This is a genomic window from Rhodococcus sp. IEGM 1305 (genome assembly GCF_030058635.1).
GTDB lineage: Bacteria > Actinomycetota > Actinomycetes > Mycobacteriales > Mycobacteriaceae > Rhodococcus_F > Rhodococcus_F opacus_D.
Genome location: NZ_JASHKX010000014.1, coordinates 1 through 112,514, shown reverse-complemented (window position 1 = coordinate 112,514; position 112,514 = coordinate 1). Strand labels below are relative to the sequence as shown.

Genomic DNA, 112,514 nt, shown 5'->3' with positions numbered 1-112,514 from the left:
TGACGCAGCGACAGGTTCTGCGCCTCCGCCAGGGCCCGCCATTCCCGGGCGATGGCGAGCGGATCCTTTCCGTCACGCGCCGCCCCACGGGTGACGGAGATCGGCGCGGGCACCGGATCGAATTCGGGCAGTGGACCGTCCGGGTCGCGATCGGACAGATCGCGGCCCCACACCTGACCGACCAGCGACAACGCCGTCTGCCCGGTGTACTGGCCCTCGAGAACCCAGCGCACCTTCTCCTCCACCTCGGACGCGTTCTCCGCGAGCACGATCTGCGTGCCCGGCAGAATCTTGACGTCGTCCTCGGGACGGCCGGCACGACGCAGTCTCGCCCGGATGTCCTCGGCGAAGGCGAGCGCCTCGTCGAAATGCGTTCCGTGCCGGGAGAAGATCACGTCGGTGTGCGCGGCCGCGAAGTCCCGGCCCGCCGGTGAGTCGCCGGCCTGGAAGATGACGGGATGCCCCTGGGCGCTGCGCGGCAGCGTCGGAGTGATCGTGACGTCGAACTGCGACGTGCGCCGGGACACCTCCCGCACACCGTCCGGGGTCGACCACGACGGCGCGTCGGTGCTCGTCGCGACCGCGCCGTCTACCCACGCATCCCAGATCGCCCGGGCGGTGTCGAGGAACTGCCCGGCCCGCTCGTACCTGTCGGCGTGATCGAGGAAGCCGCCGCGCCGGAAGTTCTCACCGGTCCACGCGTTGTCCGTGGTGACGGCGTTCCAGCCGGCACGGCCACCGGACAGCAGGTCCAGCCCGGACAGCCGCCGGGCGAGGTCGGCGGGCTCGTTGTAGGTGGTGTTCTGGGTGGCCACCAACCCGATGTGCCGGGTGATGCCGGCCAGCGCCGCGAGCTGGGTGATCGCGTCCGGCCTGCCCACGATGTCGAGATCGAGAATCTTGCCTTCCTGTTCCCGCAGACGCAGGCCCTCACCGAGGAAGAAGGCGTCGAACAGGCCGCGCTCGGCGGTCAGTGCCACCCGACGGAACGTTTCGAAGTCGATCTGCGACCCGCTCGACGGATCGGACCAGATCGTCGTGTGGTTGACGCCCTGGAAGAAGACACCGAAGTGCACCTGGGCGCCGGGCCTGGCGTACGAGTTGTCGGTCATGTTCTCCACAACCTTTCAGCGAGAGGAGTCTTCGAGGCGCTCGGCCTGGAATCGGGTGACGGGACGGTCGAGGCCCAGCGTGCTGCGCAGGGTAGAACCGGGAATGGGACGGTGCGCGATGCCGGCACGGAGAAGTGCCGGGACCACGGACCGCGCGAGCACCGGAAGATCCTCGTCGACGACGGCGGGATGCAGGCGCACACCGTCGACGTGCGTATCCAGGGCCCGCAACAGTTCCAGCAGACCGGTGGCATCGCCGGCGAACGACAGCCGTCCGCTCGGCGGGGCAGGCGTCGACGAGCCGAGCGCGACATCCAGTTCGGCGACCACCAGCGGTGCGCCGCCGGCCTTCGCGCGCCCGGCGGCCCCGACGGTGTCCGCGAGTGTCGGTCCGGACACCAGCACCACGTCGACCAGCGACGGATCCGTGTGCCCCGCGCGGCCGAACACCACCAATTGCCCCTGCGGTGGCCGGGGCACGATGGCCGGACCCTTCACCGAGTACGTCTCGCCCCGGAAGTCGATGTAGTGCAATCGGTCGCGGTCGACGAAACGTCCGGTGGCGTAGTCGCGGATCACCGCGTCGTCCTCCCACGAATCCCACAGGTCCCGGACCACGGTGATCGCGTCCCGCTCCTCCCGCGCGAGGTCGGCGGGTGTGGTGACCTCCGCCCGGCCCAGTGCGCTCGCGACCCGCGGGTCGGTGTCGCGCGCCGCGATCCAGCCGCCGCGACCGCGCGACGCGTAGTCGAGCGTCGCGAGCTGGGAGGACGTGTGGAACGGCTCGGCGTACGTGGTGCCGACGACCGGTACGAGTCCGATCGTGCTGGTGGTCGCGGCGACGAACGCTGCGCGGTTCACCGCGTCGATCCGGCCGACGGGTCCCCCGTCGGCGCCGGGCGGCAGCAGCGAATCGTCGAACGAGGCGAACGTGAAACCGGCGTTCTCCGCTGCCGCGACCCGGTCCGCCACCGTTCGCCCGGTCAGCAACCGGTCGGGTGTGTGCGCGGCGCGCCGCCAGGCTTCGGGATGCGCACCCTCACCGTCGAGTTCGATGCCCAGAACCAGGCTCATGCGTTTTCCTCCTCGGTACCGGCCGTGAGGGGGCGGCTCGGAATGGTCTCGCGCAGCGCGGGTGCCACCTCGGCCTGGAACAGCTCCAGGCTTTCGCGGTGCTGCTTGTCGCTGCCGACGCGGTCGGCGCTCAGGTGGATCACCTCGTGCCCGAACTGCTCGTGGTAGCGCTGCACCTTGTCGATCACCTGCTGCGGGCTGCCGATCAGTGCGGAGCTGCGTTCGACGAAGTCCTCCACGGTCTCGAACACCACCGGAAGTCCTGCCCTGCGGGCGAAGTCGAGGCGAGCCGCGTGAATCGGCCGCCACACGTCCAGCGCATCCTGCGAGTTCGCCGTCACGTAGAACCCGGCCGTTCCGGCGCCGACGAGGGCGTCGGCGGGATCGTGACCGTAGTACGCCCACCGTTCGCGGTAGTGCCGGACGAGTTCGGCGTACGAGTCGATCGGATACGTGACGTTCGCCGAGAAGATCGGATCACCGTAGCGGGCGGCGAGATCCACCGACTCCTTGCTCGTCGCGCTGCCGTGCCAGATCCGGATCCGCCGCTGCAGCGGGCGCGGAAGGGCGACAGCGTGCTCGAGAGACGGCCGGAACGTGCCTTCCCAGGTGACGTCCTCGCTCTCCCACAACTGCCGGAACAGTTCGTAGCCCTCGCGGTTGCGGTCCCACTGGTCGTCCGGGGTGACGTGGAACAACTCCGCCTGCGCGGTGCCGTTGCCCTTGCCGATGATGAGCTGCAACCGGCCGCCCGACAGGTTGTCCAGCGTCGAGTAGTCCTCGAACGCGCGGACCGGGTCGAGCAGGCTCAGCGTGGTCACCGCGGTCCACAACTGCAGCGTGCTGGTGCGCGCCGCGATGGCGCTGAGCACCACGGGCGGGGACGAGGACAGGAAGGGATGCTCGTGGCGCTCGCCCACCGCGAACCCCTCGTACCCCAGTTGCTCGGCGAGGACGGCGGAGTCCACGACCTCCTGCAGCCTCGCCGCAGTGCCGATCTTCTCCCCGGTCACCGGGTCCGGGTGGTGAGTGATCAGGCTCATCAGCAGAAACTTCATACGGACTCGTACTCCTTTGCGGCCCAGACGGAAGGCAGAGCGGTAGGGGTGTGCAGGATCTTCTCGAATCCGTGGATTCCGACGTCCTGCGGTGGGAGGGAGCGGTCGAACAGCGCCGTGTACCCCGCGGCCAGGTACAGGGCCACCGCCTCGGGCTGCCGCGGCCCCGTAGTGAGGAAGATGCGGGAATAGCCTGCTCGGGCGATCGCGGCCTCGAGCTCCCGCAGCACGATTCGTCCGAGGCCGCGGCGGCGGTGCGCCGACGAGGTCCAGATCCGTTTGAGTTCGGCCGTCGTGTCGTCGTAGCGGCGGAAGGCCCCGCCCGCCACGGACGTCCCGTCGTCGACCAGAACGAGCAACGCGCCACCCGGTGCGGCGAACTCCTCCGCCGGATACTTGCTGAGGTCGTCGTAGATCTCGTCGCGGGTGCGCCCGTACCGGGTGCTGTACTCGATCGCCAGTTCTTCGAGCAGCGGCGCGGCCAGCGGATCGGCCTGATCGACGAACACGGTCTGCACGGATTCGGTCCTCTCGGTCACTGGTCCTCCTGTCAGCTGGTCTTCGGGAGTCCGGGCGGGTTGACGACCGACGTGCCGACGGCCTCGCTCGCGATGTTCCAGCGTTCGAGAACCTGTGCGTACGTACCGTTCTCGATGATGTGGTTGATGGCCTCGTTGACGGCGGCCACCAGTCCGTTGTCCTTCTTGGTGAGCACGGCGATCTCACCCTGGAGGGCGTCGCCCGCCCCCGAGAACGTTCCGGCGATCTCACTCTCCCCGGCCTGCGCCACGTGGAACGACGAGGACGGGTTGGGCCCGAAGTAGGCGTCGATCCGGCCCGACGCGAGGGGCAGGTAGTAGTCGGTGACGTTCTGGTAGTAGGTGATGTCGGTCGGTTCGAGCCCCGCCGCGACGTTCTGCTCACTCCACTTCACCAGCAGCGCTTCCTGATTGGTGCCGGAGGAGACCGCGATCTTCAGACCTGCGACGTCCTTGGGCTCCTTGATCTGGATGCCGCTGTCCTTCTTCGTCTCGAACGCGACCGTGTCGAGGCGGTACGTCGAGAAGTCGTACTTCTCCTTCCGCTCCTCGGTGACGGTGACGTTGGAGATGAACGCGTCGGCCTCCCCCGAATCGATGCGGACGAAGTTCTGCGCCCAGTCCGCCGCCTGGAGATCGACCTTCAACCCGAGAACGTCGCCGATCAGGTACGCGAAGTCGGTCTCCGAGCCGATGAGCGTCTTGTCGTCGTCGGCGTAGAAACGCAGGGGCGGGGCGGAACCGGCGCTGCCCGTCACGACGAGCGTGCCGCGGTCGCGAATCTGTTGGGGGACCTTCGCGGCGATCGACTCGACCTCGTCGGTGGTGATGCGATTCTGGTCGGCGGTGAGGTTGTATCCGGCAGCCGAGGTCGGCGCCGATCCCTCGTCCTCGACGTCGCCGCCCCCGCACGCGGCGGCGAGCAGCGCGACGGTGGTGAGGGCCGAGGCCAGAATTTTCGTACGGAACCGTGCGGTGGACATGTGCGCCTTTCGGGGATCCACACCGAGGTGTGGAGAATCAGAGAACTCGGGAGAGGAATGCTGTGGTGCGGTCGTGCTGCGGGTTGTCGATGACCTGCGAGGGCGGGCCCTGTTCCACCACGACGCCGGCGTCCATGAAGACCGCCGTGTCGGCGACCTCCCGCGCGAAGCCCACCTCGTGGGTGACGATCACGAGGGTCGCGCCGTCCCGTGCCAATTGCTTGATCACGGCGAGGACCTCGCCGACCAGTTCCGGGTCGAGGGCAGACGTGGGCTCGTCGAACAGGATCACCGCCGGGCGCAGTGCGAGGGCCCGGGCGATCGCGACCCGCTGCTGCTGGCCGCCGGACAGTTGTCGCGGGTACTCGTGGGCCTTGTCACCTACGCCCACCCGTTCCAGCAGCGCAATCGCCTCGGCCTCGACCTCGGCCCGGTCGCGGCCCTGCGCCGACACCGGCGCCTCGATCACGTTCTCCAGCACCGTGAGGTGAGGGAACAGATTGAAGTTCTGGAAGACGAATCCGATCCGGGAACGCTGCTTCAGGATGTCGCGTTCACGCAGTTCGTGCAGTTTGCTGCCCTTGCGCCGGTAACCGATGAGGTCGCCGTCGATGCGGATGGTGCCGCGGTCGACCTTCTCCAGGTGGTTGAGCGTGCGCAGCAGCGTGGACTTGCCGGAACCCGACGGCCCCAGGATCACCGTCACCTCGCCCTTGCGGACCAGCAGGTCCACACCCCGCAGGACTTCCAGTGCGCCGAAGGACTTGTGGACTCCGCGAACTTCCACCGCGTACTCCGCCGGATGGGCTTCGGTTGTCATTTCGTGGCGCCTCTCGGTACGGAGACACCGGCGTCACGGATCTCGGCGAACTTCCGGGTGAGCTTCTGCCACGGAGTCGGCGGCAGCGCCCGTGCCGATCCGCGCGCGTAGTGCCGCTCGACGTAGTACTGGCCGATCGACAACAGCGTGGTCAGGATGATGTACCAGATCGTCGCGACCATCAGCAGCGGCACGACGCGGCCGTTGCGGCCGAAGATCACCTGAACCTGGTAGAACAGTTCGGCGATTGCCATCGTCGACACGATCGAGGTGCCCTTGAACAGGCTGATCACCTCGTTCGCGGCGTTCGGCAGGATGCCGCGCATCGCCTGGGGCAGAACGATCTTGAAGAACTGGCGTCGGCGCGGGATGCCCAGCGACTGCGCCGCCTCGATCTGCCCGTGGTCCACCGAGATGATGCCGGAGCGGATGATCTCGGCGGAGTACGCGGCCTGATGCAGGGCCAGACCGATGACGGCGGCGGTGAAGCCGCTGATGACACCGTTCACCTCGAACGTGAAGAAGCCCGGACCGAACGGAATGCCCAGCGACAGAGTCTGATACAGGTATGTGATGTTGAACCAGAACAGGAGCTGCACGATCAGCGGAATCGACCGGAACGCCCAGATGTACACCCAGGCGATCACCTGCAACACCGGGTTGTGCGACAAGCGGCTGACCGCCAGCACCACACCGAGTGCGAATCCGAGGACCGTCCCCCACAAGGTCAGCTTCACCGTCATCCACAGCGCCTGCAGCACGGAGCCGGCGGTGAAGTACTTGGCGAACGTCGCCCAGTCCCATCCCGGGTTGGTCGCGAGGCCGTGGACGAACTGGGCGAGCAGTACCAGCACGACGGCGCTGACGACCCACCGCCACGGATGCCACCTCCGCGCCACTTCCAGCGCGGCGTCCCCGTCGCCGGACGGCACTGAATCGAGGGGCGCGGCCGAACGCGCCCGGACGGGGGCGCTCACGCTCCCTCACCACTTACGACAGACATCACTGAGGCGGCCTTTCACCTGGAAACGGGACTGGAGGAGGCGCGTCTTCCGCGGGATGCGGGCGCGCGTCAGGCGCTCACCGGGCGAAATGCCCGGTGAGCGTGCTGTGAGACCTCGTCAACAGTGGCAGGAGGTGGTCCGGCACAGGTCGATGTGCCGTCTGCGCCACGCAGGGCGCGCGGGGTAGTTCATGTGCTGCCTTCCATCGATCCCGGCGGTAGCACCCGCACCCGAAGAATTCGGAAGGGTTGCTGCGACGTCAACGAGCCAGGTCTCTCGGTCGCTCTGGATGGTTGAAGCGAACACTAGCCGCATTCCCGAACCCCGTCAACACGGGGTATTTCCCTGCAACACAGGGGAAATGGTTCCGATCGGCCGCAAGAATCACCGTGCGCAGAAGTACTGACAGACGGAGATCGATGCGGTTGGATGATGCGTGCAGCCCTGCATCTCCGTGGTCGTGCGACCCGGCTGCCGGGCCTTCCGAGGCCCTTGTAACGTCGCCTCGGTGACACCACTCGAAGTCATCGCGATCCTGGTAGCCGGTGTAGGCGCGGGCGCGATCAACGCCATCGTCGGCAGCGGCACGCTCATCACCTTCCCCACCCTGGTGGCGTTCGGGTTCCCTCCGGTGACCGCCACGATGTCGAACGCGATCGGCCTGGTCGCCGGTGGCGTGTCCGGCACGTGGGGGTACCGGCGGGAACTGGCCGGGCAGGGACCGCGGCTGCGGTGGCAGATCCCGGCGTCGCTGTGCGGTGCGGTTCTCGGCTCGTGGCTACTGCTGCACCTACCCGAAACTGTGTTCGAACTCGTCGTCCCGGTGCTGCTGATCCTCGCCCTGATCCTGGTGGTGCTGCAGCCGAAGATCCAGGCCTGGGCGAAGCAGCGCGGCAGCCACGAGGCGGGGCTGAGCCCGGCGCGCCTCACCCTGCTGACCGTCGGGACGTTCGCCGTGGGCGTGTACGGCGGATACTTCACCGCCGCGCAGGGCATCCTGCTGATGGGTGTGATGGGCGCGATCCTGCCGGAGAGCCTGCAACGGATGAACGGCGCGAAGAACCTGCTCTCGCTCCTCGTCAACGTTGTCGCCGCGACCGCGTACACGCTCGTGGCCTTCGACCGGATCAGCTGGGCGGCCGCCGGCCTGATCGCGGTGGGCTCGCTGTTCGGAGGCGTCCTCGGCGCCCGTTACGGCCGCAGGCTGTCGCCGACCGCATTGCGGGGAACCATCGTCGTCGTCGGCCTCATCGGCCTGTTCCGGCTGCTCGCATAGTCGCGCATGCACCCTCCCGCTCCCTCATACTGAGTCGGTGAGCAAAGACGTAGAGCACCCGGGCTGGACCTATCTGATGGACATGGACGGCGTTCTCGTCCACGAAGAGCACCTGGTCCCCGGGGCCGACCTGTTCCTCGCCGAACTCCGGGAGTCGGGTACCCCGTTCATCGTCCTCACCAACAATTCGATCAGGACTCCGCGCGACCTCCGCGCCCGTCTGCTCCGCACCGGCCTGGACATTCCCGAGGAATCGATCTGGACGTCCGCCCTGGCCACCGCGACGTTCCTGGCGAGCCAGCGCCCCGGCGGCAGCGCCTACGTCGTCGGCGAATCCGGGCTCACCACCGCACTGCACGACATCGGGTACGTCCTCACCGACAACGATCCCGACTACGTGGTCCTCGGCGAGACCCGCACTTACTCCTTCGAGGCGATCACCACCGCAATTCGTTTGGTGGAGAGGGGCGCTCGCTTCATCGCCACCAACCCCGACCCCACCGGCCCGTCCCGGGAGGGTTCCCTTCCGGCCACGGGATCCGTTGCCGCACTGATAAGTAGGGCCACCGGTCGCGACCCGTACTACGTGGGCAAGCCGAATGCGCTGATGATGCGCTCGGCGTTGCGGGCCATCGGCGCGCACTCCGCGAACACGCTGATGATCGGCGACCGGATGGACACCGACATCGTCTGCGGGCTCGAGGCCGGGCTGCAGACCATCCTCGTCCTCACCGGAATTTCGACGCGGGATTCGGTGGAACTGTTCCCCTACCGTCCCACCGCGGTACTCAAATCGGTCGCCGACCTGGTCGGCCGGACGTCGGATCCGTTCGGCGATGCGGCTCCGCCGCCCGTGAGTACTTCTTAACCGCGGGACGTTAACAAGTACTCACGGGTGGCGGCAGCCCGTGATACCCCTGATCGTCGCTGCCCTGTACGTCCCGAACGTGATCCAGTTCCCGTCGCCACCGGCGAACGTCACGTCGTGGTGTCCGGGTCGGTCGGCGTGCACGTCGAGCCGGTCCATTCCGGCGTCGGCGGCGATCGCACGGGCCGCGGCCAGCACGGCGGGCCAGTCGGCGTCGCCGATCGGGGTGTCGGACAGCAATACCGGCGTGGTGACGGATTGCCCCTCCGTGTACGCATACGGTCCCGGGCACCCGCCGCCCTGGCTGCGTTCGCGATGCCACCGCCACCGGACATCCGGTGCAATCGCCGCGACGGCCTCGCTTATCCGCATCAGCGCGTCGGTGACCTGCCGCTCGGTGACCGCGAGTGTCGGCCGGTCGCTCAGGCTCGCTGCCGCCGCCGCAACCTCCTCGTCGCTGAAGTTGTACGGGTTGTCCGGCACGCCACCACATCCGCTCGTCAGGATCGCCGCGCCGATCACGGCGACCGTCTTCACCACCCACCCGCCGCGGACCGTCACCGGACAGCCAGTTCCGGCATGCCCGCGACGATCACCGCCATGTTGTAGCCGGACGTCCGCAGCTCCCCGTTGCCACTCGGCCGCGGATACTCGCTGTGCCCGCTGGCATCTTCGCGCCGCACGCCGTCCGGGGTCGACGCCTCGAGCACCGACAGTTGTTCGAGGTCCGTCTGCACCGGATCGGGGCCGAGCCTGCCGAACCCGTCTGCCACGGTGATGGGGTCATCGGGCGCGCGCATCACGAACCCGTGCCGGGGTGCCAACCCGAGATCCGATTCGTCGTTCGCGTCGAACCCGGGCGAACCGTAGAACACGGCGTCGTCGACCGGTTGCCGCGGTCCCGCGTCCTGCAGGGCCAGGCCCTGGGTGTACGAACCATACGAATGGCCGAGCGCGGTGATGTGCGGATCGGGCGTCTGCGAGGCGACGTCGAGTCCCTCGTAGAACGAGGCGAGCTTCGGGGCACCCGCGGTCGCGCGGTCGGACTGCCAGGAATCGAGGAGCCATCCGCGCCCGAGATTCTGGTCGATGAACGGCACGTCGTAGTTGCCCGGACCGGTGGTGGTCGGCGGCTGATACCCCAGCCACGCGATCGTCGACACCGTGTCGCCGGTGCGGCCGGCCAGGTCCAACTGCCGTTCGGTCTCGGCCTTCAGCGCCGACGCCTCGTCGGTCATCCCGCGCAGCGAGGCGGCGGTCGTGTCGATGCCCGGTGTGGTGACGGCGATGTGGTCGGCGGTGTCGGGGTCGCCGAGCGCGAATGCGGCCATCGTCCGTTCACCCGACTGCAGGTCCAGCAGCATCAGCCTGCCGTCCGGGTGATCGCGCACGAGTTTCTCGAGGTCGTCGAGGTCCCGCAACTTCTGCTCGGCGTACCACAACTCGGCGTCGTCGTCGGCGAATGCTCCACCGAACATGTTGCGGTCCAGCCGTTCCCGGAGCCGGTCCCGCTCCGTCTCCCACCGCGACCGCTCGTCGTCGAGCCGGATCACGTTCGCCTCGTGCCGCACCGCGGACGGGATGCCGTCGCGATCACCCACCCATTCGGGATGCTGCTCGATCACCTCGCGGCGCTGGGCTGCCGGCAGCGCGTCCCAGTACTCGCGGTTGTCCAGCGGGGAGCCGTCCCGCGGGGGCGCCGGGGCGGACAGTCCGGTGCCCGGTCGATCCGCCTCACCGGGTTCGGCCGCGCCGTCCGCAGCCCGCGTCAGGACAGCGGCGGCGTCGGCGACGAGGTCTTCCGCCTGCAGGATCAGCGCCCGGGCCGCGGCACGGAGTTCGTCGCGCCGTGCTGCCCCTGAGGTGTCGACGGGCGGTCCGGGCGCATCGGCGATGTCCCCGCTGTCCGACAGAGCCATACCGTGGGTGGCGGCCGCTTCGCGGAGGCCGTCGAGTTCGGATTTCAGGTGCGTGATCGCGTCGACCAGGTCGCCGGCCAGCTTCTCGACGACGGCGATCGCCGCGGCCTCACCGCTCAGATCATCCGCGACGATCCGGAACCGCCGACGTGCGGCGTCCGCGGCGTCGTCGTGCCACGCCGGCAACCGGCCGATGTCGGCGAGACCGTCCTGCACGAAACAGATCGTCGCCGCCCGCACCGACAGCGACCGTTGCACGGCCTGCAGCGCGCGGGTGTCCCACTGGGCAATGTCCCTCAGATTCACGATCCCCCCCAGGATGCATAATGCCCGTACCCTAACGGATCGATCGCGCCCGCGGGAGTCCGATCTCGTCTCGACCGACACGAAGGATCGAAAATGAGCGGTTCCATCCACGTCGACACAGCGGCCCTACGCGCAGCGGCCGGTCAGCTCGACGTCCTGTTCGACGATGCGTCCGCACAGCTGAACACCACCGACGCGGCCCTCGCCGACTCGGGTGCGGCCTGGCCGGAGGCCGCCGGCGGCGCGTTCGCCCGGTTCACGTCCTACCTGGACGATCGGCGGGAATTGTTGCAGCGGACTGTGGCCGAGATGTCGACGAACCTCACCGAGTGCGCACGCCGGTACGACACCCAGGACGGGGCCACCGCCGAACGCCTCGACGCAATCGCGCCGGCCACGAGCCTCGACCTGTAGGCCCTTCGGGCTCGTGCGCCTTTCTGGTTGCCGGAACAACCAGAAAGGCGCACGGGCGCGAAGCGCCTATCCCAGTGCCTGCTCCAGATCCGTCAGCAGGTCGGCGGTGTCTTCGAGTCCCACGGACAGCCGGACGACGCCGTCGGTGATGCCCACGGCGGCACGACCTTCCGGGCCCATCGCCCGGTGGGTGGTGGTGGCCGGGTGGGTGATGAGCGACTTGGAGTCGCCGAGGTTGTTGGAGATGTTGACCAGCCGCAGGGCGTCGAGGAGTTCGAATGCCCGCTTCTTCGCTTCGCTCTCGGATGCGTTCAGTGCGAAGGTGACGACGGTGCCGCCGCCGCTCATCTGCCGCTTGGCGAGTTCGTGCTGGGGGTGCGATTCGAGGTACGGGTACTTGACCCAGTCGACCGCGGAGTGGCCCTCGAGGAACTGGGCGATCTCCAGTGCGGAGCCGACGGAGTGCCGCACCCGGATCGGCATCGTCTCGAGCCCCTTGAGGAGCGTCCACGCGTTGAAGGGGCTGAGAGCCGGCCCGGTGTGGCGCATGAGGTTCTGGACGGGACCTTCGATGTAATCCTGCGGTCCGAGGATCGCCCCGCCGAGCACACGGCCCTGGCCGTCGATGTGCTTGGTGCCGGAGTAGACGACGATGTCGGCACCGAGTTCCAGGCTGTGCTGCAGCAGTGGCGTCGCGAACACGTTGTCCAGCACGACCTTTGCGCCGGCGGCGTGCGCGAGCTCCGCCACCCGGGGCACGTCGACGAGCGTCTGCATCGGGTTCGACGGCGTCTCGAAGAACACCGCGGTGGTCGGCTCGGACAGAGCCTTCTCCCACTGGTCGAGGTCTTCACCGTCGACGAACACCGTCTCCACACCCCAGCGGGGCAGGATCTCGTTGCACACCACGAAGCAGGAACCGAACAGGCTACGCGCCGCGACCAGCCGGTCGCCGGCCTTGAGCAGCGCGCCCAGTGCCGTGAACACCGCGGACATGCCGCTGGCGGTGCCGAAGCACGCTTCTGCGCCCTCGATGAGGCGCAGTCGCTCCTCGAACATCTTCACGGTGGGGTTGCCGTACCGGGAGTAGACGAAGTGGTCGATCTCGCCGGTGAACGACGCCTCGGCCGCTCCCGCGCTCTCGAACACGAAGCCTGAGTTCAGGAAGATCGCTTCGGACGTCTCTTCGAAACCGGAACGGAGGGTTCCTCCGCGCACGCTGATCGTGCCCTGGCCGATGTCGTCCGGCAGCGCCTTGTCGAACGCGCCGCCTCGGGGAATTGCACTCACCACTGCCTCCACGGCAGGCCCAGCGCCCGCCAGCCGACCGCCCCACGATGACCTTCGGCGTCCAGGCCGCCTTCGAAACCGTCGAGCACGTTGTACGACGGGCCGATGCCCGCCGCTGTCGCGGCTTCCGCCGCACCGATGGACCGCTGGCCGGAGCGACACAGGAAGATCACCGGGGCGTTCTCGCCGCCCGCGATCCCGGCCTCCTTCAGCTGGTCCACGAAGTTGTCGTTACGAGTGCCCGTCGGGTAGCTGACCCATTCGATCAGCACGGTCTTCCGCCCGAGCGGGGTGGTGTCGGGGACTCCGACGTACTTCCACTCGGCGTCCGTCCGCACATCCACGAGCACAGCGTCGGGATTCTCGCGGAGCAGCTCCCAGGCATGCTCCGGCGTTATGTCGCCTGCGTAACTCACCATGTCAGCTTTTCACAACCCTGTTCGGTATGCCCTTCCGGGCAACGGTCAGTTGCAGACGACCCATGTTTCCCCGTCCCGCGTCAATTGCCAGGTATCCGTCGTCTCGCCCTTGCCGTCGTCGGCGCTGACCCGGACCTCCGCCCGGGCACGATCCCCGTTGACCTCGGACGATTCGACGCCCTTCAGTGTGACCTCGCCTTCCCGGCCGCGGAGCACCGACCGGTCGTCGGACCACGACGAGCAGACCAGCGTCTTCTGCAGATCGGCGTCGTCGTGGTTGTGGGCCTGGATGAAGTCGGCGACCGAGCGGTTGATGCGGTCCGCTTCGGTGACGTTCTCGTCTGCGGGCGAGAGCCTGCTGGACACGACGATGGCAACCAGGATGACGACGATGACGGTGACGGCGGCGATGAACGGCACCGCCGTGGTGCGCCGGGGATCCACCGGATCTTCGGTGCCTCCCGCGTCGCGCTGGGGCGATTCGCTCGAACCGGACATGACTTCCCTTCGAACTCGGCGTGGCCACGAGTGTATAGAGCTGCCCCTACAAATCTTGTTTGTGACCCCCCAACGCGAAGGCGACTACCCTCTACAGGCGTGCGTCCCGAGAATGGGCTCTGCCCTGTCTGCCGCACCTCGGCCACCCGATTAGGCTGGGCTTAATTTAAGCTGAGGTTTCGTTGTCCGCCCATCAGAAGGTAGTTCGCTCCAGATGACTGATCAGACACGTCCGTTGCGCGTTGCGATCGTGGGTGCCGGCCCCGCCGGTATCTACGCAGCCGACGCTCTCATGAAATCCGATGCCGCGTCTGACGGCGGGATCAGCATCGACCTCTTCGAGCGGATGCCTGCCCCCTTCGGTCTGATCCGGTACGGCGTCGCACCCGACCACCCGCGCATCAAGGGCATCATCACCGCCCTGCACAAGGTGCTCGACAAGCCGTCGGTGCGCCTGCTGGGCAACATCGACTACGGCAGCGACATCACCCTCGAAGACCTGCACAACTTCTACGACGCGGTGATCTTCTCCACCGGCGCCAACGCCGACCGCGCCCTGAACATCCCGGGCATCGAACTCGACGGCAGCTACGGCGCCGCCGACTTCGTCTCCTGGTACGACGGCCACCCCGACGTCCCGCGCACCTGGCCGCTCGAGGCCGAGAAGGTCGCCGTCCTCGGTGTCGGCAACGTCGCCCTCGACATCGCCCGCGTCCTCGCCAAGACCGGCGACGAACTGCTGCCGACGGAGATCCCCGCCAACGTCTACGAGGGACTCAAGGCCAACAAGGCCGTCGAGGTCCACGTGTTCGGTCGCCGCGGACCGGCGCAGGCCAAGTTCACCCCCCTCGAGCTGCGTGAACTCGACCACTCGCCGACGATCGAGGTCATTGTCGATCCCGAGGACATCGACTACGACGAGGGCTCCGAGCAGGCGCGCCGCAACTCCAAGCAGGTCGACATGGTCGCCAACACCCTGCAGGACTGGGCCATCCGCGACGTGGGCAACCGTCCGCACAAGCTGTTCCTGCACTTCTTCGAATCGCCCACCGAGGTGCTCGGCGAGGACGGCAAGGTCGTCGGTCTGCGCACCGAGCGCACCCAGCTCGACGGCACCGGCAACGTCAAGGGCACCGGCAAGTTCAACGACTGGGACGTGCAGGCCGTGTACCGCGCGGTGGGCTACCTGTCGCAGAACATCGCCAAGCTCCCGTTCGACGAGCAGGCCGGTACCGTCCCGAACGAGGCCGGACGCGTCATCGCCGACGACACCGCCGAGGGCAACGACCGGTTCATGCCCGCCACGTACGTCACCGGGTGGATCAAGCGCGGCCCGGTCGGCCTGATCGGTCACACCAAGGGCGACGCGAACGAGACCGTCGCGAACCTGCTCGAGGACCGGTCCGGCTTCGCCGAGCCCGCCAACCCGTCGGAGGACGCGATCATCGAGTTCCTCGAGGGCAAGCAGGTCCCGTACACCACCTGGCAGGGCTGGTACCGCCTCGATGCGCACGAGCGCAGCCTGGGCGAGCCCGAGGGCCGTGAGCGGATCAAGGTCGTCGAGCGCGAGGACATGCTCAAGGCCAGCGAGCCCGACAAGGCCTGATCTTTCGAATCGGTGTGAAGGGAACCTCCTGCGGGAGGTTCCCTTCCGTCGTCTCAGGCCAGGTGTGACGACAGCGCCCGCAACGCCGTGAGCAGTTCCTCGGCCGACATCGCGTGGTCGGGGTCCACCAGCCACTGCTCCGCGACGCCGAGCAGCAGTGCCTGGTAGAGAGCGCCCAATGTGTGTGCCCGGCCGGGCTCGATGCCCGCGTCACCGAACAGTTCGACCAGTCCTTCGCGGGCGTCGGCCGTCGACGCCACCAGGTTCTTTCTCAATTCCGGCAGGGAGTCCAGGTGCCCGAGCAGTTCGAACTGCAGCATCCACAACCGACGATGGGCGGTGAACGACTCGATGACCCCGGTCCAGATGGCTTCGAACCGTTCCGTCGAACTCATGCCGGGTTCGATCTTCTTCGCGGCGGCCGTCGCGAGGTCGTCGCCCCAGCGCTCCATCTCCCGGTACAGGGCGGCGTGGAGCAGCGCCTCCTTGGTGCCGAAGTGGTAGCCGATCGCCGCGAGACTCACCCCGGAGGCCGACGCGATGTCCCGGGCCGTCGTCCGCGAGTATCCCTTTTCGTACAGGCTGCGCGCGGCGCCGTCGATCAGGTCTTCGCGATTTCCCATGACCTCACCCTAAGGAGTCTGAGACGTATGTGTAGGACGCTTGTACCAGCACTCGCGCACCGCTCCGCCACGCAACGTGTCCCCCGCACAAGGCAGGATATAAGTCGTGTTTGACGCCCATGTTCACATCATCGACCCCCGGTTCCCGGTGGTCGAGAACCACGGCTATCTCCCAAAGCCGTTCACCATCGCCGACTACCGGGCGCGCACGGAAGGCTTCGGCGTGGACGGCGGCGCGGTCGTCACGGCCTCGTACCAGGGGACCGATCAGAACTACCTGAAGGCGGCGCTCGAGGAGCTCGGCCCCAGCTGGGTGGGTGTCACCCAGATGGAGCCCGACGCCACCGACGAGAGCATCCTCGAACTCGACCGCGCCGGCGTGCGGGCCCTCCGATTCAACCTCCGGCGCAGCGCGACCGACGTGAAGCTCCTCACCAAGCAGGCCCTGCGCGCGTACGAGCTGGCCGGCTGGCACGCCGAGTTCTACGTGGACGCCACGCTGCTGCTGTCGCTCGAGCCGGTGTTCGCAAAACTTCCCGCCGTGTGCATCGACCACCTGGGGATGTCGACACGGGGCTTGCCGTACCTGCTCGACCTCGTCGACCGCGGAGTTCGGGTGAAGGCAACCGGGTTCGGGCGGACCACCATCGAGAACGTCGGCGACGTGCTGCGCAAGATCCACGCCGTCAACCCCGAGGCGCTGATGTTCGGCACCGACCTTCCGGGTAGTCGTTCCCGAAGAGTGTTCCAGGACAGCGACATCGACATCGTCGCGGACGCGGTGGGTGACGACTTCGACGCCGTCATGGGCGGCAACGCGCGCGCCTGGTACCGCTGCGACGCTCCCGGAGGGGCCTGCTAGCACGCAGGACCCGTGTCAACACCCTTCCATCTGCACACTGTTCATCGACACCATCTCGGCCACCGGCGGCGTCTGTGGCTGCGCCACCAGCCACATGTTGTAGTTGTTCATCTCGTCGCAGTCCAGCTGTTCGCGGCGTTCCTGCCGCCGCTCACGCTGCCGATCGTCCATGTCGTCGTCGTTCCGATCGACCGCGATGGCACCGGTGCTCGATCCGTTGGCCTGCCGTTCGAGCCCCCGGACGCCGTCGGCGGTCATGATCCAGCCGAGGGTGTAATCGGCGCCGTCGTGGTTGGTGGTTGCGCGGAACATGCCTTCCTCCGCAGCAGCCGGGTGGGCCACGAACGCCTTGTCGGGCATGCCCGGCGCGCTGACCTGCCCCGTCACGGTGCCGTCACTCATCGACGCGGTGAGTGTCGCTCCGTCCGGCGACGACAGCGACGCCTTGTCGCCGTCCATGGTGCCGGTCATCCATGTCCACATCTGGTCTCCGTCGCACAGGAAGGCGATCATGTCGTCCCCGGACCGGGCCAGCGCGATGTACGCGTCGGATCCGTCGACCGCACCGACGTAGGTCGGCTCCATCTGTGGGGTCATCACGAAAGGTGACGGAACCTTCTCCATCATGTTCGACGCGGGCGCCGCTTCGCCGCTGCTCGTGGCGGCGGCGCTGGTCGTGCTCGGCGCCGCCGAGTCGGACGAGTCGTCGCCGCAGCCGCTCAGGGAGAGGGCCACGGCAGCGAGGGGCGCCAGGATCCAGGTCGTCTTCTTGTTCACGGCGTATTCCTCCGCTGGCCGGGAAGATCAACATCCGCATTTGATCATCGCAGGTGGAGGACCCTTCTGGATACCCCTCGGCGACGATTGCGAGCGACCTACGTCGCGGCCACCGCGGCCAGCCACACACCGGAAGCGATCAGGGCGCCGAGCAGTTCGATCAGCATCGACAGTCCGACGGCCTTGCAGGCGTGCCACGTCGACGCCCACGCCCGGTTGTGCGCACGCAGCCGGTAGAGCTCGGCCACATACGTTCCCGCGATGAAACCGAGGAACAACCCCACCACGGGAACGACGAAGAACCCCACGATCCCGGCCAGTCCGCCGACGATCAGCGACCGGCTGGGAACCCCGGCCGTGCGCATCCGTTTACCGGGCCAGGTGTATTTGACGACGCCACTGATTACGAGGAACACCGTTGCGACCGCGAACACCGTCCACGCCGTCGCGCCACCGGTCATGATGGCCCACACCAGGATTGCCGCGAAGATGAGGATCGTTCCGGGCAGGATCGGGATGACGATTCCGACGAGCCCGATGACGATGGCCAGGCCGACGAGGAGTTCGGCGCCCGGACTCACGCGACGGGCTCGACGCGGGAAGCCGCCTCCCGCGCGCGGCTGCGCGCGGTCTCGACGTCCGGTCCCGTGGACACGGCGACGCCCATCCGCCTGCGGACGAAGCTCTCGGGTTTGCCGAACAGGCGGAGGTCCGTCTCGGGGACCGCCATCGCGTCGGCGACGCCCTCGAAGCCGATACCGGTGGCGTCGACGCCGCCGTAGATCACCGCGGACGCACCGGGTGTCGTGAGGGTGGTGTCGACGGGCAGGCCGAGAATGGCGCGGGCATGCAGTTCGAATTCCGAGAGTCGTTGTGTCCGAAGGGTGACCAAGCCCGTGTCGTGCGGTCGCGGACTGACCTCCGAGAAGTAGACGTCGTCGCCCTTCACGAACAGTTCCACACCGAAGATCCCGCGCCCACCCAGCGCTGCGGTCACCTTCTCGGCCACCTCCCGCGACCGGGCGAGTGCCGCGTCGCTCATCGGTTGCGGCTGCCACGACTCCACGTAATCGCCCGAGTCCTGCAGATGCCCGATGGGCTCGCAGAAGAAGGTGCCCACCTCGCCGTCGGCGCCGATCGCCCGGACGGTGAGCTGAGTGATCTCGTAGTCGAACTCGACGAACCCCTCCACGATGACGCGGCCGTAATTGATGCGGCCGCCCGCGAGCGCGTACTCCCAGGCGGTCTCGACTTCGCCGGCGCCGCGCACCGTGGACTGCCCCTTTCCGGACGACGACATCACCGGCTTGATCACGCAGGGAAAGCCGATGCGCTCGGTGGCCGCGCGGACCTCCTCGAGCGATTCGGCGAACTCGTAGGGCGACGTCGGCAGCCCCAGCTCCTCCGCCGCGAGGCGCCGGATCCCCTCACGGTTCATGGTCAGCTGCGTCGCCCGCGCGGTGGGGATGACCACCGCGGTGCCGCGCTCCTCGATCGTGGCCAGCGCATCGGTGGCGATCGCCTCGATCTCGGGGACCACGAAGTGGGGGCGTTCCTCCTCGATGAGACGCAACAGCGCCTCCGGGTCGCTCATGTCGATCGTGTGCGCGCGGTGCGCCACCTGGTGGCCCGGCGCGTTGTCGTAGCGGTCGACGGCGATCACCTCGACCCCCAGCCGTTGGAGGGCGATGATCACTTCCTTGCCCAGCTCACCCGACCCGAGCAGCATCACGCGCGTCGCGCCTGCCGTCAGAGGTGTACCGAACCGTACGGGTGCCTGTTCACGCATGGTCACAACTATATGCGGGCACCGTTTCGCGCCGACGCCTACTTCAGCAGTCGCGACATCCGGCGGTCGGCGAGCACCTTGCCTCCGGTCTGACACGTGGCGCAGTACTGAAAAGACTTCTCCGCGAACGACACTTCCCGGACGGTGTCGCCGCAGACGGGACACGGGAGGCCGGTCCGGGCGTGCACCCGCATCCCGGATCGCTTCTCCCCCTTCAGCCGCGCCGCATCCTGGCCGAGCGACCTCTGGACGGCGTCGCTGAGCACCGACCGCATCGCGTCGTACAGCACGTGCACCTGGTCTTCCGGCAGAGTGCGCGACGTGGCGAACGGGGAAATCTTTGCGGTGTGCAGGATTTCGTCGGAGTACGCGTTGCCGACGCCGGCGAGCAGCGACTGGTCGACGAGCGCATTCTTGATCCGCGCCGACGTGGTGGACAGCAGCGCCGCGAACTCGGGTTCGGTGACGGCGAGGGCGTCGGGTCCGAGCCGGGCTATCCCCTCCACCTCCTGCGGGTCGTGCACCACCCACACCGCGAGCCGTTTCTTGGTGCCCGCCTCGGTGAGGTCGAACGCCGGCGTCGCGCCCTCCGGGGTGAAGAAGTGCACCCGCAGCGCCAGCGGACCCTTCCCCGGTTTCGGCGGCGCCGCCGACGGGTTGTCGGTCCAGCGCAACCAGCCCCCACGCGAGAGGTGGGTGACGAGCCACAACCCGGAACAATCGAGTGCGAGGTGCTTGCCGAACCGGGCCGCGCCCGTCACGTCGCGACCCTGCAGGTCGGTGATCGGGGGGTCGAACGTCTTCAGCACGCTCAGGGCCGCCACGTCCACTCGGCCGACGACCGCTCCCACGGCATGTTCACGCAGGAACTCGGCTAACGCCTCCACCTCGGGCAGCTCGGGCATGGTCCCAGGCTAACGGTAGGTGAGCGCCGAAGTGTGCTCCTCCACGCTTTCTCACTCACCTGCGGAGGAGATAGGTGTCCATGATCCAGCCCTTGCGTTCGCGCAATGCGGCGCGCACCCGCTGGATCTCGTCCTCGACGTCGCGCAGGCGACCGGAGATCAGCACCTCGTCGGGTGTGCCGAGGTAGGCACCCCACCAGATCTGGACGTCGTCGCCGGGCACCTGGGTGAACGTGCAGTGGGCGTCGAGCATGACCACGGCGTTGTCGACGCCGTCGGGCAGACCCTCGGCCAGTCGCCTGCCGGTCGTGATGTGCACGGGTTCGCCGATCCGGTTGAGCACGATCCGGTGCTGCGCGGCCAGCGACTGCACGCTGGTGACGCCCGGGATCACCGAGTAGTCGAACGACACGTTGCCGCGGGCGAGCACCCGCTCGACGATCCGCAGCGTGCTGTCGTAGAGAGAGGGGTCACCCCACACGAGGATCGCCCCGACCCCCGGCTCGGACGCGAACTCGGCCTCGAACAGCGCCGCCCGGCGCTCGTGCCAGTCGTCGACCACGCCCTCGTAGTCGGACGGCGTGCGGTCGCGGGGCGGATCGACGATGTCCACGACGCGGTACGCGCCGGCGACGTGCTCCTCGAGGATCGTGGTGCGGAGATCGACGAGGTCCTGCTTCTCGTCACCCTTGCCGATGACGAAGAACACATCGGCCTTGTTCATCGCCTTGATCGCCTGGACCGTCACCTGGTCGGGGTCGCCGGCACCGACGCCGATCACGAAGAGTTCACGCATGGGCGAAGGCTAGCGCTCGTGCGCCTTTCCGGTTGTTCCAGCTACCGAAAAGGCGCACGGGCGCGGAGCGCCTAAACTGGACGCCGTGACTGTGCCGACCCCGTATGAAGACCTGCTCCGACTCGTCATGGACACGGGCACCCCGAAGGCAGACCGCACCGGGACCGGCACGAAGAGCGTCTTCGGTCATCAGATGCGCTGGAACCTCGCGGACGGGTTTCCGCTGATCACCACGAAGAAGGTGCACCTCAAGTCGATCGTCTACGAACTGTTGTGGTTCCTGCGCGGCGATTCCAACGTGAAGTGGCTCCAGGACAACGGCGTCACGATCTGGGACGAGTGGGCGGACGCGGACGGCGAACTGGGCCCGGTGTACGGCGTGCAGTGGCGCAGCTGGCCGACCCCGTCCGGCGAGCACATCGACCAGATCACCCAGACCATCGAGACGCTGAAGTCGAACCCCGACTCGCGTCGCATCATCGTGTCGGCGTGGAACGTCGGCGACATCCCGCAGATGGCGCTGGCGCCGTGCCATGCGTTCTTCCAGTTCTACGTCGCGGACGGCAAGCTGTCGTGCCAGCTGTACCAGCGCAGCGCCGACCTGTTCCTGGGTGTGCCGTTCAACATCGCGAGCTACGCGCTCCTCACCCACATGGTGGCGCAGCAGGCCGGGCTCGAACCGGGCGATTTCATCTGGACGGGCGGCGACTGCCACATCTACGACAATCACGTCGACCAGGTCACCGAGCAGTTGAGCCGGGAACCGTTGCCGTACCCGACGCTGAAGTTGACCAAGCGGGATTCGATCTTCGACTACACCTTCGAGGACGTGGAGATCGTCGACTACCGGCACCACCCCGCCATCAAGGCGCCGGTGGCCGTCTAGTGGCGGCGCGGCAGGTCAAGCTGGTCTGGGCCCAGGGCGTCGGCGGCGTCATCGGCCTCGACAACACGATCCCGTGGCACGTCCCCGAGGACATGGCGTATTTCAAGAAGGTGACGCAGGGTCACCCGGTGATCATGGGCCGCCGGACGTGGGACTCGCTGCCCCCGAGGTTCCGGCCCCTGCCCGGGCGGCGCAACATCGTGATCAGCCGTCAGCCCGACTGGACTGCGGAGGGTGCCGAGTCCGCCGACGGGCTCGGCTCCGCGCTCGCGCTCACCAACGAGGACGTCTGCGTCATCGGCGGCGCCCAGATCTACACGGCGGCAATGCCGTTCGCCACCCAACTGCTGGTCTCCGAGATCGACGTCACGATCGACGGCGACGCCTGGGCACCCCCGATCGACGACTCCTGGCACGCGCAGGACACCGGTGAGTGGCTCACGTCGGCGAAGAACGGCACCCGCTACCGGTGGATCACCTACACGCGAGCATTACCTGCGAGGTAATTGAGAGCATTCGGCTTCGGCGCGAGTCTGAGTGACGTACCCGTTCACTCGTCTCACGTGAGGACCGCCGACATGATCGCCGCACTCGAAACCCGCACCGCTCTCTCCCCACTGCGCCTCACTCTCCGCGTCGACGCCGTCGTCACCGGCGCCAACGGCGTCGCCTACCTCGCCGCCGCCACCGTGCTCGACGACGTCCTCGGCCCGACAGCCGGCTTCCTGCGTGCCATCGGCGTCTTCCTGATCGTCTTCACCGCCGGGGTGTGGGCGGTGAGCGTGCCGGCCCGTCCTTCGCCGGCCGCGGTGGACGCCGTCGTCCTCGCGAACGTCTTCTGGGTGGGCGCGAGCGTGGCCCTGGTGCTCACGGAGTGGCAGCACCTCACCACCGTCGGCGTCGTCTGGGTGCTGCTGCAGGCCGCGGTGGTCGGCGCGTTCGCGGTGGCCCAGGGCTGGGCCCTCATCCGGCGCTGAACGACCCCTTTGCCGCCGCACCGTTACCCCATTCGACGGGTGACGGTGCGCGCAGTGGTTCATACTCACCTCATGGACAAGAAGTCACTGACCGCCCTTGCCCGTCAGCAACTGAAGTTGGCAGGCGGGACGTCCAGCGGCCGCAGTTCGCAGACCGTGTACGGCGGGCATCGGCGCAGCCTCCGACAGACCGTCATCGCCTTGGCCGCGGGTCAGAAGATGGCGGAACACGAGAGCCCGGGCGAGGCCACCCTGTTCATTCTCAGCGGCAAACTGAACCTCGTGGCCGGCGAGGACTCGTGGAAGGGTTCCACCGGCGATCTGCTGGTTCTTCCGACCGATCGGCACAGCGTCGAGGCGATCGAGGACGTCGCGTTCCTGCTCACCGTCGCCATGTGAGGGTCGTGCTCGATCGTGTCGAGGAGTCCGTTCGAAGCCTGAACCTGGGTTATTTCGCAATCGTGATGGCCAGCGGCATCATCTCGGTGGCATGAACCTGGGCGGGTTCGACCTGATCTCGACCGATCGTGGCGTCACGTCGCGAACAAGGTGCCGCTGCGCTACGACGCCACCGTGTGGAGCATCGTCTTCCCACTCGGCATGTATGGGGTCGCCGGCATCTACCTGGGGCGTGCGGACCATCTTCCACTCGTCGGTATCGTCGGTAGTGCCGAACTGTGGTGTGCATTCACCGTGTGGTGCGTGGCGTTCGTCGTCATGGTGGTGCATCTCTGGCGGTCGGTGGTGCATGTCGGACCGGCAACAGTGACGACGCAGGAGAACGCGTGACCGAATCCCAGCCCGTGATCGAGGTGTCCGTCGCTGCGGCGCCGTCGGTGGTGTGGCCTGCCCTGCGCGACCCGGAGTTGATCCGGCGCTGGCACGGCTGGGACTACGCCGGCCTGGCCGACGAGATCAGGGAAATTTACTTCGACGACGTGAAAGAGGACGCCGCCGCCTTCACTCTGGCCCTGAACGGCGCCGACAAGTTCAGCCTCCACGAGCACGAGGGCACCACGCTGGTGCGGATCACCCGCCCGCCCCGCAGCGGCGACCCCGCCGCCGACGACTGGTACGACGACGTCACCGAGGGCTGGACCACGTTTCTGCAGTTCCTCAAGTTCGGCATCGAGCGGCACGGACTCGACGAGCGTCGCACACTGTTCCTCGAAGGCCCGGTCGCGGAGGGTGATTCGGCGCGGCATCTGCTCGGCCTCGACAAACTCGAGGGAATGACGGTCGGCGATCATTTCACCGTGGTCGCCGAGACGGGCGATCTGCTGCACGGGGTCGTGTGTTTCGTGGGCGAACACCAGACCGCGGTGAGTGTCGACGACCTCGGCCCGGGACTGTTGCAGTTCGGCGAGCAGCCCGTCAACGCGGCACGCCCCAACGGCGGTGCGCAGATCCTGCTGGCGGCCTACGACCTGGACGACGAGGAGTGGGCCGAACTCGAAGAGCGCTGGAGAGAGTGGTGGCAGGCCCGGCCGGGAGCCGAACCTGCCACCTGAGTTCTCGAACGGTCAGGCGAGCACGGTGCCCAGGGTGGGCCACCAGATCGTGCTCTTGACGACGTTCGGCCCCACCTGGTGGTTCAGCGAGCCGTACACCGCCGCCACGACCAGACCGCTGCCGAGCCCGGCGACCGGCGGAGAGGAGACGACCGTGGGAACCGCGACGTTGTTCTGGTCCAGCTTCACGATGCCGCTGGCACCGGTGGCGAAGCTGTAGTAGACGACGTCGAGTTCGGCACCGGTCTGGTCGTTCGCGATGACGCCCGGTCCGCCGAAGAATCCGAAGCGGAACTGGTTGCTCATGTTGGTCGCCACGCCCGCGCCGTACAGCTGTCCGAGGACCGGACCGCCCTGCCCGGTGTCGGAGTACGCGGGGATCTGGAAGATCTGGCCCGGGAGGGCGATGTTCGTTGCCGCGGTGTCGGTCGGCGACGCGGCGAGTCGCTCGAGGGCGGCTTCGGCCTCGGGGTTACCGGCGGCGACGGTGCGCAGCTTCGCGATCGCGGTGGCCGGGTCGACGACGGGGGCGGAATCTGCGGGCTGCGCCGATACGACACCGGTGAACATCATCGTCGCTGCCACTGCAGCGGTCAGACCTGCCGCGACCCGTCGTCCGAAGTGCCGTCGATTCATTCTTCTTCTCCCTCGTCACGTCAATGGGTAAGCATTAGTTCGAATGAGTAAACACTCGAGCCCTTATCGACGCCGCGGTTCGCGGCGTTACGCCGCCCCCGGACCTATGCTGCAGACATGGGAGCGGACGGCGGGCACGAGGCGAGGATCAGTGAGTTTCGGGAGGGGCTCGCCGACGTGGTCCCCACGCGCCGAAGTCTGCAGCGACTGTTCGAGGCGGTCCTCGTGGTCGGTTCGGGACTCGAGCTGGATTCCACCCTGCAACGCATCGTCACTTCGGCCACGTCCCTGCTCGACGCCCGGTACGGCGCGCTCGGTGTCCACGCCCCCGACGGGGGGCTGTCGGAGTTCGTCTACGAGGGCATCACGCCGGAAGAGCGTGCGCACATGGGCCATCTGCCCGAAGGCCTCGGTCTGCTGGGACTGCTGATCCACGACCCCCGCCCGGTGCGCCTCGCCAACCTGGCCGATCACCCCGGGTCGATCGGCTTCCCGCCCGATCATCCACCGATGAAGAGCTTTCTGGGCATGCCGATCATGATGCGGGGCAAGGTTTTCGGGAGCATCTACCTCACCGAGAAACTCAGCGGACCCGAGTTCACCGACGAGGACGAGGTGATCCTGCGCGCGCTCGCGACCTCGGCAGGTGTGGCGGTGGAGAATTCGCGGCTGTTCGAGGAATCGCGGACGCGGGAGCGGTGGTTGACGGCCGTCGCGGCGATCACGTCCCGGCTGATGGTCGGCGGATCACTCGACGAAACACTCCACACACTCGCCGCCGAGGTACGCGAACTGTCCAGCGGCGACGAGGTCTTCATCGTCGTCACGCTCGGCGAGGGCGCGGTGGTCGGCGCGGACAGCACGGTGCGGCCGCTGCGCAACAGCTTCCGAATCGCCACCCAGGCCGAGCCGTTCGCCGAAGTGCTGCGCTCCCGCACTCCCGCACTGCTGACGGGTCTCGACGGTCTCGCACCGTTCTCCGCCGAGGCGGGCCGGGCCGCGGTGCTGCCGTTGTCGACGGCGTCGGGGGTCGGCGGGATCCTGGTGGTCACGGCGCGCGGCAACACCGCGTGGGATCCGGACGAGGTCGCCCGACTCGAATCGGTGGCCGACCTGGCTGCCGTCGCGGTGGAATTCTCCGATCAGCAGAGCAAGCAACGCCTGCTGTCGGTGCTCGCCGACCGCGACCGGATAGCGCGTGACCTGCACGACAACGTCATTCAGCGATTGTTCGCCACCGGCATGAGCCTGCAGAGCACGCACGCGGTCGGGGACGTCCCAGAGGGCGTGCGCTCCATCGTGGCCACCGCGGTCGAGCAACTCGATCGCACGGTGCGCGAGATCCGCACCACCATCTTCGATCTGCAGGCCACCGGGATTGCGTCCGCGACCAGTCTGCGCCGTCGTCTCCTCGACGTGATCGGCGACCTCACCTCCCAGTCACCGATCGCGCCGAACGTCCAGTTCTCGGGCGCCATCGACACTCTCGTGCCCAGCCGCATCCACCAGCACGCGGAGGCGGTGCTGCGGGAAGCCCTGAGCAATGCGCTGCGGCACGCGCGGGCCACCACCATCGACATCTCGGTGGCCGCCGGGGACGACCTCACCGTCACGGTCGCGGACGACGGCATCGGGATCGCCGACGGCGCCCGGCGCAGCGGACTGGACAACCTCGATCGGCGTGCCGAGCACTGCGGCGGCACCTGCACCGTCGACGCCGAGGGCGGCGGAACCGTCGTCACGTGGCGGGTTCCGTTGACGTGAGGAAGAAGTCAGCGCTGGTTGCGTAGTTCGGTGGCCAGCACGGCGGCCTGCGTGCGTCGTTGCATCCCGAGTTTCGACAACAGCCGTGACACATAGTTCTTGATCGTCTTCTCGGCGAGGAAGAGCCGCTCGGCGATCTCCCGGTTGGTGAGCCCCTCGCCGATCAATTCGAACACGGCGCGTTCCTGCTCGGACAGTTCCGCCAGGGGGTCTTCCCGGCGCGCGGACCTGATCCGGTTCATCAGCGCCGACGTCGCCCTGCTGTCGAGCAGCGAACCGCCCTCCCCCACCGTCCGCACGGCGGCGACCAGGTCGGTGCCGAGGATCTGTTTGAGGACGAATCCGGACGCGCCTGCCATGATGGCGTCGAACAGCGCCTCGTCGTCGGAGTACGACGTGAGCATCAGGCACCGCAGTTCGGGCAGGGACGTGCGGAGGTCCCGGCACAGTTCGACGCCGTTGCCGTCGGGCAACCGGACGTCGAGCACGGCGACGTCGGCGCCGCTGCCCGGGATCCGTGCCATCGCCTCGCCGACGGACGCAGCCTCCCCGACGACCTCGAGGTCGGGCACGCTGCCGAGTAGATCGACCAGGCCTCGTCGCACGATCTCGTGGTCGTCGACCAGGAACACCCGCGTGGTCATGTCTGCACCTCCACCGTCTTCTCCTCGAACCGTACCGCGCCGGCGACCGGTGCCCACCCCTCCGGGACCTCTCCCTCGCGCATTCGGGACCTTCGACCCCAGCGCCGGCGCCGCGGTGCGCGGGAGGCTGAGCCTGCGGGGGAACACCCGGACACGACAAGTGGAGGTCGCGATGAACAGCTGGTCGCTCAGTGACATCGAGGTGGTCTCCCGCGCCATCGTCTCGGCCCCGTCGGTCCACGACACCCAGCCGTGGGATCTTCGGCTCGACGGCGGGTGCGCGGAGGTCACGGAGCGTCGCGGTTTCACGGACACACCACGCGCCGACCGCGTGATCTCGTGCGGTGCGGGTGTCGCGAACGTGGAGCTCGCGCTGCGGGCGCTCGGCAAGAAGATCGAGACCGACCTGCTGCCCGATCCGCGCAGACGCGACCTCGTCGCCACCGTTCGGGCCGTGGGCACAGCTACCCCGTCCAGCACCGAGCTGAGGCTGTTCTCCGCGATGGCCCGCCGCCGGAGTCATCGAGAAGCGTTCGCCGACATACCGGTTCCCGCAGAAACCATCGCCGACATCGTCGCCGCGGCGGAGATAGAGGGCGTCCGCGCTCGGCTGCTCGCCGCGGACGAGGCGCCCGCGCTCGCCGACGTCCTTCTCTATTCCGCCGACCGGGTTCGGCAGGATCCCGGCCACCAGCGCGACCTCTTCCCGTGGACGTCGCACTGGCTGCCGCAGGGCGGTCACGAGTCGGTCGACGCGATCCGCCCCGTCGTCACCCGCGGCGTCCCCGACTCGGCACGGCTCGCCGCGGCCATCGAGAGCGAGACCGTCCTCGTGTTCGTATCGGACACGCAGGAGTCGATCGACCTGGTCCGCACCGGAATCGCGGTCGAACGAGCGTGGCTGACCGCCGTCGACGCCCGGCTGGGTGCCTCCATCCTCTCCCACCCGCTTCGCGTCGACGACTCGGCGCACCGGCTGGCACGCCGACTCGACATGCCGGGCCATCCCCAACTGATTCTGCGAATCGGCTACTGGGGCATGCGCAACTTCCGCCGCGGCGAACGCGCCGCGGCCCTCTAACGCACCTCGAAGACCAGCGGGTACCGCGACGCGGCGTCGTCGAGTTCGGGTGCCGGAGCCTCCTTCAGGAAGCGGTCGAACATTCCCGCCACGAGGTCGTTGGTCGTGTCGACCACCTCCTGGCGGGGAGCCGTGCCGAGGCTGAAGCCGGCGGGCACGTCCATTCCGGGAGGATCGGGGATCGCCTGCGGGACGTAGTGCTCGGCGTCGGTGAAGCTGAAGTGCCCGGTGTCCCGGAGTGCGTAGACCTTGCTCCAGGACCGGGGGGTCGCAAAATACTGTCCCCAGAACCTGTCCCGGCCTTCGGGGCTCTCGGCGTGACGCGAGTTGAGCACGCTGAGCAGTGGGGTGCCGGGATCCTGGGAAACGATCGGGCTCGCCGTGTTCGCGTACAGGAGCGCTCCGTCGACATTGACCCCGGCGTCCACCCGCGGATCGTCGAGGAGGACCTGGGTGGTCGTGGCTCCGCCGATCGAGTGACCGAACATCCCGATCCGTTCGGGATCGACGGCCTCGGAGAGGCCGTCCGGCAGCAGCCGGCCGATCCCGTCGGGGTCGTCACCGCGGGAGAGGGATTCGACGGTGTCGACGACGAAACTCGCGTCCTCCACCCGGGTGTCGAGCGCCTTCTTCTGGGTTTCCGCGGAGTACGGGTCGGTGATCTGCGACGTGACGACGCGGCCGTCCGGGAACACCGTCGCGAGGGCCTCACCCGTGTGGTCCATGCCGATCACCACGTAGCCGCGGCTCGCGAGATCCTCGGCGGCGATCGTGTACAGCGTCCGCGGCACATAGAAGCCCGGCGAGAAGAGGATCACGGGAAGCGAGCGGGTTCCGCCCGCGGCGAATCCGGCAGGATAGGTGACCGTCACCGGGATGGATCGCGCACGGCCCGGCGACCACGGATCGTCGCGATCGTGATCCACCAGTTCGAGTGTGCTGACACCGACGTTCGAATCGCTCGCAGGCAGGCGCAGCAGCGTGCCCGTATCGGCACTCGCCGTCGCCGGCTGGACCGAGGCCACTGCGCCGAAAACCACTGCGCCGGCGACCAGTCCCCGGAGTATGAGGGTTGCCTTCACTCGAACCTCCTCTGCGAAGTCGAGCGAAGGCTACCGCACAGTCGTGATCGGGGGCGCTAGCTTTCCGGCCGGACGATCATCACCGGGCAATCCGCGGTGTGGAGCAACGCATTGCTGGTGGAGCCCAGCAGCATTCCCTTGAAGCCACCCCGGCCGCGGCTGCCGACCACGATCAGCTGCGCCTTCTCGGCGAACTCGCTGAGCACCCGCACCGGACGGTCCCGCGCCACGATGCGTTCGACCGTCACGTCGGGATACCGCTCCTGGTATCCGGCGAGGCGCTCCGACAGCACCACCTCTTCACCCGTCTGGATGCTGCTCCACAGCGGGTCCTCCGGGCTGGCGCCGAGCGACGGCTGCACACTGACATCGCTCCACACATTGACCGCGACCAGGCTCGCACCGCGGGCGGCGGCCTGCTCGAACGCCACTTCCACCGCCGCCTTGCTGCTTTCCGAGCCGTCGACGCCGACCACGATCGGCCCCTCCGTGGGCGGCTGCCCGTCCATGGTGCGCCCCCGCACGACCACCAGCGGGCAATGGCCGTGCGCGGCGACCGCGGAGGTGGTGGAGCCGACCAGCAGACCGGTGAACTCACCGTGCCCGCGCGAACCGAGCACCACCATGTGCGCGTTCGCGGAGAGCTCGATAAGTGTCTGACTCACCTTGCCCTCGTGCTGTTCGGTGGTGATGTCGAGCGGCTCGTCCACCGTCTGCTTGGCATGCACCCGCGCACTGCCCAGCCGGGCCTTCGCCGTGTCCTCGAGTTCTTCCTTGAAACTCTCGGCCAGGTACGGCTCGGTGTAATAGAAGGCAGGAATGTGCACCACTGTCACGATGTGCAGCGGGAGCGACAGGGCGGCGGCGGCGCGAGCGGCCCACGCCACTGCGGCCGAGGCCGCCTCGGATCCGTCCACACCCACGACGATCGGCTTGATTCCGGTCATGGTCACCTTTCCTGATTCTTCCGGCTGGGCACTGCTGGGGTTTGCGGGGCTACCCGCAGATCTTGCGGAGCTTCTCGACCAGCGCGACTCGTCCCGCACGATCCGCGGCGAGCGGGGTGACGGTGAGCGTGGTGACCCCGGACTCGGCGAAGGCGGCCACCCGCTCCGCGATGTAGCTCTCCGGACCGATCAGCGACACGGCCCGCACCAGATCGTCCGGCACCGCGGCGGCGGCCTCGTCCTTCTTGCCCGACAGGTAGAGGTCCTGGATGGTCTCGGCTTCCTTCTCGTAGCCGTACCGGACCGCGAGGTCGTTGTAGAAATTCTTGCCCTTCGCGCCCATGCCGCCGATGTACAGCGCCAGGCCCGGGCGGACCCAGTCGAGCATGTGCTCGACGTCGTCGCCGATGGCGAGGGCGGGCGACGCGAAGACCTGCAGCTCACCGAGGCTCGGGTCGCGCTTCGCCTTGCCCTTGGCCAGCGGCTCGCCCCACACGCTCGCCGCCTTCTCCGGGTGGTAGAAGATGGGTTCCCAGCCTTCGGCGATCTCGGCGGTCAACTCCACGTTCTTCGGTCCGAGCGAGGCGATGACGATCGGGATGCGATCACGCACAGGGTGGTTGATGATCTTCAGCGGCTTGCCCAGCCCGGTGCCCTTCTCGGCGGGCAGCGGAATCTGGTAGTACTTGCCCTGGAACTCGACCTTCTCGCGGCGCCACACCTTGCGGCAGATCTCGACGACCTCGCGGGTGCGCCCGAGCGGGGCGTCGTACTTGACGCCGTGAAAGCCCTCGATCACCTGCGGGCCGGAGGCGCCGAGGCCCATCACGAAGCGTCCGTCCGACACGAAGTCGAGGCCGGCCGCCGTCATGGCGGTCAGGCTGGGCGTGCGGGTGTAGATCTGGAAGATGCCCGACGCAAGTTCGAGTGTCGTGGTCTTGGCGGCGAGGTAGCCGATCTGGCTCACCGCGTCGAACGAGTAGGCCTCGGGCACGAACGCGATGTCGAGCCCAGCTTTCTCCAGGTCGGCGACCTCGTCGACCGTCTCGGCGAAACCGCCGCTGTAGTTCAAGCCCATACCTATGCGCACGTCGTTCCCCAATCCTGGCGTTATCTGCAACCTGTTCCTGCGTCAACCCAGACACTACTGCGAACAATCGCGTCAGGGACGTGCAGGCCTCACGACGACTACCGGGCAATGCGCACCACCGACCAGGCTGTTACTGGTCGATCCGAGCAGCATCCCCTTGAATCCTCCGCGCCCCCGGCTGCCGACCACCAGCAGTTGCGCCTTCCTCGACCACTCGAGCAGTCGCGCCCGCGGATTGTCGATGTACACCTCCCGGGTGACCCGCACGTCGGGGTACTTCTCCTGCCAGCCGGCGAGGCTCTCGGCGAGAACGGCGTGTTCGTCCTCCTCGAGTCCCTGCGGCACCAGGGCCGCGGCCCGCGGGTCCTCGAACGCTTTCGGTCCGAGGTCACTCCAGACGTGGACGGCCACCAACGGCGCATTCCGCAGCGACGCCTCCTGGAAGGCCACCGAGATCGCCCGCTCACTGGTGGGGCTGCCGTCGACGCCGACCACGACGGGCCCTCCGGCGTGGGCGTCGCCGCGGACCACGACGACCGGGCAGTGCGCGTGGCTGGTGACGTTGATCGCCGTGTTCCCGAGCAGTGCGGTGGCGGCCGCTCCGGACCCGGACGCGCCGACGACCACGATCCGGGCGTTCTCGGACAGGTCGACGAGCCACTGGGCGCTGCTGCCGATCGACAGTTCGGTGTGGACGTCGATGATGGGATTGACCGCGAACGCCTGCTCCTGCGCTTCGGCGAGAATCGCCTTGCCGCTGGCCTCCACCCACTCGTACACGCCGCCCGAATCCATGTAGGGACCGCCGAACCCGTACGGGGCGAAGTCGAGTGCGTGGATGATCTTCAGGTTCAGTCCACGTTCGGTGGCCAGTTCGGCGGCCACCCGTACAGCGGACTTCGAGGTGTCCGATCCGTCGACACCGACGACGACGCTGTTGCGGTCCCGTGTGCTCATGACTTCACACTATCCCCGGCCTCCGTTTCGCGTCTGCCGCCCTTCGCCTTTCGACGAGGGACTTAAGTCCCCACCAACTCGGGCTCTCCGCCCGTAGCCGCGGGCCCCGACTTCGACGATGATGAGAAGGGGGGGCCTGTGCCCTATTCGAATTTTGCTGGGCCACTGCACTTTCCGACCGGATCCGCCTGAGCGACGTCGGTCACAAATTTGGTATTCGGAATGCGAATTAAAGTACGTTCGGGTCATGCAACTCACACAGTTCACCGACCTCGGACTGCGGGTGGTCATGCGACTGGCCGTCGCCGGGGAGGGCGAACGACCGGGAAGCCGGGCGATCGCCGAGGAACTGTCGGTGTCGTACACCCACGCCGCCAAGGTCATTACCCGGCTGGGTGAACTCGGCATCGTGGACGCACGCCGGGGACGCGCGGGCGGTCTGGCCATCACCGAACTCGGGCGCACCGCGTCCGTCGGCTGGCTCGCCCGCCGACTCGAAGGCGATGCGGAGGTCGTCGACTGCGACGGCGCCCAACCGTGCCCGCTGCGATCGGGCTGCCTGCTGCGGTCGGCGCTGCGACGCGCGCAGAACGCGTTCTTCGAGTCGCTGGACGCCCTCACCATCGAAGACCTCACCCGGTCCCCCACCGGAACCGTGCTGCTCACCCTCCCACGCGTAGCCGCCGCCACAACTTCCCAGATTTCTCGAACGATCGGAGAATGACATGCTCTCGCCCACCTCGACGGACGTCATCCGCACCACCCTGCCCGTGGTCGGCGCCGCGATCTCGGACATCACGACGCTGTTCTACCGCAAGATGTTCGACGCGCACCCCGAACTCGAACGTGACCTGTTCAACCGCGGAAATCAGAAGCAGGGCGAACAGCAGAAAGCGCTCGCCGGAGCCATCGCCGCGTTCGCGGCACTCCAACTCGAGCCCGATCAGGCGCGCGTCGACCTCATCCTGTCGAGGATCGCGAACAAGCACGCCTCACTGGGGATCGAGCCCGCGCAGTACGCGATCGTGCACACCCACCTGTTCGCGGCCATCGTCGAGGTCCTCGGTGACGCCGTCACTCCCGAGGTCGCTGCGGCCTGGGACGAGGTGTACTGGCTGATGGCGGAGACGCTGATCGCGATGGAGGCAGGCCTCTACGCCTCGGCGGGAGTGACGGTCGGCGACGTGTGGCGGGACGTGCGGGTCCGCGAGCGCCGCCACGAGTCCGCCGACACGGTGTCGTTCGTGCTGACGTCCCTCGACGGCTCGCCGCTTCCGTCGTTCGCTCCGGGGCAGTACCTGTCCGTGGCGGTGCACCTGCCGGACGGCGCGCGCCAGATCCGCCAGTACAGCCTGTCGTCGGCCCCGTCGCGCGGTGACTGGAGGATCTCGGTGAAGCGAGCGGGCGAGGTGTCGAACTTCCTGTACCAGAACGTCTTCGAAGACGACATCGTGACGGTGTCGACGCCGTTCGGGGATCTCGTCCTGCAGGACGACGACGCGCCGCTGCTGCTCGTGTCCGCGGGCATCGGGTGCACGCCGATGATCGGGATGCTCAGCCACCTCGCCGACACCGAGGACAGCCGACCGATCTCGGTGCTCCACGCCGACCGGTCCGCCAGCAGTCACGCGCACCGCGCGGAGCTGACCGAACTGGTGGAACGTCTGCCGTTCGCGGTGATGCACCGCTGGTACGAAGACCTGGGCGCCCGTCGGCCCGAGGGCAGCCTGCGCGAGGGACGCGCGGACCTCGGCGAGGTCGCGATCGCGCCCGGCACTCGCGCCTACCTGTGCGGTCCGTTGCCGTTCATGCTCGGAATGCGGGAGGCCCTCCTCGCGAAGGACGTGCCCGCCGAGAACATCCACTACGAGGTGTTCGGCCCCGACAGCTGGTCGGCCACCGTGTGAGAGCCACGGCGGCTTCGTTCACACCGGCCAGGTGTGGACGGGGCTGCCCTCACGCATGTTCTCCACGTACTGACGCAACATGGCGGCCAGGGCTTCCGGGCGGCTCAGACCGGCGTTCTCGTGCCGGACCACCTGCGCACGCTGCCACGACGCCCCCGTCTGCCGGGTGACGCACCGGCCCTCGATGACGCTGAGGTAGCGGTCGCGGGCCTTCGCGGACAGCCCGAACGCGGCGAGCCCCTCGTCGGCGATCGGCAGCAGCCGCCGCAGGACGAGCTCGTCGGCGCCCGCGAACCCCACACCGGGCCAGTACAACTCGGCGTCCATACCGTACTTGGCGCCCGCGTGCAGGTTCTCCTCGGCCGCGTTGAACGACATCTGCGACCAGACGGGCCGATCCGATTCGACGAGCCCGCGCAGCGCGCCGTAGTAGAACGCGGCGTTCGCCATCGTGTCGAGCACCGTCGGGCCCGCGGGCAGCACCCGGTTCTCGATCCGCAGGTGCGGCTTGCCGTCGTCGCTGTCGTACACCGGGCGGTTCCATCGGTAGATGGTGCCGTTGTGCATCTGCAGTTCGCTGAGGTCCGGTACCCGGCCCGCGTCGAGTTCGGCCGACGGGTCGACGTCGGAGACCTCCGGCAGCAGCGCCGGGAAGTATCGGGAGTTCTCCTCGAACAGGTCGAAGACCGACGTGATCCATCGTTCGCCGAACCACACACGCGGCCGCACACCCTGGTTCTTCAGCTCCAGCGGCCGCGTGTCGGTGGCCTGCTCGAAGATCGGGATGCGCGACTCGTGCCACAGCGCCTTGCCTGCCATGAACGGTGCATTCGCGGCGAGGGCCACCTGGGCACCGGCCAGGCACTGCGCGGCGTTCCAGTGCGCGGCGAATTCGTCCGGCGCGACGCGCAGGTGCAGCTGCAGCGACGTGCACGCGGCTTCCGGGAGCACCGAATTGGCGTCCACCTTCAGCTGTTCGGCGAGCCGGCCCTCGAGCGGCACACCCTCGAGGTCGAGTTCGATGTCCTCCCCGCGCGCGGCGAAGATCTGATCGTTGAGCTGCTCGTAGCGGGGATTCGCGGTGATCCACTCGCGACCAAGGTGCTCGAGTTGCAGCGTCGGGAGCATGCCCACCATCACCAGCTGGGCGTCGTGCCCGTGGATCCGCGCGTCGGCGACGTGCAGCGATGCCCGCAGCGTGCGTTCGAGCTCGAACGTCCCCTCACCGATCAGGGGACCCGGCCGGACGTTCATCTCGACGTTGAACTGACCGAGTTCGGTCTGGAACACGGCGTCGTCGTCGATCGACTCGAGGACTGCGAGATTGGACATCGCCGGCGTCATGTCGGCATGGACGAGATTGAACTCGATCTCCATGCCCAGCATGGGCCTCGGCGGGTCGACCTCGTCGACGAACGCTCCCTCCCGCAGCATCCTCTCGAGCGCGTCGACGCACATGAGCACCTTCTGCCGGAACAGGCGCCGGTCTTCTCGGGTGAATGTCCGAGACGTCACTTCGCGACCCATACCACTCCCCAACTGCGCGTCGAACTGCGCTCACGGGGGAGCATATCCGTTCATCCCGCGCGAAGGCGGGATGGCGGGCTAACCTCGAACCAGACGCTGGTGAGCGGAAGGACTTGAGATGACGCCTGATACCGACTCCAAGAAGAAACCAGAGTTCTCCGTGGGCACGCGCGTGAAAACGCGGCATTCGGCCGATCACGAACTGGCCGAGAAGAAGTGGCCCCTGGAGGCCGGCGTCATCGTCGACGATTTCGCCGGCGTCCAGGACATCAGCAACGATTCGTACGGCCGCGACTGGGCCGTCTCACGCCGCTGGGCGATCGCCCTCGACAGCGGACCACTCGTGTTCCGCAACGACGACGACCTCGAGCCGGAATAGGCCCTTACGCGTTGGCGCCTGCGTCGCCCCAGGTGACGGCCACGCCGCGGTCCTGCAGCCAGCGCCCCGGATCGACCTTGTTACCGCTCGCGTCGTGTACCTCGAAGTGCAGGTGCGGTCCGGTGGACTGGCCGCGGTTACCGACGTGGGCGATCTCCTGCCCGGCGGTGACGCGCTGCCCCACACTCACGGTGTAGTCGTTGACGTGTCCGTAGACGGTGACGGTGCCGTCGTCGTGCAGCAGACGCACCCACAGCCCGAAACCGGACGCCGCGCCGGCGTCGATGACCTGACCGTCGGCCGCCGCGAGCACCGAGGTGCCGATGGGCGCCGCGATGTCGATGCCGCCGTGGTGCGCTCCCCAGCGGGAACCGAAGTTGGAGGTCAGCTTGCCCGACACCGGCTGAACCGCGTGCGGCTTGACCGGGTTGACGGACGACAGCCACTGCTGCGCCTGAGCGCCGAGGTCCGGGCCGCCGAGATTCTGGGCGGCGGCACCGAGGTCTGCGGGCAGTTCGAAGCCGGCGGGAAGGACACCGGCCGGGATCTCGAACGGCACACCCGGCAGCGTCTGCGCGCCGCTCGTCTCGTGGGAGTCGACGGGGGCGGCAGCAGCGTTTCCGGCGCCCAGCTGGGCTGCGCCGACCACGATGGCTCCGGTGGCGGCCGCAACAGTCGCGGCCTTGATGCCCACACCCGCTCCGGTCTGCTGGTTGCGATGGCGTCCGCGCGCCGCGTCCGGATCGATCTCGAAGCGAACGGAAGACCCGTTTGCCCGGTGGTGGGAACCCACAGTAAATACCTCGTCAGTCGTCGGATTGCAGCTCTCCCCGTCCGGGGTGGGCTCCTCTGTCTGGCGACGAATGTAACAAAACGATATAGGTCCGCGCCACCGTTACCGAACGTTTATGTTCGGCGGTCCTCGAGTTCGGCCTTGAATGCGGCGTAGCGAGCGCGGTGCGGGGCACGCCGGCGAATCACCGCCCACGCGATCCCGAGCACGACGAACCATACCGGGGTGACGAGGAGAGCCTCGAGGGTGTCCGCCTCCTGGGTCAGCGCCCAGATGAGGAACACGAAGAACGCCAGGACGACCCAGCACATCACCACACCGCCGGGCATCTTGAAATTCGACGCCTCGTGCAGTTCGGGGCGACGCTTCCGGTACACGATGTAGCTGGCCAGGATCATCGTCCAGACGAACATGAACAGCACCGATGAGATTGTCGTCACAGTCGTGAACGCCTCGATGACGGAGTCGCCGGAGAACAGCAGCGCGATCGCCGACAGCAGGAAGGCGCACGAGAACATCAGCGCATTGGCCGGGACCTTGCGGGAGGAGAGCCTGCCGAGCCGGCCCGGCGCGTCACCCTCCTGCGCGAGGCCGTAGACCATCCGGGACGTCGAATAGATTCCCGAGTTCGCCGAGGACGCCGCGGACGTCAGCACCACGAACTGGATGACTCCGGCTGCGATCCCCAGACCGGCGAGGGTGAACATCGCCGTGAACGGGCTCTCGCCGGGGACGACCTCACGCCACGGCGTGACCGAGATGATCACGATCAGCGAGACCACGTAGAACAACAGGATGCGGATGGGGATGGAGTTGATGGCCTTCGGCAGGTTCTTCTCCGGGTCCTTCGCCTCGGCCGCGGTGGTGCCGACGAGCTCGATACCGACGAACGCAAAGACCGCGATCTGGAATCCGGCCACGAAGCCCATCGCCCCGGTCGGGAACATGCCGCCGTCGTTCCACAGGTTGTCGAAGCCGGCCTCCGACCCGTTGGGCGACGTGAAGTGCGTGAACACCATCACGAGCCCGACGACGATGAGGCTGACGATGGCGATGATCTTGATCAGCGCGAACCAGAACTCGGTCTCACCGAACGCCCGCACGGTCGGCAGGTTCAGCAGCAGCAGCGCCGCGATGGCGACCAGCGCCGGGATCCACAACTGGAGGTCGGGCCACCAGTACTGCACGTAACCGGAGATCGCGACGATGTCGGCGATGCCGGTGACGATCCAGCAGAACCAGTACGTCCAGCCGGTGAAGAACCCGGCCCAGGGGCCGAGCAGGTCGGCGGTGAAGTCGGAGAACGACTTGTAATGCAGGTTGGAGAGCAGCAGCTCGCCCATCGCCCGCATCACGAAGAACAGCATGAAGCCGATGATCATGTAGACGAAGATCACCGACGGTCCGGCCAGCGAGATCGTCTTCCCGGATCCCATGAAGAGACCCGTGCCGATTGCTCCGCCGATCGCGATCAGCTGGATGTGCCGGTTGGCGAGCTGCCTGGAGAGATGCGGCTCACCGGCCGGTCCCGTCCCTGAGCCATCACCCGGTTCCGATCCGATCGAGCCCGTCGAGGAAGTGCGGTCAGCCATGGAACACCTGCAACCCTTCTCAGTCCTTGCTGTCACCGTCCGAAAGCGTGGGTCACGTTACGCCGGGACCGTTCGCGAACCACGGTCGAGGACGGCATTCCGCATCGAGGGACTTGACAGAGGCCGAGTAGCTAAGGCTAACCTCAGTTCGTTACTTCGAGGCGAGGAGCCTGCACATGATCGAGGACCTGATCGAGATCGCGTACGCCCAGGGCGCAGTCACCTGCGTGGCTCAGGCCGCCGACGGCGTCGACGAGTACGAACTCGCACGGGTCGATTCGGTCGCGTCCAGCGTCACGGTCACGGTGCGGGCCGACGGCAAATTCGCGAAGGCCACCAGCGTCGAGGGCTACCTCAGTCTCGGGCAGGTCGTCCGGGCATGCGGACTCGACTACCGGCACGCCACGTCGAGCGCCCGCCAGTACATCCACTGATCAACTCAGGTGCTCCCCGAAGAAGCCGTCGATCCTCTTCCACGCGTCGGCGGCGGCTTCCGGGTCGGGCACCATCCCCGTGACCTTCGCCAGGGGACGCAGCACCTTCGGTCCGGCCAGTTCGTCGTTCAAGAACGTATGACCGGCAGTGGGGTACTCCTTCACATCGTGAGCCACGCCGGCCTTCGTCAGTGCCGCCTCCAACCTGGCCGCCGCATTCCGCAGAGCGAAGTCCTTGCCGCCGTAACTGGCGACCACCGGGCACGCACCCGCCACGGCCGCGTCGAGGTCGCGCGGCAGGACCCCGTAGTTCGGGGCCGCCGCATCGAACCCCGTGCGCAGGGTCATCAGGGCGAACCCGCCGCCCATGCAGAATCCGATGACACCGATCTTCCCCGTGCAGTCCGACGAGCCGGACAACCACTGACGGGCAGCCTCGATGTCGCCGTACGCCCGGCCCTTCCCCGAGAGCATCGCCCGCATCGTCGACACCAGACAGCGTCGCGCACCACCCGCACTGAACAGATCCGGCGCAACCGTCAGAAACCCCGCCGCGGCCAGCCTGTCCGCCTGCCGGCGCATCACGTCGTCCAAGCCGAACGCCTCGTGCACCATCACCACACCCGGCCACGGACCCTCACCGGACGGCCTCGCCAGATAACCGTGCAAGTTCAGCGAACCGTCGTGCCGCGCAGCGAGGTCGGTCAAGTCGATCTCGGACATGTGCGTCTCCCGTTCCGTCGTCACTTCCAGAACATCTGCGACAACCATGCCCTCCCCATCGCGAGCGCACCACCATTCCCGCTACACTCACCTCGGTGTGCGCCCCGCGCGTGCACCGCGCCTTCGTAGCTCAGGGGATAGAGCAACCCTCTCCTAAAGGGTAGGTCGCAGGTTCGAATCCTGCCGAGGGCACTCTCCTGCCTGCGGTAGTCCTCACTGCGCTCCGCTCCCGCAGCTTGGACGTGGTAACGCAGGTCACGCCGCAGGCGATACGCCAGGCAGGTCGGGACGACCCGAGGAGAGTCTCATGAACTGGGTGGACATCGACATCTTCCCGCCGCTGATTGCCAACCTGCTGCACCTGTTGGCCGCCCTGACGAACAATGGGACGGGATCATGATCGGCATATTGCCCGACCTGCCGTACATGGGATTGGACTGGGAGTTCTTCTTCCCGACCAATCTGTACATCGCCTTCATCAACTGGTGGAATCCTTTCTAGCGCACGGTAGCCCGGTCAGCGGGATCCGCGCAGACCGACATTCCGGGGATTCGGTTATTGCGGACCGTGGCTGACCTCGATCGTTCGTATCGTCGTCCCATGACCACTACCGAGAACCGCCCGGCCGCCCTGCACTCGTACTTCGCCTACCGTGACGCCCCGGTCGCTCTGCGCTGGCTGGAGCGCGCGTTCGGTTTCGAGACCACCCTCGAGTTCCCGGACGACAACGGCGGGATCATGCATTCCGAATTACGACGAGGCGACGCCGCCATCATGGTCTTCAGCGACGACGGCAACTACGACCGGCCTGCGCTCCGCGGCGAGACCGTCGGGCACGGTACGTATCTCAGCGTCGGCGGCGACAGCGAAGTCGACGAGCTCTACGCCACGGCGATCGAGGCCGGCGCCACCTCGGTCTGGGAACCCGCGAACACCCCATGGGGCAACTACCGGTGCCGGGTCCTCGACCTCGAGGGATTCGAGTGGACGTTCGGCACCCTGCGCCCGGGCGAGAGCAGTGCTGACTGGTCGGAGTGTGAATGACGGTGATACGGAACCGGATCGACGCGGCACCGCACCCCGTCGTCAGACGATCGCGAAGAGCCGCGCCGCGTTGTCGTGGCACACCGCTCGCAGCCACGGCTCGCCCAGGTCGAATCGGGTGAGTCCCTCGAGTGCGTCGAGGTAGGGATACGGGATGTTGGGGAAGTCGCTGCCGAACACGATGCGTTCCTGCAGATCCGCCAGCCGGTGCACCTGGTCGCGCGGAAACGGTGTGGCCGCTTCGGTGTAGTCCGTGAACGTCATCGTCGTGTCGAGATACACGTTGCCGTACTGGTCGGCCAAGTCCAGGAATTCCCGGTACTCCGGCAGACCCATGTGGGCGATGATCAGGTGCAGCCTCGGGTACCGCGACAGCAACTCGGCGATCGGGCCGGGGCCCGTGTAGGTGCCGGGCGCCGGCCCCGACCCGCAATGGATGACCACCGGGACACCCGACTCCTGCAGCACACCCCACACGGGGTCGAGGAGCGGATCGTTCGGCGAGTAATCGCCCACCTGGATGTGGGACTTGAAGACGCGCGTCCCCGACTCGACCGCCTCGGCGACATACGTGGCCGCGGACTCCTCCGGGTAGAACGTCGAGGTCCGCAGACAGTCGGGGGTCTGTTGGGCGAACTCGACCGACCACTGGTTCAGCCACGCGGCCATCTCCGGCTTGTGCGGGTAGATCATCGACGTGAACCGCCTGACACCGAACCCACGGAGGTGTTCGACGCGGACGTCCTCTTCGTGCCGGTAGTGGATGGGCCACTCACGTCCGGTGAGGGGACCGACTGCGTCGAAGTAACCCCACACCTTCTCCATCACGTTCGCGGGCATGAAGTGGGTGTGAACGTCGATGATGCCGGGCAGCCCCAGCGCACGCCAGAACTCCTGCACTCGCAGATCCTCGGACAACAGTCTTCTCCTCGACGCAGTGCCGGACGCAGACCCCGGCAGATCAGAACGGGGCCGACTCAGAACAGCGTGAACGCGTCCTCGGCCTCGGGGGTGGACGGCGCGACGACTGCCGGTGCAGGCGCGGGGGCAGAGACCGGCGCCGGCGCGAGCGCACCGGAGGCGACGGCGCGGGCCGCCTCGCCCGCGAGAACGTCGGCCATCTCGTTGTAGTGATTGCCGACGTGGCCGCGAACCCAGCGGAAACGCACGGGCCCGGGCCGTTCGCTGATGGCCCGGTCGATGGACTGCACCAGTGCGAGGTTCTTGACGGGGGCGCCACCCGCCGTCTTCCAGCCTTTGCGCTTCCAACCGGGCAGCCACTCCGACGCGCACTTGATGGCGTACTGGGAATCGGACTCGATCAGCAGCGGATCTTCCCCGGGATGCGCGATGATCGCTTCGAGCAAGGCCCGCAGCTCGGCGATCTGATTGGTCCCGGAGGGTTCGCCACCTGATTGGCTGGGACCCTCGTGATTGACCCATGCCCAGCCGATCGCCCCACCGGGGTTGCGGAGACAGGATCCGTCGGTACTCACGATGATCATGGCTGGGACTTTACGTGCGCGCTCCGACATCCGCCGGTAGCGGTCGCCTTCGGAGTGGATACGCTGCATTCGATGACGGTTTCGCTGGAGGTGGTCGAGACCACCGTGACCGCGCGGCGTCCCCTGGACGTCGCCATGTCGTTGCAGCCGCTGCAACGCGGCAAGGGCGACCCCTGCCACCGCCGGACGGCCGACGGCTCGATCTGGCGGACGTCGGTGCAGAAGTCGGGCCCGGTCACGTATCGCCTCACCCAGATCGACCGCCACTCGGTGCGCTGTCAGGCGTGGGGTGCGGGCGCCCACGAGTTGTCCGAGGGCCTGGGCCGCCTCGTCGGCGACCACGACGACTGCGCGGACTTCGCCCCCGACCATCCGATCCTCGTCGAGGCCCACCGCCGATTCCCGCACCTGCGCCTCGGCCGCACCGACCGGGTGATGGAGGCCCTCGTTCCCGCCATCCTCGAGCAGCGTGTGCACGGCCTCGCCGCGTTCGCGTCGTGGCGGCGGCTCGTGTGGAAGTTCGGCGAACCCGCGCCCGGTCCCGCCCCCGACGGGATGCGACTACCGCCGACCGCGGACGTGTGGCGGCGGGTTCCGTCGTGGGAATTCCACCGGGCCAACGTCGACCCCAGCCGGTCCCGGACGATCGTCCGCTGCGCGCAGGTCGCCGACCGGCTCGAGAAGATCGTCGACCTCCCCCGCAAGGAAGCGAATCGCCGGCTGATGTCCGTCCCCGGCGTCGGGATCTGGACGGCGGCCGAGGTGTCGCAGCGTGCGCTCGGCGATCCCGACGCCCTGTCGGTCGGCGATTATCACCTCGCCGCGGTGGTGGGGTGGTCGCTGCTCGGAAAGCCCCTCGACGACGCCGAGATGGTGGAGTACCTGGCTCCGCTGCAGCCGCACCGCTATCGCGCGGTGCGCCTGCTGGAGGTGAGCGGACAGGCCGTCAAACCCAAGTTCGGACCCCGGACGGCGCTCGTCGACCACACCTGGCACTGACCCGGGATCCGCGGAGACCACACACGCGCTCACCGGTACCCATGAACACCTGTTCAAGTGTTCATACGAGAAACTAGACTTCGAAGGATCAGCTGCCGGCCGGAGGAGACGCCGTGGAACCCGTGGCAATGCACATGAGCGACGGCCTGATCAATGCGCCGACCTCCCTGCTGTTCGTCGTCGTCGCGGTGGCGGGACTCTCGATCGCCGCGTGGCGCGCGCGCTCCGAACTCGACGAACGCACCGCCCCGATGGCCGGTCTCGTGGCGGCCTTCATCTTCGCGGTCCAGATGGTCAACTTCCCGATCCTTCCCGGTGTGAGCGGGCACCTCCTCGGCGGCGCGCTCGCCGCCATCCTCGTCGGCCCCTACACCGGCATGCTCTGCGTCTCGATCGTGCTGATCGTGCAGGCGCTGCTGTTCGCCGACGGTGGGCTGACGGCGCTCGGAGCGAACATCACCAACATGGCGATCATCGGGGTGGTCGTCGGCTACGGCGTCGCGGTGGCCCTGCGTCCACTCGTGGTGCGACAGCAGCGACTGCGCTTCCGCATCCTCGGTGCGCTCGCCTTCGCCGCGGCACTGTGCGGAACGGTGGTGGCGTCGATGGGCTTCGTCCTCGAATACGCGATCGGCGGTCATCCGACGTCCGGAGATTCGACGTCGCTGGGCGCGGTGGCGGCGTACATGCTCGGGGCGCACGTGCTGATCGGCATCGGCGAAGGCCTCATCACCGCCGTCACGGTGACGGCCGTGGCGAAGGCGCGCCCCGACCTCGTGTACCTGCTGCGGACGGCGCCCCGCCGAGTCGAGGTGCGAGCATGAGCACGTCGTCGCCGGTCTCGCTGCGCCGATTCCTCCTCGGCTTCGCGCTGGTGGCGTTGCTCGTCGCCGGCGCGGTCTCGTACCTCGCCAGCTCGAGTCCTGACGGTCTGGATTCCGCGACCACTCGCGGGTGCGAAACCGTGGAAACCGATACCGGGGAGACGCTCGAGGGTGACTGCATCGCCCAGAACGCGTCCGCCCACCCGTTGTCGGACTCGCCGCTCGCCGACTACACGGTGGGCGGCCGGTCGCATCTCACCGGGGTCGCGGGCGTGATCGGCGCGACCGCCACGTTCGTCGTCGCGGGTGGCCTGTTCTGGCTGCTCGCCCGCGTGCGGCGCAACCGAACGAGCCCCTGACCGTGGGAGCCGGCCACGCCCATCCGCTCTACCTCGACGGCACGTCCCCCGTGCACCGACTGCCGGCCGAGGTCGGGATCGTCTGCGCCGTCGTCTTCGTCTTCGCCGTGGTCGCGACGCCACGCGAGGCGTTCTGGGCGTTCGCCGGGTATCTCGCGATCCTGATCGTGATCTGGCGGATCGCCGGCATTGCGCTCACGTGGATCGGACCGCGGATGCTGATCGAGTTGCCATTCGTGACGCTCGCGCTTCTCCTGCCGTTCGCCGAGGGCGGTGCACGCGTCACCGTCCTCGGACTGTCGCTGTCGGTCGCGGGCCTCTACGCCGCCTGGGGCATTCTCGTGAAGGGCACGCTCGGCGTCCTGGTCTCGCTGACACTCGCCGCGACGACGCCGGCCCGGGACCTGCCGTTGGGTCTGGCGCGGCTGCGCGTGCCCGCGATGCTCACCACGATCGTGGTGCTGATGCTGCGCTACCTCGACCTGCTGACCGCCGAGGTCGAGCGGATGCGCACCGCCCGGCTCTCCCGCGGCGACGACCCCCGGACGTTCCGGCAGATCGGTGCCACCGCCCGGGGCGTCGGCGGCTTGTTCGTGCGGTCCTACGAGCGCGGCGAGCGCGTCCACCTGGCCATGCTGTCGCGGGGATTCACGGGTTCCGTTCCCACGATCGGCGCGCCCCCGGCGACCGCTGCGATGTGGCGGGCGGGGCTCGTGCCCGCCGTGTGCGCGGTGGGGATCTGTGTCACCGTGTGGGTGCTCCGATGACCGCGGCCGTACATCTCGAGGGCGTCTCGTTCGCGTATCCGGACGGCAGGGCCGCGCTGCACCGGATCGACCTCACGGTGGAACCCGGCGAGCGGGTGGCCGTCCTCGGTCCGAACGGGGCCGGGAAGACCACACTGATGTTGCACCTCAACGGCATTCTGACGGCCACCGAGGGCAGTGTCACCGTGGGCGGGCTGGAGCTGTCGCGGGGGGCGTCCCGGGACACGGTGCGGGAGGTCCGGCGCCGCGTCGGCATCGTCTTCCAGGACCCCGACGACCAGTTGTTCATGCCGACCGTCGCGCAGGACGTCGCGTTCGGTCCGGTCAACTTCGGGGTCACCGGGACCGCGCTCGACGAGCGGGTGCACGACGCGCTGACGGCCGTGGACATGACGGCACATTCGGACCGCAATCCCGCGCACCTCTCCGTGGGGCAGCGCCGCCGCGTCGCGCTGGCGACGGTCCTCGCGTGCGCCCCGGACGTCCTCGTGCTGGACGAGCCGTCGAGCAATCTCGACCCCGTCGCCCGACGCGAACTGGCCGACGTCCTCCTGGGTATCGACACCACGCAGCTGCTCGTCACGCACGACCTGCCGTACGCCGCCCAGTTGTGCACGCGCGCCGTGATCCTCGACGAGGGACACCTGGTGGCCGACGGTCCGATCCTGGAACTGCTCGGCGACCCCGCGCTGCTCGCCCAGCATCGTCTCGAGTTGCCCTGGGGTTTCCGGCTTCCCGCGACCGACCCTCATTCGCCCGGCGAACGATCCGTGACACCGCCGACCAGGTAGCCCACGATGGGGAGACGAAGCTTCGCCCGCACTCCCACCGGAGGTCAGCGATGTCCATACCCGAAGCCGACGCCGGGGCCGTGTCCCAGCGCATTTTCGACGCATCGCTCGGGGCGATCGACCTCCTCGCCGTCCATCTGGGCGACCGTCTCGGCTGGTACCGCAGTCTCGCGTCGGACGGTCCGGCGACCGCGGACCAACTGGCGGAACGCACCGCCACCCACCCGCGGTACGCGCGGGAATGGCTCGAACAGCAGGCCGTGTCGGGACTTCTCACGGTCGACGATTCGGAGCCACGGACGTTCACGCTTCCGGCCGGCGCCGCCGAAGTACTCACCGACGAGCAGAGTCTCAACTATCTTGCACCGCTGGCGCGGATCTTCGTCGCCGCGACCACGCAGATGCCCGCGTTGCTGGAGGCGTACCGCACGGGCGGCGGTGTGGGTTGGGCGCAGTACGGCACGGATGCCCGTGAGTCGCAGGCCGACATGAATCGGCCGTGGTACGAGCAGGTTCTTCCCGGTGCACTGGCATCGGTTCCCGAGGTGGATGCATTGCTCCGGACGCCCGGTGCCACCATCGCCGACGTCGGATGCGGCGGCGCCTGGTCCACGATCGCACTCGCGCGTGCCTACCCGGATGCCCGGCTCCACGGCTACGACATCGACACCGCGACCGTTGAACTCGCGAGGTCCAATGTGCGCGAGCGGCCGGACGTCGCCGATCGGATCACGATCACCGAATCGGATGCGGCCGGGATCCCCGAGAGCAGCTACACCGCCGCGTTCGCGTTCGAGTGCATCCACGACATGCCCGCGCCCGTCGACGTGCTGTCCGCGGTCCGCAAGGCACTGATTCCCGGTGGGGCGATGATCGTGATGGACGAGGCGGTGGACGACGAGTTCTCCGCCCCGGGAAGCGACATCGAGCGTCTGATGTACGGATTCAGCCTCACCGTGTGTCTTCCCGACGGCATGAACCACACACCCAGCGCGGGCACCGGAACGGTCATGCGCCCGAGCACATTGCGCGGCTACGCCGAGGCGGCCGGTTTCGGCACCATGGACGTCCTGCCGATCGAGGATTTCGCGTTCTTCCGGTTCTACCGGCTCACGGTGTAATCCCTGCACCGACACCCCGATACGCACGTATTTTGCGGAAAGGCCGAAAACTGGGGCATCCGAAGGGGGAAGATGTCTGCAGTAGGCAGGTTACGGACGCTTTCGCCGGTCGGGGCAACTGTGAAGCGCCAGGTCGAACCAGATTTGTCGTTTGTCATCCGCTACTACGCATGGGAAACACCATGAAACTGCATAGAGTGACAGCACCGGCAGCGCTGCTGATCGCCACCCTGTGTGTCGGAATGGGTACCGCGTATGCCGCCCCCACTCCCGCCGACCAGGCCGTCATCTCGCACACCAGCCTGAGCGCCGACGGCCGATCGGTCGGCACGGCACTCGACGCCGGGCACTTCACCCTGTCGCGGACGGCCGCCGCCGTCGACATCGTCAACGATTCGGGCACCCCGGTGGGCACGATCCCCCTGCGCTATTCGATCGCCGGTGTGCAGTTCGCGATCGATCCGGTCATCACCGACGCCGGCCGGTTCCTGAACCTGACACCCACGACGACCCCCGTCGCGGGAACCCTCGCCCTCACCCCGGTCGACAGGGATTCGGCGTACAACAACATGGTCGAGCAACTGCAGATCGGCTGGGACAACGGCGGCGGGACCGCGACCGCGATCGGCGCAGGCATCGGATTCGTCGTCGGGTGCGTCTTCCTCATCCTCGGCGGGTGCCTCCCCGGTGCCGCGGTGGGCGCAGCGATCGGCGCCGTCACGGGCATCAGCAACGCGAACCCCGCTGCGCCACCAGCGGTTTACGAATTCCTCGGAACCCCGTAGCGGGGCTTTCCGTCCGACTCCGAAGACGATTTCGGGAGGGCTATGGGTTAGTTCGCACACGGGGAGCATCACCGCGCACCCACATATGCATGTAGCCGTTCCGGTTTTCCAGCGAATATGGTCCACGCACAACGATGTTCGGTGCACTCAGGTGGGGACCGTGTTCGTCCTACGACATGGTGGGAATTTCCATGAAACTCTTGAAAACTCTGGCATTGTCCATATTCGTCATCTCCGCGATGGCCGTCGGGGCGGGCACTGCGTATGCCGATCCCGCACCTCAGGGAATCGACTGGTCGCAGCCGCTGATGACCCCGGCAGCCGACGGCGGCAGCAGCCAGGTGGCCGAACAGTTCTTCCCGGAGAACGAAGGGAAGCAGGACGCCTTCGACAAGATGACCAACGAGATCAATACCGGCTGGAACAACGCGGGCCTGCAGGGCATGGCGATCGGTTCCAACGTGGGCATGGCCATCGGGTGCGTGTCGATCTTCCCCAACTTCATTGCCGGCTGCATCGTCGGCGCAGTGGTCGGCACCATCGCCGGCGCCGTCATCGGCATCGGTGTGGGTAATCCCAACGCACAGCCGGCCGTAGAGCAGTTCTTCGCCACACCCTGAGCGAAGAGCGAGCTGCAGCCCCGGCCTCACTCGGGCCGGGGCTGCGGCGCGTCGTCAGCCGACGACGCCCTGGTCGCGCATCGTCGCGATATCTTGCGCCGACCAGCCCAGTTCACCGAGGATCCGATCGGTGTGCGCGCCGAGCGCGGGCACGTCGCCCATCCGCATCTCCACGTCGGAGAACGTCATCGGGGGCAGCATCGCCCTGATCGGCCCGGCCTCGGTGCCGATGTCACGCCAGCGGTCGCGCTGATCCAGCTGCGGATGCTCGATCAGCCCGCCCATGTCGTTGAGCTCCGCCGCCGGGATCCCGGAGTCCGCGAGCGCCTGGTCGAGAGCCGCGCTCGTGAAGCGTTGAGTCTCCTCGGCGACGAGGGCGTCCACCTCGGCGCGGTGCTGCACGCGCAGCATGTTGGTCGCGAACCGGGGATGGTCGGCGAGTTCGGGGCGTTTGAACACGTCGGTCACCAGTTGCCGCCACCCGCGGTCGTTCTGGACACCGATGAGGATCTGCCCGTCGAGGGTGGGGTACGAGTCGTACGGGACGATCGCCGCATGTCCGAGCCCGACGCGCGGGATCTGCTTGTCGGCGTACATCTTCATGTACATCGGGTGGCCCAGCCACTCGGCGGTCGCGTCGAACATCGACACGTCGATCCGCGCCCCCACCCCGGTTCGTGACCGCCGGAACAGGGCTCCGAGGACTGACGACATCGCGTACATTCCCGCCGCGATGTCGGAGACCGGAACACCCGTCTTGGTTGCGGTGTCGGGGGTGCCGGTCACCGAGATCATCCCCGTTTCGGCCTGGACCAGCATGTCGTACGCCTTGCGTTCGCGCCGCGGCCCCGCCGATCCGTAGCCCGACATGTTCACGACGATCAGTTCCTCGTGGTCGGCGCGCAACTCGTCGGCGCCGAACCCCAGACGGTCGGCGGCGTCGGGGGCGAGATTCTGGACGAAGACGTCGGCCTTCGCGATCAGCTTCGCGACGGTGTCCCGACCCACCTCGGACTTCAGGTCGACGCCGAGCGACTCCTTCGACCGATTCAGCCACACGAAGTGCGAGGCCTGCCCGAACACCGCGTCGTCGTAGTTGCGGGCGAAGTCTCCCTCACCGACGCGCTCGATCTTGATGACCCGCGCACCCATGTCCGCGAGATGGCGGGTGGCGAGCGGAGCGGCCACGGCCTGCTCGAGTGCCACGACGGTGATGCCGTCGAGCGGCAGCAGTCCGGGGTCGTTCTCCATGTCGGGATTCACCTTTCCTCTTCGGCACCCGGGTGATTGTGATAGTGCGTGGCCCCGATCGTGTGCAGCAGTTCGTGCACGGTGTCGTCGGTGAGCCGGTACCGCATCGATCGACCGTCCCGCGTCGCCGACACCCACCCCTGGTTGCGGAGCAGTCGCAGCGCGTGCGAGACGGCGGTCCCGGTCATGTCGAGTGCCGCGGCCAGGTCGCCGACGCAGATGTCGGGGGCGTGGTGTAGGCACAGCAGCAGTCGGAGGCGGTTGCCGTCGGACAGCAGTTCGAACCGGTTGGCCCAGCCGTCGATGTCGGGGGTGTGCAGTGCCGCCGCAGCACGCTGAACATCCTCGGGGTTCAGGGCGGGGGTGGCGGCCATCACGCCAGTCTACAAACGCCGCGAGGCCGCTCGGCCGGGCATCCATAGGCGATTCCTCACTGTCCGTTCGGCTCTGTGACTTTGTTTCCGCACTCACGCGGGTGGTCGACTGGCAGCACGCGTCACCCGGTTCCCCGGCGGCGTCGACAAGTCATCGAGGAGCGTGATGTGAGCGGTCTGCATCTACCCCAGCGCGTGCGGCACCATGCCGCAGAGCGGCCCGGAGCACCGGCCGTGACGTGTGGTGACACCACGCTGACGTACGCGGAGCTCGACTGGCGGACCAATCGGATCGCAACCGCGCTGTCGGCGTTGACATCCGGGGGCGGCCGGGTCGGGGCACTGCTCCGGATGCGCACCGAGGGGGTCGAGACGTTCGTGGCCGCCGCCAAGTCGGGGCTGGTGTTCGTCCCGCTCAACTGGCGACTCCCGCCCGCCGAGGCCGCCGCGATCGCGGTCGATGCCCAGCTCCAGGTGCTGATCGTCGAATCCGAATTCGCCGCCGCCGCGGACGCCGTCCGCGACGCGCTCCCGAGTGTGGTCGTGGTGGTCGTCGACGCCGCCGACGGCGACGTTCTTCCGCCCGGCACCTGGACGTGGGACCGGCTGGTCACGTCCGGCACCGCCACCGATCCGGGTCTCGGGGACGACCCCGACGCCGAGGTGCTGCAGCTCTACACATCGGGCACCACGGGCTTCCCGAAGGGCGTCGTCGCGACGCATCGCAACCTGCACAACGAGCCGCAGGGCCTGCTGATCTACCGCTGGAAGCCCGGCTCCGTGGCACTCGACGCCATGCCGCTGTTCCACATCGCGGGTGCCGGCTGGATGAGCACGTGCCTGTCGGCCGGCGTCCACGTGGTGCTGCTCGGCGCGTTCGACGCCCGGCAGGTCGCCGAACTCGTCGAACGGCACCGGATCACCCACGCCTTCCTGGTTCCGTCGACCATTCAGATGCTCCTCGACGTGCCCGACCTCGACCGCTACGACGTGTCGAGCCTCGAACTGGTCGCCTACGGTTCGGCGCCGATCACCACCACTCTGCTCCGGCGCGCGATCGATCGGCTCGGCTGTGGATTCGTGCAGCGCTACGGAATGACCGAGACGACGGGCTCGGTCACCGCCCTCGCCGTCGAGGACCACGACCCGTCCGGGCACCGCGCGCACCTGCTGCGTTCCGCCGGCAAACCCATGCCCGGTGTCGAGGTCGAGATCCGGGACGTGGTCACCGGCGACCGGCTTCCGGTGGGCGAATCCGGGGAGATCGTGTGCCGCTCACGCAACAACGTCACGGGCTACTGGCGGCGGCCCGACGAGACCGCGCAACTGCTCACCCACGACGGTTTTCTGCGCACCGGCGACGCCGGGCACATCGACGAGGAGGGCTACCTGTTCGTCACCGACCGGGTGAAGGACATGATCATCACGGGAGGCGAGAACGTGTACCCGATCGAGGTCGAATCGGTGCTCGCCGAGCATCCGGCGGTCGCCGAGGTGGCAGTGGTCGGCGTGCCGCACCGGACGTGGGGTGAGTCCGTGACGGCGGTCGTCCGGCTCGTCGATCCGGCGAACCAACCTGACGAGCAGGACCTGATCGCGTTCACCGCCGCCCGGCTCGCGTCGTACAAGAAGCCGCGGGAGATCGTCTACGTCGCCGAACTTCCGCGCGGAGCGAGCGGCAAGATCCTCAAACGCACCCTGCGCGAAGGGCTCCGCGCGACGGAGGTGCCGTCGTGATCGTCACCGAAGACGTCGGTACCGTCCAGCGCGAGGCCTGGGCCCGCGGCGTCCTGCCACCGGTCGAACAGGTACGACCCGGATTGTGGTCGATCCCGGTGCCGATGCCGCGAAACCCGTTGCGCTACGTCCTGATCTACGCGCTCGCGCTGCCCGACGGCCTCGCCCTGATCGACGTCGGCTGGGATTCCGAAGAATCCTGGCGGGCCCTCGTCGACGGCATCGCCGAGACCGGGCACCACGTCACCGACGTCCGGTACGCCGCCGTCACCCACCTGCATCCCGACCACTTCGGTCTCGCGCCGCGGCTGCGGGAGGTCAGTGGGGCCGCGCTCGCGATGCACGGCGCGGATGCCGCACTCCTCGGCCACCATTCGCCGGAGGACGCCACCGCCGACGAACAGCTGTGGAACACCCAGCTCGCCCAACTCGGGGCCCCCACCGACATCCTCGCGGCCGCCCGCGTCGACCTCGTTCGCCTGGGAGCGGGCGAATCCATGGACGTCGTGCTCGATGACGGCACTCCCCTGGACCTTCCGGGCTGGGATCTGCGGGCGGTCTGGACCCCGGGGCACACTCCCGGTCATCTGACCTTCGTCGACGACACCCACGGGCTGATGTTCAGCGGCGACCACATGCTGCCCCGCATCAGTCCCAACATCTCCACGGTCCCCGGCGAGCTGGAGAACCCGCTGCACCGCTACCTGCTGTCGCTGCACGCCACCACCTCCATGCCCGACGGCGAGGTGCTGCCGGCCCACGAGTACCGCTTCCGGGGCATCGCCGACCGCGCCCGGCAGCTGATGGGTCATCACGAGGAACGCCTCGCGGAGATCGTCGACGCCCTGGGGGTGCGCCCCGAATCGACGGCGTGGGAGATCTCGCAGCACATCTCGTGGTCGCGGCCGTTCGAATCCATGTCCGACCGCCTGCTCCGCCTCGCGGTCCGCGAAACCCATGCCCACCTGCTCGTTCTGGCCGACCGCGGGAGCATCCGCTCACTCGGCGGGCACCCCGAACGCTGGACCCCGACACCGTAAGGAAGACACCCCATGAGCGTGGTTCTCACCGAATTCTCCGACGGCGTCGCCGTCATCACCCTGAACCGGCCGGAGGCGAAGAACGCCGTCGACCTCGAGGTCGCCAAGGCACTCGCCGCCGCGATCGACGAGTTCGAGGTGCGGCCCGACCTGACGATCGCGATCCTCACCGGCGCCGGGGGAACGTTCTGCGCGGGCATGGATCTGAAGGCGTTCACCCGCGGGGAGCGGCCGTCGCTGCCCGGACGCGGCTTCGGCGGCATCACGGAGGCCCCGCCGACGAAGCCGCTGATCGCCGCGGTCGAGGGCTGGGCGCTGGCCGGCGGCTGCGAATTGGCACTGTCGGCCGATCTGATCGTCGCCGCCCGCGACGCCAAGTTCGGCATCCCCGAGGTCAAGCGGGGGCTCGCCGCCGCCGGCGGCGGCCTGCTGCGACTGCCGAAGGTGCTGCCGTACCCGATCGCGATGGAGATGGCGATCACCGGCGACCCCCTCACCGCCGAGGTGGCGCACGCGCACGGACTCGTCAACCGGCTCACCGAGCCCGGACAGGCCCTCGACACCGCACGCGAACTGGCGGCACGGGTCGCCGCCAACGGTCCCCTCGCCGTGCGCGCCACCAAGCAGGTCGTCGCGATGTCCGCCAACTACACCGACCCCGACGCGTTCATCGGGCAACGCCGCTTCCTCGATCCGGTGTTCGCTTCCGAGGACGCGCAGGAGGGTGCACGCGCCTTCGCGGAGAAGCGCCCGCCGGTGTGGCGTGGCCGCTAGCCGCATGATCGGCACAGCCCGCATCACGGCTTCCGTACGATGACCGCGTGGACCTGCATCTCGTCACCTACTTCGTCGCGGTAGTCGATCACGGCGGGATCACCAGGGCCGCGCAGTCCCTCTACATCTCGCAACCGTCGCTCTCGCAGGCAATCCGCACACTCGAACGCCGCCTCGGTGTCACCCTGTTCGACCGCACCGGGCGGCGTCTCGAGCTGACCGAGGACGGCCGCACCCTCGACGTCGCCGCCCGCCGCATCCTCGCCGACGTCGAACGGGCCAAGGCGAAGGTCGCCGCCGTGCGCGAACTCGTGTCCGGCCGCGTCGACGTCGTCACCTACGCGGCGTTCTCGATCGATCCGATCGTCGATTTGGTGCGCCGGTTCCGGGAGCAGTACCCCCGCGTGACGGTCCGCATCATCGACGCCGACGGCCCCACCGGCGTCCTCGGCGCCCTGCGCCGCGGCGAGGCCGAACTCGGGGTGATCGACCTGTCCGTCGACCACAGCGCACTGCGCTCGGTCCCCATCGGCGACCAGGAGCTGGTACTCGCCCTGCCCGGCGCCCTCGCCGAGACGCTTCCCGATCCGGTGCCCCGCTCGGCCGTCCGCGACATTCCGCTCGTTCAGGATCTCGGGGACAAGAGCGACGCGGCGCTGATCACCGAGCTCGTCGGCGAGCCCGCGAACGTCGTCATCGACTGCACGCACCCGGGCGCCACGTGGGAGCTGGTGATGCGCGGCGCGGGGGCCACCGTCCTCCCCCGCCTCGTCGCCGAGGAACAGTTGCGCGGGGTCTCGATCCGGTCGATGACGCCGAAGCTGACCCGTCCCGTCGGTCTCGTGCAGCGGTCCGGGCCGGGATCACCGGCGGCCTCGGCGTTCGTCGCGATCGCGCAGGCCACCCGAACACCGGCACCCGAGTGAGGAACTGAGCACATGGAGTTGCGTCAGGTCGAGTACTTTCTCGCCGTCGTGGAACACGAAGGCATCAACGGGGCCGCCGCGTCGCTCGGTGTCGCACAGCCCACCATCTCGCAGGCATTGCGCGGGCTCGAGCGGGAACTGGGTGTGCAGCTGTTCCACCGCATCGGCCGGGGCATGGTGCTCAGCGCCGCAGGGCGCAGCATGGTCGGGCCGAGCAGGCAGATCCTGCGCGACGTCACCGCCGTCGAAGACCTCCTCGCCACCTCCGACGGGGCACTCGCCGGCCGACTGGACATCATGGCGTTTCCGGCGTTGGCGATCGGACCCCTCGTCGACCTCGTCACCGAATTCCGGCGAACCCACCCGAATGTGATGGTCCGGTTGGGTGAATTGAAAGACGAGGCACAGGCCGGGTCGCTGATCGAGGATGGCCACTGCGAATTCGTGGTGGCCCACCTACCGCTGGACGACGCCCGCCTGGACGTCGTCGAACTCGGCGAACAGGAGTACTGGCTCGTGTACCCACCGGGCACCGGCCTGCCGGACGGTCCCGTTCCGCTCGCCGCGCTTCCCGACATCCCGATGGTCTTCGTCCCCCGCGGCCACTCCGTCGCCAACGAGATCGAGGAATCGATCCGTCGCGCCGGCGCACGCCCCACTCTCGCGGCGCTGTCCGATCACCGCGAGGCGCGACTTCCCCTGGTGCTCGCGGGAATAGGCGGGACCCTGCTGGAACGGTCGATCGCGGAGGCGGCCCAGGACCGCGCGGTGGTCCGCCGCGCGGAGCCGACGATTGCCCGCACCTTCGGGATCGCATTCGATCCCGACATGCTCTCCCCGGTCGGGCACGCGTTCGTCGAACTCGTGCGGGCGGAAGGTTACAGCGCGAGCAGGTAGCTCTTGGCCGCGGCGTACTCGGAGACGAGCCGGTCGACGAGTTCCGCCGTCGGTTGCACCGAGCGCACGGTGCCGATCCCCTGTCCGGACCCCCAGATATCGCGCCATGCCTTCGTTTTGGCGGTTCCACCGCTGAAGCTCATGGCGGACGGGTCGGAGTGGGCGAGGTTGTTCGGGTCGAGTCCGGCGGCCTCGATGCTGCCGCGCAGGTAGTTGCCGTGCACCCCGGTGAACAGGTTGGAGTAGACGATGTCGGACGCGGTGGAGTCGACGATCATCTGCTTGTAGCCCTGGTCTGCGTTGGCCTCTTCGGTGGCGATGAACGCGGAGCCGATTTAGGCGAGGTCGGCGCCGGCCGCCTGCGCGGCGAGGACCGAGCGGCCGTGGGCGATGGAGCCCGACAGCAGGACCGGCCCGTCGAACCATTCGCGGATCTCCTGGATCAACGCGAACGGCGACAGGGTGCCCGCGTGTCCGCCCGCGCCGGCCGCGACGGCGATGAGGCCGTCGGCGCCCTTCTCCACGGCCTTCTTCGCGAACGTGTTGTTGATGACGTCATGGAGGACGATGCCGCCGTAGCTGTGGATGGCGTCGTTGACGTCGGCGCGGGCGCCGAGGGACGTGATGACGATCGGGACCTCGAACTCGACGATGGTCGCGAGGTCCTCGTCGAGGCGGTCGTTGCTCTTGTGGACGATCAGGTTGACCGCGTACGGCGCGGACGGTGTCTCCGGGTTGTTGGCGTCGTGCTTGGCGAGGGTCTCGGTGATGCGGGTGAGCCATTCACGCAGGACGGGCTGTGGGCGGGCGTTGAGCGAGGGGAAGGAGCCGACGATGCCCGACGTGCACTGGGCGATCACCAACTCGGGACCCGAGACGATGAACATCGGGGAGGCCACAGCCGGCAGGCGCAGGCGATCGGACAGCACGGAGGGTAGAGACATCGGTTCTCCTGATGAGGGGGAGTCTTCTGGTGCAAGCACTTCCAGGTCCGACCAGTTCAGCACGCGGTCCGGGCGTGGACAAAGACACATCGCTGATGGTCCGGTTAATCGGAACCTATGGCGCTCGGCGGTAACCATAGGTTTCACCTCATCCGGTGTATCCCAGAACGACATTGCGGCGGAACGTCCCCGGTGATCGACTGGCTGGGCGGCACGGCGTCGACCACTCCGGCGTACGCCGAGAACCGCGCCGACGTCTGGAGCCGCGTATGAGCATCGAAACCGTCACCTCGACCACAGGCACCGAATCCGCCGAACGCGACGTTCTGATCAGCCGGGACGGCGCGGTCGCGACGATCACCCTGAACCGGCCCACACGGCGCAACGCCATGACCCTCGACTCGTGGATCGCGTTGCGTGAGGCACTCGGCGAACTCGCCCTCGACGACGCCACCCGCGTCGTGGTCCTCACCGGCGCGGGCGACGACTTCTGCACCGGCGCAGACCTCGACAAGCGCACCCCCATGCACCCGCTGAACCGCATGCGCCAGATCAACGCGACGGCGCTGGCGGTCGCCGAGTTCCCCAAGCCGCTGATCGCGAAGGTTCGCGGCTACGCCGTGGGAGCCGGCTGGAACCTGGCGCTGCTGTGCGACCTGCTCATCGCCTCGCGCGACGCGCAGTTCAGCCAGATCTTCGCCAAGCGCGGCCTGTCGGTGGATTTCGGCGGCTCGTGGCTCCTGCCGCGCATGGTGGGACTGCACCGCGCGAAACGTCTGGTCATGCTCGCCGAGATGATCGACGCCGAGCAGGCGGATGCGCTGGGACTGGTCAGCGAGCTCGTCGAGCCGGACGAATTGGATGCCACGGTCGCCCGGTTCGCGACCAGTCTTGCCGCGGCGCCGACGGTGGCCGTCATGCAGTCGACGCGCCTGATCGAGGACGGCACGACGTCGTCGTTGCGGGAGGCACTCGAGAACGAGGCGCGTTCGCAAGCGGTCAACTTTGCAACCGACGCTCCGGCCGCACTACGCGCATTCATCGAGAAGCGTCCCCCTGCGTTCAGCGGGGAGTGGCAGGTGCAGCAACCGTGATGGTCGGGCCGTCGATCGCACAGAAGCTGTGGCACAGCCGAGTGACGATCCGCGGCCCGCGTTCGGGATCGAACCACCGATCTATGTGCGCCCAGTGATAGGGGTGTGTCATATACGGCCCGAGCAGCCCGTCCAGGTTCGCGTACTCCTGCTCCCAGACGTGGGTCCACCGCGCGGAACCGGCCGATTCGTGCACCCGGCTCAGCTGCGAGGTCCCGATCGTGCGGATGTGGGTCGGCATCGCCCGCGTCTCGGATTCGAAGCGCTCCACCACCGCCGGGTCGACCGAATCGTCCACTGAGACAAACAGCGTCCGGTAGACGGTCGGTTCGAGAGGACCCAGGGCGGGAGTGGGCACGCCCGTGTAGCCGACGCTGTCGATGTGCCCGATCTCGGGGATGCGTAGCTGTGCCGTGATGTCTGATTCGACAGCGCGCCAGTGGGATTCGTCGTCGAAGTGGAGGTGCGCGATCACGTCGCCCCCGTTGATTCCGCCGGGCAGGGTCGGAGTCACGAGAACGCGCCGGGCCGTGGGCGCAGCGACCTCGCGCAGCCGGCCGGCCAACGCCGCACCGGTGGAGGCATCCGCGTCGGCGACGAGGTGAACGAGCTTGGTCACCTTAAACATCGGTCATCGCCTCCACATCCGCGGGCGAGCAGGAGACGGTGCGTCGGCGGGTGGTGAGGAACTCGTCGGCGTCGGCCCACCAGTTGAGCACCTCCGCATCGTGGCGTGCGAGAAGACTCTGCCGCCACCACGCGCGAGCGCCCCGCAGAGTCCAGCTGACGGTCAGGGTGTTCGACTGGTCCTCCAGCCATACCGGCGGGGAGACGAGCACGCGATCGAGCGTCAGGCCACGCGCAATCGCGCCGGGCACATAGCGCTCCAGGTAGTCGGCGAGAAACGCGCGAGCCTGCCCGGGCTCGGCCACCATCTCGTCGACGATGTACACGATCGACTCGGCCGATGCCATCGGCGCTCCCTTCTTCCCCCCACCAGGACGGTAGGGGGAAGTAGGAAGCGCTCCACAGAGTTGCTTCCACCCAGCGGGAGAAAAACGCTAGGTCGTCGCGGTGGCGAGTTGCTCGCGCAGCTTCGTCTTGAGGATCTTCCCGGCCGCCGACGTCGGCAGCTGCTCGACCACCACGACGTCGCGTACCTTCTTGTACGGCAGCACCCGCTCGGCGACGAACGAGGACACCGCATCCGGATCGATCGTCACGTCCGGCATCGGCACCACGAACGCCACCGGCTCCTGCCCGACGCTGCCGGCCTCCCTGCCGACGACGGCAGCCGAGGACACGTCCGGATGCGAGACCAGAATCTCCTCGAGCTCACGCGGATACACGTTGTAGCCCTTGTAGATCAGCATGTCCTTGGTGCGGTCGCAGATGAACAGGTACCCGTCCTCGTCCAGGTAGGCGATGTCACCGGTGTCGAGCCAGCCGTCGACGTACTGCTGCGCCGTGATCTCCGGATGGTTCAGGTAGCCGTCCGTGACCTGCGGGCCGCGGACCCACAACTTGCCGCGGGTGCCGGCCTCCAGCACGGCGCCGGAGTCGTCCTGGGCACGGATCTGCACCTCCGTGTCGAACACCGGCAGCCCCACGCTGCCGAGCTTGTACGCGACAGAGCCGGTCAACGGTGCGGAGGCGACCAGGCAGGTGCCCTCCGTCAGCCCGTACCCCTCGACCACGCTCGCCGACGGGAACGCCCGGACCAGCGCCTCGAGCGTCACATGATCGATCGGCGCCGCACCCGACGACACGACCCGCACCGAGTCGGTGTCTCGAACGACGGCGTCGGGGTGGGTGGCGACGGCATGCCACATTGCCGGACTGCCGGTGATGTACGTGGCGCGGTGCGTCTCGATCAACTCCAGCATGCGGCCCGGCTCGAACCGCCCGGCGAACACCTGGGTCGCCCCGCACAGCAGGAGGAACGACATGTTGATCAGCGCGTGCGCGTGGAACAGCGGCGACACGACGACGGTCGCTCCGGCGCCGGGCACCACACCGCGTTCCCCGAGACTCTCGACGGGGCGCAGTTCGATCCCGCCGTCGGCGGTGGCGCGCACCTCGTGACCCGCGCGCCAGGCGATCATCTGGGTCACGTTGGCGAGGACGTTGCGGTGCAGTACCCGCACACCTTTGGACAACCCGGTGGTGCCGCCCGTGTAGGCGAGGTGGGCGACGTCGTCCCCGGACACCTTCGGGGTGAACGGTGCGGTGGCGTATCCGCGGACGAACTCCTCGAACCCGAACTGACCGCGACCGACGCCCGCGGGGAGTCCGGCCACCACGATGGTGCGGACGGTGGTGCCGCTCGCCGCCTCGGTGAGAGTGTCCAGTTGTCCGGGCTGGGTGACGGCGGCGACCGCCGCCGTGTCGACGATCTGCGAGCGCAGGCCGGGGCCGGGTTGCAGCGGGTTGACCAGGGTGACGGTCGCGCCGGCCCGCAGTGCGCCGTAGTAGGCCACGACGAATTCGATGCAGTTGCCGAGGTGCAGGAGCACCACGTCACGCTCGGTCACCCCCGCGTCCCGCAGGGCGGCGGCGAACGCGCCCGACCGCTGGTCGAGCTCGCGGTAGGTGCACACCGTGTCGCCGTCGACCACTGCGGCCTTGTCTCCGTACAGGTCCGCCATGCCGGACGGAAACGCCGCCAACGTCAGGTCGGGGTAATGCAGTACCGGTGCAGCAGAATTCACGTTCGGTCCCTTACTCGTCAGCGAGGTGCCATGCGGATGGCACCGTCCAGGCGGATGGTCTCGCCGTTGAGGTAGCCGTTCTCGAGGATCTGGCAGGCGAGCTGCCCGAACTCGCTGGGCTTGCCCAGACGCGACGGGCCCGGCACGGACTTCTCCAGCGACGCGCGCACGTCGTCGCGCAGCCGGGCGAGGAGCGGGGTGTCCATGATTCCCGGCGCGATGGTGCACACCCGGATGTTGCGGCTGGCGAGGTCACGGGCCGCGGTGACCGTCATGCCCACGATGCCAGCCTTCGATGCGGTGTAGTTGATCTGGCCGATCTGACCCTCGAAGGCGGCGACGGACGCCGTCAGCACGACCGCGCCGCGCTCGCCGTCGATCTCCTCCTGCCGCGCGATCCGTTCCGCGCCGAGGCGCAGGGCGTTGAACGAACCGACGAGGTTGAGCCGGATCACGAACTCGAAGTCCTCGACGGAGCCTGCCTTGCCGTCGGAGTCGAGGATGCGCATCCGGCGTCCCGCCCCGGCGCAGTGCACGATGCCGCGCAGGCCACCACGGTCGTCGGCGACGTCGAGTGCGGCCGCGAACTGCTCGGAATCGGTGACGTCGGCGGGAGCGAACTGGGCGGCGCTGCCCAGTTCCTTCGCCGCCGCCTCCCCGTCGGAGTTCGGGAGGTCGATGAGCGTGACCTGAGCGCCTGCGTCGACGAGGCGGCGTGCCGTCGCGAGTCCGAGACCGGACGCGCCGCCGGTGACCGCGGTCGAGATTCCCTTGAGTTCCATCGTGCGGGTGTTCCCTTCGAAAAGTGTTGTCGGATCAGAGAAGTTCGAGGATGGTGGCGTTGGCGAGGCCGCCCGCCTCACACATGGTCTGCAGTCCGTACCGGATGCCGTTGTCCCGCATGTGGTGGACGAGTCGGGTCATGAGGATCGCGCCGGAACCGCCGAGCGGGTGACCGACGGCGATGGCGCCACCGAGCGGGTTCAGCCGGTCCGTCGCGGCGCCGGTCTCCGCCTGCCACGCCAGCGGGACGGGAGCGAAGGCCTCGTTCACCTCGAATGCGCCGATGTCGTCGATCTTCAGTCCGGACCGGGACAGTGCCTTCTCCGTCGCGGCGATGGGTCCGGTCAGCATGATCACCGGGTCGTCGCCGGCAACGGCACAGGTGTGGATGCGGGCCATCGGGGTCAGACCGAGTTGCGCGGCCTTCTCGCTCGTCGTGACGAGCAGCGCACCGGCGCCGTCGGAGATCTGCGAGGAGTTGCCGGCGTGGATCACGCCGTCCTCCTTGAACACGGTCTTCAGCTTGCCGAGAGACTCTAGCGTGCCGCCGCGGCGGATCCCCTCGTCCCCGGCGAGGACGTCGGAGAGCGGTGCGAGTTGCCCGTCGAATGCGCCCCGGTCCGCGGCGTGCGCGGCGAGTTCGTGGGATCGCAGCGCGTATTCGTCGAGCACCTGACGGGAGAGCCCCCACTTCGCGGCCATCATCTCGGCGCCGGTGCCCTGGCTGAACCCGTCGACGCCGTACCGGTCGAGGACGGCCGCCGGGAAGTGCTCGCCGTTCTTGCTGGCGCTGCCCATGGGAACCCGGCTCATGGACTCCACACCACCGGCGACGACGACGTCCTCGTGGCCGGCGATCACGGCGGCGGCGGCGAAGCTCACGGCCTGCTGGCTCGATCCGCACGCCCGGGTGAGCGTGGTGCCCGGGACCGTCTCCGGCCAGCCGGCGGCGAGGACGGCGGTGCGGGCGACGTTGCCTGCCTGCTCCCCCACCTGGCTGACACAGCCCCAGACGACGTCGCCGATCTCCTCCGGGGAGAGATTGGTGCGCGCCACGAGGGCCTCGAGGACGTGCGCCGACAGATTTGCGGGGTGGATTCCGGACAGGGAACCGCCACGCCGCCCGATGGGCGTGCGGACGGCGTCGACGATCACTGCATCGCGCATGGTGTGTTCCTTCGATCTGAGGGGGTCACTCGAATCAATCACGGGCGATGTCGTCGGCACAACGACTTTCGGCCGATCAGAGGGTTAGTTCGTGCCTATGTCCGCAGCGTCACCCCGGACGAGTGTCTTGTCGCGCTCGGGGTTCGCGAAGACCAGGGCGCCGACGGCGCAGACGGCGGCGACGAGTCCGAGCGACTGGAACGCGGTGGCGTAGCCCTCGGCGGGCGAGGCAGCCGCGTCGACGATCAGACCCGTCGCGTAGGGGGCGACGAGGCCGCCGATCGCCATGACGGCGAGGAAGACGCCCAGGGTGCCCGCGGTCTGACGGGGCGGGCAGATCTCCGAGATCGCCGCGTTGAGCAGCGGGAACACCGACGCGGCGAAGCCGTAGCCGACGGAGACGACGAGGACGGCGATGGCGGGTGCGGTGATGGACGGGAGTGCCAGCAGGATCGCTCCGCAGATCAGCACCCCGACTGCGGGGACGATGACGCGGACGACGCGGGACGTCGAGCCGCGTGCGAGCAGACGGTCGCCGATCACGGACGAGAGCAGCATCAGGATGAGCCCGGCGATGCTCGGGAACGCGAACATCGAGCCGGCCTGGAGGCGGCTGTATCCGAGGCCCACCTCGAAGTACGAGGGCAGCCACGTCAGAACCACGGCGACCAGCGCGTACACGCTCATGACGAGAAGCGCGCCGCTGATGAACGTCCGGGTCCGGAAGATGCGACCCCACGGCACCGCCGGTTCGCCCGCGTCACCGGCGGCCGCGGAATCGGCGCCCTTGCCGCTGCGAATGTACGGGCCCTCGCTCCAGACGGTCAGCCACACGACGCACCACAGGACCCCGATGACCGCCAGCGCGACCAGCGCGTAGCGCCACCCGAACGTGACGGTCACGAATGCGAGAGCAGGCGCGACGGCGATCTTGGCGATGGACGCGGCACCGGCGAGCAGAGCGCTCGGCAGTCCGCGCTTGGCGGGTGCATGCCACGAGTACGCCGCAGTGTGGAGCAGCGCGGAACTCGGCCCCTCCGCGAGCCCGAGCAGCAGGCGGCTGACCAGCAGCACCGCGAAAGACGCGACGACCACGAGCGGGAGTATCGCGACGGACCAGGCGATCGCGAGCAGCAGCAGCGCCCACCGCAGCGACATCCAGCGATTCAGCGCGCCGGCGAAGAACCCGCCGACGGTGAAGGTCAGGAAGAAGAGGCTTCCCACCAGCCCGATCTGCGAGGCACTCAGTCCCAGCTCGTGGGCGAGCGGTTGGGCGATGATGCCGAGGACGGCCTTGTCGGCGTAGTTGACGACGTAGAGCAGCACGAGGAGCCCGGTCAGGCCCCAAGCGCGGCTGCGGGACTCGGAACCGATGGCGACGGTCCGGTCGAGGATGGCAGTGGAGCGGGTCACGTGGTGATCCCTTCGGAAGCGGGGTGGCGTGGGTCACAGTGTCACGGTTCATTCAACGTACCGGGGTGCCCGTGATCAATACGCACTCGGCGAAGGCACCGGCTACGTCTGCCTATGTGTCGGCAGAGTCGAGGAGCCACGCGTGCATTGGACTGCGCTATCCGACCGATAGCCGAACGCCCCTAGCCGGACCCCCGCGGATCGGGCATTCTCATCCCATGAGCCGCCTCGCCCAGACTTTCGATCCGACGAACACTCCGAGGTACGGAAGATAATCATCGGCAAGGTCGTACTACGCAGTTACGCACTGTAATTCGAAGGAGAAAGCCCGTGCAGCGTACGGTGTTCAACGAAGATCACGACGCGTTCCGGAAGACGATCCGCGACTTCATCGCCAAGGAAGTCGCCCCCGTCCACCACGAGTGGGAGGGCGAAGGGCATCCCCCGCGCGACTTCTACCGTCGTCTCGGGGAGCTCGGGGTACTCGGCATCCAGGTGCCGGAGGAGTTCGGCGGCGGCGGTGAGAAGAGTTTCAAGTTCGCGGCGGTGGTCGGCGAGGAGACGGCGGCCGCCGGAGTCACGTTCGGCAGCTACTCGGTGCACACCAACCTGATCCTGCCGTACCTGCTCGAGTACGCGAACGACGAGCAGAAGCAGCGGTGGCTCCCCGGATTCGCGTCCGGCGACATCATGTTCGCCATCGCGATGACCGAGCCGGGAACCGGTTCGGACCTCGCGAACATCGCGACGTCGGCCAAGCTGTCCGACGACGGGTCGCACTACGTCCTGAACGGCGCGAAGACGTTCATCACCGGTGGCGCGCTCGCCGACCGGATCCTCGTGGTGTGCCGCACCGCGCCCAGCACCCCCGAGGACCGCCGGGCCGGTCTCACCATCCTCGTCGTCGACACCACGTCCGAGGGTTTCGCGGTGGGTCGCAAGATCGAGAAGATCGGCCTGAAGGCCTCGGACACCGCCGAACTGTCCTTCACCGACGTCAAGGTGCCCGTGGCGGACCGACTCGGCGACGAAGGTGCCGGTTTCAGCTACCTCACCCACAACCTCGCCCAGGAACGCCTCTCCATCGCGCTCGGCGGGTCGGCGACCGCGGCCGCGGCGTTGCAGCACGCGATCGCGTACGTGAAGGAGCGCAAGGTGTTCGGCAAGCCCGTCGCGGCGTTCCAGAACACCAAGTTCGTGCTCGCCGAGTGCGCCACCGAGGTCGAGGCGATCCAGCTGATGGCCGACCGGGCGCTCGAACTGCACGACGCCGGCGAACTCACGGTGGCGGATGCCGCGAAGGCGAAGCTGTTCTGCACCGAGGCCGCGGGCCGGGTCATCGACAAGTGCCTGCAACTGCACGGCGGATACGGCTACATCCTCGAGTACCCCATCGCGCGCCTGTACGCGGACACCCGCGTCTCCCGCATCTACGGCGGCACGAGCGAGGTCATGAAGACGATCATCGCGAAGGATCTCGGCCTCTGACCCCACACGCCAACAGTATGGGCGTACTGTTTCAGGCGAGGAGGACTATATGTGGGATCCGAACAAGTACCTCGCCTTCGCGGACCATCGCGGGCGCCCGTTCTACGAGTTGCTGTCGCGAGTCGACGCGCGGTCACCGCGCCGCGTCGTCGACCTCGGCTGCGGCCCGGGAAACCTGACCGTCAGCCTGGCCGAACGTTGGCCGGACGCCGTCCTCGAGGCCTCCGACAGCTCACCCGAGATGGTCGAGGCCGCGCGTGAACGCGGCCTCGACGCCGGCAGGCAGGACGTGCGCGACTGGACGCCGAAGCCCGACACGGACGTCGTCGTCTCCAACGCCGCCCTGCAGTGGGTGCCCGAACACCGGGAGTTGTTGCGTCGCTGGCCGGCTCAGCTGCCGTCGGGGGCGTGGATCGCAGTGCAGGTTCCCGGCAACTTCGACGCGCCCTCGCACGCAGTCGTCCGGGACCTCGCTTCGAGCGACCGATGGTCCCGGTTGCTGCCGGACGCGCCGTTCCGGGAAAGCAAGGTCGTCGACGATCCCACCGACTACGCCGGTCTACTCGCCGACGCCGGGTGCGCCGTCGATGCCTGGGAGACCACGTACGTGCAGCAGCTGACCGGGGAGAACCCGGTTCTGGAGTGGATCACCGGCACCGCGCTCCGCCCGGTCAAGGACGCCCTCTCGGCGCCGGAGTGGGACCGGTTCCGCGAAGAACTCGTCCCGCTACTCGACGAGGCGTACCCCCGGCGACCGGACGGCAGCACATTCTTCCCGTTCCGGCGCATCTTCGTCGTCGCCCAGGTGCAGTGATCGACCAGGTGTAGTGATCGACCGGCTCAGCCGTGGTGTCTGCGGTACGCCGCGGCCGCGCCGGGGTGCAGCGGAACCCCCGCGGTGACGATCAGCGACTGCCGGTCCAGGAACTGGCTGCCGGTCGCCTGATCCGGCACCAGTTCCGCCGCGTGGTCGATGAGCACCTCGACGATGGCGCCGGCGGCGCTGTCCGAGACGGCAGGGTCGGCGAGCAGCAGGTTCGCGAGACCGATCGTCGCGACCGACGTCTGCTGTCCGTACGTGCCGGGCGGTATCAGCACCGGCTCGTAGCGGGGGCCGAAGCGCTCCCGCAGCAATTCCAGTTCGGCGGACAGGTCGAGTAGACGCAGCGGGATCCCGAGATTCGCGAACGACGGCGTGGGCACTCCGCCGGCCCACAGAACCGCGTCGACGGTGCCGTCACGCAGCGCCTGCCCCGCGTCGGTCATCGACAGGTGCAGACGCGTCACGTCTCCCGGACCCGCCAGACCGAGCACCTCGAGGATCCGTTCGCCCGTCAGTTCCGCGCCGGAGCCTGTGGCACCCAGGCTGATTCGGGTACCTCTCAGTTGCGAGGTGTCCGAGATCCCTGAATCGGCGCGCACCGCGAGTTGCATGTAGTTCTCGTACACCTTGCCGATGGCGGTGAACCCGGCGCCGGCCTCGAGAGCCGCCACGGCGGCGTCGGCGAGGCTCAGGGCGAGTTCCGCGTCTCCGGATGCCAGGGCCGCCAGATTGTCCATCGACCCCGCGGTGCGGACCGGGACGATGCTCACCGGCAGTGCGGCACGCTCCGCGGCCTGGGCCGTCAATTGGGCGAACTCCCAGAAGAATCCGCCCTCCTCTCCGGCGGCGAGTCGCAGCGGATCGCGGTCGCTGTCCGAGCACGCGGCGAGCAGCGAACCGGTGGCCGCGGTCGCTCCGGCGGCGACGACGCCGCGTAGAAGTGCACGTCGGGTGATCACGGCGCCACCGCCGGCAGTGTCAGCGTCACCCGGAGTCCGTGTGGCTGCTCCGCGGCGATCGTCAGCGCCCCACCGCCGCCCTCGACGAGCGCGGTCGCGATGGACAACCCGAGCCCGGTGCCCTGCTGCGCCGCGCCGGACCCGCGGAAGAAGCGTGACGACAGTTTGCCGATCTCCTCCTCGCTCACCCCGGCCCCGTCGTCGCTCACCCGGATCTCGATTCCCGCGGCCGACCGTCCCGTGTCGATCCGGACCGTCGAACCTCGACCGGCGTACGCGTGCGCGTTGCTGAGCAGGACGTCCAGGACCTGCGCCAGGTGACTCGACCGGAAGTCGGCGACCAGCGGTTCGGCCGGTTCCCGGAGCACGAGGTCCATCCCCGACTCCGCGAGGGCCTCCGTCCAGGCGTCGGCACGGTCCGCGAGGACGGCACCGACGTCGCATCCGCCGTGCCCGGACTCGTCCTCGGCGGCGTCGAAGTCAGCGGAGTCCGCGGGCGATTCGGCGACGGCCAGCGCCAGCAGTCCGTCGAGGATCCCGCCGAGCCGATCGACCTCCATCCCCGTGCGACGGTACGTCTCGGCCCCGGCCTCGGCGACGTGCGGGCCGAGGGAATCCAACCGGATGTGCAGGGCCGCGAGGGGGTTTCGGAGCTGATGGGCGGTGTCGGCGATCAGCTGCCGCTGCGCCTGACCGGACGCCTGGACGGCGCCCGACATGGTGTCGAACGCCTTCGCGAGTTCCTGAACCTCGGGTGGCCCGGTGTAGCTGCCGGACGGCCGCCCCGTGCTGCGCCGCGCCCGCGGACGCGGCGACGGGACGGCGTCGGTGAGGGCGCCGACCCTGGCGGTGAGCGCCCCGAGCGGACGAACGGTCCACCGGGACAGCGCGATCGCGACCGCGGTGACCGCCGCCAGCGCGACGAGCGCCCCTGCGACGATCACCACCCACGACGTCCGGATGGACTCCCGTGCGGCGCGGGTGGACACGTCCAGGACGACGGCACCGTCCACCTGCGCGCCCGTTCCGACGGGCACGGCCGACAGGACACGGTCCGCCGACCACGGTGTCAGCGAACCGCTGATCCCCTGCTTCTGGTTGCGCAGTCCCGCCGTGACCGCCGCGGCGACGTCGGCGTCGTCCGGCGACAGTCCGGCGCCCGCGCGGAGGTTGCCTCGCGCGTCGACGATGAGGACGCCCTCGCCGTACAACTCGTGGTAGCGGGCCACCTCCTCCCGCAGCAGCGTGGTACTTCCGGGGGCCTGGGTCTGTCCGGCGAGGCTGGCGAAATGCGTCGCGTCCGCCTCCCTGCTCAGCCGCAGGGCCTGGGTTCTCCCGGCGCTGGTGGCCAGCGCCAGCGGGACGGCGAATGCCACCACCGCGACGGCCGCGAACACCAGCAGGACGGCGAGCACACGGCGGCGCACGTCAGGTGCCCCAGCGGTAGCCGTACCCGCGGATGGTCGAGATGAGCCCGGGCCGGCCCAGTTTCGCGCGCAACCCGGTCATGTGCACGTCGAGGGTGCGTGAGATGGCCACGTACGCGTCGCCCCACACCGCATCCATCAGTTGTTGGCGGCTCACGGCGGCACCGGGACGGGTGACGAGCACCTCGAGAAGCTCGAACTCCTTGGCCGTCAACGCGACCGGAGCGCCGCCGACCTCCACCTCGCGTGCCGCCAGATCGACCACCACGTCACCCTCGGTGACCGTCTGCTCGGCCGAGGCCGCGGTCGCGCGGCGACGCTGGGTCACGACGTCGAGCCGCGCCAGCAATTCCGCGAGCCGCGCCGGCTTGACGAGGTAGTCGTCCGCCCCGCCCCGCAGGCCCCGCACCACCGACCGTTCGTCGTCGCGGGCGGTGAGGATCACCACCGGAACGTCGCTGACGGCCCGCAGCTGCCGGAGCACCTGCAGGCCGTCCGCGTCGGGGAGACCGAGATCGAGTATCACCGCGTCCATACCGCGATGGCCGAGAAGGAGATCGGAGCCGCGCCGCATGCGCACCGCCTCGTGGCCGTGGGTGGCCAATGCTTCCACGAGTGCGTCGCCGACTCCGTCGTCGTCCTCGACCACCGCGATCTGCACTTCTCTTCCCTTCGATCAGCTCCGCGAGTCGACCAGCTCGACGTCGTCGTCCGGGGTGTCCTCCCGGCTGGTCGTCCGGTCGAGCGGCGAACCGTCCGAAGTCTCACGCATGAAGAAGTAGACGACGAGCGAGATCGCGATGCACCCGGTCACGTAGTAGAAGAATAGCGATTCGTGGCCGGCCCGCTTCAGGGCGAGGGCGACGGTCTCGACCGTTCCGCCGAAGATCGCCAGCGTGAGCGCGTACGGCAGCCCGACCCCGAGCGCGCGAACCTTCGTCGGGAACAGCTCGGTCTTCACGATCGCGTTCACCGACGTGTACCCGGTGACGACGATCAGCCCCAGCATCATCAGGCCGAACGCGACCAGGGGGTTCGTCGTGGTCCCGAGCACCGTCATCAGGGGGACGGTGAGCACGGTTCCGCCGATCCCGAAGAAGATGAGCAACTTCCGGCGACCGATGCGGTCGGACAGTGCGCCGCCGATCGGCTGCAACACGATGAACACCAGCAGGGCAGCGAAGTTGATCCACGCCACCGTGTCCTTGGAGATGCCGGACGTATTGATCATGTACTTCTGCATGTACGTGGTGTACGTGTAGAACGCCACGCAACCACCGAGCGTCAGGGCGCACACCAGCAGGCACTCGCGGGGGTACTGCAGCAGCATCCGGAGCGAACCTTCCTTCGGCCCACCGTCCGAGGAGTCTGCGTCACGCTTCGCCTCCACCTCGTCGGTGAACGCCTCCGACTCGTCCATCGTGCGACGGAGCCACATCACCGCGACGGCACCGGCGGCGCCGATCAGGAACGGGATCCGCCAGCCCCACGACTGCATGGCCTCCGCAGGCAACGTCAGCTGCAGGATGATCTGCACACCCAGTGCGATCAGCTGCCCGGCGACAAGCGTGACGTACTGGAAGCTCGAGTAGAACCCGCGCCTGCCGGGCGACGCGACCTCGGCCAGGTACGTGGCGCTGGTGGCGTACTCGCCGCCGACCGACAGTCCCTGCAGCATCCGGGCGATCACCAGAAGGACCGGTGCCACGAGCCCGATGCTCGCGTAGGACGGCGTGACGGCGATGACGAGCGAACCCGCCGCCATCACGGTCACCGACAGGGTGAGCGCCGATCGGCGTCCGTGCCGGTCGGCGTACCGTCCCATGATCCAGCCGCCGATCGGCCGCATCAGGAATCCGACCGCGAAAACGGCTGCCGTGGAAAGCAGCTGCGCGGTGGTGTCGCCTTCCGGGAAGAACTCCTTCGCGAAGTACACACTGAACGCCGCGTAGACGTACCAGTCGTACCATTCGATCAGGTTGCCGACCGAACCTTTCAAAACATTGCCGATGACTCGGCGCTCACCCGTCGATGTGGTGCTCACGCGGGACTCCTCTCGATGCTCTGGATCTCTGCGTTCACACCACAGTGGGTCACGTCACATCGATACGGAAGGGCCGCGGAGCCTTCCTAACACTCCCTTAGGGAAGAGCCCCCGTGAGTACTTGTTAACCGCGGGCGGTTAACAAGTACTCACGGCTGGGGTGTCCTCGCCGAGCCGCGGCGGCGCGCTGCGGTAGCTCGCCGGGGTGGCGCTGAGCCGGATCGGGTTCGCCACCTGACGTACGGGCCGGTCCCTGCGGGGGTCGTCGATCTCGACCACCGGATTCAGCCCGAGCCGCTCGGCGAGCGCCACTGCGTCGGCGATGTCGTTGAGCGGACCGCACGGGACACCCTGCGCGGTCAGCTTCTCGAACCACTCGTCCGCCGAGCCCGCGGACAGCGCCGCGGTGATGTCCCGGACCAGTTGCTCGCGGTGCGCCACCCGTTGCGTGTTGGTCGCGTACCGCTCGTCGCCGGCGAGTTCGGGCACACCGAGAACCTCGACGAGAGAGGCGAACTGACGGTTGTTCCCCACCGCCAGCACCAGCGGACGGTCGCCGGTCCGGAAGACCTCGTACGGCGCGATGCTGGGGTGCCGGTTGCCCATCGCCTGCGGGACGACACCGGCACCCACGTACCCCGACGTCTGGTTCGCGAGGGCGGACAGCAGCGACGACAGCAGGTTCACCTCGACCCGCTGCCCCTCCCCGGTGCGGTCACGGTGACGCAGCGCCGCCAGGATCCCGACCGCGGCGTGCAGTCCGGTGATGATGTCGACGACGGCCACCCCGACCTTCGTCGGAACGCCAGGTTCGGGACCGGTGATGCTCATCAACCCGCCGACGGCCTGGATGAGCAGGTCGTACCCGGGCAGGTTGTTCTCGCCGCCGAACCCGGTGACGGAGCAGTAGACCACGTCGGGATTGATCTCCCGCACGGCGTCGTAGCCGAGCCCGAGCCGGTCCATCGTGCCGGGAAGGAAGTTCTCCACCACCACGTCGGCCCGGGCGACCAGTTCCCGCGCCTGCTGCAGGTCGGCGGGGTCACGCAGATCCCAGGCGAAGGACCGCTTGTTGCGGTTGACGGACTGGAAGTAGGTGGATTCGTCGCCCACCCACGGCGGCCCCCACTGCCGGGTGTCGTCCCCGACACCGGCGCGCTCGATCTTGACGACGTCGGCGCCGAGATCGGCGAGCAGCATCGTGGCGTACGGCCCGGCGAGCACCCGTCCGAAGTCGGCGATCAGCAGGCCATCCAGGGATGCACTTCTCACCGGAACGCTGCCTCGCCCGTCAGCGCCTTGCCGATCACGAGCTGGTGGACCTCGGACGTCCCCTCGTAGGTGAGCACGGACTCGAGGTTGTTGGCGTGGCGGATCACGGGGTATTCCAGCGTGATTCCGTTGGCGCCGAGGATGGTGCGGCACTCGCGGGCGATGGCGATGGCCTCGCGGACGTTGTTCAGCTTGCCCGTGCTGACCTGCTCGGGACGTGCCACGCCGCGATCCTTGAGACGTCCGAGGTGGTACGCCAGCAGGTGGCCCTTGCCGACCTCGAGGGCCATGTCGGCGATCTTGACCTGCGTGATCTGGTAGGCGGCGAGCGACTTGTCGAAGACCTGACGGTCCTGCGCGTAGGAGATGGCCGATTCGAGGCAGTCGCGGGCGGCGCCCATCGCACCGAAGATGATGCCGAACCGGGCCTCGTTGAGGCAGCCGAGCGGACCGGACAGTCCCTTGGCCTCCGGCAGCATCGCGGATTCGGGCAGCCGGACGTCCTCGAGCACGAGCTCCGAGGTGACGGACGCCCGCAGCGACATCTTGTGCTTGATCTCGGGCGCCGAGAAGCCGGGGGTGTCGGTGGGCACGACGAATCCGCGGATGCCGTCGTCGGTGCGCGCCCACACGACGGCAACGTCGGCGACGGATCCGTTGGTGATCCACATCTTGGTGCCGTTGAGGATCCAGTCGTCACCGTCCCGCTTGGCGCCCGTGCGCATGCCTGCGGGGTTGGAGCCGAAGTCGGGCTCGGTCAGTCCGAAGCAGCCGATCGCCTTGCCGGCGGCCATCCGGGGCAGCCATTCCTGCTTCTGGTCTTCGCTGCCGTAGTGGTGGATCGCGTACATGGCCAGCGAGCCCTGGACGGACACGAGGCTGCGGATTCCGGAGTCGACGGCCTCGAGTTCGAGGCAGGCCAGGCCGTAGGCGGTGGCGCTCATGCCGGCGCAGCCGTATCCGTCGAGGTGCATACCGAGCACGCCGAGTTCGCCCAGCCCTTGCGCCAGTTCACGCACGGGCAGCGCCGCCGCTTCGAACCATTCGCCGATGTGGGGCCGGATCTTCTCGTCCGCGAATCGGCGCACGGTGTCGCGGATCGCGATCTCCTCGGTGTCGAGCAGCGAGTCGAGGGCGAACAGCTGGGACAGGGACTGCGAGTCGGACATTGTTCCTCCACGGGGCCGGTGGGGCTGATGTGCAAACGTTCGCGAGAACGATTGCACGAACGATTTCGTCACGTAGACTAAGGCGCGTTCCGGCAGCCGTCAACCACGACACCCGCCGGCCCCCGTCCCCGAGCGCGAGGATTGCCCGTGAACCAGCCGGACCGCCCGACACGCACCTCCGGGCGTCCGCCTACCCTCCGCGAGATCGCCGAACGCGCCGGCGTCCACGTGTCGACGGCATCCCGGGTGCTCCGGCAGCCCGAACCCGCCGACGGCTGGTCCGAGGCCGCGCTGCGGGTGCGCGAGGTGGCGGTGGAACTCGGCTACCAGCCCAACCTGTGGGCCGCGAGCCTGCGGACACGCAAGACCACCACCCTCGGCGTCGTCATGCCGCGACTCACCGACGGCGTGGTCGCGACCATGTTCCAGGGCATCGAGGAGACGGCCACGCAGGCCGGCTACTCGGTGTTGCTGTCGAGCCCACCGGACGACCTCGACGCCCAGCGCCGCGCCATCGAGTTCCTCGTCAGCAGGCAGGTGGACGGCCTGCTGCTCAGCAGCCTGCACAGTCCCGGCCGCGAATTCGTCGACTCACTGTCGGTGGGGGCTTTGCCGATGCTGCAGCTCAACCGGCACGCCGACGTCGGTCTGCCGTTCGTGTCCGGCGACGACCACCGGGGCGGCTACCTCGCCGGACGCCATCTCCTCGACCGCGGCTTCACCGAGGTCGCCGTCATCACAGGCCCCGACCATGCGAGCACCTCCCGCGACCGCCTCGCCGGATTCCGCGCCGCACTGGCCGAGAACGGCATCGAACTCCGCCCGGATCGTGTCGTCCGCTCCGACTTCGACGTGTCCGGCGGTGTCGCCGCGGCCACCGTTCTCCTCGAGTCGGATTCGCGTCCCGAGGCGATCTTCACCGTCAGCGACACCATCGCGATCGGCGTCCTCGGCGTCGCCCGCGACCTCGGGCTGCGGATCCCCGACGACCTCGCGCTCGTCGGGTACAACGACATTCCGGTGGTCGCCCAGCTGCCGGTGCCGCTGACGACCGTCCGCTCACCCGCGCGCCTGATCGGCGCGACGGGTGTGCGTCATCTCCTGTCGATCATCGCGGGCAACGACGTGGAATCGGTGAAACTCCCGGTCGAGCTGATCGAGCGGGCATCGACCAGGAAGTAGTCAGAGCGTCGCCCGCAGTTCCCGCTTGAGCAGCTTCCCGCTCTGGTTGCGGGGCAGTTCGTCCACGAACACCACCTGCTTGGGCACCTTGAACGGTGCGATACGTTCCTTGACGTGGGCGATCAACCCGTCCGGTGTCACGCCGGCGGCATCCTCCCGCAACACCACGACCGCGGTGATCGCCTCGATCCACTTGTCGTCCGGCGTCCCGATGACCGCGACCTCGGCCACGTCCGGATGCGTGTAGACCGCATCCTCGACCTCCCGCGACGCCACCAGGATGCCGCCGGTGTTGATGACGTCCTTGATGCGGTCGACGACGGTGATGTACCCCTCCGGGTCCCGCGTCACGAGATCCCCCGAGTGGAACCAGCCGTCGCGGAACGCCTCCGCGGTGGCGTCGGGATTGTCCCAGTACCCCAGACACAGCTGGGGTGAACGGTAGAGCACCTCACCGGGCGTGCCGTCCGGAACGTCGTTGCCGTCCGGGTCCACCACCCGCGTCTCGACGAAGAACACGGCCTTGCCGCACGACGACGGCCGGTCCTCGTGTTCCCCCGGCTGCAGCACCGTGGCGAGCGGACCGATCTCGGACTGTCCGAAGCAGTTGTAGAAGCCGAGGTCGGGGTAGCGTTCACGCAGCTTGTTCAGCACCGTCACCGGCATGATCGACGCGCCGTACTGCGCCTTCTTCAGCGACGACAGGTCGCGGGTCCCGAGATCCGGATGTCCGGCGAGCGGCACCCACACCGTCGGCGCCAGGAACAGCGAGCCGATGCGATCCGCCTCGATGCGCCGCAGGATCTCCGGAATGTCCGGGGTCTGCATCAGATTCACCGAGGCGCCCACGGACAGGTACGGCATCATGAACACGTGCATGCCCGCCGAGTGGTACAGGGGCATGCAGATCAGCGGATTGTCGCCGTCGCTCAGCGCGAGGGCGATCACGGAAGACACGTACTCGTGCACGAGCCCGCCGTGAGTCATCATGGCGCCCTTCGGCTTCGACGTCGTCCCGGATGTGTACAGCAACTGCGCCAGATCGGTGGACGCGACCGGCACCGCGAGCACGGGGACGTCGCCGGAGCCGCTGTGGGCGAGCAGCGAGTCTTCGGCGTCGCGCAGGGGAATCACGTGGCGCAGATCGAGGGCGCCGCGGACCGAGTCGAGCGTGCCCCTCAGCGCCGGATCGACCAGCACGGCGGCGCTCCCGGACTGCGACACCAGATAGGTCAGCTCGTCACCCTCGAGCGCATAGTTGACGGGGACGTGCACGAGACCCGCACGCGCGCAGGCCAGGAACCCGATCGTGTACGCGTCCGAGTTCGTGCCGTACGCGGCCACCCGCTCACCGGCCGACAGTCCGAGCGACTGCAGGTAGGCGGCCGCCCGGCTGACCGCGTCGTCGAGTTCACGGTACGTCCACGTGCGGTCCTCGAACGTCAGTGCCCGGCGGTCGGGGAACTTGGCGGCCGAGCGCCGCAGCACTCCGTCGACGGTATCGGTACGCGCATCCAGACTCATGCACGAAGGTTATAGGACGTCCAAGTACCTTGCCGGAGGTTTCGGCTACCGCCCTGCAGGCACCAGCATCGGCTCGTGCATGTCGTAGTACGACACGTCGCCCATCAACCGCCCCTCTTCCTCGAACAACGACCTCAGGTCGTCCGGGATCTCGACCTTCTCGTGCTCGCGGGCCTCCGATTCCGAGGTGAAGTACACCGCCTCGACATACCCGCCGTCGCCGTACGTGCATAACGTTCCGCCGAGGATCTCCGGGCGCAGCTGATGAACCTGGGGTTCGGCCTGTTCCAGCAGCTCCCGCATCCGGCTCGCGTCGGTGGTGTGCCCCTCCATGACCTGAACGAATGTCGCGTCGTCCGAGCCGCCACCCATCCACTCCATCACGTCCGGGCAGTCCATGAACGACACGGCACCCTCGAAGCACCTCTCGGTCTCTGCCCACCACGCGCCCTGCTCAGGACGCTCGCTGTTACGCCGGGCCGCTTCGGCCGATTCGAACCGCGCGAGTGCGATGAACGTTCCGTCGTCGCACAATCCCTGGGTGCAGCCCAGGAAGCCCGTCGCTCCCGGTCGCACGTCCTCCGTCCAGCGGTCCATGCACCGGCGTAGGCCGGCCTCGTCGGACACCTTTCCTTGAATAACCTGGATGAACATCGATAGTCACCTCCCGCGGGACGGTCGCCCCGCAGTGAGAACGATCTCGGTGACCGACCCGTCGCGGTCCACCGTCAGCGGGCACCGACGGCCCGCGGCCGCAGCCACTGCACACTTGATCCTTCGCCGGTTCGCTGGACCGCGCAATGCAGACAGCGCGCGCTATTTTCCCTGCCACTGCGGTGTGCGCTTCTCGACGAACGCCTGCATGCCCTCCTGGGCGTCGCACGTGATCGCGTTGGTGGCCATCGTCTCCGCCATCGCCGCGTAGGCCTCGCCCTGAGGGAGCTCGATCTGCCGGTAGAACGCCTGCTTGCCGATCTTCACCGTGAGCGGGCTGGCCTTCGTGATCTTCGCGGCGAGAGTCCGGGTCTGCGCGTCGAGTTCCTCGGGTGCCACGACCAGGTTCACCAGCCCCCAGTCCGCGGCGGTCTCCGCCCCGATCGTCTCCCCGGTGAGCAGCATCTGCAGGGCACGCTTACGTCCGATCGCACGACTGAGGGCCACCATCGGGGTGGAGCAGAACAGGCCGATCTTCACCCCCGGCGTCCCGAACACGGCGTTCGACGACGCGACGACCAGGTCGCACGACGCGGCGAGCTGACAGCCCGCCGCGACGGCCGCGCCCTGGACGGACGCGATGACCGGTTGGGGAATGTCCTGCACGGTCTGCATCATCTCGACGCAGGTGTCGAAGATGGCCTGCTCCTCCTCGAGTGTGCGGCCGATCATCTCCTTCAGGTCGTGGCCTGCGGAGAACACCGGTCCTGCAGCCCTGATGACGACGACGCGGGTGGTGTCGTCGTCGCCCAGCTTCCGGAGCGCCGCGGTGACGTCCCGCATGGCCTCGGACGACAGCGGATTCCGCTGCTCGGGGCGGTTCAGGGTGAGGAACGCGACGCCGGTGTCCGGCTCGGCAGTGGTCTCAACGAAGTTCTCGGTCATGACTACTGCCTACCACCCGTGAGTACTTATCAACCGCCCGCGGTTAACAAGTACTCACGGGCGGAGCAATGCGGGCCCGCACCTCACCGAAGCCGATGCGGGTGCCGTTCGGGCCCGGTGCGGTGGCGGAGATGGCGATCTCGTCGCCGTCCTCGAGGAACGTGCGCTTCTCGTCCCCGACGACGACAGGTTCCTGTCCACCCCAGGTCAGTTCGATGAACGCACCACGCTGATCCTTCTCGGGTCCGGAGATGGTGCCCGACGCAAACAGGTCGCCCGTGCTGGCAGCGGCGCCGTTGATCGTGGTGTGTGCGAGCATCTGCGCCGGCGACCAGTACATCTGCGCATACGGCGGACGCGACACGACGTGTCCGTTCCATTCGACGGCCAGGTCGATGTCCAGGCCCCACTTCTCCTCGCCGCGCAGGTACGGCAGCGGCTGCGGATCCTGCGTCGGGGTGTCGATGCGGGCCGCCTCGAGCGCGTCGAGCGGAACCACCCACGGAGAAATCGACGTCGCGAAGCTCTTCCCGAGGAACGGGCCGAGCGGCACGTACTCCCAGGCCTGGATGTCGCGGGCGGACCAGTCGTTCACGACGACCGCCCCGAACACATACTCCGCGAACTGATCCGGGGTGATCGTCTCCCCCAGCTTCGTCGGGACACCGACGAGGAAGCCCATCTCGGCCTCGATGTCGAGGCGGCGGGACGGCCCGAAGTCGGGGGCGTCCTGAGCCGGGGTCTTGCGCTGCCCGCAGGGCCGGATGACGTCCGTGCCGGACACGATGACGGTGCTCGACCGCCCGTGGTATCCAACCGGCAGGTGCTTCCAGTTGGGCATCAGCGGCTCGGAGTCGGGGCGGAACAGTCGCCCGAGATTCGTGGCGTGGTACTCGGAGGCGTAGAAATCGACGTAGTCGGCGACGGCCACCGGCAGGTGCATCGTCACGTCCTCAACGGCGAACACCGCGGTGTCGGCGACGTCGCCCTGCACGAGTTCGGTGATCTGCCTGCGGACCTCGGTCCAGCGGGCCCGGCCCTGCGCCATGAAGGCGTTGAGGGTGGGCTGTGCGAAGACGTCGTCACCCAGTGCGGCGGCGAGATCCACGACGGAATCTCCCACCCGCACTCCGACCCGTGGGGTCGAGTCGGCGGTCGAGAACACGCCGTACGGCAGGTTCTCGATTCCGAAGAGGGAATCTGCGGGGATGTCGAGGACGGTCATGCGTGGGCTCCTTGATCTGCGGAGGCGAGGACGGAAGACGGCACGAGGTGCAGTGCGACGAGATCCTCGAGGGGTTCGAGGATGCTGCACGTGCCGAAGGATCGGAAGGCGGTGCGAACGGCGCCGACGACGTCGGCCGGGAGGTCGCGCAGCTCGCGGGCGAGCGGTGTGCCGTCACGTCCGGCGAGGGTGGCGGCCACCTCGTCGACGCCGGCGCCGCCGAGTGCGTGCCGGGTGGCGAGCAGCACGTTGAGGAAACCGTGCTGTTCGAATCCCGTGTGCGGATCGGTGTTGCGGACGGCGTGGTGCAGTCCGGCGGTGGCCTTGAACGGGATTCCCGACGCGATGACGGTGTGCAGCGCAGCGGCGAGTTCGGTCTCGTCCGGGTAGGCCTCGGCGACCACGCCACCCGTGCGGAACTTCGCCGCGAACGGGCCGCCGGTCAGTGCGGCGAGGAAGTCGGGCCGGCGCTCGCCACGCGGCACCTCCACGAACACGTCGAGCCCGGCGGTCAGCGCCTCGACGGCGTCCATCGCAGCGAAGAACTCCGCGGCCGTCTGGTCTGCGGGCACCGCGATCTCGAGTGCCACCGCGGTGGCACCGTCGATCTGCGCGAGGCGGTCGAGTGCGGGTTCGAGCGTGGCCGGACCGCCGGGCAGCGTCAGGCTCAGTTCGAGCGCACCGGGGGTCAATTCGCCCAGCCGGGCGACCGGAAAGACGAAGGGACCGACCAGATCCGCGTACGGCGCCGACAAATGTCCGGCGTGCGCGGGCAGGGCGTCGGGCAGGGGTGCGTTTCCGGGCGGGAAGAGGGCGGCGTCGTCGCAGAGACCGGCGAAGAGGGCGGAGATCACGGCGTCGGCCCCCGCCCTGCCCACGTCCACGCGTAGCCCGAGTCCTCGCACGCCACGGCACCCTCGCCGAGTTCGAGCGGGCGGAACGTGTCGACCATGACGGCGAGTTCGTCGAAGAACTCGGCCCCGATGCTGCGTTCGTACGCGCCGGGCTGCGGACCGTGCGCATGGCCGCCGGGATGAATCGAGATCGAGCCCTGGCCGATGCCGGAACCCTTGCGCGCCTCGTAGTCTCCGCCGACGTAGAACATGATCTCGTCGGAGTCGACGTTCGAGTGGTAGTACGGCACCGGAATCGACAGCGGGTGGTAGTCGACCTTGCGGGGCACAAAATTGCAGATGACGAAGTTGTTGCCCTCGAACGCCTGGTGCGCCGGCGGCGGCTGGTGCACGCGCCCGGTGATGGGCTCGTAGTCGGAGATGTTGAACGTGTAGGGGTAGAGGCACCCGTCCCAGCCCACGACGTCGAAGGGATGGTGCGGGTACACCATTCGCGTGCCGACGATCCCGTGCGACGTCCGATGCTTGACGAGCACCTCCACGTCGGTGCCCTCGACCTGCAGCGTCTCGGACGGCCCGTGCAGGTCGCGCTCGCAGTAGGGCGCGTTCTCGAGCAGCTGACCGAACCGGGACAGGTAACGCTTCGGCGGGACGATGTGACTGTTGGCCTCCATCGCGTAGGCACGCAACGGTTCCGGTCCCTGCGGGATCCAGCGGTGGGTGGTCGACATCGGAATGAGAACGTAGTCGCCCTGCTTCGCCTCGAGCGCGCCGAACACGGTTTCGACGGTGGCGGCACCGGATTCGACGTAGACCATCTCGTCGCCGATCGCGTTGCGGTACAGCGGCGACTCCTTGGCGGCGACCACGTAGGAGATGCGGACGTCCGCGTTGCCGAGGATCAACCGGCGTCCGGTGACCACGTCGGTGTCGGCCCAGACCGTGTCCGGGAACAGGTCGTGCAACTTGAGGTGGCGCGGCTTGAGCGGATGATTGGGTGTCGTGCTCTGGTCGGGCAGCTCCCACACGGTGGCATCGACGATCGCCGACGGGATGTGGCGGTGGTAGAGCAGTGAGGAGTCGGAGGAGAACCCCTCTTCTCCCATCAATTCCTCGAAGTAGAGCTGACCGTTGTCGTCACGGTGCTGGGTGTGCCGCTTGGGCGGGATGTTGCCCGCGTGCCGATAGAACGCCATGACCGGCCTCCCTAGAAGTGCGTGTCCGTAGTAGTAAACACATTAACTAAATTACGGGCGTGATGGCAAGCACAGATTTCCCGGGAGGCACAGCAGGGGTCAGTTACGCCCGCGGACGTCGAACTGGCTGCGGTTGGTGATCAGCTTGTCCAGCAGCATGACGAGAATGCGCTGCTCCGGTTCGGTGAGAACACTCGCCCAGGCGTGTTCCCGCTCGTTCTGCTCACGGTAGATCTCACCGATCTCGCTCCGACCCTTCTCGGTGAGCGACAACTGGACGGACCGGCCGTCCCGCTCGTCCGGGGTCCGCTCCATCAGACCACCACCGACCAGCGTCTTCGTCAGATTCGAGACGGCAGCCCTACTCATACCGGTGAGCTTGGCCGCCGTCTTCGACTCGACGGGCCCGGCCAGCCATGTCACGAACATCAGCCGGAACGCCGACCACGACAGGCCGCGCGGGCGGTGAATCGACGACTCCAGGTCGTACGTCACCACGTTCGACGCGCGGTTCAACGTCAGGAGGACTTGGGTGGCGAGTTCGTGCGTCGAGCCGTATTCCGTGCTCAGGCGCCGGTTCGCCAGTTCGATGAACGACCAGAAGTCGAGGCTGTCCGGTACCTCGACGGGCACCGGCGCTGCGTCATCGGTCATGGGGGAACCCTATCGCGAGCTGGTGGCGGGCCCAGTGCCCGCCACCTCCGCTTTTAGTATATCTATGAACTATATGCCTTCGGCCTGTGAGTACTTATTAACGCCCGGCGGTTAATAAGTACTCACGGGCGCGTCAGCGCTCGTAGCCCTTCCGCATGTCGTCGACGATGCGCGGGCGGTCGAGGGTGGAGGGCTCGAGTTCGCGGCGGGGACGGTCGCGCGGGAAGATCGCGGACGCGGCGAGGGTCGGCTCGTCGAGGAAGCGCAGTTCGGGGACGTCGCGGGGTAGACGCAGGGCCGGCGGTTCGGGTCCCCGCCGGGCGAGGACGTAACCCCAGTCCCCGAAACTCGGCACCAGCACGTGGTACGGCGTGACGGCCAGACCCGCGGACGCGACCGTCGACGTGGTGCGCCAGTACGCGTCCGGCGTCGAATAGGGGCTTCCCGACTGCACCACCATCAGTCCGCCGGGATTCAGGGCGGCGGCGGCGAGACCGTAGAACTCGGTGGAATACAGGCGGCCGAGCGCCGGGGTGTCCGGGTCAGGGAGGTCCACGATGACGGCGTCGAAACCCGAATCGGGTGCGTCGCGTAGCCACCGGAACGCGTCGTCGAGGACGACGTGCACGCGCGGGTCCTGCAGTGCTCCCTGATTCAGCCCGGACAGCCGGGTGTTCGCGAGTTCGACGACCGCAGGGTCGAGTTCCACCTGCACGATCTCCTCGACACCGGGCAGTCGCAGGACCTCCCGGGCGGCGAGGCCGTCGCCCCCGCCGAGGATCAGCACCCGTTTCGGGTCGGCGGCCATCGCGGGGTACACCAGCGATTCGGTGTACCGATGTTCGTCGATGCTGGAGAACTGGAGGTCGCCGTCGAGGAAGAGCCTCACGTCTCCCCCGCGCTCGGTGACCACGATCTCCTGGTACTGCGACCTTTCCGCGGCGACCACCGGGTCGGTGTAGAGCCGTTGCCGCGACGTGGTCTCGATGCCGTCGGCGCGCACCAGCAGCACCGCGATGCATGCGGCGGCGACGAGCATTGCCACGACGGCGAGCAACCGGGTGCGCAGGCTCAGCTGCCACCGCAGCAGGATCAGCGCCACCACCGCGGCGGCAACGAGGTTGATGATGCCGGTGATGGCGGCGCCGCGGATCATCCCGGCGATCGGCAGCAGGACGAACGGCCAGAGCAGGCCACCGACCAGGGCGCCTGCGTAGTCGGCGGCGTTGAGGTTCGCCAGCACTTTTCCGGTGCTCTCGGCGTCGGTGTCGCTGCGGCCCGACTGCAGCAGCGTCATCAGCAGCGGCACCTCGGCGCCCACCAGCACACCGATCAGTGCGGTGGCGAGCACCAGAACGATTGCGCTGGAACCGAAGAACGTGAACGTCACGTACAGCGTCACCGCGCTGAACCCGCCGACGAGGCCGAGGACGATCTCGACGACCACGAACGACGCGGCCGCGGTGGACAGCAGCGGCTTGGCGGCGAGGGCCCCCACTCCGAGTGCGGCCACGAAACCCGCAACGATCAGCGACGTCTGGGTGATCCCGCCGCCGGTCAGACTGACCGACAGTGTCAGCAGTGCCAGTTCGTAGATCAGCCCGCACGCCGCACAGGCTGCCACCGCGGCGAGCAGGAACGCCCTGGCCCGCCCGCCGAGCGCGCGGGTGGTGGAGATATTCGGCTCTGCCGCGGTGGTCGTCACGAGATCAGGTGAGTGCGGCGGCGTTCACGAGGCCGATGGCGAAGAGGCTCGCACCGACCGCCCATGCGGCACCGCACATCTGCGGGTTCCCGACCAGACCGACGAGTTGCCCCGGTAACAGCAGGTTCATCAGGCGCAGCGCGATGACCTGCAGCAGCACACCGAAGAGGCCGTAGACCGCGGAGTCGGCGAGTCCCTGCGCGAATCCGTCGGAGCTGGTGAGGATCGCCGTGACCACGACGACGGCGAGGGCGAGATGGTTCGACGCCAGCAGGATTGCCGCGTTGGGGTTCTTGTCGACGTACACCTGGTGCCGGAGATTGCCGGGGGTTGCCAGGTCGAGGACCGCGAAGCCGACTCCGAGGACGGCGATGCCGATGACGAAATACGCCAGGGTGCCGAACATGCCGACGGCGAGCAGTCCGACGTCGACGCTGCCGATTTCCGTTGCTGCCGCCGTGTAGGTGGTGTTCACGCGCTTCTCCCCAGTCGAGTGTTCTCTGTCATTTCGCGCTTCCGGATCCGCCGCTGCCGCTGGCGCCGCCTGCCGGTGAACCGGGGTTGAAACCGGGCCCCAGATAGGCGAACCCGCCGCTCCGGTACCGGCCGTCGATGTCTTCGACGCGGACGAGGCTGCCGCCACCCGGCCCGGCGCTGACCGTGACGATGTCGTCGTCGTAGCGCAGGTATTCGCTGCCGCCGTCCGCCTTCCGCGCCGCCGGCTCCTCTTCGGCGACGATGTTCGACACGGTCGTCCCCACGGGGTCGTTCGACGTGTACGTCTTCGCGTCGCCCGCGGTGTTCTGCAGGGCGTAGGTGTCGGCGATGTAGTCGCGGACGCCGCCGCCGCACGCGGTCGCGGCCAACACCAGGAGCAGCATCGGGACGAGTCGCACGCGCGCACTGAACCGGCTCACGGCTGCCACCTGCTTCGAGTCTTCACGATCACCCCGCCCTTGTCTCCTGGGTACAGATGCCAGGTCTGCCAGACCCATCCGCCCGAATCTTTGGCCGCCGTGAGCGCGGTCAGCGCGGTGTGGTCACCGGGGAACGCCCCGCAGATCCACCCGTCCACCTCGGTGGCCTGGCGCCGCAGCCAGTCGGCGGTCTGCTCGAGGTGGGTGCGGTCGACGGTGTCGGTGGTCGAGTCGAACCGGTACCCGCTCGCGCTGTCGGATACGGGCAGCGGCCTGCCGCCTGCCTGGACCGCGTCGCACGAGACCTGTTCGGTGATTCGGCTGCCCGCCGCGGACGCCGTCACCGCGTGCGACGCCCCGAGAACCGCGAGCGTCACTCGGTCGTCACCGTGCGTGATGGTGAGTTCGGCCAGCGGAAGCGGTGTTTCGGCATTAACGACGAGACCGAGTGCCTCTGCCGTCACATCACGCGACTCGATGTCGAGGACGTGCAGTGTCACTGCGGCGGACCGGAGTGGATCACGGTGAGTTCACCCCGCGTGACGGCGCGGCCCGTGGAGACCTCCCACGACTGCGTCCGCGCCCAGCGCTCGAAGGACAGCAGGCCGGTCTTGTCGGCCGTCTCGTAGTCGGCGTAGTCGACGATGCCCTGGGGTGCGGTTCCGGTGGTGCCTTCCGCGGTGAACGAGGCGGTGCCGCGCTCGATCTGCCGGTGCACCCTGTCGTCGAGGATCACGTCACCGTTCGGTTCGAGCCCCGTCCCCTCGCGGCGCATCCACAGCGTCATGTCGAGGTTGCCCTCGTCGTTCTCGACGGTCAGCCATCGCTGACCGGTGGACCCGTCGAGGAGGTGTTCGTGCCAGATGTATCCCTCTTCGTCGAGGGTGATGGTGCCGCGCACGACGTGATCGATTCCGGCGTACGTGATGATGTCGCCGACTCCGATCTTGTACGGGTCGTAGACCTCCGGGTAGTCGGCGAGCGGATCGACCCTGGCAGCAGGAGTGGTCTTCTTCCCGGTCCGATTCCGCAGGATCAGCACGATGCCCACGATCACGACGACGATCAGCAGCAGTAACAGCAGCGTGGTCAACAGTCTCTCCTGGTCAGCGGCTTCGGCACGGGAGGCCAGTGCCCGGCCCCCACCGCTCAGTCACCTTACTGTGCGCCGCGCACCCACACACCTGGCGATTGCAGAGCCTGGTAGCAAAGGCTAGCCTAACCGAACGCGCGAGCGGTGGAGCGGAGCGCTGTCGTTCACCGCGATTCGCGCGGCATACGCCCAGACGTCGACAAGACCGACAGTGAGGAACCATATGGCCATCCCGCCCATTTCGACCTACACGATCCCGGAGATCCACGAGGTCCCCGAATCGAAGGTGTCCTGGCGCCTCGACCCTCGGCGTTCCGCACTGCTGGTCCACGACATGCAGAACTACTTCATCGACGCGTACGACGTGCGGTCCGAGCCGATGTCTACTGCGATGGCGAACATGGTCCGGATCCGCGAACTGTGCTCGGAAGCCGGGATTCCCGTGATCTACACGATGCAGCCGGGCGACCAGCACCCGTCGCGTCGCGGCATCCTCGCCGACTTCTGGGGCCCGGGATTGACGTCGGGTCGGGACACCGAGGTGGTCAAGCCGCTCGCCCCCCGCGAGGGCGACATCCAGGTGACCAAATGGCGGTACTCGGCCTTCCAGCGCACCGACCTCCGGCAGTTGCTCGGCCACCACGGCCGCGACCAGCTGATCGTGACGGGCGTCTACGCGCATATGGGCTGCATGCTGAGTGCCGCCGAGGCGTTCATGTCGGACGTGCAGCCGTTCCTGGTCTCCGACGCGACCGCGGATTTCAGCCGTGACGAGCACCTCATGGCGCTCACCTATGCGGCGAAGCGCTGCGGTTCGGTGACCTCCACGGATGCGCTGGTCTCCGCGCTGTCCCCGCTCGAAGTCGGCTGAGTCGACCCGAAGCCCACACTCCGGCGCAGCGCTTCGTTCCGAAGCTGCGCCGGGTGTGCTCGGCAGTCGGATGACCACAATCAATGTGGTTAGGCTAACCTGACACGCTGAGTAGCTGAAAGCCCGGAATCCCCACGCCCGAAAGCCGAAAGCATCAGGAGTGCCTGTTAGATGTCCCTTTCGATATCGTCGCCGTCCACCCCGCAGACCGGGGAGGACACGGCCGACGTCTGCTTGACCGCCGCCCAGCGCGAGCTGTGGGCCGGGCACCATCTCGACCCGACCCGATCGGCATTCACCACGGCCGAGTACGTGGAGGTCGCCGCCCCCGTCGACATCGACGCTCTCGCCGCGGCGGTACGCACGGTGATCGAGGAGGCCGAGGTGCTCTCGGTCCGCTTCGGGGCCGAACCCGGTGCCGATTCGGCCGACGTCGTCCAGGTGCACGACCGTCGCAACACCCCCGAACTCGAACGTCTCCAACGCGACCGGGCCGCTGCCCTCGAGTGGATGCGCGAGGACGTGCGCCGACCGCTCGACCTCGACTCCGCTCCCCTCGTGCGGACGGCACTGATCACGACCGACTCCGGTGTGCTCTGGTACCTCCGCGCCCCGCACGCGTTGCTCGACGCCTACGGGTATTCGCTGCTCACCCGCCGCGTCGCGGCGCTGTACGCGGCCCGGCTCGCGGGCACCGCACCCCGGCCGGCCAAGTTCCCGCCGCTGCGGGCGCACGTCCAGGCGGCACAGGAATTCGATGCCGCGGCCCCGGACAGCGCGCCGCAGTCGGCCTCGCGTCCGGTCGGATTCAGCGACACCGTGCGCAGGCCCGTCCCCGATCCCCATCGGTACACGATCCCGATCGACCCCGACGTCGCGGGAAGCCTGCGCGAGGCGGCCACCGCGCAGGCGACCACGTGGGCGGAAGCGGTCTATGCGGCCGCGGCCGCCTACCTCGGCGCCCACACGGGAGCGGAGGAGGTGACGCTCCGGGTGCCGGTGCTCGCCCGCAACGGGATCGAGCTGACGTCGCCAGTGACGGCCACGAACATTGTGCCGCTCCGCATTCCGCTCGACGGACGACCGACGTTCGCCGACGTGATCGGCAGAGTGGCCGCCGCACTGTCCGAGACGCGTCCGTTCCAGCGCGTCCGGGACGCAGGCAGCCGCGCCACCGGCGGAGCGGTGGTGAACGTCAAACCGTTCGCCGCCAGAATCGCTTTCGGTCCCACCGTCGGCACGGTGCATCAGCTCGCCGCCGGTCCGGTGGAGGACGTGGTCATCTCCGTCTCGGGCGCCGGGGACGAGCTCACCCTCGAATGGGCCGGAAATCCCGAGGTCTACACGGACGACGAGATCCGGGACCACGCACACCGATTCGCGCACTACCTCCGAACCATCTCCGTGGCAGCAGAACCCGTCTCCGTGGTCGACGTCTGCGCTCCGGACGAACTGGACCTGTGGCGGTCGGCGGCCGGCCTCGACCGGACCACCGGCACGGCAGCGGCGCTTCCGGACAGCATCGTCTCCGCCTTCCTCGCCCAGGCGCGCACCCACCCGGACCGCGTCGCGGTGAACGATCTGTCGTACCGGGAACTCTCGAGTCGCAGCGCCGCCCTGGCCCGGCAACTGAGGACGGCCGGCGCCGGCCGCGGCACGGTCGTGGCCGTCAGCCTCCCTCGCGGCACCGATCTGATCGTCGCCGTCCTCGCGATTCTCCGCAGCGGCGCGACCTACCTGCCGATCGATCCGTCCTCCCCGGCCGAACGCGCGCGGTTCATCCTGCGGGACGCGCAGCCGTCGCTGGGAATCGGATCCGCCGACCTGCTCGGCGACCTCCCGCGAGTCGAGGAGGACTCGGCACAGTCCGAGTCCGGCGAACTCGAGAACGCCGTGCAGGCGGACGACATCGCGTACATCATCTACACGTCCGGATCCACCGGTGTCCCCAAGGGCGTTCCGATTCCGCACCGTAACGTGATGCGGCTGTTCGACGTGTCCCGCGAATGGTTCACGTTCACCGAGGACGACTGCTGGCCCCTGCTGCACTCGTACGCGTTCGACTTCTCCGTCTGGGAGATCTGGGGTGCGCTGCTGCACGGCGGCCGCCTCGTCACAGTCGACGAGGCCACCCTCACGTCACCGGCCGACCTCGCCGCGCTCCTCGTCGACGAGGGTGTCACGGTGCTGAACCAGACGCCGTCCGCGTTCGGGCATCTCGTCGACGCCCTCGTCCGCGCGGACTCGTTCGACCGGCTGCGACTGCGGTACGTCGTGTTCGGCGGTGAGGCTCTCGACCCCGCCGTCCTGCGCGCCTGGTTCGCCGCGACCGGTCCGGATGCGGGAACCGAACTGGTCAACATGTACGGGATCACCGAGACCACCGTGCACGTCACCGCCACGAAGGTCACCGCCGCCGACGTGGTGGACATCGGGGTTCCGCTCGGCGACCTCCGCACGTACGTACTCGGGCCGGGGCTGCGTCCGGTGCCGCCCGGCGTGACCGGCGAGATCTACGTGTCCGGTCCCGGACTGTCCCCTGGCTACGTCGGACGTCCCGGCCTGACGTCGGGACGGTTCGTCGCCGACCCGTTCGCGCCCGGCGGGACGCGGATGTACCGCACCGGCGACCTCGCACGGTACGACGCGACCGGCGCGCTCCACTACCACGGCCGGATCGACGACCAGATCCAATTGCGCGGTTATCGTGTCGAACTCGGCGAGATCGGCGCCGCGATGACCGCGGTGCCCGACGTGCAGGCGGCGGTGGCCACGGTGCACGAGCAGGCCGGCGGCGACCAGCGCATCGTCGGATACGTCGTTCCCCGGCCGGGCGGCGAGCACGACGCCGTCGAGGAGCAGGTGCGGGCGCACCTGGTCCGCTCCCTCCCCGGGTACATGACGCCGTCCGCACTGGTGATGCTCGACCGCTTGCCGTTGACCCACAACGGCAAGGTCGACAAGGACGCGCTGCCCGCCCCCCGTTGGCTCGGACAGGCCGGCGACACACCGCGGACCGACACCGAAGCCCGGATCCTCCCCCTGTTCACCTCGGTGCTCGGCGCCGAGCAGGTCGGTGTCCACGACGACTTCTTCGCACTCGGCGGGAACTCCCTCCTCGCCGCCGCTCTCGTGTCCGCAATCACCGCGGAACTGGGTGTGCCACTGCGGGTTGCCACGGTCTTCGAGAATCCCACCGTGGCCGCTGTGGCCGCGCAACTGGAGGACGCCGGCGAGCAGGTACCGGCGAGCAGGCCGTCCCCGCGGGACCTCCCCGAGGGCACGCCGGTGCCGTTGTCACCCGCGCAGGAACGCCTGTGGTTCCTCGACAGCGCCGCAGGCGGTGGAACGTACCTGCTGGCACTGGCCGTCGATTTCGGGGAAGGCCTCGAACCCGACGCCCTGTCCGCGGCGCTCGCGGACGTCGTGACCCGGCATCAGTCGTTGCGGACGGTGTTCCCCCTCGTCGACTCGGTGCCCCACCAGGTCGTGCTTCCCGCCGGAGATGCGAAGGTTCGGCTCGAACGAGTCGACAACGTCGGCAACATCGAGGGACATATCGCGGCGATGACGACGGTGGGTCTCGGGCTCACCGACCAGCCGCCGCTGCGCGCGGTGCTGTACGAACCGCAGCACACACTGGTCCTGTTGATGCACCACATCATCGGCGACGAGTGGTCGCAGTCGAAACTGCTGGGCGATCTCGCCTTCGCGTACAACGCCCGCCGCGCCGGACGGGCACCGGAGTTCACGCCGCTGCCGTTGCAGTACCCGGACGTCGCCGTGTGGCAACGCGAACGCATAGGCGCCGGCGACGACGCGACCCCGCTGCTGACCGGCCAACTCGACTACTGGCGTGAGCAACTCGCCGGTCTGCCGCTCGAACTGGGCTGGCGCACCGACCGCCCCCGACCCGCCCTGCCCACCAACCGCGGCGCGAGCGTCCACCGCACGTTGTCGCCGTCGCTGCACGCGGCCGTCGAGTCGCTCGCCGCCGAGCGCCGCGCGAGCTTCTTCATGATCGTCCACGCCGCCGTGGCCGTGCTGCTCGAAAGGCTGGGCGCCGGCGAGGACATCGCCCTCGGCGTGCCCGTCGCCGGTCGCAGTCACCCCGACCTCGACGACATGGTGGGCTGCTTCATCAACACGGTGGTCCTGCGGACCGACGTGTCGGGCGACCCGACGTTCGACGAACTGCTGGACCGGGTCAGGGCCGTCGACCTCGACGCCGTCGACCACGCCGACGTGCCGTTCAACCGGATCGTGGAACTCGTCAATCCCCCACGGTCGTCGGCCCGCCATCCCCTGTTCCAGGTCATGCTGTCGCACTGGAAGCAGGACGGTGCGGCGGAGCGATTCGCCGGGACCACCGCCTCGGTGCGGATGCTCGACGCGACGTCCGCGAAATTCGATCTGGCGCTGCGCTTCCAGGAACGTCCGGACAGCGGCGGGGTCGACGTGACGTTCGAGTACTCCACCGAACTCTTCGATGCCGCGACCGTCGAATCCTTCGCGGACCGCCTCGCCGTGGTGATCGAGCGGCTCGTCGACAACCACGAGCAGCGGATCGCCCAGCTCGACATCCTGACCCCGCGGGAGCGGGGCCGGGTGCTCGGCGAATGGTCCCACACGGAGCACTCCATCCCGGCCCGCACGTTCGACGAGTACTTCTCGGCGCAGGTGGCGCAGACACCCGACGCCGAGGCCCTCGCCGTCGGTGCGAGCGTGCGGCCCGCGGTCTCCCTCACCTACCGGCAGCTCGACGAACGGGCGAACCGGATTGCCCATCTGCTGATCTCGCGTGGCGCCGGCCCCGGTGACGTGGTCGCGCTCGCACTCGACCGCTCCGCCGAGCTGATCATCAGTGTTCTCGCCGTGCTGAAGAGCGGTGCCGCGTACCTTCCCGTCGACCCCACGTACCCGGCCGACCGGATCGCGCACATGCTCGCCGACGGCGCACCGGTCGCGATCCTCACGTCCTCCGTCGGCGTGCCCGACCGCACCCCGCTGGGCACCGACGTGCCCATTCTCGACCTGGACGATCCGGACCTGCAGGCCCTGATCGACACCCAGCCGGTCACCGCCCCCACGGACGCCGAGCGGAGCAGGCCACTGCAACTCAACGACGCCGCGTATCTCATCTACACGTCCGGATCGACGGGGGTGCCGAAGGGCGTCGTCGTCCCCCACCTGGGCATCGCGGATCTGCTGTCGCTGCAGTCGGACGTGATCGGCATGGACCACACCACTCGGGCGCTCCACTTCTCGTCCATCAGCTTCGACCTCGCGTTCTGGCAGATCATGTGGGGTGTGCTCTCGGGCGGAACGCTGGTGGTCGCGACGGACGCCGACCGCATCCCCGGTGAGCCGCTCGCCCGCGTCATCAACGAACACGACGTGAACTTCGTCGGCGTACCACCGTCTTTCGCCGCCGCGTTCCCGCCGGAGCATCCCATCCCGGACGGCGTCGACCTGATGCTCGGCGCCGAGAAGCTCACACCCCAGCTGATCGAGCGGTACGCACCCGGACGCCGGTTGTTCAACGCGTACGGACCCACCGAGTGCACGGTCAACGCCACCCTGGCCCTCGTCGAACCGGGACACGAAGGTCCGGTCCCCATCGGCGTCGTCGATCCCGGCAAGCACGCGTACGTCCTGGACCACGCGCTGCGGCCGGTGCCTCCGGGCGTGTCCGGCGAGCTGTATCTCGCGGGCGACAGCGTCACCCGGGGATACCGCAATCAGAGCCCCAAGACGGCGGAACGTTTCATCGCCGACCCGTTCGCGGAGCCGGGCAGGCGCATGTATCGGACGTCGGATGTGGTGTGGTGGGGCAGGGACGGTCAGATCTACTTCACCGGCCGCGCCGACTCGCAGGTCAAGGTGCGCGGATTCCGCATCGAACTCAACGAGATCGAGGCCGTGCTGTCCGGTGACCCGGACGTCGAGCACATCGTCGTCGTGGTCCGCGAGGACCGCCCGGGCGATCAGCGGCTCGTCGCGTACGCCACGTCGGTGCCGGGCCGCCGGATCGACCCCGACCAGTTGCACCGCCGCGCCGCCAGCAGGCTGCCGGACTACATGATCCCGGCCGCGTTCATCGCCGTCGACGAGTTCCCCACCCTCCCCAACGGCAAGCTCGACCAGTCGTCGCTTCCCGTTCCGCACCTGTCACTGCAGGTGTCCGAGCGGGGTCCGCGCACGGCGCGCGAAGAGGTGCTGTGCCAGTTGTTCGCCGAGGCTCTCGGTATCGAGCGGGTCGGCATCGACGACAGCTTCTTCGACCTCGGCGGCCACTCGCTGATGGCGGCCGGATTGATGAGTGCGATCTCGAAGCGGCTGTCCGTGACCGCGACGGTGGCCTCGCTGTTCGCGGCGCCGACCGTGGCCCAGCTGGCGGGCCGTCTCGACGACGATCACGACGCCGACGCGCTGGCCGTCCTCCTGCCGTTCCGCACCGAGGGGTCCAAGCCACCGGTGTTCTGCTTCCACCCCGCCGGCGGAATCAGCTGGGGTTACTCGGGCCTGTTGCGGCACATCGACGACGACTACCCGCTGTACGGCGTGCAGGCCTCCAACCTGTCGACGTCCAAGCGGCCGCCGGAAACGCTCGAGGACATGGCCGCCGAATACATCGAGCACATGCGGACCGTGCAGCCGAAGGGCCCCTACCACCTCCTCGGATGGTCGCTGGGCGGCGTCGTCGCGCACGCCATCGCCGGTGCACTGCAGAACCAGGGTGAGGAACTCGGCATGCTCGTCATGCTCGACTCCTTCCCGTCGGACGCGTGGGCCTCGATGCCGACGGAGCAGGACGCGCTCGCCGCGCTGCTCTACATGGTCGGCTACGACCCGGAACCGCTCCTGGAGGACGGACTCGACCGGCAGCAGGTGATCGACATCCTGCGCGGCGAGGGCAGTGCGCTCGCCGGGATCAACGAGCACACACCGGCCGCGATGATCGACAACTTCGCGAACGCCGTGCGCCTCGAATCCGAACCCTCACAGATCGTCGTGGACTCCGACATGCTCTTCTTCACTGCGGCCAGGAATCCTGCGACCGCGGCGACGTACGACTTGTGGCGGCCCTACCTGACCGGCACCATCGTCAACCACGACCTCGACTGCGAGCACAAGGACATGACCCAGCCCCGCTGGATCGGCGAAGTCGGCTCCGTCGTGAACGAGGCCCTCGCCTCGTTCGGCTCGCACATGAACCCCACCAACACAGAACAGGGAGATCGATGAAAACGTCCGGAAGATACTGGCGTAGAGCCGGAATCGTGATGATGGCGGCAACCGCGCTGTTCGCGGGTGCCTGCAGCGAGTCGACTTCCGACTCGACCGACGCGGCGGGATCCGCCACCGGACAGGCCGACGCGTCGGCCTTCCCCGTGTCGATTCCGTCGGCGCTCGGTACCGCCGAGATCACGGAGGCACCGGAACGCGTCGTCACGATCGGCTGGGGCAGCGAGGACGCGGCACTGTCGCTCGGCGTCGTGCCCGTCGCCGTGCAGAACATGAAGTCGGACACGGGAACCGACGACGGCCTGCTGCCGTGGTCGCGGGCGAAGCTCGAAGAGCTCGACCCGAACGCGGAACCCACGTTGCTGACGGCGTCGAGCAAGGAGATGCCGTACGAGCAGATCGCAGCACTCGCCCCCGACGTGATCCTGGCCGTGCACTCGGGCGTGAACCAGGAGCAGTACGACAAGCTGTCGGCCATCGCCCCCACCGTGGCGTACCCGGAGCGTCGCTGGACCACCAGCTGGGAAGACCAGATCACCACCGTCGGCAAGGCCCTCGGCCGGTCGGCACAGGCCGAGACACTGGTGACCCGGACTCAGGACACCCTCGCGCAGGCGAAGTCGCAGCACCCCGAGTTCGCCGGGAAGACGGTGGCATTCGGGAGCGGCACCGAGCCGGGATCGTACAACTTCTACTTCGACACCGATCCTCGCCTGAAGATGCTGGCCAGCCTCGGTTTCACGGTCGACCCGCTCGCCCAGCAGTTGCGCGAGAGCAGTGACCAGACCAAGTTCGCGGCTCCCGTCAGCCTGGAACTGCTGCCGACGTACAACCCGGACGTGCTGCTCGCGTGGTACCTGTCGCCCGAGCTGCAGAACGAGGTCCAGTCGAACCCGCTGTTCGCCGGGATGAAGGCCGTGCGCGACAACTCCTACGTGGGTCTGACCGATCCGCCGCTGGTGTTCGCGTCGAGCTCGCCGAACGTGCTCAGCATGCCGTGGCTGCTGGACAAGCTGCTCCCGCAGCTGTCGCAGGCCGCGAACAACGCTCAGGCCAGCTAGTTCCCACCTGAACGCGTCACTGTGCCGCTGCCGAGAGGTCGTCCTCCTCGGCAGCGGCACTGCTGTACGTGCGCAACCCCTTCAAGGTCAGTGCGAGAACCGCAAGCACCACGATGCCGCCCGCCCCGTAGAGGAGGAACGCCTCACGCGGACCCACCGCGGCGCCGACGGCGCCGGCGACGAGCGCTCCGGCAGCCGAGCCCGTGGAGATCTGGGCGCCCCACACACCGGCGACGCGTCCGCGGTATTCCTCGGGCGTCTCGGTCTGGATGACCGCGTACCGGAGGATGTCACCGAGGACGCGGCCGAATCCGTGTGCGGCGAGCCCGAGGAACGTGACCGCGATCATCGGGACGGCGCCGGCGCCGATCAGCCCGGCCGATGCGATCACGGCCGCGAGGAACACGATCAGGCCACCGCGACGAGCAGTTCCCGTCCAGCCACTCGTGAGTGATCCGGTAAGGGCGCCGACGGCGGGGGCGCTGTAGAGCAGTCCGGTGGCCGCCGGTCCGGCATGGAGAACCTGGCTCGCGTAGGCGGGCAGCAGCACGTTCCAGCCGGTCAGCATCATGGCGCAGAACCCGACCAGCAGCGTACCGCCGACCACGGAGTCCTTGGCGGCATAGGTGAAGCCGCTGGCGATCGACCGCAACGGACTCTCGGTGTTCTTGACCGGCGGCGGCAGCGAGGGCAGCCTGGCGATGCAGTACGCGGTGATTCCCGAGGACACCGCGGCCAGAACGTAGTTGGTGCCCACGGATGTCGCCGCGATGATCACACCGCCGATGGCAGGCGACGCGACCGTGCCGAGGTCGGCCATCACGGTCATCAGGGCACCGGCGGCGGCCATCTTGTCCTTGGGGAGCAGCGACGGGATCACCGCCATCAGCGCGGTCGCGGAGATGCCACCGGCAAGGCCCTCGATCACGCCACACAGGTAGATGATCCACAACTGGGGTGTGGGGAGGAACGCGTTGACCGCGAGGATCGCGAAGGCCAGGCCCGCTGCGGCACGGGCGAGGGAGATGACCGGCCTGCGGTCGTACCTGTCGGCGATCACGCCGCCGAACAGGGTGCCGATGAACACCGAGGAGCCCACGACGATGCTCGCCGCGCCCACTGCCAGTGTGGAATTCGTCATGTCGTACACCTGCAGCGGCACCGCCACCAGCAGCAGACCCAGACCGAAGATGGAGATCGTGCGGGCAATGAAGATGTATCGGAACTCGCGACTCGTCCGTAGAGGCGTCAAGTCGATTGCGTATCGCGATAATCCAGCCATTGTCATCCATTCACATTCGGTTGCAACAGCTCTCCGTTTCGCCGTTCGCGCGGAGAGCAACTATGCTTAGGCTTCACTAACCCAGCAACCTACCCCATGTCGTCGAACCGGCTCAACGGGCCGTGGTTCGACCGACGCACCGGAGGATGATAGTGAGTTCCGCTCCCAGCACAGTTCCGACCCGCGACCGAATCCGCGCCGACGTAGCCGACGTGCTCGACGTCCCGGTCGCCGAGATCGACGATTCCGCGAACCTCCTCGACGAGGGGATGGACTCCGTGCGCGTGATGGCGCTGGTCGAACGATGGCGGGCGGACGGTGTGCAGGTGGATCTCGTGGACCTCGTCGGCGAGCCGACACTCGACGCCTGGTTCGAGGTGACGGCAGCACGCTGAGCGGTCCCACCACCTACTCTTGATCCGGCTGGTCGATCCCAGGGTCGGCCCGGACACGGGAGGATGCGAGGGGACATGGCTCACGAAACCAGCGGTGCAGGCAGGATGAGCGTGCTCCGGACACCACGGTTCTGGATCGCTCCCCTGCTCCTCGTCTCCGTCGTCATGTCCCTGCTGGCCGCGCTGTACATGGGTGGGATGCTCAACCCCACCACACACCTCAACCACTTCCCCATCGCGCTCGTCAATCAGGACGAGGGCGACACCACGCCCAATTCCAACCCGCCGCAGCAGCAGAATTTCGGCGACCAGATCACCGCCGGGCTCGTCGAGGGTGTCGATCCGAACAAGGTCGAACTTCGGCAGATCGGGATCGCGCAGGCCCAGTCCGCACTGGACAACGGGGAAATCTACGGTGCGATCGTCATACCGAGCGACTTCACGAAGCGCACCTTCATCCTCGCCCAGGCCGGCGTGATTCCCGGAGACGTCGAACGTCCGGTGATCACGATCTACACGAACCCCCGCGCGGGCACGATCAGCGCGAACCTCGTCCAGAACATCGGGGAGATGGCGTTGGACAAGGCCAATCAGACGATGGGCGAGCAGCTCACCACCCAGGTGACGCAGCAACTCCAGGCGACAGCCCCCGACCTCCAGCTGTCGGGCGCCAGCCGGCTCGTCCTCGACGACCCCATCGACGTGCGGGTCGTGGCCCACAACCCGCTGCCCGACGGCACCGGTTTCGGCTTGGCGGCGTTCTACTACGCGCTCCTGATCGTCCTGGCCGGTTTCACCGGTGCGACCATCGCGAGCACCCTCATCGACGGCATGCTCGGGTTCACTCCGACCGAGGTGGGGCCGCTGTACCTCCACAACGAGGCGGTCCCGATCTCACGGTTCAACACCCTGCTCATCAAGTGGGCGGTGATGGTTGTGCTGGCGATGATCGTGTCGGGTCTGTACCTGTGGATCAGCTCCGCCCTCGGCCTGCCGATCACCGACCCGCTCGCCCTGTGGGAATACGGCGCCTTCGCGATCGCCGCGGTCGGGATCACGGCGATGTCCGTGATGGCCGCGTTCGGCAACCTGGGCCTGCTCATCAACCTGCTGGTGTTCGTCGTCCTGGCGCTGCCTTCGTCGGGCGGCACGATCCCGCTCGAGGCGGCGCCGCGCCTGTACACCTGGCTCGGTGAGTTCGAACCGATGCACCAGATCTACATCGGGGTGCGCGCCATCATGTTCTTCGGCGCGGCGGGCGACGCGGGGCTCATCCACGCCGTGTGGATGACCCTGGCCGGCCTCCTCATCGGCCTCGTCTTCGGTGCCGTCATCACCCGGTTCTACGACCGCAAGGGCTTGCATCGCCGCCACAAGGCGCAGACCGAACCCGAACCGGTGGACGCAGCCGGGGCGTGAGTCACGCGGGCGCGGACGACCAGGCCGCGCCGAACTGTTCGTACCAGGGATGCGGGGCGGGCACTGCCGCCAGGATCCGTTCGACGAACCGATCGGGGTCGCCGAGTTCGGCGAGTCCGACTCCGCGGCGCTCGTAGTCGGCGAACTTGTCGTGCAGTCCGGCGATCACCTTGTCGGTCACCGTCTGCTCGAACTCTTCGATGGTTGCCATCGGATGCCCCTCCTTCCGGCGAGAAGCGTCTGCGTTCAGTGTAGTGCCGACCTGCGGATTTGCCCTCGCCCGGCGGCGGATTATCGACTGTCGGTGACGCAGAGCAGACTGGGCCCGTGAGAATGGTCCTGGTTCCCGATGCCGACGGTGGCGCGACGACCGTTCGCACCGATCCCACGGGCGTTCCGGTCGAGTCCCCACGTCGACACTCCGACGCCGTGGCCGCGGTCCGCGACATCGAGGCGACCGAACACCCCCGCTGGGTCTGGACGAGTACCGCGGCCGTCTATCCGGCGCTGCTGAAGGCGGGGGTGCGGGTGCAGCGCTGCCAGGACCTCGCGCTCACCCACGCCATCCTCAGCATGCGCGACGGTGTTCCCGCGCCGCCGCCGGACGAACCCGTCGACGAACGCCCCGGACTGTTCGAGACCGCACCCACCACGGATCCGGCGCAAGTGGTGGCGGACTTCGCGGAACAGCGGAAGACGATCGGTGACGATGCACGGCTCGACCTGCTGGTGGCGGCCGAGTCCGCGGGCGCGCTGGCCGCCGCGGAGATGAGTGTCGACGGCCTGCCGTTCTCCACCCGTACCCATCGCGCCTTCCTCGAGGCGGCGCTCGGGCCGCGGCCTGCCGGGTACGACCTGCCTCAGCGCATCCAGGACGTGACCGTGGAGATCGGGTCGGCGTTCGGCCGTCGCATCAACCCGGCGTCCCACGTCGAGGTGGTCGACGCGTTTCGCCGTGAGGGCATCGAACTCGCGTCGACCCGCAAACACCTGCTCCGCGAGGTCGATCATCCCGCCGTGCCGCTGCTGCTGCGCCACCGCGATCTGTCCAAGCTGTTCAGCACGAACGGCTGGCAGTGGCTGGACAGTTGGGTCCACGACGACCGGTTCCGGCCCGTCTACGTTCCCGGCGGCGTGGTGTCCGGCCGCTGGGCGAGCCGGGGCGGCGGCGCACTGCAGATTCCGAAACCGCTGCGGTCGAGCGTGATCGCCGACCCGGGTCATACGTTCGTCATCGCCGACGCCGGCCAACTCGAACCCCGCATCCTGGCCGCCATGTCGGGTGACGCCCGCATGGTCGCCGCGGCGGGCGCCGACGACCTGTATGCACCGGTCGCGGCGGAGACGTTCGACGGCGACCGCGGCAAGGCCAAGGTCGCGATCCTCGGTGTTCTGTACGGCGCCACCGCGGGCGAGGCCCGTTCGCTGCTCACCCTGCTGCGCACCCGCTTTCCCGTCGCCGTCGAATATGTGGAAAGGGCGGCCCGTGCCGGTGAACGCGGCGAGGTCGTGCACTCGTGGCTCGGCCGGGCGTGCCCACCCCCGTCGCCCGATTTCTGGTCGCACGGCGACGCCCGGTCACGCGGCCGGTTCACCCGAAACTTCGTGGTACAGGCCACGGCAGCCGAGTGGGCACTGTGCGTGCTCGCGGACCTGCGGCGCCGGCTGGCCGACGACCCGGACAGCGAACTCGTCTTCTTCCAGCACGACGAGGTGATGGTGCATACCCGGGACCCCGACTCGGCGACGCGGCACGTTCTGGGCGCAGTCGAGGTAGCCACCCGGTTGCTGTTCGGCGAGACGCGGGTGCGGTTCCCGATGGATGTGGCGGTGCGGGACTGCTACGCCGAAACCTCCGACGAGGCCTGACCCGCGCGGATTTCCGGTGTCGCGGGTGCGCTCGACATGGTGTACTGGGACGCACTGCTGGCGGGGGCGGCGAAGGAGAACCCATGACGAAGTTGGATTCGACGGACTCGAGCACCAGCGGCGAGACGCCGCGCAGATACCGCTGGCCTGCGTTCACCATCGTGGCCATCGCCATCATCGCGTTCTTCGCGGGTGGATTCGGGGGTTCCTTCCAGGGAAAGCTCACCGAGGTCCAGAAGAACGACAACGCCGCCTACCTGTCGAGTTCCGCCGAATCGACGATCGTCACCAACGAATCGTCCAAGTTCCTCACCGTCGAAACCATCCCCGGATTCGTGCTGTTCCACAGCGACTCCCCGCTCACCGAGCAGGACAAGGCCGCCGTCGCCCAGGCGCGTGACGCCATCGCGGCAGTCGACGGAGTCGACGCCGAAGGCATGGCCCAGACACAGTTCTCCCAGGACGGCACCACGGCATCGATCTTCGTTCCCCTCGTCGCGAAGGAGGACGGCACGGCGGTCGCCGGCGATGTGCTCGCCGCCACCGAGGAGAACGTCCTCACCGCCGCGAAGAACGCGGCCGCCGGGCTCGAGGTGCTTCCTGCCGGTCCCGGTGGCCTGCTGGTGGCGTTCATCGACGCGTTCGCCGGACTCGACGGTGCACTGCTGGGCGCCGCGCTGCTCGTGGTCGTCCTGATCCTGCTGGTGGTCTACCGCTCCCCGGTGCTGTGGTTCTTCCCGCTCTTCTCGGCGCTCCTCGCGCTCGGCCTGGCGTCGATGGTCATCTACTTCCTCGCCAAGGCGGAGGTGCTCACCCTCACCGGACAGAGTCAGGGCATCCTGTTCGTCCTCGTGATCGGTGCGGGCACCGACTATGCGCTCCTCCTGATCTCCCGATATCGGGAAGAACTGCACTTCTATCCCAGCCGGTTCGACGCCATGATCAAGGCGTGGAAGGAATCCGCCCCCGCCATCACGGCGTCGGCGGTCACCGTCATCCTCGGTCTGCTGTGCCTGATGTTCTCCGAACTGAACTCCAACAAGAGTCTCGGGCCGGTCGCCGCGATCGGCATCGCGTGCACGTATCTCGTGATGATGACGTTCCTGCCCGTCGCGCTGTCCGCGGCGGGGCGGTGGGTGTTCTGGCCGCGGAAACCGAAGGTGGACGAGGCCGCAGACCTCACCACGCACGGTCTGTGGGGCAGGATCGCCGCCCAGGTCGGGAGCAAGGACCGTCCCCTCTGGATCGGTACGACGGTGCTGCTGGCCGTGCTGTTCCTGGTCGGCATCGGCAGTCTGAAGACGGACGGACTGTCGTCGTCGGAGAACTTCACCAACCGGCCCGACGCCGTCGTCGGTCAGGAGTTGTACGACTCCAAGTTCGATCCGGGCGCCGGCGCGCCCGCCGTCATCGTCACCAATGCCGATCAGACGGACGCGGTCATCGCGGCCGTGAGCGGTGTGGACGGGGTGTCGACGGATCCCGGCGCGGTGTGCCCGCAGGTCGATGTCGAGAAGCTGTCTGCACTCGTCAAGTCCAACCCGGCCGCGGTGGCCTCGGCCGCCGGGCAGGGGTGCGCACCCGACTTCCTCACGGCCGCACCGATCGACGGGCGCATGGTCGTCAACGTGACGCTCGCCGACTCGTACGATTCCCCGGAAGCCCTCGAGACGGTGAAGCGACTGCGCGACGCGGCGCACGCCGTACCCGGTGCCGATGCTCTCGTCGGCGGCAGCACGGCAACGACGCTCGACGTGCAGACGGCGTCGGTGCACGACCGGAACCTGATCATCCCGATCGTTCTCGTCGTCATCTTCGTTGTGCTGGCCCTCCTGCTCCGCGCCCTGCTCACGCCCATCATCCTCATCGCCACCGTGGTCCTGTCGTTCGCAGCCACCCTCGGGGTGTGCGGACTCTTCTTCACCCACGTCTTCCATTTCGCGAACGCAGATCCGGCGTTTCCCCTGTTCGCGTTCGTGTTCCTCGTGGCGCTCGGCATCGATTACAACATCTTCCTGATGACCCGGGTCCGCGAGGAAACCGAGGAACACGGCACCAAATCCGGTGTGCTGCGGGGGCTGGCGGTGACCGGTGGCGTCATCACGTCGGCCGGTGTCGTGCTCGCCGCGACGTTCGCGGTGCTGGGTGTGCTGCCCCTGGTGTTCCTCGCCGAGGTCGGCTTCGCCGTCGCGTTCGGCGTGCTGCTCGACACGATCATCGTGCGCAGCATCCTCGTCCCGGCGCTCTCCCACGACATCGGCAAGAAGATCTGGTGGCCGTCGGCGCTGGCAAAGGCCAAGGACTAATAGGCTTCCTCCGTCCACAGGTGGAACAGCGCGTAGGCCCGCCACGGTCGCCACGACTCGGCGAGTTCCGCTGCCTGCCTGCCGGTCCTGACCCCCAGCGCGCGTTTGAGGACGAGGTCGTCGGGTGTGAACGCGTCCGGGTCGGCCAGCACCCGCACCGTCAGATAGTCCGCTGTCCACGGACCGATGCCGGGCAGTGCGAGCAGACCGGCCCGGAATTCGGCCGGGTCGGTGTCCGCGCCGAGACGCAGACCGCCGGACGCGGCCTGGGCCAGCGCGAGCACCGTCCTGGCCCGGGCGCCGGTGAGGCCGAGGGTCGAGCGCAACTGTTCGGGTGAGAGCGCCGCCAGCGTCTCCGGTTCGGGGAACGCGAAGAATCCGTCGTGGACCGGCCGGCCGTACGCGTGCACGAGCCGGCTGCCGAACGTCCGGGCCGCCGCCAGCGAAACCTGTTGTCCGAGAATGGTCAGAACCGCCGTCTCGAACCCGTCCACGCTCCCCAGGCGCCGCAGACCCGGACGCAGCGCCACCAGCGGAGCCAGGAGCGGGTGCCGGCTCAAAGCGGCGTCGATCGGCCCCGGATCCGCGTCGAGGTCGAGCCAGCGCCGGACCGCGGCGGTCAGCGCTTCGATGTCTCCGGGATCCGCCGGTGTCAGGTGCGCCTCGACGTCCCCGTCGGCGGGACGGACGACGACGGACACCAGCGCGGGCCCGTGCGGACCGTTCACCACCCGGGTGTGGGTTCCGTCGGGGTCGTGTCGCTCGAGCCCGGACACGGTGTGGGCGCGGAGCGCGCCCCACAACGGCGCATGGGTGAACGGACCCCGGTACGGCAGTTGCACTCTCATGTGTCTTCGAGTCCCGTCACCCGCAGCGTGATGTTCAGTCGGCCCGTGGTCAGTCCGCAGTCCGGATCGCTCGTGCCGGGAAACACTTTCGGTACTCCGTGATACGCGAACCGGGACTCGCCACCGAACACGAAGAGGTCACCCGACAGCAACTCGACGTCGGTGTACGGCTTGGTGCGGGTGGTGGTGTTGCCGAAGCGGAATGTGCACGTGTCGCCGATGCTCAACGATACGACGGCCGCATCGGACCGCTCCTCCTTGTCCTGGTGCATGCCCATCTTCGCGGTGTCGTCGTAGAAGTTGATCAGCGCGGCATCGGGTGTGTACCCGTCGGCGGGCTGCCCGTAGGCCTCACTCACCGCCCGCCGGCCGAGTGCGACCAGCCAGTCGGGCACCGGCGCCACGCGGCCACCGCCCGCGTCCTCGGCTGTGCGCGAGTAGGAATACGGCTTCCAGTGCCAGCCGAGGCACACCGTCTGCACCGACATGCGGTGCCCCGTCGGCAGTTGCGCGGCCCGCATCGGGACCGGTGCGGTGGCCCAGCGCCGGCATTCGGCCACCAGGTGGCGTTGCTCGGCCGGCGTGAGCCAATCGGGGACGTGGACGGCGCCGGGCGCCACCTCGGTTCGGGGGCGGGGTATCAAGGCGGACATCACGGTCACTCGGCGTCGTGGAGGACCAGGCCGAGGGTCCGGCGGGTGCCGCGCCGAACGGTGCTGACACCGTGCCGTACCGGTCCGGTCGACCAACCGCGGGTCGAGCGCACGGGCCTGTCCCTGGTGGTGAAGATCAGCGCGTGCCCCTGCCGCAGCGTCGTCACCGTGCCCCGGGACTGGGCGCGGGGCCGCTGCTCGACGAGCATGAACTCCCCGCCCTCGTGGTCCACTCCCGGACGGTCGAGGCCGATCACCACCTGCAACGGGAACACGAGGTCACCGTAGAGGTCACGGTGCAGGGCGTTCCAGTCGTTCGCGCGATAGCTGAGCAGGATCGGTGTCGCCCGTTTCTGGCCGGCGTCGTGGCACATGTCCAGCCATTCGCCGAGGGTGTCCGGCCACGGCGAGGGCTGCCTCAGCTTTGCCGCCCAGTCCCGTGCCACGGGAAGCAGTTTCGGGTAGAAGGCCGCGCGGAGTTCGGCCACGACCTCCGGTAGCGGGTAGTCGAAGTACCGGTACTGTCCCGAGCCGAAACGGTGCCGGGCCATGTCGACGGTGGACCGGAAACGCTCGACCTCCTCATACATGTCCGCGATCTGCGCGCACTCCTCGGCAGTCAGGATCTGCTCCGATTGCGCGCATCCGGCGGCGTCGGTCTCGGCGTGAAGACCGTGCCAATCCAGATCGTTCACGCGTTGCGTCAAGGTAGTCATGCCGCTGCCTCCAAAGTCAGCAGGATCGACTTGGCTTCCGGCCCGCCCGCGTACTGGCCCATGCTGCCGTCGCTGCGGACCACCCGGTGGCAGGGAACCACGACCGGGAGCGGGTTGAGGGCGCAGGCGGTTCCGACCGCGCGCACTGCTTTCGGACTGCCCGCGGCCGCCGCGACCGCGGCGTAGCTCGCGGTGTGCCCGTAGTCGATTTCGGGAAGATGATGGAGAACCTCGAGCCGAAATCCCTTGGACAGCCTGAAATCCAGCGGGATGTCGAAGCTTGTGCGCTCACCGAGGAAGTATTCGTCGATCTCGTGGGCCACCCTGTCGAGCCGGGCGGGTGCGCGCAGGATCCGGGGACTGATCTGCTCGGCGAGGGTCTGTAGTACGGCGTCGTGATCCTGATTGGGGAAGGCGACCCGCACCAGCCCGCGATCGGTGGCGGCGAGCAGAAGCGAACCGACGGGGGTGTCGAGGGTCCGGTACGCGACGTCGAGGAGACCTGCCTCGGCGGCGAGGGCGGCGAGCCGCTCACGCAGTTTCTGCTCGACCGCGGAGTCCGACGCGGACAGGGCGTAGACGATGTCGGGGATGTTCATGTGATGTCTCCACTCACAGAGATCGAGAGGGTCTTGCGTAGCGCCGCAATGCCGTCGGCAGCCGCCCGCCGCGACGCGTCCGGGGAGTTGCCGAGGATCACCGCGATCTCGGTGTACGGCAGCCCGGCCAGGTAGTGATACGCCACCGCAGCCCGTTGCTTCATCGGCAGGGCGCCGACCGCGTTCCACAACTCGGGGTCGTGACCGCCGGGAAGTCCGCGGTCGGTGGTCTGCTCGGGAAGCTCGTCGGTGGGGACGGGCCGCCGGTCGCGCGCACGAATGTGGTCGAGCGCTTTCCGGTGCGCGATGGTCACCAGCCACGCCTCGATGTTGCTCCCGGGACGCAGGTCGGGATACGCCCGCATCGCGGCGATGAACGTCTCCGACCAGGCGTCCTCGGCGTCCACCGGGCCGACCACGGCCCTGCAGACCCGCAGCACCGTCGGGCCGTGCTCGGCCACGACGTCTTCGAACGGTTTCAGGGTCATCGGCTCAGCCGGAGTCCCGCCCGTTCCGCTTCGCGTTCGAGCAGGAACCGTTTGCGGTCGAGCCCGCCCGCGTACCCCGTCAGGCTGCCGTTGCTCCCGATGACGCGGTGGCACGGAACGATGATGCTGATCGGATTTCTGCCGTTCGCCGCCGCCACCGCGCGAATCGCGGTCGGGGTGCCGAGGGAGTCGGCCAGCTGACCGTACGTCCACGTCTCGCCGTACGGGATCGTGCGCAGGGCGTCCCACACTCGTTGCTGGAACGGGGTGCCTCGCGCGGCGAGCGGGACGGTGAACTCGGTGCGCCTGCCGTCGAAGTATTCGGTGAGCTGGGTGATGGCCTCGTCGAAATCTGCGGTGTCGCGTTCCCCGAAAGTCGCGGGATCGGGCTGGTGCCGGTGTTCGACCATGTAGATGCCGCTCAGCACCCCGTCGACGCTCACCAGCGTCAGGGGGCCGATCGGTGAATCGATGACTGTGTGTGCTGCTCGGTCGGCATTCACGGTGCCAATCCTTCCAGGTGTACGGGCCTCTGAAAGGTAGACGTCTGCCACGACCGAAACGTGAGGTGTGAAAGGCATCAGGCAGGATGGGCCGATGGCTCTCGTACAACTCGGAACCCGCGACCTGGTGCGTACCGTCACCGGGATCGTCCGGTGGTCGGCGGATACCGCTGAACTCGTCGTCTCCCTTCCCGGCCGGATCGGCACCCTCCTGGATCAGGTCGAGGAGCTGATTTCCCGCATCGAGGCGATCAGCGACGGCGCCGAGATCGCGGTGGCGAGGGCGAACGCGGTTGCGGAATCGGCGGCAACCGTCGTCGCCACGGCAGGGCACACATCCGCGTCGGCACAGACGCTGATCAGCCTGTACGAGCCGCTCGCGACGAAGGCCGCCCCACTGGCGCAGCGGTTCGTCGACGACCTCACCGAGGAGGAGATTCACGCCGCGATCGGGTTGGTGGACCACCTGCCCGAGCTGACCCTGCGCATGGAGGGGCTGATGCCGATCCTGGCGACCCTGGACACCGTGTCGCCGGAGATCCACCAACTCCTCGAGGAGGTCCAGGGCGTGCGCCAGGCGATCCAGGGCGTCCCCGGGTTCAAGTTCTTCCGCAAGCGCGGCGAGGCCCAGGAGGACGAGGACTACGCGCGGTAGCCGTCCGTTCCGGCGCGTCCCACGACAATCTTCGGGACCACCGCACGCGACGACAGCCGCAGCAGGGCTTCGACGAGTTCGACGATGTCGTTGACCTCGATCATCGCCTCGGGCGGGATCGTGTCGTGGATCCACGCGGACATGTCGGTGTCGACGTACGCGGGGGCGAGCGCGGTCGCGGAGACGCCATTGCCCGACTCCTCGACGTTCAGCGTCTCGGTCAGGGAGATCAGGGCGGCCTTGGTCGCGCCGTAGACAGCGAGCCCCGCCTCGGCGTACACGCCGGTGATCGATGCCAGGGCCACGACCTTGGACCCACGTCCCGGGTTCTCCGCCGCACCGGTCCGGAGCAGCGGCAGCGACTGCTGCAGCAGGCTGAACGGCGCCCGCAGGTTGACTCCGAGGCTCTTGTCGAATCGGCGCATGGGGAACTCGCCGATGGGGCCCGCGGTTCCGACCCCGGCATTGAGTACCAGCGCGTTGAGCGACCCGAACGCGTCGGCGTGCGCCTCGACGACGCGTCCCGCGGATTCCTCGTCGGCGAGGTCACCCGCGACCGCGACGACCTCCTTCGCGCCCGCGGTCCGCAGGTCGGCGGCCACGGACTCGAGCCGATCGCGATCGCGGGCGGTAATCGTCAGCCCGTACCCCTGTTCGGCGAGACGGGTGGCGATGCCGAGTCCGATGCCACGTGAGGCGCCGGTGATCAGTGCGGTGCGACTCATACGGTCTGTCCTTTCAGGGCGCGCAGGCCGGCCGCGACGAATTCGGGCACCGCGTCGCCCGCCTTGTCGAAACCCTCACCGACGGTGGCACCGACCCGGTAGCGGTGGTTGATGCCCTCGGCGATGACGGCGAGTTTGAAGTTCGCGAGCGCCAGGTAGAAGTTCCAGTGGACCAGTTCGCGCCCCGAGGCCACGGTGTAGCGCTGCGCGAGGTCGTCGGCCGACGGCAGTCGCGGGCTCGTCCAGGCCGCCGGTTCGCCGAGCACCAGGTCGAGAGCCGGATGCCGGTAGACGCACATCAGGGCGACGTCGGTGAGCGGGTCGCCGAGGGTCGACAGTTCCCAGTCGACGACCGCCGCGACGGTGCTCACGTCGCCGGACGCGAGGATGGTGTTGTCGATGCGGTAGTCGCCGTGCACGATCGACGACTCCGACTGCTGCGGAATCGATTCGACGAGCGCGGCATGCAGGCGGTCGACGTCCGCGGAGTCCGTCGTCTTCACCCGCCCCCACTGGCTCGCCCACAATGTGACCTGCCGGGCCACGTACCCGTCCGGGCGGCCGAGCTCGCCCAGGCCGACGGCGTCGTAGTCGACGTTGTGCAACGCGCCGAGCACACGGACCAGTTCGTCGGTGCACGAGTCGATGTCGTCGCCGGACAGCGCCTCGAGATCCGACTTGGTCCGGATCACCTGACCCGTCACGTGTTCGACCACGGTGAACGGCGCGCCCATCACACTGTCGTCCTCGCACAGTGCGACGGTGGCGGCCACCGGGACGTCGGTGCCCTGCAGGGCCGAGGTGATGCGGAACTCGCGGGCCACGTCGTGCGCCGAGGGTGTGAGCCCCGCGGTGGGCGGCCTTCGCAGCACCCACCGCGAGGAGTCGTCGAAGATGGCGTAGGTGAGGTTGGACTTGCCGCCGGCGATCAGGTCGGCCCGCAACTCGCCGTCGAGAGGAACGTCCGACGCGGTCAGGAACTTTTGCAGCGCAACGAGATCGAGCCCCCAATGTTCGCTCATGCGCCCGCCTCCCGCGCGGCCTTCTTCGCGGCACCCACGACACGCTTGGCGATGGCCCAGCGGTGCACCTCGGACGGTCCGTCGTAGACGCGGAACGGTCGCACCTCGCGGGACAGCCGGGCGAGGGGCAGGTCGCCGGACACGCCGAGACCGCCGCACATCTGGATCGAGCGGTCGACGATGCGGAAGATGGCCTCGGACGCGTAGGTCTTGGCGATGGACGTGGAGTTGCTCGCGTGGCCGCCCTGATCGAGTTCCCAGCACGCCCGCGTCAACAGTGCCCGGCTGGCGGCGATGTCGATCTCGTTGTCTGCGACCATCTTCTGGACCATGCCCAGATCGCCCAGCTTGCCTCCGAAACCGTCACGCTGCGCGACGTGTGCCACGGCGACGTCGTGGCCGCGGCGCGCCGCACCGAGCCAACGCATGACGTGTGTCATCCGGGCGGGCCCGAGCCGGACCTGGGCGTAGGCGAATCCCTGGTCCACCTCGCCGAGAACCCCGCTGTCGGGGACGAACAGGTCGTCGAAGAACACCTCGCAGTGCCCACCGATCATCGCCCGGTCGAGGGTGTCGATGTGGCGGCCCACCCTCAGCCCGTCGGCGTCGGCCGGTGTGAGGAACATCGTGGCGCCGCCGCGGTCGCCGGGCACGCCGGACGTGCGGGCGAAGATGATGAAGAATCCCGCGCCGTCGGCGCCGGTGATGAAGTACTTGTGGCCATTGATCTTCCACCCGCCCGGCACCTTTTCGGCGCGCGTGGTCAGCGCCGAGGGGTCCGAGCCGGCTCCGGGTGACGGCTCGGTCATGGCGAACGCCGACCGCATGTCGCCGTGCGCCAGCGGGGCGAGGAACCGCTCCTTCTGCTCGGGGCTGGCGATGTGCGCGAGCATGTGGACGTTGCCTTCGTCGGGTGCCCCGATGTTCAGGGCCGTCGGACCGAACAGCGAATAGCCCGCAGCCTCGAAGACGGGCGCGCGATCGGTCATGTTCAGGCCGTGCCCGCCGTACTCGACAGGTGCGTGCGGGGCGAAGACTCCGGCGTCCTTGGCTGCCTTCTGCAGCTCCACGCGCAGGGTGTCGCCACCAGCAGCGGTGATGTCGCCGCCGTGCTCGTCCTCGATGGGCAGCACGACTTCGCGGATGAACGCCTCGGTCTTCTCGACGAGCGCGGTCACCCCGGGTGCGTAGGACAGATCGATCGCCACAACTACCTCCAGTCAGTACGACGACTCCGGTACCGACCGATCACTCGCTCGGTCGAAGTCGTCCCCGACAATTCCACACCTTCGAAGGCCGGTCAAGACTCAGTCGGACGCGCCGACCGTGCTCCTCGCGATCGCCAGGTACCGCTCGACCAGTTCGTCGGGCGACAGCGGCCCGTCCTCCCGGTACCAGGTGGACACCGCGACGCACATCGTGACGACGGCACGGCTCGCGTCCTCCGGGAACGGTGTCCGGAACAGCCCGGCCGCCACCCCCTCGCGGACGATGTCGTCCAGCATCTCCTGCTGCTCGTCGCGCAGCGCGATGTACGCCTTCCGGCTCTCCGGTTCCATGCTCCGCGTCTCCCTGGACGCGACGAACGCCTGTTCACGCCGGTACATGTGGAACCGCAGCAACGACTCGATGACCGCGTCGAACCGCTCGCCCGGTGTCGGACCCGCCTCGGCCACCGCCGCATGGCTGCGATCGAGGAGTTCGCGCATCACCGCGTTCGTCAACCCCACCAGCAGCGCCTGCTTGGAGGGGTAGTGGTGATAGAGACCGGGGACCGACAGACCGGCGCGGGACGCGATCTCACGGATCGACGCGCCGTCGTACCCCTTCTCGACAAACGCCGCCAGCGCCGCGGCCAGAACCTTGGACAAGCCTTGGTCGGTGTACTCACGCCAGGAACTGCCGCGCTGGGTGCCCTCTACCGTCATGGGTCCTACGGTAGAACAGGCACCCGCCGCTCCCCTGCTGCGGTCGCGGGAGTTGACTAGAGTCGAACGAGGTCGCCCAGATCGACAGCCTTCTCCGACAGAGAGCCAGGGACCACCTGATGATCCACGTCCGTCACTCCGCGATCGCAGCCGTCCCCATCCACGTGGCGTTCGCGTACATCGACGATTACCGGACGGTCCCCGACTGGATGTTCGGAGTCTCGGAGTTCCGTCCGATCGGGGAATTCGACCAGGGGATGGAGTCGACCTTCGACGCCGCGATCCACATCGGCCCCAGCACCCTGCGGTCGCGGCTCGAGGTCACCGAGTGGGAGCAGGACCGGGTCATCACCCTGGCGTCGCTCGACGGCGCCGCCAACTCCTCGACCTGGGAGTTCACCGCAAACGGTGAGGACAAGACCGAGATCAGCGTGGACTTCGCGTACAAACTCCCCGGCGGTCTCGCCGGCAAGGCCCTCGGTCTCATCGTCGAACCGTTCGTCGAAACGGCCGTGAAGAACACCGAGGTGACCTTGCGGCACAACCTCGAGGAGCTGTACGCGAAGCGCAACCGCTAGCGTCCGGGCAGGAAAGCCAGCCGTCCGACCGTTGTCCCCTCGCCGAGTCTCGCGATGCCGTCCGCGACGTCGGTGAGTCCGAGCCGCTCGCTGATCATCGGCTTGATCTCACCTGCCGTGGCCATCCTCGTCAGCTCGTTGTGGCACTCCCGGATCGCAGCGGGGTTGTAGGCGTTGTACAGCCCCCAGTGCAGCCCGATGATCGAGTAGTTCTTGATCAGCGCATGGTTCAGCCCGGGCGACGGGATGGTGCCACTCGCGAATCCGATCACGATGATGCGACCCTCGAACGCGATGCACTTGGTCGACTTCGTGTAGGAGTCGCCGCCCACCGGATCGAACACGACGTCGGCACCGCGGCCGTCCGTGAAGTCCTTCACGGCCTGGACGAAGTCCTCGCTGTGCCGATCGATCACGAGGTCGGCACCGAGTTCCCGCGTATATGCCGCCTTCTCGGGCCCGCCGACGACGCCGATCACCTTGGCGCCTGCCGCCTTACCCAGCTGCACGGCCGCGCTGCCCACTCCGCCTGCCGCAGCCTGCACGAGCAGCGTTTCGCCGGGCTGGATCTGCGTCCTGCGGTGCAGCGCAAACCATCCCGTCTGGTACCCGATCGACAGCGCCGACGCCTCGGCGTCGTCGAGGGCCTCCGGAGCGGGGAACGCGGTGGCCGAGGACATGACGGCCAGCTCGGCGAACCCGCCGTTCGGCAGGCTCGGCATGCCGATCACCCGGTCGCCGACGGCGAACTCGGTGACACCCTCCCCCAGGCCCACCACCTCGCCGCACAGCTCCACACCGGGAGTGAACGGAAGCGGCGGCTTGATCTGGTACTCGCCGCGGCACAACAGCACATCCGGGAAGTTCGCGGCCGCCGAGAGCACCTTGACCAGCAACTCGCCGGGCTTCGGTTCGAGGTCGGGGACGTCCTCGAACGTCAGAACGTCCCTCGGCTGCCCCAATTCGTGTACACGCCACGCCTTCATCGATCAGTCCTTCGGTCCACCGGCGACGTAGACGACCTGACCCGACACGAATCCGGCGCCCTCGCTCACGAAGAACGATGCGGTGTGCGCGATGTCCTCGGGCTGCCCGACGCGGTTCACCGGGATCTGCGACGCCGCCGCCTTCTTGAAGTCCTCGAAGCCGACACCCACCCGCTCGGCGGTGGCGGCGGTCATCTCGGTCTCGATGAAGCCGGGCGCGATCGCGTTGGCGGTGACCCCGAACTTGCCCAGCTCGAACGCCAGTGTCTTGGTGAAGCCCTGCATACCGGCCTTGGCGGCGGAGTAGTTGACCTGCCCGCGGTTACCGAGCGCCGAGGTGCTCGAGAGGTTCACGATGCGCCCGAACTTGGCGTCCACCATGTACTTCTGCACGGCCCGCGACATCAGGAACGCACCGCGCAGGTGCACGTTCATCACCGCGTCCCAGTCGTCGACGGTCATCTTGAACAGCAGGTTGTCGCGGGTGATTCCGGCGTTGTTGATCAGGATCGTCGGGGCGCCCAGTTCGGTCGCCACCCGCTCGACCGCCGCGGCGACCGACGCCTCGTCGGCGACGTTCGCGCCCACGGCCAGCGCTTCGCCGCCGGCGGACGTGATCGCGTCGACGGTTGCCGCGCAGGCGGACTCGTCGAGGTCGAGCACGGCGACCGCGTAGCCGTCGTCTGCCAGCCGCTTCGCGACGGCGGCGCCGATTCCACGGGCCGATCCGGTGACGATGGCGGTTCTACGTTCCTGGCTCACTTGTTTCCTCCATGCTGGTTGTTCTCGGTATTCGTACGGTATTTGCGCAGTTCTCTTCTCGCGATGGACATCTTGTGGACCTCGTCCGGTCCGTCCGCGAGACGCAATGCCCTCAGATGGGCGTACATCATGGCGAGGGGGAAGTCGTCGGTCACACCGGCCCCACCGTGCACCTGAATCGCCCGATCCACAATCTTCAACGCAATATTCGGAGCCGCCACCTTGATCGCCGCGATCTCCGTCCGCGCCTCCTTGTTCCCCACCGTATCCATCAGATACGCCGCCTTCAGCGTCAACAACCGAATCATCTCGATCTCGATCCGCGCCTCCGCAATCCAATCCTGAACATTCGCATTCTCACTGACCGGCTTACCGAACGTCACCCGCGACGACGCCCGACGACACATCAACTCCAACGCCCGCTCCGCCATCCCGATCGCCCGCATGCAATGGTGAATCCGACCCGGACCCAACCGCGCCTGCGAAATCGCGAAACCCTCCCCCTCGCCCTTCAGCACATCCTTGGCCGGCACCCGAACATCGGCGAAATCGATCTCCGCATGCCCCTCCCGATCCTGATACCCGAACACCGGCAACCCCCGCATCACCGTCACCCCCGGCGCATCGATCGGCACCACCATCATCGACTGCTGCCGATGCGGCGCCGCCGACGGA

At 68.2% G+C, this 112,514-nt stretch carries 116 protein-coding genes, 1 tRNA gene, 1 pseudogene and 1 riboswitch (1 of these 119 running past the window's edge); of the genes and pseudogenes, 45 read left to right on the top strand and 73 right to left on the bottom strand.

Annotated elements, in window-relative coordinates:
• From QM693_RS20605 to QM693_RS37875, 8 genes are all read right to left on the bottom strand, one after another.
• Positions 1 to 1,112: the 5' portion of an NtaA/DmoA family FMN-dependent monooxygenase gene (locus QM693_RS20605; protein WP_283353295.1), read on the bottom strand. 283 nt of this gene lie to the left of the window's left edge; the window shows 1,112 of its 1,395 coding nt (coding positions 1-1,112); the start codon lies at positions 1,110 to 1,112; its stop codon lies off the left edge, out of view.
• 15 nt (positions 1,113 to 1,127) lie between these two features.
• Positions 1,128 to 2,186: an LLM class flavin-dependent oxidoreductase gene (locus QM693_RS20600; RefSeq protein ID WP_283353294.1), complete on the bottom strand. Its 1,059-nt coding sequence runs from the start codon at positions 2,184 to 2,186 to the stop codon at positions 1,128 to 1,130.
• Positions 2,183 to 3,244, bottom strand: a complete 1,062-nt coding sequence (locus QM693_RS20595) for an LLM class flavin-dependent oxidoreductase (RefSeq protein WP_283353293.1) — start codon at positions 3,242 to 3,244, stop codon at positions 2,183 to 2,185. The genes QM693_RS20600 and QM693_RS20595 overlap by 4 nt, the downstream gene beginning before the upstream one ends.
• A complete protein-coding gene (locus QM693_RS20590) occupies positions 3,241 to 3,783 on the bottom strand; it encodes a GNAT family N-acetyltransferase (protein WP_283353292.1) in 543 nt (180 codons plus the stop codon). Before QM693_RS20590 ends, QM693_RS20595 begins: the two co-directional genes overlap by 4 nt.
• A gap of 11 nt (positions 3,784 to 3,794) precedes the next feature.
• Positions 3,795 to 4,766 (bottom strand): ABC transporter substrate-binding protein, encoded by a 972-nt coding sequence (locus QM693_RS20585; RefSeq protein ID WP_283353291.1) that lies wholly within the window; start codon positions 4,764 to 4,766, stop codon positions 3,795 to 3,797.
• A 37-nt stretch (positions 4,767 to 4,803) separates the two neighbouring features.
• Positions 4,804 to 5,586: an amino acid ABC transporter ATP-binding protein gene (locus QM693_RS20580; protein WP_011595024.1), complete on the bottom strand. Its 783-nt coding sequence runs from the start codon at positions 5,584 to 5,586 to the stop codon at positions 4,804 to 4,806.
• A complete protein-coding gene (locus tag QM693_RS20575) occupies positions 5,583 to 6,563 on the bottom strand; it encodes an amino acid ABC transporter permease (RefSeq protein ID WP_411194577.1) in 981 nt (326 codons plus the stop codon). Before QM693_RS20575 ends, QM693_RS20580 begins: the two co-directional genes overlap by 4 nt.
• Positions 6,564 to 6,707: 144 nt before the next feature.
• On the bottom strand, positions 6,708 to 6,782 hold the full coding sequence (locus QM693_RS37875; RefSeq protein ID WP_369426197.1) for a putative leader peptide: 75 nt from the start codon (positions 6,780 to 6,782) through the stop codon (positions 6,708 to 6,710).
• A gap of 7 nt (positions 6,783 to 6,789) precedes the next feature.
• Positions 6,790 to 6,886: riboswitch (SAM riboswitch) on the bottom strand.
• Positions 6,887 to 7,098: 212 nt separating this feature from the next.
• Here QM693_RS37875 and QM693_RS20570 point away from each other — a divergent pair.
• Entirely contained in the window at positions 7,099 to 7,866 is a 768-nt protein-coding gene (locus tag QM693_RS20570) for a sulfite exporter TauE/SafE family protein (protein WP_280779768.1), read from the top strand.
• Between the two features lie 76 nt (positions 7,867 to 7,942).
• Positions 7,943 to 8,734 (top strand): HAD-IIA family hydrolase, encoded by a 792-nt coding sequence (locus QM693_RS20565; protein ID WP_280780012.1) that lies wholly within the window; start codon positions 7,943 to 7,945, stop codon positions 8,732 to 8,734.
• A gap of 21 nt (positions 8,735 to 8,755) precedes the next feature.
• Here the strand turns inward: QM693_RS20565 and QM693_RS20560 are convergent, their stop codons facing one another.
• Both QM693_RS20560 and QM693_RS20555 read right to left on the bottom strand, forming a co-directional pair.
• Complete coding sequence (locus QM693_RS20560) at positions 8,756 to 9,295, bottom strand: LppA family lipoprotein (RefSeq protein ID WP_283336349.1); 540 nt, start codon at positions 9,293 to 9,295, stop codon at positions 8,756 to 8,758.
• A complete protein-coding gene (locus QM693_RS20555) occupies positions 9,292 to 10,959 on the bottom strand; it encodes an alpha/beta hydrolase (RefSeq protein WP_283353290.1) in 1,668 nt (555 codons plus the stop codon). The genes QM693_RS20560 and QM693_RS20555 overlap by 4 nt, the downstream gene beginning before the upstream one ends.
• 93 nt (positions 10,960 to 11,052) lie before the next feature.
• Here QM693_RS20555 and QM693_RS20550 point away from each other — a divergent pair, with 93 nt between their 5' ends.
• Entirely contained in the window at positions 11,053 to 11,373 is a 321-nt protein-coding gene (locus QM693_RS20550; protein ID WP_283336346.1) for a type VII secretion target, read from the top strand.
• Positions 11,374 to 11,439: 66 nt separating this feature from the next.
• On the opposite strand, the gene QM693_RS20545 is transcribed toward QM693_RS20550, so the two are convergent.
• The 3 genes from QM693_RS20545 to QM693_RS20535 are packed head-to-tail and all read right to left on the bottom strand — an operon-like array spanning position 11,440 to position 13,580.
• Complete coding sequence (locus QM693_RS20545; protein WP_009474904.1) at positions 11,440 to 12,663, bottom strand: O-succinylhomoserine sulfhydrylase; 1,224 nt, start codon at positions 12,661 to 12,663, stop codon at positions 11,440 to 11,442.
• A complete protein-coding gene (locus QM693_RS20540) occupies positions 12,660 to 13,079 on the bottom strand; it encodes a rhodanese-like domain-containing protein (RefSeq protein WP_280780342.1) in 420 nt (139 codons plus the stop codon). The genes QM693_RS20545 and QM693_RS20540 overlap by 4 nt, the downstream gene beginning before the upstream one ends.
• 48 nt (positions 13,080 to 13,127) lie before the next feature.
• Positions 13,128 to 13,580 (bottom strand): Rv0361 family membrane protein, encoded by a 453-nt coding sequence (locus QM693_RS20535; protein ID WP_283336344.1) that lies wholly within the window; start codon positions 13,578 to 13,580, stop codon positions 13,128 to 13,130.
• Between the two features lie 214 nt (positions 13,581 to 13,794).
• Here QM693_RS20535 and QM693_RS20530 point away from each other — a divergent pair, with 214 nt between their 5' ends.
• On the top strand, positions 13,795 to 15,186 hold the full coding sequence (locus tag QM693_RS20530) for an FAD-dependent oxidoreductase (protein WP_009474907.1): 1,392 nt from the start codon (positions 13,795 to 13,797) through the stop codon (positions 15,184 to 15,186).
• 53 nt (positions 15,187 to 15,239) lie between these two features.
• On the opposite strand, the gene QM693_RS20525 is transcribed toward QM693_RS20530, so the two are convergent.
• On the bottom strand, positions 15,240 to 15,809 hold the full coding sequence (locus QM693_RS20525) for a TetR/AcrR family transcriptional regulator (protein WP_283353289.1): 570 nt from the start codon (positions 15,807 to 15,809) through the stop codon (positions 15,240 to 15,242).
• A gap of 106 nt (positions 15,810 to 15,915) precedes the next feature.
• On the opposite strand from QM693_RS20525, the gene QM693_RS20520 reads away from it, so the two are divergent.
• Entirely contained in the window at positions 15,916 to 16,671 is a 756-nt protein-coding gene (locus QM693_RS20520; protein ID WP_283353288.1) for an amidohydrolase family protein, read from the top strand.
• 15 nt (positions 16,672 to 16,686) lie between these two features.
• Here the strand turns inward: QM693_RS20520 and QM693_RS20515 are convergent, their stop codons facing one another.
• The 5 genes from QM693_RS20515 to cobF form a co-directional block, all read right to left on the bottom strand.
• Positions 16,687 to 17,448: a hypothetical protein gene (locus QM693_RS20515; RefSeq protein ID WP_280780345.1), complete on the bottom strand. Its 762-nt coding sequence runs from the start codon at positions 17,446 to 17,448 to the stop codon at positions 16,687 to 16,689.
• Positions 17,449 to 17,546: 98 nt separating this feature from the next.
• Positions 17,547 to 18,029, bottom strand: coding sequence for a DUF456 domain-containing protein (locus QM693_RS20510; protein WP_283336339.1), 483 nt, complete (start codon positions 18,027 to 18,029; stop codon positions 17,547 to 17,549).
• Positions 18,026 to 19,237, bottom strand: coding sequence for a formate-dependent phosphoribosylglycinamide formyltransferase (gene purT / locus QM693_RS20505; protein WP_283353287.1), 1,212 nt, complete (start codon positions 19,235 to 19,237; stop codon positions 18,026 to 18,028). Before purT ends, QM693_RS20510 begins: the two co-directional genes overlap by 4 nt.
• Positions 19,238 to 19,275: 38 nt before the next feature.
• Positions 19,276 to 20,142, bottom strand: coding sequence for an Fpg/Nei family DNA glycosylase (locus tag QM693_RS20500; protein ID WP_005251638.1), 867 nt, complete (start codon positions 20,140 to 20,142; stop codon positions 19,276 to 19,278).
• A gap of 55 nt (positions 20,143 to 20,197) precedes the next feature.
• Positions 20,198 to 20,938: a precorrin-6A synthase (deacetylating) gene (gene cobF, locus QM693_RS20495; RefSeq protein WP_283336335.1), complete on the bottom strand. Its 741-nt coding sequence runs from the start codon at positions 20,936 to 20,938 to the stop codon at positions 20,198 to 20,200.
• Between the two features lie 85 nt (positions 20,939 to 21,023).
• On the opposite strand from cobF, the gene QM693_RS20490 reads away from it, so the two are divergent.
• The 6 genes from QM693_RS20490 to QM693_RS20465 all read left to right on the top strand — a co-directional run bounded on the left by QM693_RS20490 (position 21,024) and on the right by QM693_RS20465 (position 24,312).
• Positions 21,024 to 21,824: a thymidylate synthase gene (locus tag QM693_RS20490; protein WP_283336334.1), complete on the top strand. Its 801-nt coding sequence runs from the start codon at positions 21,024 to 21,026 to the stop codon at positions 21,822 to 21,824.
• The gene (locus QM693_RS20485; protein ID WP_283353286.1) at positions 21,824 to 22,330 is read left to right on the top strand and encodes a dihydrofolate reductase; all 507 of its coding nucleotides are present in this window, start codon (positions 21,824 to 21,826) and stop codon (positions 22,328 to 22,330) included. The genes QM693_RS20490 and QM693_RS20485 overlap by 1 nt, the downstream gene beginning before the upstream one ends.
• A 72-nt stretch (positions 22,331 to 22,402) precedes the next feature.
• Complete coding sequence (locus QM693_RS20480; protein WP_283353285.1) at positions 22,403 to 22,801, top strand: hypothetical protein; 399 nt, start codon at positions 22,403 to 22,405, stop codon at positions 22,799 to 22,801.
• 72 nt (positions 22,802 to 22,873) lie between these two features.
• Positions 22,874 to 23,200 carry a cupin domain-containing protein gene (locus QM693_RS20475; protein WP_087559051.1) on the top strand — a complete coding sequence of 109 codons (327 nt, stop codon included), beginning with the start codon at positions 22,874 to 22,876 and terminating at the stop codon, positions 23,198 to 23,200.
• A 150-nt stretch (positions 23,201 to 23,350) separates the two neighbouring features.
• The gene (locus QM693_RS20470; RefSeq protein ID WP_283353284.1) at positions 23,351 to 23,590 is read left to right on the top strand and encodes an SLAC1 family transporter; all 240 of its coding nucleotides are present in this window, start codon (positions 23,351 to 23,353) and stop codon (positions 23,588 to 23,590) included.
• A complete protein-coding gene (locus tag QM693_RS20465; protein WP_037230761.1) occupies positions 23,587 to 24,312 on the top strand; it encodes an SRPBCC family protein in 726 nt (241 codons plus the stop codon). Before QM693_RS20470 ends, QM693_RS20465 begins: the two co-directional genes overlap by 4 nt.
• A gap of 12 nt (positions 24,313 to 24,324) precedes the next feature.
• Here QM693_RS20465 and QM693_RS20460 read toward each other — a convergent pair whose 3' ends face one another.
• Positions 24,325 to 24,948: a hypothetical protein gene (locus QM693_RS20460; protein ID WP_009474921.1), complete on the bottom strand. Its 624-nt coding sequence runs from the start codon at positions 24,946 to 24,948 to the stop codon at positions 24,325 to 24,327.
• Between the two features lie 117 nt (positions 24,949 to 25,065).
• On the opposite strand from QM693_RS20460, the gene QM693_RS20455 reads away from it, so the two are divergent.
• The gene (locus tag QM693_RS20455) at positions 25,066 to 26,712 is read left to right on the top strand and encodes a sensor histidine kinase (RefSeq protein ID WP_283353283.1); all 1,647 of its coding nucleotides are present in this window, start codon (positions 25,066 to 25,068) and stop codon (positions 26,710 to 26,712) included.
• Between the two features lie 8 nt (positions 26,713 to 26,720).
• On the opposite strand, the gene QM693_RS20450 is transcribed toward QM693_RS20455, so the two are convergent.
• Positions 26,721 to 27,356, bottom strand: a complete 636-nt coding sequence (locus QM693_RS20450; RefSeq protein WP_283336329.1) for a response regulator transcription factor — start codon at positions 27,354 to 27,356, stop codon at positions 26,721 to 26,723.
• Between the two features lie 172 nt (positions 27,357 to 27,528).
• Here QM693_RS20450 and QM693_RS20445 point away from each other — a divergent pair, with 172 nt between their 5' ends.
• Positions 27,529 to 28,437, top strand: a complete 909-nt coding sequence (locus QM693_RS20445) for a nitroreductase family protein (protein WP_283353282.1) — start codon at positions 27,529 to 27,531, stop codon at positions 28,435 to 28,437.
• On the opposite strand, the gene QM693_RS20440 is transcribed toward QM693_RS20445, so the two are convergent.
• The 4 genes from QM693_RS20440 to QM693_RS20425 all read right to left on the bottom strand — a co-directional run bounded on the left by QM693_RS20440 (position 28,434) and on the right by QM693_RS20425 (position 32,513).
• Positions 28,434 to 29,519 carry an alpha/beta hydrolase family protein gene (locus tag QM693_RS20440; RefSeq protein ID WP_283353281.1) on the bottom strand — a complete coding sequence of 362 codons (1,086 nt, stop codon included), beginning with the start codon at positions 29,517 to 29,519 and terminating at the stop codon, positions 28,434 to 28,436. The genes QM693_RS20445 and QM693_RS20440 overlap by 4 nt on opposite strands.
• Positions 29,520 to 29,575: 56 nt before the next feature.
• Complete coding sequence (locus QM693_RS20435) at positions 29,576 to 30,466, bottom strand: universal stress protein (RefSeq protein ID WP_280780359.1); 891 nt, start codon at positions 30,464 to 30,466, stop codon at positions 29,576 to 29,578.
• Between the two features lie 49 nt (positions 30,467 to 30,515).
• Positions 30,516 to 31,556, bottom strand: a complete 1,041-nt coding sequence (locus QM693_RS20430; protein WP_283353280.1) for an LLM class F420-dependent oxidoreductase — start codon at positions 31,554 to 31,556, stop codon at positions 30,516 to 30,518.
• A 72-nt stretch (positions 31,557 to 31,628) separates the two neighbouring features.
• On the bottom strand, positions 31,629 to 32,513 hold the full coding sequence (locus QM693_RS20425) for a universal stress protein (RefSeq protein ID WP_271212723.1): 885 nt from the start codon (positions 32,511 to 32,513) through the stop codon (positions 31,629 to 31,631).
• Positions 32,514 to 32,760: 247 nt separating this feature from the next.
• On the opposite strand from QM693_RS20425, the gene QM693_RS20420 reads away from it, so the two are divergent.
• The gene (locus tag QM693_RS20420) at positions 32,761 to 33,237 is read left to right on the top strand and encodes an RrF2 family transcriptional regulator (protein WP_280780360.1); all 477 of its coding nucleotides are present in this window, start codon (positions 32,761 to 32,763) and stop codon (positions 33,235 to 33,237) included.
• 1 nt (position 33,238) lies between these two features.
• Positions 33,239 to 34,420, top strand: a complete 1,182-nt coding sequence (locus QM693_RS20415; RefSeq protein WP_283353279.1) for a globin domain-containing protein — start codon at positions 33,239 to 33,241, stop codon at positions 34,418 to 34,420.
• Positions 34,421 to 34,438: 18 nt separating this feature from the next.
• Here QM693_RS20415 and QM693_RS20410 read toward each other — a convergent pair whose 3' ends face one another.
• On the bottom strand, positions 34,439 to 35,947 hold the full coding sequence (locus QM693_RS20410; protein ID WP_005254223.1) for a glutamate-cysteine ligase family protein: 1,509 nt from the start codon (positions 35,945 to 35,947) through the stop codon (positions 34,439 to 34,441).
• 118 nt (positions 35,948 to 36,065) lie between these two features.
• On the opposite strand from QM693_RS20410, the gene QM693_RS20405 reads away from it, so the two are divergent.
• Positions 36,066 to 36,326 carry a hypothetical protein gene (locus QM693_RS20405; protein WP_005251602.1) on the top strand — a complete coding sequence of 87 codons (261 nt, stop codon included), beginning with the start codon at positions 36,066 to 36,068 and terminating at the stop codon, positions 36,324 to 36,326.
• 4 nt (positions 36,327 to 36,330) lie between these two features.
• Here QM693_RS20405 and QM693_RS20400 read toward each other — a convergent pair whose 3' ends face one another.
• Together QM693_RS20400 and cycA are read right to left on the bottom strand one after the other, a co-directional pair.
• The gene (locus QM693_RS20400; RefSeq protein WP_283336319.1) at positions 36,331 to 37,119 is read right to left on the bottom strand and encodes a M23 family metallopeptidase; all 789 of its coding nucleotides are present in this window, start codon (positions 37,117 to 37,119) and stop codon (positions 36,331 to 36,333) included.
• A gap of 113 nt (positions 37,120 to 37,232) precedes the next feature.
• Positions 37,233 to 38,711, bottom strand: coding sequence for a D-serine/D-alanine/glycine transporter (gene cycA, locus QM693_RS20395; RefSeq protein ID WP_283353278.1), 1,479 nt, complete (start codon positions 38,709 to 38,711; stop codon positions 37,233 to 37,235).
• Positions 38,712 to 38,887: 176 nt separating this feature from the next.
• Here cycA and QM693_RS20390 point away from each other — a divergent pair, with 176 nt between their 5' ends.
• Positions 38,888 to 39,145: a hypothetical protein gene (locus tag QM693_RS20390; RefSeq protein WP_105415257.1), complete on the top strand. Its 258-nt coding sequence runs from the start codon at positions 38,888 to 38,890 to the stop codon at positions 39,143 to 39,145.
• Here QM693_RS20390 and QM693_RS20385 read toward each other — a convergent pair whose 3' ends face one another.
• Positions 39,146 to 39,916, bottom strand: a complete 771-nt coding sequence (locus QM693_RS20385) for a dienelactone hydrolase family protein (protein ID WP_283353277.1) — start codon at positions 39,914 to 39,916, stop codon at positions 39,146 to 39,148.
• A gap of 71 nt (positions 39,917 to 39,987) precedes the next feature.
• Here QM693_RS20385 and QM693_RS20380 point away from each other — a divergent pair.
• Positions 39,988 to 40,060, top strand: a tRNA-Arg gene (locus QM693_RS20380).
• Positions 40,061 to 40,468: 408 nt separating this feature from the next.
• Positions 40,469 to 40,912 carry a VOC family protein gene (locus QM693_RS20375; protein WP_283353276.1) on the top strand — a complete coding sequence of 148 codons (444 nt, stop codon included), beginning with the start codon at positions 40,469 to 40,471 and terminating at the stop codon, positions 40,910 to 40,912.
• A 42-nt stretch (positions 40,913 to 40,954) separates the two neighbouring features.
• On the opposite strand, the gene QM693_RS20370 is transcribed toward QM693_RS20375, so the two are convergent.
• Positions 40,955 to 41,830 carry an amidohydrolase family protein gene (locus QM693_RS20370; RefSeq protein WP_283336311.1) on the bottom strand — a complete coding sequence of 292 codons (876 nt, stop codon included), beginning with the start codon at positions 41,828 to 41,830 and terminating at the stop codon, positions 40,955 to 40,957.
• A 59-nt stretch (positions 41,831 to 41,889) separates the two neighbouring features.
• Entirely contained in the window at positions 41,890 to 42,417 is a 528-nt protein-coding gene (locus tag QM693_RS20365; protein WP_283353275.1) for a ribonuclease H family protein, read from the bottom strand.
• A gap of 72 nt (positions 42,418 to 42,489) precedes the next feature.
• Here QM693_RS20365 and QM693_RS20360 point away from each other — a divergent pair, with 72 nt between their 5' ends.
• The 8 genes from QM693_RS20360 to QM693_RS20325 all read left to right on the top strand — a co-directional run bounded on the left by QM693_RS20360 (position 42,490) and on the right by QM693_RS20325 (position 48,683).
• Entirely contained in the window at positions 42,490 to 43,416 is a 927-nt protein-coding gene (locus tag QM693_RS20360) for a DNA-3-methyladenine glycosylase family protein (protein WP_283336308.1), read from the top strand.
• Between the two features lie 128 nt (positions 43,417 to 43,544).
• Positions 43,545 to 44,240 (top strand): energy-coupling factor ABC transporter permease, encoded by a 696-nt coding sequence (locus QM693_RS20355; RefSeq protein ID WP_283353311.1) that lies wholly within the window; start codon positions 43,545 to 43,547, stop codon positions 44,238 to 44,240.
• Entirely contained in the window at positions 44,237 to 44,599 is a 363-nt protein-coding gene (locus tag QM693_RS20350; RefSeq protein WP_283353274.1) for a PDGLE domain-containing protein, read from the top strand. The genes QM693_RS20355 and QM693_RS20350 overlap by 4 nt, the downstream gene beginning before the upstream one ends.
• A 2-nt stretch (positions 44,600 to 44,601) precedes the next feature.
• Positions 44,602 to 45,366, top strand: coding sequence for a cobalt ECF transporter T component CbiQ (gene cbiQ, locus QM693_RS20345; protein ID WP_105415374.1), 765 nt, complete (start codon positions 44,602 to 44,604; stop codon positions 45,364 to 45,366).
• On the top strand, positions 45,363 to 46,157 hold the full coding sequence (locus QM693_RS20340; protein WP_283353273.1) for an energy-coupling factor ABC transporter ATP-binding protein: 795 nt from the start codon (positions 45,363 to 45,365) through the stop codon (positions 46,155 to 46,157). The genes cbiQ and QM693_RS20340 overlap by 4 nt, the downstream gene beginning before the upstream one ends.
• 50 nt (positions 46,158 to 46,207) lie before the next feature.
• On the top strand, positions 46,208 to 47,278 hold the full coding sequence (locus QM693_RS20335) for a methyltransferase domain-containing protein (RefSeq protein WP_283353272.1): 1,071 nt from the start codon (positions 46,208 to 46,210) through the stop codon (positions 47,276 to 47,278).
• A gap of 182 nt (positions 47,279 to 47,460) precedes the next feature.
• Positions 47,461 to 48,063 (top strand): DUF8020 domain-containing protein, encoded by a 603-nt coding sequence (locus QM693_RS20330; protein WP_349307511.1) that lies wholly within the window; start codon positions 47,461 to 47,463, stop codon positions 48,061 to 48,063.
• 191 nt (positions 48,064 to 48,254) lie between these two features.
• On the top strand, positions 48,255 to 48,683 hold the full coding sequence (locus QM693_RS20325) for a hypothetical protein (RefSeq protein WP_280780373.1): 429 nt from the start codon (positions 48,255 to 48,257) through the stop codon (positions 48,681 to 48,683).
• Between the two features lie 54 nt (positions 48,684 to 48,737).
• Here QM693_RS20325 and QM693_RS20320 read toward each other — a convergent pair whose 3' ends face one another.
• Together QM693_RS20320 and QM693_RS20315 are read right to left on the bottom strand one after the other, a co-directional pair.
• Entirely contained in the window at positions 48,738 to 49,934 is a 1,197-nt protein-coding gene (locus QM693_RS20320) for a CaiB/BaiF CoA transferase family protein (RefSeq protein WP_283353270.1), read from the bottom strand.
• Between the two features lie 8 nt (positions 49,935 to 49,942).
• The gene (locus QM693_RS20315) at positions 49,943 to 50,308 is read right to left on the bottom strand and encodes an ArsR/SmtB family transcription factor (protein ID WP_280780375.1); all 366 of its coding nucleotides are present in this window, start codon (positions 50,306 to 50,308) and stop codon (positions 49,943 to 49,945) included.
• Between the two features lie 168 nt (positions 50,309 to 50,476).
• Here QM693_RS20315 and QM693_RS20310 point away from each other — a divergent pair, with 168 nt between their 5' ends.
• Genes QM693_RS20310 through QM693_RS20290 form a run of 5 tightly spaced genes read left to right on the top strand, consistent with a single transcriptional unit; the run spans position 50,477 to position 55,682 of the window.
• A complete protein-coding gene (locus QM693_RS20310) occupies positions 50,477 to 52,045 on the top strand; it encodes a long-chain-fatty-acid--CoA ligase (RefSeq protein ID WP_283353269.1) in 1,569 nt (522 codons plus the stop codon).
• Positions 52,042 to 53,085 carry an MBL fold metallo-hydrolase gene (locus tag QM693_RS20305; RefSeq protein ID WP_283353268.1) on the top strand — a complete coding sequence of 348 codons (1,044 nt, stop codon included), beginning with the start codon at positions 52,042 to 52,044 and terminating at the stop codon, positions 53,083 to 53,085. The genes QM693_RS20310 and QM693_RS20305 overlap by 4 nt, the downstream gene beginning before the upstream one ends.
• Positions 53,086 to 53,097: 12 nt before the next feature.
• Positions 53,098 to 53,859: a crotonase/enoyl-CoA hydratase family protein gene (locus QM693_RS20300; RefSeq protein WP_283353267.1), complete on the top strand. Its 762-nt coding sequence runs from the start codon at positions 53,098 to 53,100 to the stop codon at positions 53,857 to 53,859.
• 47 nt (positions 53,860 to 53,906) lie between these two features.
• Positions 53,907 to 54,785: a LysR family transcriptional regulator gene (locus tag QM693_RS20295; RefSeq protein ID WP_280780379.1), complete on the top strand. Its 879-nt coding sequence runs from the start codon at positions 53,907 to 53,909 to the stop codon at positions 54,783 to 54,785.
• A 12-nt stretch (positions 54,786 to 54,797) separates the two neighbouring features.
• Positions 54,798 to 55,682, top strand: coding sequence for a LysR family transcriptional regulator (locus tag QM693_RS20290; RefSeq protein WP_283353266.1), 885 nt, complete (start codon positions 54,798 to 54,800; stop codon positions 55,680 to 55,682).
• On the opposite strand, the pseudogene QM693_RS20285 reads toward QM693_RS20290, so the two are convergent.
• Positions 55,664 to 56,626: pseudogene (locus tag QM693_RS20285) on the bottom strand (NAD(P)H-dependent flavin oxidoreductase). The gene QM693_RS20290 and the pseudogene QM693_RS20285 overlap by 19 nt on opposite strands.
• Before the next feature lie 269 nt (positions 56,627 to 56,895).
• On the opposite strand from QM693_RS20285, the gene QM693_RS20280 reads away from it, so the two are divergent.
• A complete protein-coding gene (locus tag QM693_RS20280; RefSeq protein WP_283353265.1) occupies positions 56,896 to 57,720 on the top strand; it encodes an enoyl-CoA hydratase/isomerase family protein in 825 nt (274 codons plus the stop codon).
• Here QM693_RS20280 and QM693_RS20275 read toward each other — a convergent pair.
• The 6 genes from QM693_RS20275 to QM693_RS20250 form a co-directional block, all read right to left on the bottom strand.
• Positions 57,689 to 58,348: a Dabb family protein gene (locus tag QM693_RS20275; protein WP_502942657.1), complete on the bottom strand. Its 660-nt coding sequence runs from the start codon at positions 58,346 to 58,348 to the stop codon at positions 57,689 to 57,691. The genes QM693_RS20280 and QM693_RS20275 overlap by 32 nt on opposite strands.
• Positions 58,341 to 58,694, bottom strand: a complete 354-nt coding sequence (locus QM693_RS20270; RefSeq protein WP_283353263.1) for a hypothetical protein — start codon at positions 58,692 to 58,694, stop codon at positions 58,341 to 58,343. The genes QM693_RS20275 and QM693_RS20270 overlap by 8 nt, the downstream gene beginning before the upstream one ends.
• Positions 58,695 to 58,781: 87 nt before the next feature.
• Positions 58,782 to 60,431, bottom strand: a complete 1,650-nt coding sequence (locus tag QM693_RS20265; protein WP_283353262.1) for a class I adenylate-forming enzyme family protein — start codon at positions 60,429 to 60,431, stop codon at positions 58,782 to 58,784.
• Positions 60,432 to 60,448: 17 nt separating this feature from the next.
• Positions 60,449 to 61,213: an SDR family NAD(P)-dependent oxidoreductase gene (locus QM693_RS20260; protein WP_005261389.1), complete on the bottom strand. Its 765-nt coding sequence runs from the start codon at positions 61,211 to 61,213 to the stop codon at positions 60,449 to 60,451.
• 34 nt (positions 61,214 to 61,247) lie between these two features.
• Complete coding sequence (locus tag QM693_RS20255; RefSeq protein ID WP_283353261.1) at positions 61,248 to 62,381, bottom strand: thiolase family protein; 1,134 nt, start codon at positions 62,379 to 62,381, stop codon at positions 61,248 to 61,250.
• An 84-nt stretch (positions 62,382 to 62,465) separates the two neighbouring features.
• Positions 62,466 to 63,794 carry an MFS transporter gene (locus QM693_RS20250; RefSeq protein WP_283353260.1) on the bottom strand — a complete coding sequence of 443 codons (1,329 nt, stop codon included), beginning with the start codon at positions 63,792 to 63,794 and terminating at the stop codon, positions 62,466 to 62,468.
• A 330-nt stretch (positions 63,795 to 64,124) separates the two neighbouring features.
• Here QM693_RS20250 and QM693_RS20245 point away from each other — a divergent pair, with 330 nt between their 5' ends.
• Together QM693_RS20245 and QM693_RS20240 are read left to right on the top strand one after the other, a co-directional pair.
• The gene (locus tag QM693_RS20245; protein WP_280780387.1) at positions 64,125 to 65,282 is read left to right on the top strand and encodes an acyl-CoA dehydrogenase family protein; all 1,158 of its coding nucleotides are present in this window, start codon (positions 64,125 to 64,127) and stop codon (positions 65,280 to 65,282) included.
• Between the two features lie 49 nt (positions 65,283 to 65,331).
• Positions 65,332 to 66,096, top strand: coding sequence for a trans-aconitate 2-methyltransferase (locus tag QM693_RS20240; RefSeq protein WP_283353259.1), 765 nt, complete (start codon positions 65,332 to 65,334; stop codon positions 66,094 to 66,096).
• 26 nt (positions 66,097 to 66,122) lie between these two features.
• Here QM693_RS20240 and QM693_RS20235 read toward each other — a convergent pair whose 3' ends face one another.
• The 6 genes from QM693_RS20235 to QM693_RS20210 form a co-directional block, all read right to left on the bottom strand.
• Positions 66,123 to 67,064 (bottom strand): TAXI family TRAP transporter solute-binding subunit, encoded by a 942-nt coding sequence (locus QM693_RS20235; protein ID WP_283353258.1) that lies wholly within the window; start codon positions 67,062 to 67,064, stop codon positions 66,123 to 66,125.
• Positions 67,061 to 68,491: a sensor histidine kinase gene (locus QM693_RS20230; protein WP_283353257.1), complete on the bottom strand. Its 1,431-nt coding sequence runs from the start codon at positions 68,489 to 68,491 to the stop codon at positions 67,061 to 67,063. Before QM693_RS20230 ends, QM693_RS20235 begins: the two co-directional genes overlap by 4 nt.
• Before the next feature lies 1 nt (position 68,492).
• Positions 68,493 to 69,152 (bottom strand): response regulator transcription factor, encoded by a 660-nt coding sequence (locus QM693_RS20225; RefSeq protein ID WP_005261382.1) that lies wholly within the window; start codon positions 69,150 to 69,152, stop codon positions 68,493 to 68,495.
• Positions 69,153 to 69,167: 15 nt separating this feature from the next.
• Positions 69,168 to 70,535, bottom strand: coding sequence for an MFS transporter (locus QM693_RS20220; RefSeq protein ID WP_283336290.1), 1,368 nt, complete (start codon positions 70,533 to 70,535; stop codon positions 69,168 to 69,170).
• Positions 70,536 to 70,673: 138 nt separating this feature from the next.
• Positions 70,674 to 71,807 (bottom strand): CaiB/BaiF CoA transferase family protein, encoded by a 1,134-nt coding sequence (locus tag QM693_RS20215; protein ID WP_283353256.1) that lies wholly within the window; start codon positions 71,805 to 71,807, stop codon positions 70,674 to 70,676.
• Positions 71,804 to 72,976, bottom strand: coding sequence for an acyl-CoA dehydrogenase family protein (locus tag QM693_RS20210; protein WP_283353255.1), 1,173 nt, complete (start codon positions 72,974 to 72,976; stop codon positions 71,804 to 71,806). Before QM693_RS20210 ends, QM693_RS20215 begins: the two co-directional genes overlap by 4 nt.
• 147 nt (positions 72,977 to 73,123) lie before the next feature.
• On the opposite strand from QM693_RS20210, the gene QM693_RS20205 reads away from it, so the two are divergent.
• Complete coding sequence (locus QM693_RS20205) at positions 73,124 to 74,158, top strand: LacI family DNA-binding transcriptional regulator (protein ID WP_283336287.1); 1,035 nt, start codon at positions 73,124 to 73,126, stop codon at positions 74,156 to 74,158.
• On the opposite strand, the gene QM693_RS20200 is transcribed toward QM693_RS20205, so the two are convergent.
• From QM693_RS20200 to QM693_RS20145, 12 genes are all read right to left on the bottom strand, one after another.
• The gene (locus tag QM693_RS20200; RefSeq protein ID WP_283353254.1) at positions 74,159 to 75,682 is read right to left on the bottom strand and encodes an acyl-CoA synthetase; all 1,524 of its coding nucleotides are present in this window, start codon (positions 75,680 to 75,682) and stop codon (positions 74,159 to 74,161) included. It lies immediately after the preceding gene.
• 45 nt (positions 75,683 to 75,727) lie between these two features.
• A complete protein-coding gene (locus QM693_RS20195; protein WP_005251516.1) occupies positions 75,728 to 76,336 on the bottom strand; it encodes a hypothetical protein in 609 nt (202 codons plus the stop codon).
• Between the two features lie 162 nt (positions 76,337 to 76,498).
• Positions 76,499 to 77,281 carry an enoyl-CoA hydratase gene (locus QM693_RS20190; RefSeq protein WP_283336284.1) on the bottom strand — a complete coding sequence of 261 codons (783 nt, stop codon included), beginning with the start codon at positions 77,279 to 77,281 and terminating at the stop codon, positions 76,499 to 76,501.
• Between the two features lie 43 nt (positions 77,282 to 77,324).
• The gene (gene fahA / locus QM693_RS20185) at positions 77,325 to 78,506 is read right to left on the bottom strand and encodes a fumarylacetoacetase (RefSeq protein ID WP_280780398.1); all 1,182 of its coding nucleotides are present in this window, start codon (positions 78,504 to 78,506) and stop codon (positions 77,325 to 77,327) included.
• Positions 78,503 to 79,360 carry a hypothetical protein gene (locus tag QM693_RS20180; RefSeq protein ID WP_283353310.1) on the bottom strand — a complete coding sequence of 286 codons (858 nt, stop codon included), beginning with the start codon at positions 79,358 to 79,360 and terminating at the stop codon, positions 78,503 to 78,505. Before QM693_RS20180 ends, fahA begins: the two co-directional genes overlap by 4 nt.
• On the bottom strand, positions 79,357 to 80,556 hold the full coding sequence (locus QM693_RS20175) for a homogentisate 1,2-dioxygenase (protein ID WP_283353253.1): 1,200 nt from the start codon (positions 80,554 to 80,556) through the stop codon (positions 79,357 to 79,359). Before QM693_RS20175 ends, QM693_RS20180 begins: the two co-directional genes overlap by 4 nt.
• Positions 80,557 to 80,655: 99 nt before the next feature.
• Entirely contained in the window at positions 80,656 to 81,210 is a 555-nt protein-coding gene (locus QM693_RS20170; protein ID WP_280780400.1) for a MarR family winged helix-turn-helix transcriptional regulator, read from the bottom strand.
• A 133-nt stretch (positions 81,211 to 81,343) separates the two neighbouring features.
• Positions 81,344 to 82,915, bottom strand: a complete 1,572-nt coding sequence (locus tag QM693_RS20165; protein ID WP_283353252.1) for a polyamine aminopropyltransferase — start codon at positions 82,913 to 82,915, stop codon at positions 81,344 to 81,346.
• Between the two features lie 4 nt (positions 82,916 to 82,919).
• Entirely contained in the window at positions 82,920 to 83,390 is a 471-nt protein-coding gene (locus QM693_RS20160) for a DUF350 domain-containing protein (protein ID WP_283353251.1), read from the bottom strand.
• A gap of 28 nt (positions 83,391 to 83,418) precedes the next feature.
• Positions 83,419 to 83,841, bottom strand: a complete 423-nt coding sequence (locus QM693_RS20155; protein WP_283353250.1) for a DUF4247 domain-containing protein — start codon at positions 83,839 to 83,841, stop codon at positions 83,419 to 83,421.
• Entirely contained in the window at positions 83,829 to 84,332 is a 504-nt protein-coding gene (locus QM693_RS20150) for a DUF2617 family protein (RefSeq protein WP_105423342.1), read from the bottom strand. The genes QM693_RS20155 and QM693_RS20150 overlap by 13 nt, the downstream gene beginning before the upstream one ends.
• Positions 84,329 to 84,925, bottom strand: a complete 597-nt coding sequence (locus QM693_RS20145; protein WP_280780402.1) for a DUF4178 domain-containing protein — start codon at positions 84,923 to 84,925, stop codon at positions 84,329 to 84,331. The genes QM693_RS20150 and QM693_RS20145 overlap by 4 nt, the downstream gene beginning before the upstream one ends.
• 223 nt (positions 84,926 to 85,148) lie before the next feature.
• Between QM693_RS20145 and QM693_RS20140 the strand changes: the two genes are divergently transcribed.
• The 3 genes from QM693_RS20140 (at position 85,149) to QM693_RS20130 (ending at position 94,105) form a co-directional block, all read left to right on the top strand.
• On the top strand, positions 85,149 to 85,796 hold the full coding sequence (locus QM693_RS20140; RefSeq protein WP_283353249.1) for an isochorismatase family protein: 648 nt from the start codon (positions 85,149 to 85,151) through the stop codon (positions 85,794 to 85,796).
• A gap of 171 nt (positions 85,797 to 85,967) precedes the next feature.
• The gene (locus QM693_RS20135) at positions 85,968 to 93,044 is read left to right on the top strand and encodes a non-ribosomal peptide synthetase (protein WP_283353248.1); all 7,077 of its coding nucleotides are present in this window, start codon (positions 85,968 to 85,970) and stop codon (positions 93,042 to 93,044) included.
• Positions 93,041 to 94,105, top strand: coding sequence for an iron-siderophore ABC transporter substrate-binding protein (locus QM693_RS20130; protein WP_283353247.1), 1,065 nt, complete (start codon positions 93,041 to 93,043; stop codon positions 94,103 to 94,105). Before QM693_RS20135 ends, QM693_RS20130 begins: the two co-directional genes overlap by 4 nt.
• A 16-nt stretch (positions 94,106 to 94,121) precedes the next feature.
• On the opposite strand, the gene entS is transcribed toward QM693_RS20130, so the two are convergent.
• Positions 94,122 to 95,387, bottom strand: coding sequence for an enterobactin transporter EntS (entS, locus tag QM693_RS20125; RefSeq protein WP_283353246.1), 1,266 nt, complete (start codon positions 95,385 to 95,387; stop codon positions 94,122 to 94,124).
• Positions 95,388 to 95,533: 146 nt separating this feature from the next.
• Here entS and QM693_RS20120 point away from each other — a divergent pair, with 146 nt between their 5' ends.
• Positions 95,534 to 95,782, top strand: coding sequence for a phosphopantetheine-binding protein (locus QM693_RS20120; RefSeq protein ID WP_037205604.1), 249 nt, complete (start codon positions 95,534 to 95,536; stop codon positions 95,780 to 95,782).
• Positions 95,783 to 95,857: 75 nt separating this feature from the next.
• Positions 95,858 to 97,201, top strand: a complete 1,344-nt coding sequence (locus QM693_RS20115; RefSeq protein WP_280780407.1) for a YhgE/Pip domain-containing protein — start codon at positions 95,858 to 95,860, stop codon at positions 97,199 to 97,201.
• 1 nt (position 97,202) lies between these two features.
• On the opposite strand, the gene QM693_RS20110 is transcribed toward QM693_RS20115, so the two are convergent.
• Entirely contained in the window at positions 97,203 to 97,412 is a 210-nt protein-coding gene (locus QM693_RS20110; RefSeq protein ID WP_054245510.1) for a hypothetical protein, read from the bottom strand.
• 122 nt (positions 97,413 to 97,534) lie between these two features.
• Between QM693_RS20110 and QM693_RS20105 the strand changes: the two genes are divergently transcribed.
• Complete coding sequence (locus QM693_RS20105; protein ID WP_283333946.1) at positions 97,535 to 99,070, top strand: bifunctional 3'-5' exonuclease/DNA polymerase; 1,536 nt, start codon at positions 97,535 to 97,537, stop codon at positions 99,068 to 99,070.
• A gap of 83 nt (positions 99,071 to 99,153) precedes the next feature.
• Positions 99,154 to 101,376, top strand: a complete 2,223-nt coding sequence (locus QM693_RS20100; protein ID WP_283353245.1) for an MMPL family transporter — start codon at positions 99,154 to 99,156, stop codon at positions 101,374 to 101,376.
• Here QM693_RS20100 and QM693_RS20095 read toward each other — a convergent pair.
• The 6 genes from QM693_RS20095 to QM693_RS20070 are packed head-to-tail and all read right to left on the bottom strand — an operon-like array spanning position 101,373 to position 105,183.
• A complete protein-coding gene (locus QM693_RS20095) occupies positions 101,373 to 102,224 on the bottom strand; it encodes a DNA-3-methyladenine glycosylase family protein (protein ID WP_283353244.1) in 852 nt (283 codons plus the stop codon). The two genes, QM693_RS20100 and QM693_RS20095, sit on opposite strands and share 4 nt — an antisense overlap.
• Positions 102,221 to 102,877: an alpha-ketoglutarate-dependent dioxygenase AlkB family protein gene (locus QM693_RS20090; RefSeq protein ID WP_283353243.1), complete on the bottom strand. Its 657-nt coding sequence runs from the start codon at positions 102,875 to 102,877 to the stop codon at positions 102,221 to 102,223. Before QM693_RS20090 ends, QM693_RS20095 begins: the two co-directional genes overlap by 4 nt.
• Before the next feature lie 5 nt (positions 102,878 to 102,882).
• Complete coding sequence (locus tag QM693_RS20085) at positions 102,883 to 103,593, bottom strand: 2OG-Fe(II) oxygenase (RefSeq protein WP_283353242.1); 711 nt, start codon at positions 103,591 to 103,593, stop codon at positions 102,883 to 102,885.
• Positions 103,590 to 104,192, bottom strand: coding sequence for a methylated-DNA--[protein]-cysteine S-methyltransferase (locus tag QM693_RS20080; protein WP_283333903.1), 603 nt, complete (start codon positions 104,190 to 104,192; stop codon positions 103,590 to 103,592). Before QM693_RS20080 ends, QM693_RS20085 begins: the two co-directional genes overlap by 4 nt.
• Entirely contained in the window at positions 104,189 to 104,680 is a 492-nt protein-coding gene (locus QM693_RS20075; protein ID WP_283333901.1) for an RNA polymerase sigma factor, read from the bottom strand. Before QM693_RS20075 ends, QM693_RS20080 begins: the two co-directional genes overlap by 4 nt.
• Entirely contained in the window at positions 104,677 to 105,183 is a 507-nt protein-coding gene (locus QM693_RS20070) for a methylated-DNA--[protein]-cysteine S-methyltransferase (protein WP_283353241.1), read from the bottom strand. Before QM693_RS20070 ends, QM693_RS20075 begins: the two co-directional genes overlap by 4 nt.
• Before the next feature lie 94 nt (positions 105,184 to 105,277).
• Between QM693_RS20070 and QM693_RS20065 the strand changes: the two genes are divergently transcribed.
• Entirely contained in the window at positions 105,278 to 105,838 is a 561-nt protein-coding gene (locus tag QM693_RS20065) for a ribulose 1,5-bisphosphate carboxylase large subunit (protein ID WP_280780415.1), read from the top strand.
• Here the strand turns inward: QM693_RS20065 and QM693_RS20060 are convergent.
• The 4 genes from QM693_RS20060 to QM693_RS20045 form a co-directional block, all read right to left on the bottom strand.
• Positions 105,826 to 106,563 (bottom strand): SDR family NAD(P)-dependent oxidoreductase, encoded by a 738-nt coding sequence (locus QM693_RS20060; RefSeq protein WP_283353240.1) that lies wholly within the window; start codon positions 106,561 to 106,563, stop codon positions 105,826 to 105,828. The genes QM693_RS20065 and QM693_RS20060 overlap by 13 nt on opposite strands.
• Entirely contained in the window at positions 106,560 to 107,585 is a 1,026-nt protein-coding gene (locus QM693_RS20055; protein ID WP_283353239.1) for a phosphotransferase family protein, read from the bottom strand. Before QM693_RS20055 ends, QM693_RS20060 begins: the two co-directional genes overlap by 4 nt.
• Complete coding sequence (locus QM693_RS20050) at positions 107,582 to 108,793, bottom strand: acyl-CoA dehydrogenase family protein (RefSeq protein ID WP_009480718.1); 1,212 nt, start codon at positions 108,791 to 108,793, stop codon at positions 107,582 to 107,584. The genes QM693_RS20055 and QM693_RS20050 overlap by 4 nt, the downstream gene beginning before the upstream one ends.
• 99 nt (positions 108,794 to 108,892) lie before the next feature.
• Complete coding sequence (locus QM693_RS20045) at positions 108,893 to 109,513, bottom strand: TetR/AcrR family transcriptional regulator (protein WP_007296545.1); 621 nt, start codon at positions 109,511 to 109,513, stop codon at positions 108,893 to 108,895.
• A gap of 119 nt (positions 109,514 to 109,632) precedes the next feature.
• On the opposite strand from QM693_RS20045, the gene QM693_RS20040 reads away from it, so the two are divergent.
• Positions 109,633 to 110,091: an SRPBCC family protein gene (locus tag QM693_RS20040; RefSeq protein ID WP_280780417.1), complete on the top strand. Its 459-nt coding sequence runs from the start codon at positions 109,633 to 109,635 to the stop codon at positions 110,089 to 110,091.
• Here the strand turns inward: QM693_RS20040 and QM693_RS20035 are convergent.
• The 3 genes from QM693_RS20035 to QM693_RS20025 all read right to left on the bottom strand — a co-directional run.
• Positions 110,088 to 111,077 (bottom strand): NADPH:quinone oxidoreductase family protein, encoded by a 990-nt coding sequence (locus tag QM693_RS20035; RefSeq protein ID WP_283353238.1) that lies wholly within the window; start codon positions 111,075 to 111,077, stop codon positions 110,088 to 110,090. The genes QM693_RS20040 and QM693_RS20035 overlap by 4 nt on opposite strands.
• 3 nt (positions 111,078 to 111,080) lie before the next feature.
• Complete coding sequence (fabG, locus tag QM693_RS20030) at positions 111,081 to 111,839, bottom strand: 3-oxoacyl-ACP reductase FabG (protein WP_283353237.1); 759 nt, start codon at positions 111,837 to 111,839, stop codon at positions 111,081 to 111,083.
• Positions 111,836 to 112,514: acyl-CoA dehydrogenase family protein (locus tag QM693_RS20025; RefSeq protein WP_283353236.1), on the bottom strand; the 679-nt coding region annotated here is incomplete at its 5' end. The genes QM693_RS20025 and fabG, both read right to left, overlap by 4 nt.

Bases quoted from the DNA above. Each gene is read 5' to 3' on its own strand.
- QM693_RS20100 (WP_283353245.1), top strand. From the start codon at position 99,154: ATGACGAAGTTGGATTCGACGGACTCGAGCACCAGCGGCGAGACGCCG.
- QM693_RS20410 (WP_005254223.1), bottom strand. From the start codon at position 35,947: ATGGGTCGCGAAGTGACGTCTCGGACATTCACCCGAGAAGACCGGCGC.
- QM693_RS20095 (WP_283353244.1), bottom strand. From the start codon at position 102,224: ATGAGAGTGCAACTGCCGTACCGGGGTCCGTTCACCCATGCGCCGTTG.
- QM693_RS20535 (WP_283336344.1), bottom strand. From the start codon at position 13,580: ATGTCCGGTTCGAGCGAATCGCCCCAGCGCGACGCGGGAGGCACCGAA.
- QM693_RS20210 (WP_283353255.1), bottom strand. From the start codon at position 72,976: ATGTCCGACTCGCAGTCCCTGTCCCAGCTGTTCGCCCTCGACTCGCTG.
- QM693_RS20405 (WP_005251602.1), top strand. From the start codon at position 36,066: ATGACGCCTGATACCGACTCCAAGAAGAAACCAGAGTTCTCCGTGGGC.
- QM693_RS20320 (WP_283353270.1), bottom strand. From the start codon at position 49,934: ATGGAGAACGACCCCGGACTGCTGCCGCTCGACGGCATCACCGTCGTG.
- QM693_RS20415 (WP_283353279.1), top strand. From the start codon at position 33,239: ATGCTCTCGCCCACCTCGACGGACGTCATCCGCACCACCCTGCCCGTG.
- QM693_RS20340 (WP_283353273.1), top strand. From the start codon at position 45,363: ATGACCGCGGCCGTACATCTCGAGGGCGTCTCGTTCGCGTATCCGGAC.
- QM693_RS20120 (WP_037205604.1), top strand. From the start codon at position 95,534: ATGATAGTGAGTTCCGCTCCCAGCACAGTTCCGACCCGCGACCGAATC.
- QM693_RS20330 (WP_349307511.1), top strand. From the start codon at position 47,461: ATGAAACTGCATAGAGTGACAGCACCGGCAGCGCTGCTGATCGCCACC.
- QM693_RS20530 (WP_009474907.1), top strand. From the start codon at position 13,795: ATGACTGATCAGACACGTCCGTTGCGCGTTGCGATCGTGGGTGCCGGC.
- QM693_RS20350 (WP_283353274.1), top strand. From the start codon at position 44,237: ATGAGCACGTCGTCGCCGGTCTCGCTGCGCCGATTCCTCCTCGGCTTC.
- QM693_RS20315 (WP_280780375.1), bottom strand. From the start codon at position 50,308: ATGGCCGCCACCCCCGCCCTGAACCCCGAGGATGTTCAGCGTGCTGCG.
- QM693_RS20480 (WP_283353285.1), top strand. From the start codon at position 22,403: ATGATCGCCGCACTCGAAACCCGCACCGCTCTCTCCCCACTGCGCCTC.
- QM693_RS20300 (WP_283353267.1), top strand. From the start codon at position 53,098: ATGAGCGTGGTTCTCACCGAATTCTCCGACGGCGTCGCCGTCATCACC.
- QM693_RS20460 (WP_009474921.1), bottom strand. From the start codon at position 24,948: ATGAATCGACGGCACTTCGGACGACGGGTCGCGGCAGGTCTGACCGCT.
- QM693_RS20240 (WP_283353259.1), top strand. From the start codon at position 65,332: ATGTGGGATCCGAACAAGTACCTCGCCTTCGCGGACCATCGCGGGCGC.
- QM693_RS20035 (WP_283353238.1), bottom strand. From the start codon at position 111,077: ATGAAGGCGTGGCGTGTACACGAATTGGGGCAGCCGAGGGACGTTCTG.
- QM693_RS20055 (WP_283353239.1), bottom strand. From the start codon at position 107,585: ATGAGCGAACATTGGGGGCTCGATCTCGTTGCGCTGCAAAAGTTCCTG.
- QM693_RS20420 (WP_280780360.1), top strand. From the start codon at position 32,761: ATGCAACTCACACAGTTCACCGACCTCGGACTGCGGGTGGTCATGCGA.
- QM693_RS20140 (WP_283353249.1), top strand. From the start codon at position 85,149: ATGGCCATCCCGCCCATTTCGACCTACACGATCCCGGAGATCCACGAG.
- QM693_RS20375 (WP_283353276.1), top strand. From the start codon at position 40,469: ATGACCACTACCGAGAACCGCCCGGCCGCCCTGCACTCGTACTTCGCC.
- QM693_RS20335 (WP_283353272.1), top strand. From the start codon at position 46,208: ATGTCCATACCCGAAGCCGACGCCGGGGCCGTGTCCCAGCGCATTTTC.
- QM693_RS20425 (WP_271212723.1), bottom strand. From the start codon at position 32,513: ATGAGCACACGGGACCGCAACAGCGTCGTCGTCGGTGTCGACGGATCG.
- QM693_RS20280 (WP_283353265.1), top strand. From the start codon at position 56,896: ATGAGCATCGAAACCGTCACCTCGACCACAGGCACCGAATCCGCCGAA.
- QM693_RS20200 (WP_283353254.1), bottom strand. From the start codon at position 75,682: ATGAGTCTGGATGCGCGTACCGATACCGTCGACGGAGTGCTGCGGCGC.
- QM693_RS20355 (WP_283353311.1), top strand. From the start codon at position 43,545: ATGCACATGAGCGACGGCCTGATCAATGCGCCGACCTCCCTGCTGTTC.
- QM693_RS20270 (WP_283353263.1), bottom strand. From the start codon at position 58,694: ATGGCATCGGCCGAGTCGATCGTGTACATCGTCGACGAGATGGTGGCC.
- QM693_RS20105 (WP_283333946.1), top strand. From the start codon at position 97,535: ATGGTCCTGGTTCCCGATGCCGACGGTGGCGCGACGACCGTTCGCACC.
- QM693_RS20435 (WP_280780359.1), bottom strand. From the start codon at position 30,466: ATGACCGGAATCAAGCCGATCGTCGTGGGTGTGGACGGATCCGAGGCG.
- QM693_RS20290 (WP_283353266.1), top strand. From the start codon at position 54,798: ATGGAGTTGCGTCAGGTCGAGTACTTTCTCGCCGTCGTGGAACACGAA.
- QM693_RS20175 (WP_283353253.1), bottom strand. From the start codon at position 80,556: ATGGCGTTCTATCGGCACGCGGGCAACATCCCGCCCAAGCGGCACACC.
- QM693_RS20500 (WP_005251638.1), bottom strand. From the start codon at position 20,142: ATGCCCGAGCTGCCCGAGGTGGAGGCGTTAGCCGAGTTCCTGCGTGAA.
- QM693_RS20600 (WP_283353294.1), bottom strand. From the start codon at position 2,186: ATGAGCCTGGTTCTGGGCATCGAACTCGACGGTGAGGGTGCGCATCCC.
- QM693_RS20525 (WP_283353289.1), bottom strand. From the start codon at position 15,809: ATGGGAAATCGCGAAGACCTGATCGACGGCGCCGCGCGCAGCCTGTAC.
- QM693_RS20275 (WP_502942657.1), bottom strand. From the start codon at position 58,348: ATGTTTAAGGTGACCAAGCTCGTTCACCTCGTCGCCGACGCGGATGCC.
- QM693_RS20085 (WP_283353242.1), bottom strand. From the start codon at position 103,593: ATGACTACCTTGACGCAACGCGTGAACGATCTGGATTGGCACGGTCTT.
- QM693_RS20090 (WP_283353243.1), bottom strand. From the start codon at position 102,877: ATGTCCGCCTTGATACCCCGCCCCCGAACCGAGGTGGCGCCCGGCGCC.
- QM693_RS20115 (WP_280780407.1), top strand. From the start codon at position 95,858: ATGGCTCACGAAACCAGCGGTGCAGGCAGGATGAGCGTGCTCCGGACA.
- QM693_RS20195 (WP_005251516.1), bottom strand. From the start codon at position 76,336: ATGTTCATCCAGGTTATTCAAGGAAAGGTGTCCGACGAGGCCGGCCTA.
- cobF (WP_283336335.1), bottom strand. From the start codon at position 20,938: ATGCGTGAACTCTTCGTGATCGGCGTCGGTGCCGGCGACCCCGACCAG.
- QM693_RS20455 (WP_283353283.1), top strand. From the start codon at position 25,066: ATGGGAGCGGACGGCGGGCACGAGGCGAGGATCAGTGAGTTTCGGGAG.
- QM693_RS20585 (WP_283353291.1), bottom strand. From the start codon at position 4,766: ATGTCCACCGCACGGTTCCGTACGAAAATTCTGGCCTCGGCCCTCACC.
- QM693_RS20130 (WP_283353247.1), top strand. From the start codon at position 93,041: ATGAAAACGTCCGGAAGATACTGGCGTAGAGCCGGAATCGTGATGATG.
- QM693_RS20260 (WP_005261389.1), bottom strand. From the start codon at position 61,213: ATGGAACTCAAGGGAATCTCGACCGCGGTCACCGGCGGCGCGTCCGGT.
- QM693_RS20475 (WP_087559051.1), top strand. From the start codon at position 22,874: ATGGACAAGAAGTCACTGACCGCCCTTGCCCGTCAGCAACTGAAGTTG.
- QM693_RS20170 (WP_280780400.1), bottom strand. From the start codon at position 81,210: ATGACCGATGACGCAGCGCCGGTGCCCGTCGAGGTACCGGACAGCCTC.
- QM693_RS20450 (WP_283336329.1), bottom strand. From the start codon at position 27,356: ATGACCACGCGGGTGTTCCTGGTCGACGACCACGAGATCGTGCGACGA.
- QM693_RS20325 (WP_280780373.1), top strand. From the start codon at position 48,255: ATGAAACTCTTGAAAACTCTGGCATTGTCCATATTCGTCATCTCCGCG.
- QM693_RS20565 (WP_280780012.1), top strand. From the start codon at position 7,943: ATGGACATGGACGGCGTTCTCGTCCACGAAGAGCACCTGGTCCCCGGG.
- QM693_RS20445 (WP_283353282.1), top strand. From the start codon at position 27,529: ATGAACAGCTGGTCGCTCAGTGACATCGAGGTGGTCTCCCGCGCCATC.
- QM693_RS20075 (WP_283333901.1), bottom strand. From the start codon at position 104,680: ATGACCCTGAAACCGTTCGAAGACGTCGTGGCCGAGCACGGCCCGACG.
- QM693_RS20390 (WP_105415257.1), top strand. From the start codon at position 38,888: ATGATCGAGGACCTGATCGAGATCGCGTACGCCCAGGGCGCAGTCACC.
- QM693_RS20255 (WP_283353261.1), bottom strand. From the start codon at position 62,381: ATGCGCGATGCAGTGATCGTCGACGCCGTCCGCACGCCCATCGGGCGG.
- QM693_RS20190 (WP_283336284.1), bottom strand. From the start codon at position 77,281: ATGACCGAGAACTTCGTTGAGACCACTGCCGAGCCGGACACCGGCGTC.
- entS (WP_283353246.1), bottom strand. From the start codon at position 95,387: ATGGCTGGATTATCGCGATACGCAATCGACTTGACGCCTCTACGGACG.
- QM693_RS20360 (WP_283336308.1), top strand. From the start codon at position 42,490: ATGACGGTTTCGCTGGAGGTGGTCGAGACCACCGTGACCGCGCGGCGT.
- QM693_RS20080 (WP_283333903.1), bottom strand. From the start codon at position 104,192: ATGAACATCCCCGACATCGTCTACGCCCTGTCCGCGTCGGACTCCGCG.
- QM693_RS20595 (WP_283353293.1), bottom strand. From the start codon at position 3,244: ATGAAGTTTCTGCTGATGAGCCTGATCACTCACCACCCGGACCCGGTG.
- QM693_RS20385 (WP_283353277.1), bottom strand. From the start codon at position 39,916: ATGGTTGTCGCAGATGTTCTGGAAGTGACGACGGAACGGGAGACGCAC.
- cycA (WP_283353278.1), bottom strand. From the start codon at position 38,711: ATGGCTGACCGCACTTCCTCGACGGGCTCGATCGGATCGGAACCGGGT.
- purT (WP_283353287.1), bottom strand. From the start codon at position 19,237: ATGCGTGAACAGGCACCCGTACGGTTCGGTACACCTCTGACGGCAGGC.
- QM693_RS20065 (WP_280780415.1), top strand. From the start codon at position 105,278: ATGGCTCTCGTACAACTCGGAACCCGCGACCTGGTGCGTACCGTCACC.
- QM693_RS20365 (WP_283353275.1), bottom strand. From the start codon at position 42,417: ATGATCATCGTGAGTACCGACGGATCCTGTCTCCGCAACCCCGGTGGG.
- QM693_RS20060 (WP_283353240.1), bottom strand. From the start codon at position 106,563: ATGAGTCGCACCGCACTGATCACCGGCGCCTCACGTGGCATCGGACTC.
- QM693_RS20550 (WP_283336346.1), top strand. From the start codon at position 11,053: ATGAGCGGTTCCATCCACGTCGACACAGCGGCCCTACGCGCAGCGGCC.
- QM693_RS20110 (WP_054245510.1), bottom strand. From the start codon at position 97,412: ATGGCAACCATCGAAGAGTTCGAGCAGACGGTGACCGACAAGGTGATC.
- QM693_RS20580 (WP_011595024.1), bottom strand. From the start codon at position 5,586: ATGACAACCGAAGCCCATCCGGCGGAGTACGCGGTGGAAGTTCGCGGA.
- fahA (WP_280780398.1), bottom strand. From the start codon at position 78,506: ATGACCGTCCTCGACATCCCCGCAGATTCCCTCTTCGGAATCGAGAAC.
- QM693_RS20040 (WP_280780417.1), top strand. From the start codon at position 109,633: ATGATCCACGTCCGTCACTCCGCGATCGCAGCCGTCCCCATCCACGTG.
- QM693_RS20135 (WP_283353248.1), top strand. From the start codon at position 85,968: ATGTCCCTTTCGATATCGTCGCCGTCCACCCCGCAGACCGGGGAGGAC.
- QM693_RS20045 (WP_007296545.1), bottom strand. From the start codon at position 109,513: ATGACGGTAGAGGGCACCCAGCGCGGCAGTTCCTGGCGTGAGTACACC.